Genomic DNA, 113,117 nt, shown 5'->3' with positions numbered 1-113,117 from the left:
CTGCCAAGTCTCGATAAACAGCCTGATGTCGTCCAAGGCTGTCTGCCCCCCGTGTCGCTTGAAGTGGGACTATGCTCTAGCCGCTCTTGAGTTCCGCTGTCAGCCGCAAACTCGCGCGCCAGAACAGGAAGGCGGGGATAAGGCCCAGCCAGGCCGCGCCGTAGAGCACCCAGCGCACGCTGTCTTCGCCGGCATAAGGCTGGAAGGCATCGGACATCATTCCGAAGAATAGCGGGCCCAATCCCAGGCCGATCAGGTTCTGCGAAAACAGCATCACCGACGCCGCGACCGCGCGCACTTCGGGCCGCACTAGACCCTGAACACAGGCATAGACGGGCCCATAATACATGATGTTCATCGCGGTCGGCAGCACCAGCAGCGCCAGCGCGACCTTCCAGTCGGTCGCCGAATAGGCGAGAAACAGGATGGGGGCTGCGAGCGCGATGGCGAGCGCCGGACCGGTGAGCAGATGCTTGCGGTCACGCTTGCCGAAATGATCGGCCAGCTTGCCTCCGCCCCAAGTGCCGATCATGCTCGATATCCCCAGCGTCACGCCGAGATACAGCCCCGTCTCGCCCGGGCTGAGCCCGAAATTGCGTATGAACAGCACTGCCACCCACACGCCCTTGCCATAAGACAGGAAGGCGATCAGCCCGCCGGCGATGCACAGGAAGACGAAGCAGCGCGATGTCACCAGTTCCTTCAGCGCCTCGCGGACCGGCACCTGAACTTTGGCGGCGGGCATTGCCGCCCCCTTGAGCATACCGGCGCGGCGCGGCTCCTTCATCAAAAACGGCACCAGCAGCGCGAGCAGCACGCCGGGCATGCCGACCACATAGAAAGCGGTGCGCCAGCCATAGGCATCGGCAAGGCCGCCACCGATGACCATGCCGAGCAGCGATCCGATCGGAATGCCCAGGCCATAAAAGGCGATGGCCGAGGAGCGCTTGTCGGCCGGAACGCTATCGGTGATCAGCGAATGCGCCGCCGGGGTGCAACCCGCTTCGCCGACGCCGACACCGACGCGGGCGAGCAGCAGCTGCGGGAAGGTCCGCGCCGCGCCGCAGGCCATGGTCATCGCCGACCAGATCGCCACCGACCAGGCGATCAGCGAGACACGGTTGGTGGTGCTGCGATCGGCATAGCGCGCGATCGGGATGCCCAGCAGCGTGTAGAATAGCGCAAAGGCGAGGCCCGTCATCAGGCCGAGCTGGGTATCGGAAAGCTGGAAATCGCGCTTGATCGGTTCCGCCAGGATCGAGACGATCTGCCGGTCGAGAAAGTTGAAGATATAGATGATCATCAGCGTCCACAGCATCACGCGCGGGCTGGATGCGCCCTGGAGCGACGAAGGGGCAGGTGGCGTGTCTGCGGCCATGGTCGGCGGCACACCGGCATCGGCTGCCGGGTTGCGGGTGACGGTCATGCACTCTCCTGTCGCGCCGCATTCTTGCCCTCGCGGGTCAGCGGTCGCTTATGAAAGCCATGCTAGCCATTTGCTGCCGCGAGGCAATCACCCTGCGACAAAATGTGACGTGAACGTCAACTGCCGCTACGGCACAGGTGGTTCAGCGGTAAGGGAAAAGCGCGTTCAACCGCATTGCGCGCGATGGAGCAGCTTCTGGTCGGCCAGGACGAGTGCCATCATCGCCTCGACCACCGGGGTGCCGCGGATGCCGACGCACGGGTCGTGTCGGCCCTTGGTGACAATCTTGCTCGCCTCACCCTCACGGGTGATCGTCTCGACCGGCGTGAGGATCGAGCTGGTCGGCTTGAACGCGACGCGCACCACCACCGGCTGGCCGGTCGAAATGCCGCCCGCGATGCCGCCGGCATGGTTGGCGAGGAATTCGGGACTACCATCCGTACCGGGGCGCATGGGGTCGGCATTGGTCTCGCCGCTGAGCCGTGCGGCGGCAAAGCCGTCGCCGATCTCGACGCCCTTGACCGCATTGATCGACATGCAGGCGGCGGCGAGTTCGCTGTCGAGCTTGGCGTAAAGCGGCGCGCCCCAGCCGGCGGGGACGCCGGTGGCGACGCATTCGACGACAGCACCAAGGGAGCTGCCCGACTTGCGCGCGGCATCGACCTTCGCCTCCCAGCGCTTCGCCGCTTCGGGATCAGGGCAGAAGAACGGGTTGCGCGCGATTTCCGCCGCGTCGAAGCGGGCTGGATCGATCGCATCGCCGCCCAGTTCGCAGACATAGGCGGTCAGTACCACCTCGGGAATGACCAGCCGCGCCACGGCGCCTGCCGCGACCCGTGCCGCGGTTTCGCGCGCGCTCGACCGGCCACCGCCGCGATAGTCGCGAAAGCCGTATTTGGCATCATAGGCATAATCGGCATGGCCCGGGCGATAGGCCTTGGCGACCTCGCCATAGTCCTTGGAGCGCTGGTCGACATTCTCGATCATTAGCGAAATCGGCGTGCCGGTGGTGCGCCCTTCGAACACACCCGAAAGGATGCGCACCGCATCGGGCTCCTGCCGCTGCGTGGTAAAGCGCGAGGTGCCGGGGCGGCGCGCGTCGAGAAACGGCTGGATGCAGCTTTCGCTCAGGCTCAGCCCCGGAGGGCACCCGTCGACCACCGCGCCAAGGGCAGGACCATGGCTTTCGCCCCAGGTGGTGAAGCGGAATACGCGGCCAAAGGTGTTGAAGCTCATGCGGCTGTCCCGTCAGGCAGAAAGGATTTGCGCGCGCTTTGCGGCATTGCGCGTGCGCTGTCCAGACGGAGAGCCAAGTTAGGTAATCTAGTCCAGCGCGATGTCCGGTGCGTCTTCCTGCTTCATGCCGACGACATGATAGCCCGAATCGACATGATGCGTTTCGCCGGTCACGCCCGAGGAGAGGTCGGAGCACAGATACAGTCCCGCGCCGCCCACATCATCGATGGTGACGTTGCGGCGCAGCGGCGCGTTATATTCGTTCCATTTGAGGATGTAGCGGAAGTCGCCGATGCCGCTAGCGGCCAGCGTCTTGATCGGGCCGGCGCTGATCGCGTTGACTCGGATATTCTCGCGGCCGAGGTCATTGGCGAGATATTTGACGCTGGTCTCCAGCGCCGCCTTGGCGACGCCCATGACATTGTAATGCGGGATCACCTTCTCCGCGCCGTAATAGCTCAGCGTCACGATCGAGCCGCCATTGGGCATCATCGCGCGCGCCCTTTTGGCAACGGCGACAAGCGAATAGGCGGAGATGTTCATGGTCATCAGGAAGTTGTCGAGGCTGGTGTCGACATACAGGCCGCGCAGTTCGTTCTTGTCCGAAAAGCCGATCGCGTGGACGACGAAATCGATCGTCGGCCAGCGCGCCGCCAAGGTCTCGAAAGCCCGATCAAGCGCATCCATGTCCGACACGTCGCAGTCGAAGGTGAAATCGCTGCCCAGCTCTGCCGCCAGCGGAATGACGCGCTTGCCCAAGGCCTCGCCCTGATAGCTGAACGCCAGCTCGGCGCCATGCTCGGCCAGCTTCTGGGCAATGCCCCAGGCGAGCGACTTGTTGTTGGCAAGCCCCATGATGAGGCCGCGTTTGCCCTTCATCAGTCCGTCCATGTCGTGATCCTTCAGTTCTTGTCCGTTTTCTGCGGCAGGCCGCCGCGCGCCCGCGCGATGGCGGCGTTCAATTCGGCCCCGATTACCATAGCAAGGCCGATGAGAAAGAAGAAAATGAGGCTGACCATCACCCCGGCCAGGCTGCCATAGGTCAGGTCATAATCGGCAAATGTGCCGAGGAACCGGGGCAGGAGCGCGAGGCACAGCATCCACCAGACCGCAATAAACATCGGGCCGGGCCAGATCGGATGGCCTGCCTCGCGATAGCGCAGCGGGGTGAGCATGCCATAGACCAGGTAGAGCATCAGCAGCAGCACCGCGAAGGTGAACAACTGGCTGAGCACCACCAGCGCGAGCGGTTCTCCAGGGAAATACAGACTGTTGGCGATCACTTCTGCGGCGCCCGCGAGCACCACCTGCACGCTCAGCGCCAGCATGGTCGCGATCACCGCAAGGATGATCAGCGCCATCGATCCCAATCGCAATTTCCAGAACGGCTTGTTGCTCTCCGTCCCATAGGCGCGGCGGATGACGGCGCGGATCGACTCGATCAGGCTCGCGGTGGTCCACAGCCCGACCAATACGGCGAGCCAGAGCAGCGCGCCGGTCCGGGCGTACATGGCGGCTTCCATCGGCGCGGCGAGCACCGAGGCGACGCTGGGCGGCACCGCAGCGAGAAAGCCCTGCACCGCTTCCGCGCCATATTCGCTGCGGCCGAACACGCCGCCCAAGGCGGCCGCGACGATGAAGAAGGGAAAGATGCTGAGCAGCGCAAGATAGGCGAAATTGCCCGCGACAACCCCGCCATGCGTCATGACATTGCCGGCGACCTCGGCGATGATGGCTCGCGATGTCACCAGAAATTGCTGGCGCTTGTCGGGCTGCAACAGGTCAGTCAGGGCCATGCCGTCGCGCCGCGCTCAGCCGGTCAGCCCGGCCCGCGGATCGTAATTCACGCTCCAGCCTTCGACGAACTGGGTGAGCGCAGCATCGCCGCCTTCGGGCAGCCGGATCTGCAGCTCGATGATCTGGTCGCCACGCACGCCGTTCTTGCCGTGAAAGCCCTTGCCCTTGAGGCGCATCTGCTGGCCCGACTGGCTGCCCGGCTTGATCTTCATCATCACCGCGCCATCGACGGTGGGCACGCGCACCTCGCCGCCCGCGACCGCCTCTTTCAGCGTGATCGGCAGGTCGAGCCGGACATTGTCGCCATCGCGGCGGAAAAAGCGGTGCGGGCGCACCTCGATCGTCACGATGCCGTCGCCGGGGCCGCCGGGGCCGGGCTGCCCCTTGCCCGAGAGGCGCATGTTGGTGCCGGTCTCGACGCCATTGGGCAGCTTGAGGTCGATCGTCTTGCCATCGGCCAGCGTGATCCGCTGCGGCTTCAAGGTTGCAGCATCGGTAAAGTCGACCGCCATCTTGTACGCGACATTGGCACCCTTGGGCGCATTCTGGCGCGCGCCGCTATAGGGGCCTGAACTGCTACCCCGAGCTCCGCCGCCAAAACCGCCGAACAGGCCGTCGAAGATATCGGCAAAGTCGATGCCGTCATTGCCGAAGCCGGAAAAGCCCGCATTGTCGCTCGACCGGCTCTGCTGGCGAAAGCCGCCGCCGCCGAAACCGAAGGGCGCGGCGGGGTTGCCGTCGATATCGATCTCGCCGCGGTCGAAACGCGCGCGCTTGTCCTTGTCGGAGAGCAGGTCATAGGCGCGCGTGACTTCGGAAAAGCGCGCGGCTGCGGCCGGATTGTCCTTGTTGTAATCCGGGTGCAGCTCCTTGGCGAGCTTGCGGTACGCGCTCTTGATGTCCTTCTCGCTCGCGCCCTTGGACACGCCGAGAATTGCATAGGGATCAGCCATGAATGTGGTCGCCATTGTTGGTCAGGTTATCCATTGTTGCCGATTTACAACAATATCTGGGGTAGGGGCAGGGCATTTTTCAACCCGGGATGCGGCGGTCGGAGGGGGCGCGCCATAAAATCATCCGCAGCACGATGTAAAGCGCCAGGCCGAACGGTCCTGCGGCAAAGGTGAAGAACAGGATCGGCGCCTGGATCAGCCGCCCTTTCAGCGTGGCGAGCCCATGCGCATCGGCGTTCCGCGCGATCCACAGGCCGACGAACAGGTCGAAGGTGAGGTAATGCACCCAGCCTATGGTCACCCCGGCATCGCTGGCAAAGATGCTGCGCACGCCCTCGATCGTCGAGAAATCCGCACCGCCATCGGTCGGCACGATGCCGGTGAGCACGAGGGTGAGGCCGGTCGCATAGCCCAGCGCGAGCAGGAATATGGGGCCGAAGAACAGCGAGTGCATGACGATATCGCGGCGCGGAGCGAGGATCAGCACCGCCCAGGCGATCATGGCGACGAGATTGGCGATCCCGAAAATCTGCTCCCACATCGGTGCGCGCTCCCTTCAGCAAAATCCTGTTCAACGCGCAGCCCATGCGCCATAAACCGCGCCGACGGACTCACCAGTGTCTTATATGGCTAAGGCAGTCAAGCGAGCCCGTGACCGACAAGACAGGATGGACATGGCCGACGACCCCTTTGCGCTGTTTGACGACTTATACATCAAGGCGCGCGAGACCGAGATCAACGACAGCAATGCGATGGCGCTCGCCACCGCCGATGCGGAGGGCCGTCCGTCGGTCCGCATGGTGCTGCTGAAAGGCCATGGACCGGACGGGTTCATATTCTACACCAATTACGAGGGCCGCAAGGGCGGCGAACTGCTCGCCAATCCGCATGCCGCCTTGCTGTTCCACTGGAAGTCGCTGCGCCGCCAGATCCGTATCGAGGGGCCAGTGACGCCGGTCGACGATGCCACCGCCGATGCCTATTTCGCCACCCGCTCGCGCGATTCGCAGCTGGGGGCCTGGGCATCGGACCAGTCGCGCCCGTTGCCTGAGCGGCGGATCTTCGAGCAGCGCTTTGCCGAAGTGGAGAAGCTGTTCGCCGACAAGCCCGTGCCTCGCCCGCCGCATTGGTCAGGGTTTCGCGTGACTCCGCAGCGGATCGAGTTCTGGGAGGATCGCGACCACCGGCTGCACCACCGCCGCGTCTTCACCCGAACCGAGAGCGGCTGGGACGAAGGCCTGCTTTACCCATAAGGATGTTCGCAATGACCGACCTGCCCGACACCGTGCCCTATTGCCATATTGACGCCTTTGCCGACCATCCTTTCACCGGCAACCAGGCGGCGGTCATGCCGCTGGCCGCCTGGCCCGACGATGCTGTGCTGCAGGCGATCGGCGAGGAGAACAATTTCGCCGAGACCGCCTTCATTGTGCCGATCGACAGCGACGAGGCGGATTACGAGCTGCGCTGGTTCACGCCCGCGGTCGAAGTGGCGATGTGCGGCCATGCCACGCTCGCCTCGGGCCATTACGTGTTCGAACAGGGCTTTGCCGGTGACACCGTGCGTTTCCTGACGCGCAAGGCCGGGGTGCTGAGCGTCAGCCGCGATGGCGACATGCTGTCGCTCTCGCTGCCAGCGCTGCCGCCAGAACCGGCAGCGCTGCCCGACTGGACCAGCCTGCTCGGCGGCCTGCCCAGCGAATGCCATATCCATCAGGGTCGCTATAACATCCTGCTGTTCGATAGCCCGGATGACGTTCTGGCGCTGCAGCCGGACTTCAAGGCGCTCGGCGAAATGGGCAACCACCAGTTCATCTGTACCGCGCCGGGCAAGGATACCGATGTGCTCAGCCGCGTGTTCGTGCCGGGTGTAGGCATCGACGAGGACAGCGTCACCGGATCGTCGCATGCGGTGCTGACCCCGTTCTGGGCGGCGCGGCTGGGGCGCAGCAGCTTCACCGCATTCCAGGCGAGCCAGCGCGGCGGACTGCTCCACTGCACGCTCGAGGGCGACCGCGCGGTGCTGGCGGGCCAGTGCTTCACCGTCGTGACGGGGACCTTCCGGCTGCGGTGACTTTCCCATCTCCCCTCCCGCTTGCGGGAGGGGAGAAGACCGCTATCCCTCTTTCGCCGCGCTCGCGGCCTCCAGCGCGTCCCAGCTGCCCCAGTCGATCGCGCGGCCGGGATAGGCGACGCTGCGCAGCGGCCAGTCCCTGGCGATCCAATGCTGTACCCAGGCATAGAGTTTCGCATCGAACCCGGCGTCATGTTCGGCCTTGGTCACCCAGAGCGTGACCATCGCGTCATAGCCGGGCACCGGGCTGGGATAGACATAGACACAGCCGCGTTCGCGCTTGCCGTCGGGCGTGAGCACCGCATAGGCGAAGGATTCACGGCGCTGGAACCGACCCTGTTCGGTGAGCATGTCCTTCATCGCATCGGCATCGGTGATCCCGGGATGCGGCCAGGCGGTCGATCGGGTGAAGGTTTTCTGCAGATGCTCGATCGACGACATGTACGCGTCGAAATCGATTTTCACGAGATCGGGGCCCAGCGGGACGAGATTGAAGCCGGGCCCTTCGACCAGCGTCGGAACCTGGAATTCCGCTGGAATGAAGGGCGCGGCAGCGGATGTCTGCGCGCCGGCATAGCCCGATCCGTCCTGCGCCAGAACAGGCATGGCAAGCATCAGCGGCAAGGCAGCGGCAAATCGGAACAGGCGCATCGGCAATCCCCCGGAGAATCAGCGCAGATCAGCCTGCCAGAAGCTTCGGCCCTGGCCTAGTCCCTGGGAAAGAGCGCCAGGATTCGTCCGAGCTGCTCCTTCACCGGGTCGAGAACATCATCCTGCGTCTTGCCCAGCCGGACAAGCGTGAGCTTCTGGCTGGGGCTGACGATGACGAACTGGCCCAGATGTCCCTGCGCGGCAAAGACATCGCCTGGCAGCAGATCGGGATAGAGGACCTTTTTAAGGCCAGCCGCACGCGGCTTGTTGAGCCAGATATGCCCGCCATAGGCCGGGTCGTTGGGTGAGCTGGTGAGCATGAAATCGACCCAGCCGCGCGTAAGGAACTGGTTGCCGGCAATCGAGCCCTTGTTGCGCAGGAACTCGCCGAATTTCGCCCAGTCGCGGGCATTGGCCTGGATGATCGATCCGCCGATCAACGTGCCGGAGGCGTCGAATTCGGGCACCATCGAGGCCATGCCCAGCGGTTCGATCAGCCGCCCGCGCATATATTCAAGCATCGCGCGGCGGCGCACATCCGGGTCCTTGCTGTCGGTCAGCTGGCGGGTGATGATGTCGGACAGGATGACGCTGGTGTTCGTCGAATATTCGAACTTCGATCCCGGCTCAGCCTCGAGCGGCTGGCCCTCGGCATAGCGCACCATATTGTCGCGCCCGTCGAGGAACAGCATCCGCACCTCGTCCGAGTCATAGGGCGGATCGCCTGCCTCGCTATGCTGCAGGCCGGAAGACATGTGCAGCAGGTGCCTGAGCGTGATCGCGCCGCGCGGGTCGCCGGGGCGCTGCCAGTCGGGCACCGGGGCAGGGGCGTCGAGTGCGAGCCGCCCGTCCGCGACCATCAACCCGACCAGCACCGCGGTGACGCTCTTGGCCATAGACCAGCTGATGAACCGGGTTCCGCGATCATAGCCCGGCGCATAGCGTTCCGCGACGATTTCGCCGCCGCGCATGATGACCAGCGCGCGGGTTTCGGCAAACTCGTCCTCGTTGAACAGCTTGTCGATCTCTGCATTGAGCGCGGCAGTGGGTACGCCGGGCACATCGACGATCATCGTCTCGCCGCTGTCCGCAGCCCGGCCTTCGATGCCATAAAGTCCGAAAGCGGTTGCGCCGAGAAGGCCGGTTGCGGCAAGGGCGAGAAGGATGCGGTGCTTCATGCCCGCCTCCATCAATCAGGCGGGGACCGATGGCAACTGGGAAAATGGGCGCGATGCCGGGCAGGCATGGCAGGCTGAAATGGGTGGCGCTGGCGCTGCTGGCGATCGCGCTCGCGGCACTGGCCTGGTACTGGCCCGCCCTCAGAGCCTATAGCCAGACGGGCGCCGCCTATTCGGCGCGCGTCGTCTGTTCGTGCCGCTATATCGGCGGGCGCGAGCTGGGCGATTGCGAGAAGGATCTGGAGCCGGGCATGGAGGTTGTGAGCCTCAGCGAAGCAGCGGACGCCAAGCGGATCGATGCCACGGTGCCGCTGATGGCCGCAGAAAGCGCGGAATATCGCGAAGGCTGGGGCTGCGTGCTGATGACGCCCAAGGAGCGCGAGGCGATTCGCTGAACCGTCAGGCCTGATCGCGCAGCTTTTCGTGGTGGCGAATGACCTCGTCGATCACGAAACGCAGAAACTTCTCCGAAAAATCAGGGTCCAGATCGGCATCGACCGCGAGCCGCTTCATCCGCGCGATCTGCTCTTCCTCGCGGCGCGGATCGGCTGGCGGCAGATCGGTCTTCGCCTTGTACTCACCCACCGCCTTGGTGATCTTGAAGCGCTCGGCCAGCATGAAGATCAGCGCCGCGTCGATATTGTCGATGCTCTGCCTGAATGCGGCCAGTACCGGGTCTTGCGCCATAATGTAGATACCCTCGCGAGAATCGCGCGATGCCTTGGTAGCGGTTGCGCTTTGCGCTTGCCTTAAGCCATGCGGATTGCCACATCGCAACCCATGACCGCGACTGTTCATCCGATTGGCCGCCCTGCGGGCGTGTCCACCGCCGCTCCCAGCCTCGATCCGATCATGGCGCTGGTGGCGCAGGATCTCAATTCGGTAAACAGCGTCATCCTGGACCGGATGCAATCGCAAATTCCCCTGATTCCCGAGCTTGCCGGGCATCTGATCGCTGGCGGCGGCAAGCGGATGCGGCCGATGCTGACGCTCGCCTGCGCGCGGTTGCTCGATTATCCCGGCACCCGCCATCATAAGCTGGCGGCGGCGGTGGAGTTCATTCACACCGCAACGCTGCTGCACGACGATGTCGTCGACGGCTCCGATCTGCGCCGAGGCAAGAAGACCGCGAACCTGGTGTTCGGCAACCCCGCCACCGTGCTGGTCGGCGATTTCCTGTTCAGCCGCTCGTTCGAGCTGATGGTCGAGGACGGCTCGCTCAAGGTGCTCAAGATCCTGTCGGGCGCATCGGCGATCATCGCCGAGGGCGAGGTCGATCAGCTGACCGCGCAGCGCCAGATCGAGACCAGCGAAGAGCGCTATCTGGCGATCATCGGCGCCAAGACCGCCGCGCTGTTTGCCGCCGCCTGCCGCATCGCCGCCGTGGTGGCTGAGCGCGACGAGCAGGTCGAACTGGCGCTCGATGCCTATGGCCGCAACCTCGGCATTGCCTTCCAGCTGGTCGACGATGCGATCGACTATGTTTCGGATGCGGCGACCATGGGCAAGGGCGTGGGCGACGATTTCCGCGACGGCAAGGTGACGCTGCCCGTCATCCTCGCCTATGCGCACGGCTCCCCGGAAGAGCGCAAGTTCTGGGAAGCGGCGATCATCGGCCATCGCACGTCGGACGAGGACCTGGCACATGCGACCCAGTTGCTGCGCCAGCACAATGCCATTGACCTGACACTCGACCGCGCCCGCCATTTCGGCCAGCGCGCCATCGACGCGATCGCCGGCTTCCCGAGCAGCAAGGCCAAGGCGGCGCTGATCGAAACAGTCGAATTCGCGATCGCGCGGGGATATTAGGTCGTGAACGACACTCCGGCCCGAACCCCGCAGGGACGACGGCTGGAAGAACTCGAGGCGCAAAACCGGGAGCTGCTCGCGCAACTTGACGAGCTGAAACGCGATCTTGAGCGCAGTTCGCATTCCGGAAATTCTTGGAACCCGATCGCTTTGTTCGGCGCGGTAACAACCTTGCTGGGCGTGATCGGAGCGGCGATTTTCGGCTATCTCGGATCGGGCGAGGGGAATGCTGCCAGCAGACAGGCGATGGTCTGTCAGCAGGCCTATGTTTTTCTGGCAGACGAGAGGCCGACGCCCTATCTCACCGAGGTAGAAGGCCGGGCACTGGCTGCGCGACAGTTGCAAGTGCTCAGAAAATGTGAGAAATTCGTATCATGATGCAGGACCTGTTTCTCGCCATCGCCATCGTCGGTAATGTGATTACCATTGCCGCGTTGGTTGGCGGCTATTACTGGCAGCGCCAGAGCCAGCGTTAATCGGCCCGAATTTGAATTCCGACAGGACGGGAAAGCTAGCGCGGTGCTGACCGTCGATCCATCTTCTATGCCATCAGCCAAGCCGCGACCGGATAGCCTCTCTGCCGAAATCCGCGCGCTGCTGCTGCTCGCGGGGCCGTTGGTGCTGGGCAATCTCGCGCAGATGGCGATCCATACGACCGAGGTCATCATCCTGGGGCGCTATGATGTGCAGGCGCTGGCGGCGGCGGCGCTGGCGGTGAATCTCTACTTCGCCTGTGGCACCTTCGGCATGGGGTTGATGACCGCAGCTTCGCCGATGATCGCGGCCGAGCGCGGGCGGCGCAAGCACTCGGTACGCGATATCCGCCGCACGGTGCGCCAGGGCATGTGGGTCGCGCTGACGGTCTGCCTGCCGATCTGGGCGCTGTTATGGCATGCAGAAGCATTGTTCCTGCTGATGGGCCAGCAGCCCGATCTGGCGCGCGATGCCGGGCAGTTCATGCGCATTGCGATGTGGGGGCTGCTGCCCTGGCTGCTGCAGTTCGTGCTGCGCATGTACGTGTCCGCGCTCGAGCGACCGATCTGGGGCGTGTTCGTGACGCTGTGTGGCGTGGTTATGAATCTGGTCGCCTGCTGGGCGCTGGTCTTCGGCAATCTGGGCTTTCCCGAACTCGGGCTGGAGGGCGCGGCTATCGCCAATCTGATCGCCAATTGCACCCTGTTTGCGGTGATGGCGCTGGTCGTGACACAGGTGCGCGCTTTCCGGCGGTACCGTCTGTTCGGCCGATTCTGGGTCGCCGATTGGGGCCGCTACCGCGCGCTGTTCAAGCTGGGCCTTCCGATCGCGGTGACCTTCGCCTTCGAGGTTGCGATCTTCAGCTCCGCTGCCTTCCTCATGGGGCTGATCAGCCGCGATTCGCTCGCCGCGCATGCCGTGGCGATCCAGATCGCCTCGTTCGCCTTCATGGTGCCGTTTAGCCTGTCGCAGGCCGCGACTGTGCGTGTCGGACTGCACCATGGTGCACGCGACGCCCAGGCTGCGGCGCGGGCGGGCTGGGCGGCGCTGGGGCTCGGCGTGCTCGCGGCGTGTCTGATGTCGGCGATCATGGCGCTGATTCCGGGCGCGTTGGTCGGCCTGTTCATCGATCCGGCAGACGCGAGCGCCGCACCCGCTTTTGCGCTGGCGCTGAGCTTCCTGCTGGTCGCCGCGATCTTCCAGCTGGTCGATGCCGTTCAGGCGGTCGGGGCAGGGGTGCTGCGCGGGCTGCAGGACACGCGCTGGCCTATGCTGTTTGCCGCGTTCGGTTACTGGGTGGTCGGCATGGGCACCGCGTGGTTCTTCGCCTTCCGCCTGGGCTGGGATGGCGTCGGCGTGTGGATCGGCCTGGCTGCGGGACTGGCGGTCGTATCCGTGCTCATGGTCGGTCGCTGGGCGCTCCGGCAGCGTTTCGGGCTCGGAGTTTACGCCTGACCTCCGGGCTTGCCAGTCGGTTGAGGCGTTGGGGACAAAGGGATAAGGCGGTGCGCCATGGCTGAGCTGCCCATATATTCCGTCCTGCCCAACCTGCTGAGCGCGCTTGGCAGCGGCCCCAACGCGGTGCTCGTCGCGCCGCCTGGCGCGGGCAAAACTACAACCGTCGCCCCGGCACTGCTCGACCAGCCCTGGTGCACCGGCCAGGTGCTGCTGCTCTCGCCGCGCCGCCTGGCCGCGCGCGCCGCGGCCGAGCGCATGGCAGAGCTTGCGGGCGAGCCGGTGGGTCAGACGATCGGCTATTCGACCCGCATGGACAGCAAGACGAGCGCCGCCACCCGCGTGCTCGTGCTGACCGAGGGGATTTTCGTCAACCGCATCCAGGCCGATCCCGAACTTGCGGGCGTGTCGGCGGTGCTGTTCGACGAGGTGCACGAACGCAGCCTCGACAGCGATTTCGGCCTCGCGCTCGCGCTCGAGGCGCAGGGCGCTTTCCGGCCCGATCTGCGGCTGCTCGCCATGTCGGCCACGCTCGACGGCGCACGTTTCGCCGCGCTGATGCAGGGCGCGCCGGTGATCGAGAGCGAGGGCCGCTCGCATCCGCTCGAGTTGCGCTATCTCGGCCGCCGCGGCGAACAGCGGATCGAGGATGGCATGGCGCAGGCGATCCGCACCGCGCTGCGCGACGAGGCGCAGGGCGATGTGCTCGCCTTTCTGCCGGGCGTCGCGGAGATCGCGCGCACCGCCGAGCGGCTGGAGAGTCTGGACAGCGGCATCGCCGTGCTGCCGCTGCACGGCACGCTGACCCCGGCCGAGCAGCGCGCCGCGATCCGCAGCGATCCCGATGGGCGGCGCAAGGTCATCCTGGCGACCAGCATTGCCGAGACCAGCCTGACCATCGATGGTGTGCGCATCGTCGTCGATAGCGGCCTTGCCCGGCGCGCGCGCTATGATCCGCTCGCCGCCACCACCCGGCTGGTGACCGAGCGCGCGAGCCAGGCCGCCGCCACGCAGCGCGCGGGCCGCGCCGCACGCCAGGGACCGGGCGTCGCCTATCGCCTGTGGGAAGAGGCCGCGACCGGCGGCCTGCCGCCGTTCGATCCGCCCGAGATTCTCGACAGCGACCTGGCCCCGCTGGTGCTGCAATGCGCCGCCTGGGGCGAGAGCGACCCCACCCGATTGAACTGGCTCGATCCGCCGCCCGCGCCGCTGCTGGCTGAGGCGCGCAAGCGGCTGGTCGCGCTGGGGGCAGTTGATACGGGCGGCGCAATCACCCCGCTCGGGCGATCGATCGCCGCATTGCCGCTGCCGCCGCATCTGGCGGCGATGCTGCTGAAGGGCGCACAGGCCGGGTCCGCGATGCAGGCGGCGGAGATCGCGCTGCTGCTGCAGGAGCGCGGGCTGGGCGGGCAGGGCGACGATCTCGATACGCGCCTCAATCGCTGGCGCAGCGACCGGGGCGAGCGTGCGGCCAAGTCGCGCAAGCTCGCCGAACGCTGGGCGAAACTGGCCGAGCGGCAGGTGGGGGCGGGCACGCCGCGCGATCTGCCGCCAGCGGTGCTGCTGGCCTTCGCCTATCCCGACCGGGTGGCGAAGCGCCGCGATGGTGCGGGCGAGACCTGGGCGAGCGCGGGCGGGCGCAGCTTCCGGCTCGATCCAGCCTCGCCGCTGATCACCGCGTCCTGGCTGGCGATCGGCGAGGCTCAGGGCAAGGCGGCGGATGCGCGCATCCTCAGCGCCTTTGCGCTCGACCCGGCGGAGGTCGAGACGCATCTCGCGGACCGGATCGAACGCGTGAGCCGTTGCGATTTCGTGGCCGATAGCAGACGCGTCGAGGCGCGGCTCGAGCGGCGGCTGGGCGCGATCCGGCTGGCGAGCGCGCCCGATCCCGCGCCCGATGCCGATGCGGTGCTGGCGGCGCTGCTGCAAGGGGTGCGCGATCATGGCCTGGCGCTGCTCGACTGGGGCGACAAGGCGCTCGCGCTGCGCCAGCGCGCCGCGTTCGCCGGGGTCGAGGCGCTGGACGAGGCGCATCTGCTCGCAACGCTGGAGGACTGGCTCGCGCCGCTGCTGACGGGCAAGCGTTCGCTGAGCGGGCTGAGCGCCGGCGATCTCCACAATGCGTTGCAGGGCCTGGCGGGCTGGGACGCGATGCAGGCGATCGAGCGGACCGCGCCCGCCGAATTTACCAGCCCCGCAGGCACGCGCCACCCGATCGATTATGCCGCGAGCGCAGGCCCCACGGTCGAACTGCGGGTGCAGGCGCTGTACGGGCTGGACGAGCATCCCGTCGTGGGGCGCAACCGCATCCCGCTGGTCCTGTCGCTCACCTCACCGGCGGGACGCCCGATCCAGACAACGCGCGATCTGCCCGGCTTCTGGCGGGGCAGCTGGCGCGATGTCGCCAAGGACATGCGCGGCCGCTATCCGCGCCACCACTGGCCCGATGCGCCTTGGGAGGCGACCGCGAGCCTTGCCACAAAGAAGCGCCAGGGGCTCTGACGCACTAACCCAGTCAGCCGAAAACGCGCTTTCCGTGCGTGACCCGGTCCGACATCGCCATCGTGGTGAGCTGCGCGTTGACGCGGATGCAGCTCGGCATCACGCTCGCATCGGTGACCAGCACGTTGGCTACGCCGTGGACCCGCTGGTCGAGATCGACCACGCCCTTGCGCGGATCGGCGTTGATCGCGTTGCCGCCATGCGGATGGCTCGAGGAGAGCACCACATCGTCGGGCTCCTCGATATGCTCCTCGAAGAACCGGTCGATCTCGGCATCGCTCATGCCGCGCGAGAGCGTCTCGCCATGCAGCAGCGCCGGATAAACCTCCTCCGCGCCACCACGGAAATGCACCTTGGTCAGCGTCGCGAGCGCGCGGCGCAGCACGGCAAGGTCGCTCTGTTCGAGCTCGAAGCCGAGCTTGCCCTTCCTGATCGTGCCGCGCCGGTCCGCCGGGAACAGCACGCCCGCCGAGGCGAGCCGGTTATAATTGAGCATCCGGCGGAAATGCTCGTCGAACCAGCCGGGGACCAGCGAGGCCATGCTCATGGGCGGCTGAAAATGGCTCTCGATCAGGAAATCGGCGCGGTCGACAAAGGTCGCCATCTGGTCCTCGTCCCAGGCGTAGACCGGACCCGGCATCAGCGCGGGGACCGGGCAGGCGATGTTGAGCGAGATGCCCTTGCCGGTCCCCTCGATGCCGCTCGCCGAGAGGATGTTGCTCGATGCGATCGTCCCTGCGGCGACCACGACGCCTTTGGTAACACGGATCGTCTTCGCCCGGCCATCGGGCAGCATCACCTGCACCGAGGACGCCACCTTGCGGCCCTGATCGTCAAGACCGGACCAGCCGATATGCGATACGGCGGCATGCGCCAGGATGCGTGCCTTCCGGGGCGCGTGCAGCGTGGCATGGCGCAGGAAGCTCTCGGGCATCGCCTTCTTGCGGCCATAGGGGCAGCCGGTGTTGCAATAGCCGCACGACACGCAGGCATTGGGCTCGGTCTTCTGGCCCCAGTTCTTGCGGAACCATCCGGTGACCGCGCGCGCATCGAGCGGGTCGGACGAGCCCGAAGCATAGGCATCCCAGCCGTGTAGCAGCCGCGTGCCGTTGTTGCGCCCCAGCCGCCGGTCGATCTCGTGCACGCCCAGCCGCGTCTCGACCCGGCAATAGGCGGCCTCCAGCGCATCTTCGTCGATCGGCGCGCCGATGCTGCGCCAGTGCGCAAGCACGTCATGCGCATCGGGGTGCGTCTCGCCCTCGCGCGCCAGGCGCAGGCATATGCCGTTGTTGACGACGGTCGAGCCGCCCACCGTGCGCCCCTGGAAGACGATGATGTCGCGGTTGCGCGTGGTCTGGATCGCGCCGTCCTTGAACAGCGATGATGACATGTGCGCCTCGTTGGGCGTCATCCGCGCGCTGGGGAGATAGGGGCCAGCCTCGACTACCAGCACCTCATAGCCCTGATCGGCGAGGTTCGATGCGGCGACCGCGCCGCCCGCGCCCGATCCGATCACTACCAACTCGACGCTGTCGGGGATCGCATCCTCGCCCACGAACACCGTATAGGGCAGGTCGTTACCGGTATATTCGGCGATTTCGGGATCGTCGGGTGTGCCCGCGCGCGTACGGTGGCGGGGCAGGGTGAAGCCGATCGCGTTGAACACCGGGTTGGCGCGGTTGGCATCCTCGGCAGCCGCGTCGCTGACATTGGCGTCGTCCTGGTCGATCCAGTGGCCGTAATAGCCCGCATAAACAATGCCGCGGATGCGGGCCATGTCCTGGAACAGGTCGATACGGCTGTTCTTCAGCCGCCGCTCGATCCGCCAGATGCGGAACGAGCGCGGCGCAAAATGCCAGAAGGGGCCACCCAGCACGATCCAGGTCGCGATGACCGACAGCGCGGTATCGCGCGGCGTGTTGCCCTCGATATTGCCGAATATGCCCTGGAGATTGTCGACCACCTGCTGCGGTGAGATCGCCATCTGGGCGGGTTCGACCAGCATGGTTTCCGCCAGCCGCTTCCAGATCGCCGCCTCGAACGGATTGAACGGTTTCCTTCTCATCGCGCGAATCCCCCCTTGTCCCGAGGATAGGGTAGCAGCGAGCCCGCGAATTGTAAGAAACCGTAGGATTAAGCGGTGTTAATCCGCAGGGTCAGTCCATCGCGCAGACCTGCGCGTCGAGCTTTCCATCCGCCACCGTCAGTCGGTTGAACGACGGCCGGGTCGCGCGAACCCGCTCGGACAATGTGCCAGCGCCGATCAGACGGATCGCGCCTGCCTGCGTTTCGACATTCAGGTCGAACGGATCATGCACATGGCCGGACAGCACCGCATCCGCGCCTGCAGCGGCTATCGCTTCGAGTGCGGCGCGACCGCCGGTGGTGCGTCCGCTGCTCTGCGTTTCAGCCTCGATCAGCGGATGGTGCGCCAGCACGATGCGCAGCTTTGCATGGTGGCCCGGATTACCCAGCGCCTGGAGCGCCTGATGCAGCGCGCGCTTGCCGACCCGGCCCTTGGACCAGTTGAACCGCCATTGCACCCTCGCAGTGGTGCGCAGCGACACCAGATGGACGTGATCGAGCGTGACGCCCTCGTGCAATTGCTCCTGCAGCCGCATCACGCGGCCATAAGGCCGCCAGATCCGGCGGACCGGGTTGAAATAGGGCAGGTCGTGATTGCCCGGCTCGATCAGGACGGGCCGACCCAGATCGGCGAGCCAGGCCTGCGCGGCGGCGAATTCGGCCGAGCGTGCGCGCATCGTCAGATCGCCGGTGATGATGACGATCTCGGGCTGCTGGTCGGCGACGACCTGCTTGAACCAGGCGAGCGCGGCGCTGTCCTCGGCGCCGAAATGCAGGTCGCTGGCGTGGAACAACAGCGTCATGGGGCAGCAGGCGCGCGGGTTTCGATGAAATTGTGCGGGGCCTGACCGAGGGCGAGGGTATCGCCAGGTTTGGCTTCGGCGGGCTCGCCATCGATTAGAAGGCCGATCGTCTCTGCCTCGCTGACCAGCGTTGCGCTGCGCGCGCTGCCCAGATCCTCGCGCGGCCCTTCACGGAAATCGCCGCCCAGCCAGGCGCTGGCATGGCTGAGCACTTCACCGACGGAAGAGGCGGTAAAGCCGCACAGCGCCATGCTGCTGTCGCGCGGCGCCGCAAAGATCGCGGGGAAGCGTCGCTCGTCGCCTTGGATGCCGACCTGCGGTCCGCCCAGGCTCTCGGATATCGCCGCAGGGATGGCGTTGAACACGAGATCCGCAAGCTCGGTATGGCGGGCATTCTCGCGCACCCTGGCCCAGCTGGTGGTCGGCCCGGCGATCACCCCGACATAGGCGATGCTCTCGCCGATCTCGACCGTGTTCAGCTTCGTCGTGCGCCGGTTGCGCGCCGCCTCGGCGATGATCGATCGGCAGGGCTGGTCGCCGTGCAGCGCGCGGGCGAGCAGGTTCATCGTGCCGCCGGGCAGGATCAACACGTCGCCGTCCCAGCCTGCCGCCTGTTTCAGCGCGCTGTTGGTGGTGCCGTCGCCCGCATAGATGGCCAGCGTTTCAACGCCTTCGCGGTCGAGCTTGTCAGGCGTTGGCAGGTCTTCGTCGGGGCAGCGGACGATGCAGTCCACCGGATGGTCGCTCTCGGCGAACCAGGTAACGATGTCGGCGATCACGGCGGCGTCATAGCTGCCGCTCGCCTCGTTCACGATAAGCCAGGTCTTGGTCATGCGCGGCCTACGCGCCAGTGCGGATTTGGTTCTTGTTCCACGTCGATTTTCCGGGCGCTCTATTCCCTGCTGACAGGTGCGCGCACCCCTGCTAATCGCGCGCCATGACCGACCTCAAGCACATCCGCAATTTCTCCATCATCGCGCATATCGACCATGGCAAATCGACGCTTGCCGACCGGCTGATCCAATGGACCGGCGGGCTTTCCGAACGCGAGATGTCGGCCCAGGTGCTCGACAACATGGATATCGAGAAAGAGCGCGGCATCACCATCAAGGCGCAGACGGTGCGGCTCAACTACACCGCCAAGGACGGCCAGCTTTACGAGCTGAATCTGATGGACACGCCGGGCCATGTCGACTTCGCCTATGAGGTCTCGCGCTCGCTCGCCGCGTGCGAGGGCGCGCTGCTCGTCGTCGATGCCGCGCAGGGCGTGGAAGCGCAGACGCTGGCGAACGTCTACCAGTCGATCGAGCACGACCACGAAATCCTGCCCGTCATCAACAAGATCGACCTGCCTGCCGCCGAACCCGAGAAGGTGAAGAAGGAGATTGAGGACATTATCGGCCTCGACGCGTCGGAAGCGGTGCTGGCCAGCGCCAAGTCGGGCATCGGCATCGAGGAGATTCTCGAGCAGATCGTCCAGAAAATCCCCGCGCCCAAGGGCGACCGCGACGCACCGCTCGAGGCGATGCTGGTCGACAGCTGGTACGATCCGTATCTCGGCGTCGTCATCCTGGTCCGCGTCGTCAACGGCGTGATCAAGAAGGGCCAGCAGATCAAGTTCATGGCCGGCGGCACCGAGCATCTGGTCGACCGCGTCGGCTGCATGCGGCCCAAGATCGAGAACCTGCCCGAACTGGCGGCGGGCGAGATCGGCTTCATCACCGCGCAGATCAAGGACATCAGCCAGACCCGCGTCGGCGATACCATCACCACGGTCAAGAACCCCGCGCCCGCGCCGCTGCCCGGCTTCAAGGAAGTGCAGCCGGTGGTGTTCTGCGGGCTGTTCCCGGTCGATGCCAACGACTTCGACAAGCTGCGCGACAGCATCTCCAAGCTGCGCCTCAACGACGCCTCGTTCAGCTTCGAGATGGAATCGAGCGCGGCTTTGGGCTTCGGCTTCCGCTGCGGGTTCCTGGGCCTGCTGCACCTCGAGATCATCCAGGAGCGGCTGACCCGCGAGTACGATCTCGACCTCATCACCACCGCGCCGTCGGTGGTGTACAAGATCAAGCTGACGCACGGGAATGGCGAGATCGAGCTGCATAATCCGGCCGACATGCCCGATCCGACCAAGATCGACGAGATCCAGGAGCCGTGGATCGAGGCGGTGATCTATTGTCCCGACGAATATCTCGGCAGCATCCTCAAGCTCTGCCAGGACCGGCGCGGGCTGCAGAAGAACCTGACCTATGTCGGCGGTCGCGCGCAGGTGACCTACGAGCTGCCGCTCAACGAGGTGGTGTTCGATTTCTACGACCGGCTGAAGTCGATCTCGCGCGGCTATGCGTCGTTCGACTATCACCAGATCGGCTATCGCGAGGGCGATCTCGTCAAGATGTCGATCATGGTCAATGCAGAGCCCGTCGATGCGCTGAGCATGATCGTGCACCGCGGCAGCGCCGAGACGCGCGGGCGCGGCATGTGCGAGCGGCTCAAGGACCTGATCCCGCGCCACCTGTTCAAGATCCCGATCCAGGCCGCGATCGGCGGCAAGGTGATCGCGCGCGAGACGATCGCCGCGATGCGCAAGGACGTTACCGCCAAATGCTATGGCGGCGACATCAGCCGCAAGAAGAAGCTGCTGGAAAAGCAGAAAGAGGGCAAGAAGCGGATGCGCGAATATGGTTCGGTCAGCATCCCGCAGGAAGCGTTCATCGCCGCGCTGCGGATGGGCGAGGAATGAGCGTCCGCGCCGCGCCGGGGCTCAGCCCTGCGGTGCGGTGATCTGCTCTGCAGCGGGCGGGGCGGGTTCGGCTGACGCCACGGGTGCGGCGAGCGCTTCGCCTGCCTCTTCGGCAGGCGAGATCCGCATCGGGATGGCCATCGCCACGCCATAGCTGATGATCAGCGTGGCCAGGATCGACCACATCGCAACACCGGCCAGTCCGACCAGCTGGGCGACCAGCTGGCTGATCATGCTTCCGCCCTCGCCATAGCCGACGCCGCCGAACGCATCGCTGATGAAGATCGCGACCAGCAATGCGCCGACCAGCCCGCCGATGCCGTGCAGCGCGAAGGCGTGGTTGCTGTCGTCGATCGCCAGCGTCTCGGTGACGAAGCGCAGGCCGAAATAGCAGGCCGGGGCGGCAATCACGCCGATCAGGATCGCGGCACCCGGCGAGACCAGGCCCGAAGCCGGAGCGATCGCGGCAAGGCCTGCGAGCAGACCGTTGACCGCGCCCATCGCGCTGACGGTGCGGGTGCGCAGCTTCTCGATCAGCAGCCAGACCAGCGCGCTGGTGCACGCGGCGACATGCGCGTTGATGATCGCGCTGCTGGCATCGTCGGTCGCCGCCAGCGTCCAGCCTCCGGTCAGCGCGAAATTGCCGATGAACAGCAGCGCGCCGCCTGCAAGCACCATGACCGGATTGTGCGTCGCTGCAGCAGCGCCGGGCCAGCCGGTGCGCCGTCCGATGACCAGGGCGGCCACCAGGGCGGAAATGCCTGCGCAGAAATGCAGCGCGATGCCGCCGGCATAATCGAGCACGCCAAATCCGTAGAGCCAGCCGCCGCCCCAGATCCAGTGCGCGACGGGTGCATAGACGATCAGGCTCCACATCCCGCCGAACGCCAGAGCCCAGCCGAAGCGGCCGCGCCCGGCCCAGGCACCTGCGACGAGCAGCGCGGCGAGCATCGCTCCCGCGATCTGGAACAGCACGAACGCGCTTTCGGGCACGGCGGTGCCGAAGCGGACATTGCCGAGCGCGATCAGCATCCAGGCATTGCCGCCGCCGATCACGCCGCCGCTGGGATCGCCAAAGGCCAGGGTATAGCCGACCACGACCCAGAGCAGCGAGACAAGCGCGGCGATCGCGGTACCGTGCAGGAACACACCCTGCGCGGCGCGCGCGGTGCCGCGCCCAGCCTGCATCAGCAGCACGCCGGGCACCGCGAACAGCATCAGCAGCGCGCCGCAGATCAGCATGAAGGCGGTATCGCCCGAATTGGAAACATCGAGCGTCGCGGGATCGACCAATGCGGGTGCGGCCCATGCGGGCGCGGCGAGCGCTGCCGTAGCGAGGGTGAAAATGCGCGCCAGCCTTGCGATCATGCTCTCGACTTTCCCAAACCGTGCTGTCCTGAAACGGGACAGCCTATCTGCCGCGTCATGCCGCAGTTTGGCAAATAATCGATTAACGCGCGCGCATTTCTGCGGCGAACGGAGGGTTTACATCCAGCCTTCGAGGACCTGGTCGGGGGGCCTATGCCCATCAAACCAGAAGCGAATATTGGCGATGACCTTGTGTCCGGCAACCTCGCGGCCTTCGAAGGTGGCGCTTCCGACATGTGGCAGCAGCACGACATTCTTCAGCGCGAGCAGCCGTTCGTCGACCTGTGGCTCGCGCGGATAGACATCGAGCCCGGCTCCGGCGATTCTGCCATTCTCGAGCGCGTCGATCAGCGCGGCCTCGTCGACCAGCTCGCCACGCGCGCTGTTGATCAGATAGGCGCTCGGCTTCATCAGGCCGATGCGGCGTGCGTCGATGATGCCGCGGGTCTCGGGGCTGCGCGGGCAGTGCAGGGTGATGATATCGGACGAAGAGATCAGCGCATCGAGATCGGGCTCGAACGTCGCGCCGAGCATCTGCTCTAGGCTTTCGGGCAGGCGGCGGCGGTTGTGATAGACGACATTGAGCCCGAAGCCGCGCGCGCGATGCGCCACCGCCTGGCCGATCCGGCCCATGCCGACAATGCCCAGCTGCTTGCCGCCGATGCGGTGGCCGAGCATGCCCGAAGGACTCCAGCCCTCCCACTGGCCCGACCGCACCAGCTTCTCGCCCTCGGCGAGGCGGCGCGGCACCGAGAGGATGAGCGCCATGGTCATGTCGGCAGTATCGTCGGTGAACACGCCGGGTGTGTTGGTGATGATGATGCCGCGCGCGCGGGCGGCTTTCAGGTCGATATGATCCACGCCCGCGCCGAAATTGGCGAGCAGTTTCAGTTTTTCGCCTGCGCCCGCAATCAGCTCCGCATCGAGCGCATCGGTGACCGTCGGCACCAGCACGTCGCAGGTTGCCATGGCAGCGGCCAGCTCGTCGCGGGTAAAGGCGTGATCGTCGGCATTGAGCGTGACATCGAACAGTTCGGCCATGCGCTCTTCGACGGCGGGGGCGAGCTTTCGCGTGACGATCACGCGCGGGCGGCTGCCCGGTTCGTGCGGCGGCTGAGACGGCCTGGATGCGGGGCTGGATGGCATAGCTGTGCTATGCCTCAACCGCCCCAAAGGTCAAGCTGCGGCACTTGCTTGGCACAGGTTTTTTGGCTTAAGCGATTCGGGGTGAAGGATCGTCGGGTGCGATGCTATAGTCTGGCCGACGGGGGTATATTTGATGCGTGCACCATGGTTTTCAGGACTGATACTGGCCGGTCTGGCAGCCGTGTCGCTGTCGGCTGGTCATGATGCTGCAATCGCGCAGGCAGAGGTCGAGGTGCCCTATTGGGCGTCGGTCCAGAAGGACGAGGCCTTTGCGCGCGCTGGCCCGATGGCGACCTATCAGATCGAATGGGTGTTCCGGCGCAAGCATCTGCCGGTCAAGGTCATCAAGCGTTATGGCGCGTGGCGTCAGATCGTCGATCCGTCGGGCTGGACTGGCTGGATGCATTCGAACATGCTGAGCCGCAAGCGCACCGCGATCGTGACCGGGTCGGTCATCGCGATCCGGTCTGCCCCGCGCGACAATGCCAGGCTGTTGTGGCGCGCCGAGCCGGGCGTGGTCGGAGAACTCGGCGATTGCGAAAAGGGCTGGTGCGAATTCGCGGTGGACAAGCGCGCGGGCTGGGTAAGGCAAGACCAGATCTGGGGCGCGGGCGAACCCTGATGCGAATATGTGCTCGTCAGAAGTGGGCCCGCCCACCGTCCCCAGGACGATGGGCGGACTTGCTTCCTACTGGCGAAAGGACAGTTACCAGTAGAAATTCGGGATCACGCGGACGACGGTGCCGGTCCGGGTGTTGACCAGCAGCATGTCGTTATAGTGCCGCACCCAGGTCTGACGCACGCCGGGGTTCGGCAGGCGATAGTTGCGGTAGTTGTTCACGACAAAGCGTTGGCCATAATAGTTCGGCGCGATGCGGACGCCCGGGCGGAACTGCTGATAGCGGAAGTTCGACCGGAAGGCGGGGCCGCGAAACGCCGCGCGGTTGCTGGCGCGATAGTCGCGATAGTCGCGCAGGTCCTCGCGATATTCGCGGCGGGCATCGCGCACGTCGCGACGCTGGTCGCGCAGATCGCGCTGTTCCTCGCGGACATCGCGACGGTCGCCATAGCGGCGGGCTTCCTGCACGTCGCGGCGATCGCGGCGCAGTTCACGCTGTTCCTGGCGCAGTTCACGTTCGGAACGGATGACCTCGCCACGCGACTGGGCAAAGGCGGGGGCGGTTGCGACCGGCAGCGTGGTGGCCAGCATCAGGGTCCCGATCAGGGCTTTCGAAAGGGTCTTCATCTTGTCTACTCCTGTCATGGCCTGAGCAGAGGGGGGCTGCTCTGGACATGTTCAGGAATACGCGCCCCTGGCTGAACGGGTTGCGAATGTGCCGCTCATTTTCGCGTCATCTTGTCGCAAGTTGTAACGTGCCAGCCGGCTCCACCCATTCCAATCGGCCCGAGCTGTAGAAGCCTGACGCAATGTTCTCGCAATTTACATCGTCATTCCCGCGAAAGCGGGAATCCCGCTTTCTGCATCGCGCCCAATTGAAGCGGGACCCCCGCGTTCGCGGGGGTGACGAGTGAAGGAAAACCAGGCGAAGCGAATATGCGGGGCCTTCGACAGGCTCAGGCTGAGCGGAGGTTGTAAGCTGTGGGTGTGCTCAGTCCCCCGGCTTGCCCTTCGGCAGCAGATCCGCCGGGTCGTTCGCCACGATGCTCAGCACCGTCGCCCAGGCTGCGACATTCTGTTGCAATTTTTTCGGGTCGATCTTGTCGAGCGTGTCGTCGGGCGTGTGGTGCAGGTCGAAATAGTCGGTGCCGTCCTGCTGCAAGTCGATGGCGTTGACGCCCAGCGCCACGGTCGGGCCGACATCGGGGCCACCGCCTGCGACATCGTTGCTGCGCCCGATGCCGAGCGGCGCGAGCGCGTTGGCGATGCGGGTCTTGAGGTCATCGGTGCCTTGCGGCAGCTTGAAATCGACCTGCCAGATGCGGTCCGCGCCGAAATCCGATTCCATCGCGAGCACATGGTCCGCCGCGCCATGCGCCTTGGCATAGGCGATGCCGCCGAACAGCCCGACCTCTTCCGCGCCGAACCACACGACGCGGATGGTGCGCTTAGGGGTCCCTGCGTCCATGATCAGCTTGGCCGCCGCCGCAGTAATCGCGACGCCAGCGCCGTCATCGATCGCGCCGGTGCCCAGATCCCAGCTGTCGAGATGCCCGCCGACCAGGATCACGCCCGCTTGCGGATCGCTGCCCGGCACCTCGGCGATGACATTGCCCGATTGGGTGGTGCCGATCTGGCGCGGGGTGAGCACCAGCTTCATCTTCACCGCCTCGCCCTTTCGGGCAGCGCGTGCGATGATGCGCTCCAGATTCTCGGCGTCGGGGATCGAGATCGCTGCCGAAGGGATGGGCACGCCGCGCTCGCCGAAATTCGTTCCGCCGGTATGCGGATTGCGATGATAATCGGTGCCGACCGAACGGATGACGATCGCGGCAGCGCCCTTTTCCGAGGCCAGCGAGGGGCCGATGCGCCGCACGCCGCCGAACTGGCCATAGCTGGCGCCGTTCTGCGTCCGCGTCATCTTGTGGCTAACGAACGCGATCTTGCCCTTCAGGCTGCCCGCGGGCGCGGCCTGGAGATCGGCGAGCGTGCGGAAATAGACGACTTCCGCCTCCAGCCCCTTGTCGCCGGTGCTGGCCGAATTGCCGAGCGCGGTGATGTGCATCTTTGCAGGGTAGGGCGCGGTCACCTCGGCGCTTTCCTCGCCACGCACCCAGGTCTTCATGTCGAAAGGTTCGATGCGCACGTTGGAAAAGCCCATGGCCTTGAGCCGCTCGACTGCCCAGGCGCGCGCCGCCGCCTCGCGCTCCGTCCCGGCAAGGCGCGGGCCGATCTCGGTCGTCAGATCCTCGACGATGGAATAAGCGGTGCCGTCGCCGAGCGCCTTTTGCTGGATCGCGGCGGGATCGTGCTGGGCTGCGAGAGGGAAGGGAAGGGCGAGGGCGGCCAGGGCCAGCAGGGTGCGTTTCGTCATGGCCGGATGGCTTAACCACACGTTCCGGCTTTGCCAATGCCGACTTGCCGCAAAGCCCGGTCACCGCTAAGGCGCGGGGCAAATCCACCTATCCGCATAAGGGCGTTCTTCCGCATGGCTGCTCAATATTCCTTCGTGATGAAGGGTCTGACCAAGACCTTTCCCGGCGCGAACAAGCCGGTGCTCAACGGCATCCACCTGCAATTCTATCCCGATGCCAAGATCGGCATTGTCGGCCCCAACGGATCGGGCAAGTCGACGCTGATGAAGGTGATGGCCGGGATCGATAAGGATTTCACCGGCGAAGCCTGGCCGGGCGAGGGCATCACCGTCGGCTATCTGGCGCAGGAGCCCGAGCTCGACCCCAACAAGACCGTCAAGCAGAACGTGATGGACGGCGTGCGCCCCGTCGCCGATCTGGTCGAGCGCTTCGACGAGATCAGCGCGCTGATGGCCGATCCGCCCGAGGACGCCGATTTCGACGCGCTGATGGAGGAAATGGGCACGCTGCAGGAAAAGATCGACGCGGTCGATGGCTGGACGCTAGACAACCAGCTGGAAATCGCGATGGAGGCCTTGCGCTGCCCGCCGGGCGATGCCGATGTCACCAACCTGTCGGGCGGTGAGCGCCGCCGCGTCGCGCTCTGCCGCCTGCTGCTCGAAAAGCCCAGCATCCTGCTGCTCGACGAACCGACCAACCACTTGGACGCCGAAAGCGTCGCCTGGCTGGAAAAGCATCTGGTCGACTATCCGGGCAACGTCATCCTCGTCACCCACGACCGCTATTTCCTCGACAATGTGGTGAACTGGATCCTCGAGCTCGATCGCGGCAAGTATTTTGTCTACGAGGGCAATTACTCGACCTATCTCGACAAGAAGGCCAAGCGCCTCGAGCAGGAAGCGCGCGAGGACGAGGGCCGCCAGAAGGCGATCCAGGACGAGCTGGCGTGGATCCGGCAGAGCCCCAAGGCGCGCCAGACCAAGTCCAAGGCGCGTATCAAGGCGTTCGACGAGCTGGTCGAGGCGCAGGAAAACCGCGCCCCCGGCAAGGCTCAGATCGTCATTCAGACCCCCGAGCGCCTGGGCGGCAAGGTGATCGAGGCGCACGGCCTGACCAAGGCCTATGGCGACAAGCTGTTGTTCGAGGACCTGTCGTTCACGCTGCCGCCGGGCGGCATCGTCGGCGTTATCGGGCCGAACGGTGCGGGCAAGTCGACGCTGTTCAAGCTCATCACCGGCAAGGAACAGCCCGATAGCGGCACCATCGCGATCGGCGATACAGTCAAGCTCGGCTATGTCGACCAGAGCCGCGACGATCTCGACCCCAACAAGAACGTCTGGGAAGAGGTCTCGGACGGGCTCGATTTCTTCAAGCTTGGCAAGCACGACGTGCCCACCCGCGCCTATGTCGGCGCGTTCAATTTCAAGGGCCAGGACCAGCAGAAGAAGGTCGGCCAGCTTTCGGGCGGTGAACGCAACCGCGTCCACATGGCCAAGATGCTGAAAGAGGGCGGCAACGTTCTGCTGCTCGACGAACCGACCAACGATCTCGACGTCGAAACGCTGCGCGCGCTCGAAGAGGCGCTGGAAAGCTTCGCCGGTTGCGCCGTGGTCATCAGCCACGACCGCTTCTTCCTCGACCGCCTGTGCACGCACATCCTGGCGTTCGAAGGCAACAGCCATGTCGAATGGTTCGAGGGCAATTTCGAAAGCTACGAGGAAGACAAGCGCCGCCGTCTTGGCGACGAGGCGGATCGCCCAACGCGGATGAGCTACAAGAAGCTGACGCGTTAGGATTTTTCAGGATTTCTCGTTTTTTCAAGAAATTCATTACTTTTAGCGTAAGCCTTGTTTGGCTGTGGGATCCGGCTGTAATTGACATTTAGGAATCTGTTCGGCACCTTGGTAGGCGGCAGTTTGCAGGGGAGGTCGAGTTGAAAAAGGCTACAGTGATCAATTTCAAAGGTGGCGTGAGCAAGACAACCCTGTCATTTCATTTGGCCTGTTTTTTATCTAGGGATGCGCGCGTCCTTCTCATTGATGTCGATCATCAGTCAAGTCTATCGATAGTCACACTAGGTGCGCAGCTTTGGCAAGCTCAGGTGGATGGTGGGAACACCGTAAATCGAGTTTTTGAATCGTTCACGAACAGGCGTATTCCCATGCCTGGATCGGAAATCATTATTCGTAACGCGTTGCATTCTAGGGATTCGCGATATAATCTTTTCCCAAATCTTGATTTCGTTGCCGCACAATTTGAGCTAGATGATACTGAAATAGATTTAGCGTCAACTAGTTTTGGGCAGGCAAGTCAATCCGATTGGGAGAAGAGAACTTTACTTGCCAGTTGGTTGGATAATATTAATGCTCAGGCTATGTATGATTACGTGATTTTTGACTGTCCGCCGGCGACAAAGATCGTTAGCCAGAATGCGCTGTCGTGCAGCCATTGCTATTTGGTTCCGGTAATTCCAGACGAGTTGTCAAGCCGCGGGGTGACGCACTTTGCAGGGCTGGTCACAAGAAAAATTGATGAACGGCTGGCGTATTTGCGTAACGATGCCCGAATCCCTGACAATCATGTGCCGTCTAATTATGAAGCCACTACTGGAATGGCTGCTATTGTGCCCTCGCTAGTGAAATCGGCTGGAAGAGCAGAGTCGGGAATGACTAATATCCATACGGAGCAACTCGCGACTTTGCGCCGTCGCTGGCAGGGCTCCGTGCTGGAAACGATAGGAAAGCACTATATAGGTGTGCCTGAGGCGATGAACGCTGGCTGGCCGATCTGGAACTATGCTGGGCAAAATGCTAAGTCTGGGGTGAAACGGATGATGACGGGCATATGCAACGAACTCAAGCAACGAATCGACGCGATCTGAAGCGGTCTGGCGGCAGCCTTAAGACGGCTGTGGATGTTATTAAGGCCTATCGAAAATCTTTGAGCGTGGTAGGCGCGCGAAGGGAGATCATTGACAGCCTAGACGGTGCTTTGGCGATTTTGGAATCGCAGGCGGCTAAAGGAGCTATTTCTGCCGTCTTTGGTAGCAAGGTGATCGCAAGCCGGGACGCCCCGGATGATAAGGACATCGCAACGCTTCCGGAGCCGGAAATTGAAGCTATGATCAATGACGAAGATGTTACCCGTAGAACTCTTGAAAGGATAGCCATCGAGCGCTTTGCGGTGCCTAAAGGATCGATGCGAAGCTATCCTAACATCATGCTTTTGAAAGAAAAGCTCAGAACTCTCATGCAAAACGACGTTGCGCACCAAGCGATTTCCGAAATCAGTAAGAGGGTCAGCTAGGGATTTGGCCCGCATCCCTCCATACTTTCTGCCGATTAACGTTGCGAATTGATTGAAGACTCACCCGTTAGGGCCCGAATTCGTAAATTCGAAGGTTTGCACAGTTTTGATCGTGCAAGGCCTTGATTTCGCAACGATGGAGCGCGCCATGCACCAACAAAAAGCCGCGCGAACCATTCGGCTCGCGCGGCTTTTTAGAACTCTTGGCCAGAGCAGATCAGGCGTCGAAATCGCCGCCCATGCTGCTGGTGCGCGCCGGGGCCGAGGCCGTCAGGCGCAGCGCTTCGGCCGACAGGCTCAGCGAGCCGATTTCGTCGGCATCGTCGTCGTCGTCGACCTGGACCTTCTGCATCGACTGGGTCAGGCTTTCCTTGAGATCTTCCGGCAGGATCGTCTCGTCGGCGATCTCGCGCAGCGCGACGACGGGGTTCTTGTCGCGGTCGCGGTCGATGGTCAGTTCGGCACCGCCGCTGATCTCGCGCGCGCGCTGCGCGGCGAGCAGAACCAGGTCGAACCGGTTGGTGACCTTGTCGATGCAATCTTCAACGGTAACGCGCGCCATGAACGGGCTCCAGACTCTATGCGAATATGAGGGAAAGGCGGCCCCTAGCGGCTAAGGGCCGCAGAGTCAATGATAGGTGGGTGCCTGAGCGCCTTCGCCGCCCGCTTTCCAGCCCCAGAACAGGTAGCAGGGGGGCACGTTCCAGCCCTCGAAGCCGCGATCTACCCGGTCGAAATAGGGGCGGATCAGCTGGTTGGTGAAGCGGGTGAACTGATAGACCAGGAACGCGCCGCCGGGGCGCAGCGCGCGATACGTCCCTTGCGCGATCGCATCGGCAACGCCGTCGGGCAGGGTCGAAAGCGGCAGGCCCGAAAGCACGTAATCGGCATGGTCGAACCCGTGCGCGGCGATGATGGCCTCGACATCCGCCGCCGATCCGTGGACCGCGACGAAGCGGCTGTCGGGAATGGTCTTGCGCAGATAGCGGATGAAATCGGGGTTGGTATCGATCGCGATATAGGTCGCGTTGCGGGGCAGGCGATCGAGCACCGCGCGGCAGAAGGTGCCGACACCGGGGCCGTATTCCACGAACAGCTGCACGTTCTGCCAGTCCACCGGGCCCAGCATCTTGCGGATGGTGCGGTCGGACGAGGGCACGATCGATCCGACCATGCGCGGGTGCTTGAAGAATTCCCTGGCAAACACGCCCCAGGCCCCGAAAACCCGCTCCGCGCGCGCTTTTAGCCGCTGCCGCAAGGGCAGCTCGGCCAGGTCCGTAGAATGCATGAAAAACCCCTCGAATGGCTGTCAACGAGCAGTTACAATTGCAGATTCCAGAGGGTTAAGCAATCATGTGTGTCAGTGTTGCATAGCAGTACTTTGCAAGCGGGCCCCGAGCGCCTAGACCAGCGCGCATGAGCGGAAAAGCGGATTCCCGGATTCATGCCAACGGCGCGATCGCCGTGATCTTTGCTGCGCAGCATAGCGGCCGCGATGCCGAGGGCTATGGCGTCATGGCCGATGCGATGGATGCGCTCGCCGCGCGCCAGCCGGGCTATCTGGGCATGGACCATGGCGGCGTGCAAGGCGGATTCGGCATCACCGTGAGCTACTGGGCGGACGATGCGAGCGCGAAGGCCTGGCGCGACAATCCCGAGCATCGCGCCGCGCGCGAGGCGGGGCGGGATCGCTGGTACGATCATTACACGCTGCATGTGGCGAGGATCGAGCGGGGCTATGCCTGGCCATGAACGTGCACCAGCCCCCCGAACCGGCGCTCGAAGCCACGCAGAAGCTGCCTGCCGACCGCATGGCGCTGCTGTTCACCGTCATGCTGGTGACCGCGGCGGGCAATACCGCGATGCAATCGGTCATGCCCGCGATCGGCACGCGGCTGGGCGTCGCCGATTTCTGGGTGAGCCTGGCCTATAGCTGGTCGGCCTTGCTGTGGATGGTGTGCGCGCCGCGCTGGGCGCGCATGTCCGACCGGCGTGGGCGCAAGGCGTTGATGAACCTGGGGCTGCTCGGCTTCATATCCTCGTTCGCGCTGTGCGGGCTGACGCTGATCGCCGGGTTGCACGGCTATCTCTCGGCGCTTGCGACCATGCTCATCTTCGCGCTGTTCCGCAGCCTTTATGGTGGGCTGGGCTCGGCCGGTCCCCCGGCTGTCCAGGCCTATGTCGCCGCACGCACCAGCCGGGCGGAGCGCACCCAGGCGCTGTCGATGATCTCCTCCTCGTTTGGGCTCGGCACGGTGATTGGCCCCGCACTCGCGCCGCTGATCATCCTGCCTTATCTCGGCCTGCCCAGCCCGTTCTTCGTCTTCGCCGCGTTTGGCCTGCTGGTGCTGGTGACGCTCAAGCTGCGGCTGCCCGACGATACGCCGAGCTATGCCGCGCGCGGGCGGCTGGTGTCCGAGCCGATGAGCTCGGGGTCCGCAGGCGAGGTCTATGACGCCGACGAGCATGATGCCGAGCCCGAGCCGGTCGCTCCCGTGGTCGAACGCCTGTCGTGGCGCGATGCGCGGCTGCGGCCCTGGCTGATCGCGGGGCTGGTCGGTGGCCATGCCAATGCGATGATCCTGGGTCTGGTCGGCTTCATGCTGCTCGACCGGCTCGATCTGCGCGCGACGCCCGAGCTGGCGGCTGGCCCGACCGGTCTGGTGCTGATGGCGGGCGCGTTCGCGACGCTGCTCGCGCAATGGGGGCTGATCCCGTATCTCAAGATGGGTCCGCGCACCTCGACGCTCTGGGGCATGGCGCTGGCTGCCAGCGGGTGCACGATGGTCGCCTTTTCGGAAAGCCTCAATGCCATCACCCTGGGCTTTGCCATTGCCTCGCTGGGATTTGGCCTTTTTCGCCCGGGCTTTACCGCCGGTTCCTCGCTGGCGGTGACAAGGGCGGAGCAGGGGCAGGTGGCGGGCATCGTCGCCTCGGTCAACGGCGCAGCCTATATCATCGCGCCTGCGATCGGCGTGTGGCTGTACAATATCGCGCCGCTCGAATCGTTCGCGATCATCATCGGGCTGTGCGTGTTCGTACTGGTCTGGGGGCGCACGGCGCTGCAGGCGGACGAGGTGCTGGTGCGGCCGAACTAGAGCCCGCGCCAGATCTTCAAGGGCGTATCGCCACGCGGCTGGCGGACATGCGCCGGGCAGGCGCGCGGGCGATAATCCATCCCCAGGCACAGCCGCACTTCCTGCAGCCAGCCGCGGCCGTTCGCCTTGAACGCGATGGCGGTTGCCGGCATGCCCGGGTTGAGCCTCGCGATCTCGCGCTTCAGCATCCCCTGGGTCAGCGGCCGGCGCGACAGCCGCTCCATATCGGGCAAATTGATTGCCTGATACAGCTTTCGCGCGGTCTGGAAATAGCGTGCGGGATCGCGCGCCATGCAGCTGCCGTGCTTGTCCCACTGGTGCTGGATCAGCCGCTGCGACGGCATGATGCATAGGTTCTGCCGGACCACCGACAGCGGCACCGGTGACGGAGGCGTGGCGCAATATTGCGGATAGGCGGCGGTTTTGCCTTCTGGCCAAAGCCCGTGCAGAACGAAGCCGAATTCGCCGAAGCGGCGGCTGCATTGCAGCGTCTGCGCCCGGTCGTCCTGCCGTCCTCGGCAGAATTCGGGCGACCAGCTCAGCGCCAGGGTATAGCCTGCGACCGGGACCACGCGCTTCACCGCATCGCGCCCCCGCTTGTCCTGCGGCAGCGGCGAGAGCTTTTCCGGCATGCGGCACTGATAGGCCTGGGCAAGCACCGATGCCGGTGCAAGGGCCAGCATGGTCGCGATCAGGGCCGCCGCGCCGCGCATCAGGCCGCCTTGAAATCGAGCCCGATATCGGCGGCGGGCGCGGACTGGGTGATGCGGCCGACCGAGATATAATCGACGCCGGTTTCGGCGATGGCACGGATCGTCTCCAGCGTCACCCCGCCCGAGGCCTCGCACGGCACGCGCCCGCCGACCAGGGTCACCGCGCCGCGCAATGTGGCGGGGGACATGTTATCGAGCAGCAGATGCGTGGCACCGGCAGCCAGCGCGGGTTCGATCTGCTCGACATGGTCGACTTCAACGATGATCTGGCCGATGCCCGCAGCCACCGCACGGCGCACGGCTTCGCCGATATCGCCAGCAACCGCGACATGATTGTCCTTGATCATCGCCGCGTCCCACAGGCCCATGCGGTGGTTCTTCGCGCCTCCCATCCGGGTCGCGTATTTCTCGAGCAGGCGCAGACCCGGAATGGTCTTGCGGGTATCGAGCAGCACTGCGCCGGTCCCCGCGATCGCATCGACATAGGCCCGCGTCAGCGTCGCGATGCCGCTCAGATGCTGGACGGTGTTAAGCGCCGAACGTTCGGCGGTGAGCAGTGCGCGTGCCTTGCCCGAAACGCTGAGGAGGTCAGTGCCCGCTGGCACCGCATCGCCTTCACCGACCAGCCGCTCGACCGAGCAATCGGGGTCGAGCGCGCGGAAAAACGCCTCGGCGATCGGCAGGCCTGCAACCACTATCGGGTGCCGTGCGTCCATCACGCCGTCGAACCGCGCCTCGGCAGGGATCACGCTTTCCGACGTCACGTCACGGGAAGCGGGGCCAAGGTCTTCGGCCAAGGTTGCAGAAACGAACCGTCCCATATCGAAGTCGTTGATCGAAAAGACCATCCCGCTAAATCCCCTGGCTGATACCGCGCGCTGCGGATGGGACGGAGCACCGTCCATCCTTGCTCGGACCCGCATTAGGACAAGCCTGGGACTGCTGCCAGAATGAAGTTGATGCCGCCTCATCGATCGGACAGCCCCGGGCCATGGTGGCCGCCGCGCAGTGCGGCATTAGCAGCACTCATCTTTTGTGTTTCGACCTTCTGCGTTTCCGCCTTTCGGGCCTCGCTCAATCCCGACGAGGTGTTCGATCTCTACAATCCCAAGCGAATCGTGCTGATTGTCGCTGGCGCACTTGTCTTCTGGCTGTCGATTCACGGGCGGGCCGGAGCGCGGCCGGGTCTGAAGATGCTGCGACGCATGGCGCTGGTCGGCCTGCCGGGGCTGGTGGTCCTGTTCGTCCTGGCCATGGCCATGGATATCTGGGTGCTACACGACACGGCCAATATGGCCGCGTGGAATCTGCGCTGGATATTGCTTTGGAGCGGGTATTTCGGCACCGGCCTCGCCGCCTGGCTGGCGCTGCGCTACGGTATGGCGCTGGCCGAGGCTGAGCAGCGGGCCGCGATGGATCACGGGGCAGGCGCAAGGCGAACGGATGCGCCCGACCACGGCTTCTGGGTCAAGACCGGGCGGCAGGCGATTCACATCGCGCAATCCGAGGTCGAATGGATCGAGGCGGAAGGCAATTATGTCCGCATCCATGCGCAGGGCGGACATAGTGGGCTCGTTCGCTCCACTTTGGCGGCAATCGAATCGCAGCTGATTGCCGAGGATTTCGTCCGCATCCATCGGTCGGCACTGTGTCGGCGATCGGCCATCAAGGGCTATCGGCGCAAGCCGAGCGGAGCCTTGCTGGCATTGCTCGCCAGCGGAGCCGAAGCCCCGATGGGACGGCGCTTTGCACGCCATCTGACCGACGAGCTGAGACCGTTTCCGGGCGATCCAGCCCTGGCGGATGATACCGTATCACCGCACGAAGGTGAGATCCGGGCGGCCTGACGTTCGTCACAAATGCAGGATGTCTGTGTCACTCGGCTTGGGACACAGGCTGGCACCGCGCAAGGCGGAACGATGTTGGAATTGCTCGAACGTCCCGCCGCGACACCTGCACGCGGCACCCAGGATGATGTGATGAATCGTGCCGCTTTGTGGATCGTCGATGCGCTAGCCGAAGAGCTGGCCCGCGACATGACGCAGGATCGCAGGATGCTGGTTCAGGCACTGCTGCGTCGCGCCGGCTATGAGCAGGCGGATAATCTGGTGCCGGGGGACGCCGAGGCTGTTCGTGCCGCACTGGTCGCGCGGCTCGCGGGGCGGCTGGCGCAGGGCTGAACGATCCCTGCACCAGCCGTCTTTCCCGATTACCGGGCGATGCGATGCTCGCCCTTGACCCAGCGCACGGTGCCGCTGGCCGAGCGCATCACCACGGTTTCGGTGGTCATGATGCCGTCGCGGCGACGCTTGACGCCCTGCAGCAGCGAACCATCGGTCACGCCGGTCGCAGCGAAGATGCAGTCGCCCTTGGCAAGATCGGTCAGGTCATAGACCGCATTCAGGTCTTCGATACCCCATTTGCGCGCGCGGGCACGCTCGTCGTCGTTGCGGAACAGCAGCCGGCCCTTGAACTGGCCGCCGACGCAACGCAGCGCGGCAGCCGCCAGCACGCCCTCGGGCGCCCCGCCAGAGCCCATATACAGGTCGATGGTGGTTTCAGGGTTGGTGGTGGCGATCACCCCGGCAACGTCACCATCGGGGATCAGCATGATGCCGCAGTCGAGCCCACGCAGTTCGGCGATCAGATCGGCATGGCGCGGACGGTCGAGCACGCAGACGATGATTTCACCCGGCTTGACGCCCTTGGCGGCGGCAACCGCCTGGACGTTCTCGGTCGGGCTCTTGTTGAGATCGATCACGCCTTCGGGATAGCCCGGGCCGACCGCGATCTTGTCCATGTACACATCGGGTGCGTTGAGCAGGCAGCCGTTCTCGGCAATCGCCAGCACGGCCAGCGCATTGGGACCGGCCTTGGCGGTGATGGTGGTGCCTTCCAGCGGATCGAGTGCGATGTCGATGCGCGGAGCGCCTTCATTGCCCAGGCCCACCTTTTCGCCGATATACAGCATCGGCGCCTCGTCACGCTCGCCTTCGCCGATAACCACGGTGCCGTCGATGTCCAGCCCGTTGAGCGCCGCGCGCATTGCTTCCACCGCCGCTGCGTCCGCCGCCTTTTCGTCACCGCGGCCGATCAGGTTCGATGCGGCGATCGCGGCCGCCTCGGTCACGCGGACCATTTCGAGCACGAGCACGCGGTCGAGCTGCGGGGTTTGTGAGGGGGGCGTCGCTTTCAGGCTTGCGCTGGACATGGCAGGCGGGTCATCCTTCTTTTGTGGGGCACCAGTTGCGTTCCAGGCCTGGTGCGTTGCGCCCGGTCCATAAGGGAGCATTATTGCATTGTCGAGAATGCTGTTGGTGGCCGCCGCGCTCGCCATTTCGGGGGTTTTTGCGCCAGTGGCGCTCGCGCAGGAGGCGCAGGACGACACGCGTCTGCCCGAGCCGGAGAAGCGCGAGCCAGATCCGGTCGAAGCCAAGGTGAAGCAGCTGATTCGCAAGGCCGACGAGTGGACCGGCAAGGAAGAGCGCGCCAAGCGCTGCGCACCCAGCGCTGCCGGCAAGGATATCGTGGTCTGCGGCGAGGCGGATGCCGGGGCGAAATTCCGCGTTCCGGCCGATACCGAGGGACGTCTCGCTACCGGTGGTCCGCCGCCCGCGCCCGATGTCGCGGGTGATGGCATCTTCAAGGGCAAGGCGACGATGGGGCTTGGCTGCATCGTTCCGCCCTGTCCGCCGCCCAAGGCTTACATGATCGACTTTTCCAAGCTTCCGGAGGTCGACGAGGAATATCTGCAAAAGGCGCGCGAAGCCGAGGCGGCCGAGAAGGCGCGCGATCCCGAACAGAGCGAGGGGCAGTGATCGACATTCCAATAATCGAGACCAAGCGGTTGCGCCTCCGCGCGCCGGTGATGGCGGATTTCGAAGCCTATGCCACAATGTGGGCCGACGAGCGTGTCACCGCCTATATCGGGGGCAAGCCACGCACCCGCAACGAGAGCTGGACGCGCTTCATCGGCATGCACGGGTTGTGGGCGCTCTGCGGCTATGGCTATTGGCTGTTCACGGACCGGCAGACCGACTTGCTGGTGGGGGTAGGGGGGCTCGCCAATTTCGAGCGCGGTATCGATCTGCTGATCGGTTATCCCGAGGCCGGCTGGGCGATCGCGCCGGACCATTGGGGCAAAGGCCTGGTGAGCGAGGCCATGACCGCGGTGATGGCCTGGAACGACAGCGCGCTGGGCGGCGGCGAGGTGCGCTGCATCATCGAGCCCGGCCACGGCGCCTCCGAGCATGTTGCAGCGAAGCTGGGCTTCGCGGCCATCGGCGATGCGCCGCTCGGGGACGTGACGGTGAACGTGTACGCGCGGGCAGGTAATCGGTAAGCCTTCCCCCTTGATGGGGGAGGGTTGGGTGGGGGTGATGTCTCCAGATCGAGCTTAGGGATGCCGGTGTTAAATTGCCGCACCGCCACCCCCACCGCTGCGACATAGGCAGCAAGCTGCCAAGTCTCCACTGCCTCCCCCATCAAGGGGGAGGGTAAATCAGCGCCTTAATGCGCGCCCTTGCCCTTGACCGCGTTGTAGATCGCCGCAATCACGCCGCCGATCACCAGGCCGACAATGCCCGCCCCGATCGCACCGACCAGCCATTCGACCAGGCCGCCGACCGCTGGGACCGCTTCGCCCGCCGCGACAGCGATGTCGTGGATCAGATGCTCGGGTCCGGCGACGCCGAACACCGCAAGCCCGTGGATGATGATCTGTCCGCCGACCCAGACCATCGCGGCCGTGCCGATGATGCCGAGCGCCGACATCACGATCGGCATGGCCTTGACCAGCCCACGGCCAAAGCCTTGCGCGGCGGCGGAGGGCTTTTTCGCGAGGTGCAGGCCGAAATCGTCCATCTTCACGATTAGGCCGACCGCCCCATAGACTGCAGCGGTGATCAGCAGGCCGACCACCGCGAGCACGCCCGCCTGCATCGCGATCGACCGGTCGGCGACCTCTGCGAGCGCGATCGCCATGATCTCGGCAGACAGGATCAAGTCGGTGCGCACTGCGCCCTTCACGCGCTCGTTTTCCAGCGCGAACATGTCCTGCACCTGCTCGACCACCTCGGCGGTATCCTGCTTGTGGCTGAGCTTGTGGATGATCTTTTCCGCGCCCTCGAAGCACAGGAACGCGCCGCCCGCCATCAGGATCGGGGTGATTGCCCAAGGCAGAAAAGCGCTCAATATCAGCCCGATGGGCAGCAATATGACGAACTTGTTGAACAACGACCCCTTGGCGATGCGCCAGATGACCGGAAGCTCGCGATCGGGAGTGAAGTCGGTGACATATTGCGGCGTGACCGCCGCGTCGTCGACCACTACGCCCGCGGCCTTGGTGCCGGCCTTGGCCGCCGCTGCGCCGACATCGTCGATCGATACGGCAGCAAGACGGGTCAGCGCGGCGACATCGTCAAGCAGCGCGGCAAGGCCTGAAGGCATCGGTCAGTCTCCGAGAATGTGCACGACCAGCGGATCGGCGTGCAAGCTGGGTGAACCCTTGAGCGCAGACAAGGTTGCCGCAACCGCGCTTTCGGGGCCTTCATGCGTCACCATGGCGACGAGCACGCTGCCATCGGGACTGCGGCCCTTCTGGATCAGGCTTTCGATCGAGACGCCCGCATCGCGCATCGCGGCGGTGATCTCGGCGAGCACGCCGGGCCGGTCGGCGACCTCGAAGCGAAGATAGCATTTGCCGGTGCGGTGCCCGGTTTCGGCGCGCGCAACCTTGTCGAGCTCGCGCACCGGCATCGAAAAGGCGGGGCCGATCTCGCCGCGCGCGATGTCGATCAGGTCGGCAACGACCGCGCTCGCGGTCGGACCATCGCCCGCGCCCGCGCCCTGGAACAGCAGGCGCCCGGAGAAATTGCCCTCGGCGACCACGGCATTGGTCGACCCTTCGACATGCGCCAGCGGATGGTGCATCGGCACCAGATAGGGGTGGACGCGCTGGAACAGCTGCGCATCGCCATTATGCCCGTCGAGCTCGGCCATGCCGATCAGGCGGATGCGATAGCCGAGCGCGGCGGCCTGGGCGATGTCGGCGGACAGAATCTTGCGGATGCCGCTGCGTTCGATGCCGTCGAAATCGAGCTCGGTGCCGAACGCCAGCGCAGCGAGAATCGACAGCTTGTGCGCGGCATCGACGCCATCGATGTCGAAGCTGGGATCGGCCTCTGCAAAGCCGCGCGCCTGCGCTTCGGCGAGCACCTCGGCGAAATCCTGCCCGGTCCTTTCCATGGCCGAGAGGATGAAATTGCACGTCCCGTTCAAGATGCCATAGACGCGGCTCAGACGGTTGGCCGCCGCACCTTCGCGCAGGCCCTTGATCACCGGGATTCCGCCTGCGACCGCAGCTTCGTACTTGAAGGCGAGTCCGGCCTTTTCGGCGCGCTCGGCTAGGTCCAGCCCGTGATGCGCGACCATCGCCTTGTTCGCGGTGACGAAGGCCTTGCCGCCACTCAGGCATTCCTTGGCGAGCGTCAGGGCAGGGCCATCCGCGCCGCCGATCAGCTCGACCACCACGTCGATATCCCCGCGGGTGGCAAATTCGCCCATGTCGTCGACCCATTCATAGGGCGAAAGGTCGACGCCGCGATCCTTGGCGCGGTCGCGCGCAGTGATGCCGCAGATACGGATCGGCTTGCCCGCACGCCGCGCGATCAGCGCCGCGTTCTCTTCGACCAGACGGATGACGCCCGCGCCCACGGTACCCAGCCCGACCAGCGCGATGTTCAGCGTTTCCCCCATTTTCGGTCCTTCAGCGAAAGTTCATCCGATTGCGTCCTTAGCGTGTGCAACGGCAAAGGGAAGAGGGCGCAGCGGGTTGTTCGCGCCGCCTTGCCGCCCTATAGGCCGCCCGGGGCCGGATGATCGCATAAAGGGTAGTTCATGACATCGCCGACAATCGTGATCCTCGCCGGCAAGCGCGACGGCAAGCTCGACCCGCTGGCCGAGGCCGCCGGAGTCACGCACAAGTGCAACGTGCCGATCCAGGGCAAGGCGCTGCTGCAATGGGTGCTGGAAGGCGTGGAAGACGCCTGGCCGGACAGTCCGATCTGGGTGTCGATCCATGATCCGGCAGTGGTCGCCGACCTGCCTGCAGTGCAGAAGCTCACGGCCAGCGGAAGGCTGCGCATGAGCGTGTCGCGCGAAGGCATTGTCGAGAGCATCGAAGCGGTCATCGAGGAAGCGGGGAGCCCGTTCCCGATGCTGATCACCACTGGCGACAATGTGCTGGTGACAGCAGAGGAAATCCGCTCGATCCACGATTTCGGCATGCGCGAGGGCGCGGGCGCGGTCATCGCGATCGCCGAAAAGTCGAGCATCCTCGCCGAACATCCCGAAGCGCAGCGGCGGTTCTACGAATTCAGCGACATGGCGATCTCGAACTGCAACGCCTATTGGCTGCGCGATGCCGCCTCGTTCCGCGCGGCCGAGGCGTTTCGCGCCGGGGGGCAGTTTATCAAGACCAAGGGGCGGATCGCGCAGGCGTTCGGCATCCTCAACCTCATCCGCTTCCGTCTCGGCTGGTGGAGCGTCGATGGCGCAATGGCCGCCATCTCGCGCCGCTTCAAGGTCAAGGTCCGCGCGCTGCTGCTGACCGAAGGCGCCTATGCGGTCGATGTCGACAACGAGCGGACCTACAAGATCGCCGAGATGCTGCTGGCGAAGCGCAAGCCGGCTTAGGTCTCCAAAGTTCACCGTCATTCCCGCGAAAGCGGGAATCCCGCTCGAGCGCGGGCGATGGAGAGGAAGCGGGACCCCCGCCTTCGCGGGGGTGCCGGTTCAGGACGAACCGAAGGGGATCAATCCCTGTCCGGACGCAGGCTTGTCCCGGCGCGGTCGCCGCGGAGCGATTCCCACCAGCTGAGCGGGTTCCAGCTGGTGCTACCGTCGAGCGAGAAGGTGACGATTTCCGCGCGGCCGCCGATATTCTCGAGCGGCACCGCGCCGCCCAGGCCTAGCTCCTCCAGGCTCGCACGGCTGTCCGCGCTGCGGTCGCGATTGTCGCCCATCAGGAAGACATGGCCCGCAGGCACCTTGTAGGGGCCGTAATTGTCGAGCGGATAATCGGGGCCGAGATCGATCGTGTTGTACGACACGCCGTTGGGCAAAGTCTCCCGGATGATCGGCAGCTCGCAATAATAGCGGCCATCGGCTCCACGCGCCTTGAGCATCGGGAAATCGCTGGCGTTGCAGGGCGAGTTCACGTCGACGGGCAGCATCAGGTTCGGCTGCACCGCGCGCGGGATCTGCTTGCCGTTCAGGATGACGCGGCCCTGGCGCACCTCGATAGTGTCGCCGGGGCGGCCGATGACGCGCTTGATATAGTCGCTCTGTGCGCCCGGCGGGGTGGCGATGACGATGTCGCCATATTCGGGCGTCGATCCCATGATCCGCCCCTTCATTGGCGGGAGGAGGTGGAACGAGACCGAGACCCAGGACCAGCCATAGGGATATTTGGTCACCACCAGCCGGTCGCCGACCAGCAGATTGGGCATCATCGACATGGTGGGGATGTAGAAGGGCTTGGCGACCAGCGAATGGAAGGCCAGCACCGCAAGCAGCAGCAGGGCCAGCCCCCGAATCTCCTCGAACCAGTTGACCGGCTTGTCGGTCTCGGACGCGCGCGCGTCCTTGGCCTCGATTGCCACATCGGAAGATTCTGGTGCCATTTCGGGGTCTTTCGGGTCCGGACGGGGCGAGGGGCTGTCAGTCAACGGGCCGCGCCTCGATAATGACGAAGGCCTGAGCCCATGGATGATCGTCGGTGAGCGTGAGATGAATGAAGGCGGAATGGCCCTGAGGGATCATGCTGTCCAGCCGTGCCTTCGCGCCCCCGGTGAGATGCAGTGTCGGCGCGCCGGAAGGGGCATTGACGACGCCGATATCCTTCATGAACACGCCAGCCTTGAACCCTGTTCCCACCGCTTTCGAAAAAGCCTCCTTGGCGGCAAAGCGCTTGGCCAGCGTTCCCGCCTTGGTGAACGGACGGCGGTTGGCCTTGGCCTGCTCCACGTCGGTGAACACGCGCTTTTCGAACCGCGCGCCGAAGCGGTCGAGCGAGGCCTGGATCCGCTCGATATTGCACAGGTCGGAGCCGAGGCCGATGATCACCGCGCCTCGTCCATCAATTGCCGCATCTTGCGGATGCTGGCTTCGAGACCGTCGAAGATCGCCTCGCCGATCAGATAATGGCCGATGTTCAATTCCGCGAGCTGCGGGATGGCCGCGATCGGCTGGACGTTCTCGAAGGTGAGGCCGTGCCCCGCGTGCGGTTCGATGCCGTTCTTGGCGGCGAGCGCGGCGGCATCGGCGATACGCTTCAGTTCTTTCTCCACTCCGGCCTGGTCCTCGTCGAGCCACAGATGGGCGTATCGCCCGGTATGTAGCTCTACCACCGGCGCACCGAGCCGCATCGCCGCTTCGATCTGCCGCGCTTCGGGTTCGATGAACAGGCTGACGCGGATTCCCGCCTCGCTCAGCCGCCCGACGATCGGCATCAGAGTGTTGTGCAGCCCGGCCGCATCGAGCCCGCCCTCGGTGGTGCGCTCTTCGCGCTTTTCGGGCACGATGCAGGCGGCGTGTGGCTTGTGGCGCAGCGCGATGGCAAGCATCTCCTCGGTCGCCGCCATCTCGAGATTGATGGGCAGAGTCGCGCCCGCCATGATCGCGTCGAGGTCGCTGTCGCGGATATGCCGCCGGTCCTCGCGCAGGTGCACGGTGATACCGTCGCCGCCGGCCTCTTGCACGATGCGCACCGCGCGCATCGGATCGGGATGGTCGCCGCCGCGCGCGTTTCGGATGGTGGCGACGTGATCGATATTCACGCCCAGGCGGATATGGTTGGTCATTGCGGGGCTCCGGTGGCGCACAGGGCGGCGCGCATCACATCATGCGTGATGCCCGCCTGCTGCCAGATTTCGCCAAAAGCCGCTTCGGCCTCGGCGCGGTTCGATGTCATGATGATCACCATGTCCTGATCGGGCAGGATGATGTTGCGTAAGGCCACGCCGCCGATGAAGCCGCGGCGCTCGACGATGCGCACCGGCGTGTCGCCGCAATCCTTGAGTGGTACGGCGAACGACCATTGGCCGAGCGCGGCATAGCCATATTGCGGCTTGCCGTCCCACATCTGCGCGCGCTGTGCCTCGGGGATGAGCTTTCCGGTCATCAGCGCGCGGTCGAAGGCGAAGAGGTCGCGTGTCGTGCCGTAGAGCGCGCCTGCGCCGCCGAAATTCTCGAGCCGGAAAGCTGTCGATTCGGGTTTGCCGTCGCCAAAGCCGGGCATGCTGGGCTCGGAGCGCGGGAACAGGCCGACGCTCCCGAGGCCGAGCGGCTTCGCGATGCGTTCCTCGATCAGCGCAGCATAGGGCTTGCCGCTGGTCGCCTCGACCACGGCGGCCATCATAATGAAGTCGCAGTCGCCGTAGAAGAACTCGTCGGCAGGCTTGCGCGTCGTCGGTCCCTCGCACCAGGCACGGCCGGTTTCGGGACTGTCGAGATCGACCATGTAGAAGGTCGACCAGTCGTCGCGCCCGACCGGGCCTTCCTCGGTGCGCGGCAGGCCGGATATGTGCTGCATCAGCATCCGCGAGGTGATGGTTGCGGCATTGGGCGCCTTGCTGTCGGGAAGATAAGTGATGATCGGTGCGTCCAGATCGAGCCGGCCCGCAGCGGCCTCCTGCATCGCGATGGTTGCGGTGACCTGCTTGGTCACCGATGCCCAGCGCCAGACCTTGCCGAGCTGGTGCTCGGCAGTTCCGGCCGGATCGACCAGGCCGAAGGCGCGCTCGTACACAACCGTGTCCCCACGCGCGATCAGCACCGTGCCAGGGGCCTTGACCGGATCGAGCGCGGCGTTGACGGCGGCCTGATCGACGGCAGGCGAGGGCGCGTCCGCGCCGAGCAGCAGCGCGGCGAGCGGAGCGAGGCTCACGCCGATCATGCCGCTTCGGGTTCCTTTCGGCTGCCGGGTTTCATTGCGGGCACGGATGCCAGCTCGGGCGGCAGCGAGTCGGCGGGGTAGCTCGGAAAGTTGAGCGAAATCAGCGGGAAGAAAGGCACGCCTAGCGAGACTTCTCCGGCGGAACGATCGACCAATGCGCCAGCAGCAATGACTTCGCCCCCCGCCGCGTTGACGGCTGCGATCGCCTCGCGCGAGGAAAGCCCTGTCGTCACCACGTCTTCCATCAGCAGCACCTTCTGCCCCGGCTTGATCGCGAATCCGCGGCGCAGCTCGAACGTGCCGGTGGGGCGTTCGACGAACATCGCTTCGACGCCGAGCGCGCGGCCCATTTCATGCCCTATTATAAGGCCACCCATGGCGGGCGAGACGACGAGGTCGATCTGCGCGCGGACATCGCGAGGCATGCGGGCCGCAAGTGCGCTCGCCAGGCGCGAGGCGCGCATCGGGTCCATCAGCACGCGCGCGCATTGCAGATAGTGCGCGCTGTGCAAGCCCGACGAGAGAATGAAATGCCCCTCCAGCAAAGCCTGGCTCGCGCGGAACTCGGCGAGAATTTCTTCATCCTGCATCGCGATTTACCCTTTACGTAGCGTCGCCGGGGGAGGGGGGCTGGCAAGCTGAACCGGCGATTAAAAAATATCCCTAGATTGGCTTGAGACTGGCGGCAAGCCTGCGTATAGGCAGCCATAGCTTTGACGCAAAACACGGCAGTGATCCGGCACAACGGGACGTGGACGGATGCCCTGCCCATACAGGGACAGTCTACGAATGGCGTTCGCATCTTGGACGAAATCTTTTGGTTTCGCAGCCCTTGTTCTCGTGTCCGCGCCCACGGCGCTGGCGCAAACTCCGCCCGCACCGCCGGTCACCGCTCCCGCTCCCAGCGCACAAGCCGCGCCCGCCGTTGCTGCTCCGGCCGCAACCGCGCCCGCTGCTGCACCTGAAGCTGCGCCCGCCGATGCGGCGGCCGCACCGGCGCTCGATTCGAGCTACACGCCGATGGCGCCCACCGCCGGCAAGGGCATGCCCGTCGACAAGGGCATCGATTTCCAGGACCAGTATTCCGAGCTGGGAGAATATGCGCACTGGCTCGACACGTCGGTGCTGCTGCCGATTATCGTCGCGATCTCGCTGCTGGTGCTCGCGCTGCTCGTCTGGATCATCGTGCGCTATCGCGCCGCCGCCAATCCGGTGGCGTCGAAGGTCACGCACAACACCGCGATCGAAGTCATCTGGACGCTCGTTCCGGTGCTGATCCTGGTCGGTGTTGCGGTCCCGTCGATCGACCTGCTCGCCAAGCAGTACAAGCCGGCTCCCGCCGATGCCGTCACCGTCAAGGTCACCGGCTATCAGTGGTACTGGGGTTACAGCTATCCCGACAATGGCGATTTCGAAGTTGTTTCGAACATGCTGGATGAAGCCGAAGCCGCCAAGCGCGGTGAGCCGCACCAGCTTGCGGTCGACAACCGCATGGTCGTTCCCGCCGGCGAGCCGATCCGCATCATCACCACCGCGTCGGACGTGATCCACAGCTTCGCGGTGCCGTCGCTCTGGTTCAAGATGGATGCGGTTCCCGGTCGTTCGAACGAGAAGATGCTGACCATCAAGGAGCCGGGCGTCTATTACGGCCAGTGTTCGGAACTGTGCGGCGCGCGTCACGGCTTCATGCCGATCGCCGTCGAAGCGCTCCCGCGCGCCAAGTTCGACGCATGGGTCCGTTCGCAGGGTGGCACCGTCAAGGGTGACGAAGTCGCCGCCGCTGCTGCTCCGGCCGCCGCTCCCGCCGCTGCGCCTGCAGCCGCCACCACCACTTCCGCAGCGCAGGGCGCGGCCGCAGCCGCCGCCGCTCCGGCTGCCGCTCAGTAAGGACAGGGCAAGACCATGACCACGATTGCCGCCAACCCGGCCGATCTGCATGACCATGATCATGCACATGACGATCACAAGCCCGCGTTTTTCCAGCGCTGGTTCATGTCGACCAACCACAAGGACATCGGTACGCTGTACCTGATCTTCGCGATCGTCGCGGGGATCATTGGCGGTGCCATTTCCGGCCTGATGCGTATGGAGCTCGCCGAGCCCGGCGTGCAGTATCTGCAGGGCTGGGCCACGATGATGCAGGGCAGTGAAGCGACCCTGGATCAGGCCTATCACATGTGGAACGTACTGATCACGGCGCACGGCCTGATCATGGTGTTCTTCATGGTCATGCCCGCCATGGTCGGCGGTTTCGGCAACTGGTTCGTTCCGATCATGATCGGCGCGCCGGACATGGCCTTCCCGCGTATGAACAACATCTCGTTCTGGCTGCTGATCCCGGCCTTCCTGCTTCTGCTTGGCTCGACCTTCGTGCCCGGCGGTTCGGGTCTGGGGGCCGGCACCGGCTGGACGGTCTATGCGCCGCTGTCGACCAGCGGTTCGGTCGGCCCGGCCGTCGACCTTGCGATCCTGTCGCTGCACCTTGCCGGTGCTTCGTCGATCCTGGGCGCGATCAACTTCATCACCACCATCTTCAACATGCGCGCTCCGGGCATGACGCTCAACAAGATGCCGCTGTTCGTGTGGTCGATGCTGGTCACCGCGTTCCTGCTGCTTCTCTCGCTGCCGGTTCTGGCCGCTGCCATCACCATGCTGCTGACCGACCGCAATTTCGGTTCGGCCTTCTTCAACGCCGCTGGCGGTGGTGACCCGGTCCTCTACCAGCACCTGTTCTGGTTCTTCGGCCACCCCGAAGTGTACATCATGATCCTGCCCGGTTTCGGCATGATCAGCCACATCATCGCAACCTTCTCGAAGAAGCCGGTGTTCGGTTATCTTGGCATGGCATATGCCATGGTCGCCATCGGTGTCGTCGGCTTCGTGGTGTGGGCGCACCACATGTTCACCGTCGGTCTGTCGGTCAACATGAAGATGTACTTCACCGCCGCCACCATGGTCATCGCGGTGCCCACCGGCATCAAGATCTTCTCGTGGATCGCGACGATGTGGGGCGGTTCGCTCACCTTCAAGACCCCAATGGTCTGGGCGCTCGGCTTCATCTTCATGTTCACGGTTGGTGGCGTGACCGGCGTCGTGCTCGCCAATGGCGGTGTCGACGACAACCTGCACGACACCTATTACGTGGTCGCGCACTTCCACTACGTGCTCTCGCTGGGTGCGGTGTTCTCGATCTTCGCCGGTTTCTACTACTGGTTCCCGAAGATGAGCGGCCGCCACTATAGCGAAGCGCTCGGCCACCTGCACTTCTGGGTGTTCTTCATCGGCGTGAACGTGCTGTTCTTCCCGATGCACTTCCTGGGCCGTCAGGGCATGCCGCGTCGTTACCCCGACTATCCGGAAGCCTTTGCCTATTGGAACGAGATCGCCTCGCTGGGTTACGCCATCATGGCTGCCGGCATGCTGATCTTCTTCATCAACATCGCCTATGCACTGGTTGCTGGCCGTCGTGCCGAGGGCAACTACTGGGGCGAAGGTGCCACGACGCTGGAATGGACCCTGTCCAGCCCGCCGCCGTTCCACCAGTTCGAAACGCTGCCCGTCATCAAGTGACCGCAGCAGCGTTGCACCGCTGACAGGGCCGGACCGGGGCAGCGTCCCATCCGGCCCGGCACCCCTCGGCCTGACGGCGAGGGGTTTGCCATATGGGTAGTGACATGAGCATGACCGAAGCCGTATCGCCAGTCCAGGGCCAGAGCGCCGCCATGACCGCCCAGCCGGGTGTGCTCATGCCTGCGCACTGGCGCGATTTCTGGGCGCTGACCAAGCCGGGCGTGATCCGTCTGGTGGTGTTCACCGGGCTGTGCGGGCTGCTGGCAGCGCCCGGCAGCATCCACCCGGTCATCGGCTTTGTCGCGATCCTCTGCATCGCGATGGGTGCAGGCGGGGCTGCCGCGCTCAACCAATATTACGAATCCGATCTCGACGCGCTGATGAAGCGCACCGCCAACCGCCCGATCCCCGCCGGCCGCATGGACCGCGAAGCGGCGCTGCAGTTCGGCCTGGCACTCTCGGGCTTCTCGGTCGTGATCATGGGGCTGGCGGTCAACTGGTTGGCGGCTGGGATCCTGGCCTTTTCGGTCTTCTATTATGCCGTGATCTACACGATCTGGCTCAAGCCCAACACGCCGCAGAATATCGTGATCGGCGGCGGGGCAGGGGCGTTTCCGCCTGTGATCGGCTGGGCGGCGGTGACCGGCGACGTCACCATGCTGCCGATCCTACTCTTCTCGATCATCTTCTTCTGGACGCCGCCGCATTTCTGGGCGCTCGCGCTGTTCGTGAAGATGGACTATGCGCGCGTCGGCATCCCGATGATGCCCAATGTCGCGGGCGAAAAATCCACCCGACATCAGGTGTTCGGCTATTCGCTGGTACTGCTGGCGACGGTGATGGCTCCCGCTGCGCTCGGCTTGGTCGGCTGGACCTATGGCATCAGCGCGTTCGTGCTGTCGGCGATCTTCGTCGCGCTCGCCGCGCGCGTCGGTTTCCGCACCGCAGGCGAGGGCGACAGCCTCAAGCCCGAAAAGCAGCTGTTCGCCTATTCGATCGTCTATCTGTTCCTCATCTTCGCCGCCGTGGTCGTCGACCGTGCGGTGGTTCCGGCGATTGCGGCATGACCGATCGCCCCGCGCCCGATTTCAACGATCCGCAAGTGCTTGCCCAGCTGCGCGCGCGCCAGCGCAGCCGTGCGTTGTTCATGGCGGGAATCCTGGTCGCCCTGTGCGTGCTCTTCTATGTCATCACCATCGTCAAGATCGGGGTTTGGGGATGAGCAGCGCCGCGATCAGCCCGGATATCGCACGCCGCAACCGGCGCGCAGGCATCGTCGCACTGGGCCTCGCCATCGGGATGCTGGGCCTCGGCTATGCTGCCGTGCCGCTCTATCGCATCTTCTGCGAGGCGACCGGTTTTGGCGGCACGACGATGAAGGTCAGCGAAGCGGCTGCCGACAAGATCGCGGTGACCAACAAGCCGATCACCATCCGCTTCGATTCGAACGTGTCGTCGGCGCTGCCCTGGCGCTTCAAGCCCGAGAACACGACCGAGAAGATCACGATCGGCGCGCGCGACATGGCGGCGTTCACTGCGACCAACCTTTCCAGCAAGCCGGTGACCGGGACCGCGACGTTCAACGTCACGCCGACTCAGGCCGGCCGCTATTTCGCCAAGGTGCAGTGCTTCTGCTTTACCGAGCAGACGCTGGAGCCGGGCGAGACGGTGCGGATGCCGGTGATCTATTATGTGGATCCCGCGATCCTCACCGATCCGGACACCAAGGATATCGAAGAGATTACCCTAAGCTACACCTTTTACCCGCTGGACCAGGCGAAAAAGGGCAGTTAAGGGCTTAGTTCAAGACGTTAAGGGACGACGGGGACCAGAGAGATGGCCGGAACAAAGAACCACGATTATCATATTCTTCCCCCCAGCATCTGGCCGTTCGCCGGATCGATGGCGGCACTCGTCATGGCGGTGGGCGCCATCCTGTGGATGCACAGCATGGATACCTCGGGTATCGTCTTTTACGCCGGCACCGCCGGTGTGATCGGAACGATGTATGGCTGGTGGTCGCAGGTGGTGAAGGAAGCCCATGCCGGCGACCATACCCCGGTGGTGCAGCTGCATCTGCGCTATGGCATGATCCTGTTCATCGCCTCCGAAGTCATGTTCTTCGTCGGCTGGTTCTGGGCCTGGTTCGATTTCTCGCTCTTCCCCTCGACCGCAGACGTGATCGGCGGCGTGTGGCCGCCCAAGGGCGTCGAAGTGCTCAATGCCTTCGAACTCCCGCTGCTCAACACGCTGATCCTGCTCTGCTCGGGCACCACGGTTACCTGGGCGCACCACTCGCTGATCAACGGTGACCGCGATGGCCTGATCAAGGGCCTGTGGCTCACGATCATCCTGGGCGTCGTGTTCAGCTGCGTGCAGGCCTATGAATATTCGGTCGCACCGTTCCCGTTCAAGGACCTGAACTATGGTTCGTCCTTCTACATGGCGACCGGCTTCCACGGTTTCCACGTGCTGGTCGGCACGATCTTCCTGATCGTCTGCCTGGTGCGCGCCTATAAGGGCCACTTCACCCCGAAGCAGCATTTCGGCTTCGAAGCCGCTGCCTGGTACTGGCACTTTGTCGACGTGGTGTGGCTGTTCCTCTTCCTGGTCATCTATGTCTGGGGTGGCTGGGGCGCAGCGACGCATTGATCGTCAATGCTCTGATTGCGAGCGGGCATCATGGATGATCCGCAGCTGACAAAAGGGCAGTCTGGTCTTCTCCAGGCTGCCCTTTTTGGCGAGTGTCCGGTCTGCGGGTCGCGAACGCTGTTTGCCGGATGGGTCCGCTTCGCCCCGCGCTGTCGCGCCTGCGGGCAGGATTTCACCGCCTATAATGTCGGCGATGGCCCCGCAGCGTTCCTGATTCTCGTCATCGGCGCATTGGTCTCCGCCTTTGCCGTTGTTCTGCAGGTCCAGGCGAGCCCACCCTTCTGGGTGCATATCCTGCTCTGGGTGCCGCTCACCTTTGTTCTGGTGATCCTGTCCTTGCGCGTGTCGAAGGCGGCGATGCTGATCCACGAAGCGCGCGCCGAGGTGCGCGAAGGGCGCATCGACACCAGCGGCGAGGACCGGCCGTGAAGCGCTTGCCCGTCATTCCCACAATCATCGTCGGCATCGCCATTGCGGTGATGATCGGCCTCGGCGTCTGGCAGCTCCAGCGCATGGCGTGGAAAGAGGCGCTGCTTGCTGAGTATCGCACCGCGTCCGACAAGCCTGCCATCGCCTGGCCGCAACTACCCGATCCGCAAGCGCTGCCGCTTTATCGCAAATCCAGCGTCAATTGCCTTGAGGTGACCGGCTGGCGTTCCTCGAGCGGGCGCAGCGCGTCGGGCGCATCGGGCTGGGTGCATATCGCCTCGTGCCGCACCGGCGCCGAAGGGCCGGGGGCGCAGGTGGTTGCCGGATGGTCGCAGCGCCCTGACAGCCCGGACTGGAAGGGAGGGCAGGTCAGCGGGATGATCGCGCCCGACAGCAGCGCGCTGATCCGCCTCGTCGCCGCACCGCCGGTGGCCGGCTTGCAGGCCGTTCAGAAGCCTTCGCCAGAGGATATTCCGAACAACCATTGGGCCTATGCGGTACAATGGTTTTTATTCGCGGGCATTGCTGCCGTTATATATGGTCTGGCAGTCGCAAGGCGGACGCGATCCCCATCGTCCGCATGACGCCTTGAAGGAGAGACCATGCAGGGCGGACATTATTACGGCTTTCACCGAGTCACCCATTCGGACCTGCCGCTGATCGAGCAATGGCTGAAGACCCCAGAGGTCGAGCAATGGTGGGGCGACCCCAAGCACGAACTGCAGCTGATCGTCGAGGATATGGACAACCCCGACATGGTGCAGCTGATCGGCATGCTCGATGGCCATCCAATCGCCTATATCCAGCATTTCGAGGTTCATGCCTGGCCGCAGAAGCACCTGCAGGACCTGCCCCAGGGCGCGCGTGCGGTCGATTGCTTCATCGGGGTGCCGTCGCTGATCGGCAAGGGCCATGGCGCGAAGCTGCTCGCGATGCTGGCCAAGCAGCTCAACGCGCAAGGGGTGCGCGTGCTGTGCATCGATCCCGATCCGGAGAACCAGCGGGCGCGCAACGCCTATGTCAACGCCGGGTTTGTCGAGCACGGGCTGATCGAAACGCCCGAGGGGCCGGCGGTGCTGATGTTCTACGAGAGCCCCGAAGAGGACTGAGCGCTATCCGGCTGCCATAACGTGCAGGTTGCGCACAGGGGCAGGGACCGCTAACGGGTCCACCCCATGGACTATATCAGCACCAGGGGGGAAGCCGCGGCGCTCGATTTCGAGGGCGTGACGCTGGCAGGTTTGGCAAGCGATGGCGGGCTGTACGTGCCGCGTGCTTGGCCCAAGTTCACGCATGCCGAGATCGCAGCCATGGCCGGGCTGTCCTATGTCGAGCTGGCCGTCCGCGTCATGACGCCCTTTGTCGCTGGCAGCCTGACCGAGGACGAGCTGCGCGGCCTTTGCGAGGCGGCCTATGGGCGCTTCTCGCACAAGGCGGTGACGCCGCTCGCCCAGATCGATGAGAGCAACTGGCTGCTCGAACTCTTCCATGGTCCCACGCTGGCGTTCAAGGATGTCGCGCTGCAGCTGCTCGGCCATCTGTTCGAACGCTTCCTGTCGAACCGCGACACGCATCTGACCATCGTCGGCGCGACCTCGGGCGATACCGGCTCTGCGGCGATCGACGCGGTGGCGGGGCGCGAGAAGGTCGATATCTTCATGCTCCACCCCGATGGCCGCGTCTCCGACGTGCAGCGGCGGCAGATGACCACGGTGCTGGCGCCCAATGTCCACAACATCGCGATCGACGGCAGCTTCGACGATGCCCAGGCAATGGTGAAGCGGATGTTCGGTGATCCGGATTTTGCCGGACGCTTCACGCTGTCCGCGGTCAATTCGATCAACTGGGCGCGGCTGATGGCGCAGATCGTCTATTATTTCGCCGCCGCCTTGCAACTGGGCGCACCGCACCGCCCGGTCGCCTTTTCGGTGCCGACGGGCAATTTCGGCGACGTGTTCGCGGGCTATGTGGCTGCCCAGATGGGGCTGCCGGTGGCGCGGCTGATCGTCGCGACCAATGTCAACGACATCCTCCACCGCGCGATCAGCGCGGGCGATTATTCCGCCGGCAGTGTGACGCCGACCGCGGCCCCTTCGATGGATATCCAGGTCAGCTCGAATTTCGAGCGGCTGCTGTTCGATCTCGAGGGCCGTGACGGCGCGCTGACCGCCGCGCGGATGAAGGGCTTTGAAAGCACGAAGGCGATGCAGCTTTCGCCGGAGATGCGCGCTGGCGCCGAGGCGCTGTTCTCGAGCGCGCGGATCGATCCCGACGAGATGGGCATCGCGATGCGCCGCGCCTGGGACGAGGCCGGGCAGATGATCGATCCGCACACCGCGATCGGCCTGGGCGCTGCCCATCGCTTGCAGGATGCAGGGACCATCGACCGCGCGATTCCCTGCGTCACGCTCGCCACCGCGCACCCCAGCAAGTTCCGCGATGCGGTGGAGCGTGCGACCGGCCTGCGCCCGCGCCTGCCTGCGCGCGTCGGCGACCTGTTCGAGCGCGCCGAGAAGTTCGACAAGCTGCCCGGCGACTACACCACGGTGCGCGATTATATCGCCGAGCGTGCGGTCCCGGCTAGGGGCTGACGCGCGCGCATGGCCGAGCTTGACCCGCAACCGCTGCTGATGATCAGCGAACAGCGCGCCGATTACACGCTGATCGACAGCGGCGGCGGGCGCAAGTTCGAGGCGTACGGGCCGTACCGCTTCATCCGTCCCGAGCCGCAGGCGATGTGGCCGACACGGCTGCCCGACTGGGATGCCGATGGTGCGTTCATTCCCGGATCGGACGAGGACGGCGGCGGCCGCTGGCAGCTGGAAGCCAATGTCCCGCGCGAAGGCTGGCCATTGCAATGGGAAGAGGTGCGGCTGACCGCGCTCAACACCCCGTTCCGGCATCTCGGCTTCTTCCCTGACATGGACCCGGTCTGGCGATGGCTGCGCGGGCATATCGCCGCGCACCGGGGCGAGGAGCGGGCGAGGGCGCTCAACCTGTTCGGCTATACCGGCGTGGGCACGCTGGCGATGGCGGCCGCCGGGGCCGAGCTGACCCATGTCGATGCCTCGAAGAAATCGGTCGCAGCAGCACGCGCCAATGCCGCGCTGTCGGGCATGGAGGACATGCCGGTGCGCTGGCTGGTCGATGATTGCGTCAAGTTTGCTGCGCGCGAGGTGCGCCGGGGCAAGCGCTATGACGCGATCCTGCTCGACCCGCCAAAGTTCGGGCGCGGGCCCGAGGGCGAGGTGTGGAAGCTGGAAGAGCATCTGCCGGCGCTGATCGCCGATTGCCGCAAGCTGCTGGACGAGCGATCGTCCTGCCTGTTCCTCACCGTCTATGCGGTGCGCATGTCGGCGCTGGCGCTGGGCGAGCTGCTCGCGGCGTATTTCGCCGACCTGCCGGGACGGATCGAGATCGGCGAACTGGCAGTGCGCGAGCAATCGGGCGGGCGGCTCCTGCCGACGGCAATCTTCGCGCGCTGGTCCAACGGTTGAAACACTTGCGCTGCGCTGCGCAATTTGCCAACGCGCGGGAAAGGTGAAATTCCCCTCGCCATTCCCGCGAACGCGGCAATCCCGCTTCTGCTGCGACGGTAAGAACCAAGCGGGACCCCTGCGTTCGCGGGGGTGACGATGAAGATATACTAGAACAGGCCCAGCATTTGACCGACACCCAACCCGATAGCCTGATCCTCGAGGTCGCCGATTTCGACGTCAACGTCCTGACCGGCATCTATTCGGAAGAGACCAAGCTGCCCCAGCCGCTGCGCTTCACCATCTGGGCGGAGATGCTGGCCGAGGACCATTATGCGCCCGATACGCCGCTCAGCGCGTCCAAGAATTACATGGACCTCAAGCACGCGGCCTCGACCGCCTTGCCCGAAGGCGTCCATTTCACGCTGATCGAGGCGGTGGCCGATCATGTCATCGAGACGCTGTTTCTGCAGGATCCGCGCATCCGGCGGCTCAAGGTCAAGATCATCAAGCTGGCGATCGCCGAGGCGGGCGAATCGATCGGCATCACGCTGACCCGGACGCGCCGGTGAGCGCTTGCCCGGCCCCGCTGGCGCTCGTCACCGGCGGCTTTCGCCGGGTGGGCGCGTCGATCGCGATGGAACTGGCGCGCGCGGGCTATGCGCTGGCGCTGCACGGTCGCAGCGACCTGACGCCCGAAGCCGAGCTCGCCGAGACCCTGGCAAAGCAGGGAACCGAGTGGCACGGTTTCTCCGCCGATCTGGCCGATTGCGATGCCTCGCAGCTGCTTGTCGAGCGGGTGACCGCGCATTTCGGCCGCGCGCCCGACCTGCTGGTCAACAATGCCTCGCTGTTCGAATATGACGACTGGCAGAGCATGTCAGCGCAGATGCTGGCCGATCATTTCGCGGTGAACCTCTTCGCGCCCATGCTGCTGACCCGTGCTGTCGTGGCCGGGGCAGGCGAGGGGCAGGTGCCCGCGATCGTCCAGATCATCGACCAGCGCGTGCGCAATCCCAATGGCGATCAGCTGAGCTACACCTTGTCCAAACAGGCGCTGGCCGAATCGATCCGCACCCTGGCGCGCGCTTTCGGCGCAAAGGCGCGGGTGAACGGCGTGGCGCCCGGCCTGACGCTTGCCACCAGCGATTATGATGACGCGCAGATGCAGCGGCTCGCCGCGCGCATGCCGCTCCACCGTCTGTCCGCGCCGGGAGACATTGCGCGCGCGGTGCGTTATCTGGCGCAGGAGCCTGCGATCACCGGCCAGTTGCTTTTCGTCGATGGCGGTGCCCATATGCTCAGCATGGACCGCGACTTCGTCTTCATGGACAAGACGGACGACGCCTGACCGCACGCGATATTCTGGAGAACGACATGCGTTTGATTGCCACAGCATCCCTTTCCGCGCTCACCCTGATGATCGCGGGCTGTGGCAGCCATGATGGCGGCGGCGACCCGGTCAAGCGGGTCGATCCTGCCAGTCTCGAGGTCAAGGAAGAGGCGGCCGCCGAGCCCGATGCCATCCTGCGCGTCGACGAGGTGGTGCTGCGCAACCCCGATCTTTCGACGCTCGCGCGTGCGATCAAGGCGGCCGAGCTGAGCGCGGCTCTGGCGGCGGACAAGCCGATGACGCTCTTTGCTCCCGACAATGGGGCGTTCGACAAGCTGGGCGTCGATGCGCTTGCCGACCTGCTGCTGCCAGAGAACAAGGCGAAGCTGGCAGCGGTGCTCAACTATCACATCATCCCCGGCCGCCTCACGGTTGCGGACCTGCGCAAGCAGATTGGCGACAAGGGCGGCAGCATCGAGCTGACCACGCTGCAGGGCGAGAAGATCAACGCCTCGATCGAGCTCGATCAGGTGCGTCTGTCCGATGCCAGCGGTGATGTCGGTTCGATCCAGCAGGCTGATCTGGCTGCCAGCAACGGCATGGTGCACGTGATCGGCCAGGTGCTCGAGCCGCAGCAATAGCCTCTGATCCCTAGCCCTTTTTCGGTCATTCCCGCGAACGCGGGAATCCCGCTTCAGCGAGCGGCTTGCGGCTTAGCGGGACCCCCGCGTTCGCGTGGGTGACGACAGCTATTCTGCGACCGGAGCGGCATTTTAACCCCCCGCCAGCGCCGCATTGGCGGCTCTCAGCTTGCCCTCGAGCGCCTGGTTGATCTGGCGCTCCATCACCGTGCGCGCATCGGGGTGGAGTTCGAGATATTGCCGCAGCTTGGGGGCAGAGACGCACCAGAAGCGGCTGTTGGTAGCGAGCGTGACCGTGCCGGTCGCAGGTTCGCCGCTCAATGCGGTCGCATCGCCGATCAGGTCGCCGCTGGTGACGCTGCCGACATGTGCGCCGTGCAGAGTGATCTCTGCCTGGCCGTCGTGGAGATAGAACAGATGGCTGATAGCCTCGCCCTCGTTGATCAGCACTTCGCCGGCCCGGCCAGTGATCCAGTTGCCCTGGTCCATCAGATGGCGGGCGCCAGCGCGGGTCATGTCGCCCATGAAGCTCGCCCGCAGCGCCTCTTCTTCGGCAGAAAAGCGCGAACCGCGCTCCGCCATCAGATAGCGCAGCAGCATCGACGCGCCGATGACCAGGAGCACGAGGAACCATAGCGCCAGACCCAGATCATTGGCAAACCCCAGCGCATAGCCGAGCCCGGCCAGGGCAGAGAGCACGATGCCGACTCGCATCCAGGGCATGGGGGGAGCGATCAGCGCGATCGCCAGGATCATGAATGACAGATGCCCGAGCCATGCGCCATTTGCGAATCCCAAGCCGAGCGTCATTCACGTCCTCCCTGATCTGCGTGCCACCATGGCAAAGATGCTGCGCTGCGACAAGCAGCGCGGGGGGAGGGCGAGGCTTGCCGATGGCCACAGATTTTTGCGGCGGCGCCTGAAGGATTGCCTTGAAACTGCTGGACGAACCGGCGATAAGAGACGGCAAGACAAGACTAAGGGGTCGCATCGTTAGTCTATCGGGGGCCGGTTCCGCATGGAGCCGGGGGTAAAAGCGACGATGCACAATACATGGCTCTTGGCCGTTCAACGCTTGGGTGGAATCCGTGCCGCGATTGCGGGCGCGACCTGTCTTGCCCTGGCGATCGGCGCTTTTTTCATCGCGAATTTCGCGGCGGCTGAGCGGCTCGAGGCGCAGGCGGCGAGCGCTGCTGCGCGCGGCACGCATATGGGCGTGGGCAGCTGTGCGGGATCGACCTGTCATGGCCGCAACGAGGCCGATGGTGAGGTTGTTCGGCAGGACGAGCTGTGGCGCTGGCAGGAAGAATCGACCCCGGGCGGTGCGCACAGCCGCGCTTTCCGCGTTCTGGGCGAACCGCGCAGCCTGGCCATCGGCAAGAAGCTGGGCATCGGTGATCCGCGTTCGGCCGCGATGTGCCTGGGATGCCATTCGACTCCGGCTGCAGCGAAAGGGCCGCGCTTCCAGGTCAATGACGGCGTGAGCTGCGAGGCCTGTCATGGTGCTGCCTCGGGCTGGCTGTCGAGCCATTATGCCACCGGCACCAGCCATGCCCGCAACGTCTCGCAGGGCATGATCCCGCTCGAGAATGCCCAAGCGCGCGCGGGCGTGTGCCTCGATTGCCATCTGGGCAATGATGCGCCGGGGCAGTTCGTCAACCACCGCATCATGGCAGCGGGTCATCCGCGCATCTCGTTCGAGCTCGACCTGTTCTCGACGCTGACCCAGCATCATGACGAGGACGCCGACTACCGCCAGCGCAAGGGTAAGACGAACTCGATGCGCATGTGGGCCGTGGGCCAGGCGATCGCGCTCGAGCGCTCGCTGAGCCTGTTCGGCAAGCCGGGCCTTGGCACCGAAGGCGTGTTCCCCGAATTCTATTTCTTCGACTGCCATAGCTGCCACCGCCGCATCTATGACGAGGAAGATGCGCGCCCGACCGCACTGGCCAATCCCGGTCGCCCGATTCCAACCGGCATGCCGCCCTATAATGACGAGAACATGATCATGCTCTCGGCAGCGGTGCGGATCGCGGCGCCTGGCCTGGCGCAGCAATATGAGTCGCAGGCGCGCGCCTTCCACGCCGCCATGGCGCAGGGTCGCGGTCCAGCGGTCGAGGCAGCCAACCGGCTTCGCCAGACAGCGATGGCGCTGGCCGACCAGTTCAGCCGCAGCGACTTCACCCGCGCGCAGACCTTCTCGATCATGGAAGCGATTGCCAGCGAGGCGATCAGCCCGCGCTATACCGATTATGAAGGCAGCGTGCAGGCGGTGATGGCGGTGGATACGCTGCTCAGCGGTCTTGTGAACCAGGGCCAGGTTTCCGGGGGCGCCGCAACGTCGCTCCGGGCGCAGATCAACCAGGCCTATGCCGCCGTGGCAGAGCCCAATGGCTACAAGCCGCTCGAATTCCGCCGGGCGCTGGGGGGCGCAGTGCGGACCATCCGGTCGCTGCAATAGGACCGGCTGGCCAGGGAGATGACCAAGGTGGGACGTTTTGGTGAGTTCAGTTTCTTGATGTCGGGCCGGGTCGCATCCGGGCGGAGTTTCTGCGCATGATGCGGATTGGCAAGATGACGGCATCGCTCGCGGCGATGGCGCTGGTGCTCAGCTCCTGCGGGGGCGGCAACAGCAGCGGCACCACGCCGGCGCCCAGCCCGACGCCGACGCCCAATCCCACGCCGCCGCCAGCGGGCGGCAATTTTACCGCGCCGGCGCAGGAAGCGCTGACCGTGGGCGAGGTGCAGCAGATCATCGCGCAGGCGGTGGGCGAGGCGCAGCGGCGCAATCTGCCCTCGGTCATCTCCGTGGTCGACCGCGTCGGCAACGTGCTGGCGGTGTTCCGGATGAACGGCGCGCGCGCCACCGCGCGAACCAGCGCGATGACCGAGGCGGGACTCAACAATCCGTTCGTCGATGCGCAGGGGCTCGATGTGCCCGCCGAAATGGCCTCGATCGCCAAGGCGGTCACCGGCGCCTATCTGTCGAGCGGCGGCAATGCCTTTTCGACCCGCACCGCAAGCCAGATCGTCCAGCAGCATTTCCCGCCTGCACCCTCGACCCGCGGCCTGGAAAGCGGACCGCTGTTCGGCGTGCAGTTCAGCCAGCTGCCCTGTTCGGACCTGTCCTCCCGTTTCCAGTCGGCAGGCGGTACCAGCGCGTTCATCGGTCCCAAGCGCTCGCCGCTGGGTCTGGCTGCCGATGCAGGCGGCTTGCCGCTGTACAAGAATGGCGTTGTCGTCGGCGCGATCGGCGTGATGGGCGATGGCGATTACGGCTTCGACCCCAATATCCTCGACCGCGATATCGATTCCGAAGAGGCGATCGCCTTTGCCGGCACCCAGGGCTTTGCTGCGCCCGAAGCGATCCGCGCCGACCGCATCACTGTGGACGGCACGACGCTGCGTTTCAGCGATATCGTTGCCGGCGATATCGGTCCGCTCTCGACCAATTTCGCGGCGATCAACGGTAGCGCCGGCAGCCTGATCGCGGTCCGCGGCTATGCCAATGCCGCGATCATTGCGGGCACGCCCTATGGCACCGAAGCCTCGGGCATCCGCGCCGCGCGGGCAGCCGAATTCGCCAATAGCGATGCGTTCATCCTGACCGACGGATCGGGCAACAACCGTTATCCGATCCGCGCCGGGACCGATGCAACATCGGTCACCCAGCCGCTCAGCGCTGCCGAGGTGCGCGCCGTGCTCGAAGAGGCGTTCACGGTGCTGACGCGGGCGCGCGCGCAAATCCGCCGTCCGCTCGACAGCCGCATGCAGGCGACGATCTCGATCGTCGATACGCACGGCCAGGTGCTGGGCATCGTCCGGTCGCCCGATGCGCCGATCTTCGGCACCGACGTGTCGCTGCAAAAGGCGCGCACGGCGGCGTTCTTCTCGAACGCGGTAGCCGCGTCTAATCTGCAGTCTGCAGGCGGCGGTGTCGCGCCGTTCGTCCAGGCGGTGCGGACGTTCCTCAACGATCCGCAAGCACTCACCGGCAAGACGGCCTTTTCAGACCGTGCCAATGGCAATTTGTCGCGGCCCTATTTCCCCGATGGCGAGCTTGGCCGTCCGCCGGGGCCGTTCTCGCGCCCGATAGAGGATTTCAATCCGTTCGCGGTCGGGCTGCAGGTCCAGTTGATTGCCGCCAATATCATTCAGCACGCGCAGTTCGTTTCCGGTGCATCGCCGACCGATACCGCGCAGCGTTGCACCGCCTTGCCCGACGTGGTTCAGGGGCAGAACCGGCTGCAGAACGGCATCCAGATCTTCCCCGGATCGGTGCCGATCTATCGCGGCAACACCCTGGTCGGAGGCATCGGCGTGTCGGGTGACGGCATCGACCAAGACGACATGGTCAGTTTCCTGGGGCTCAACAATGGCGGCCTACGGGTCGGCGGCATCGGCAATGCGCCCAAGGATATCCGCGCAGACCGGATCGTGGTGAATGTCGGCAATGCCCAGGTGCGGCTGCGCTATGTCAGCTGCCCGTTCGCGCCATTCCTCGACACCAACACCCAGAACGTCTGCGAGGGTCTGTAAATGACCGTGCCGCTCGTCGCCCTCATCCCGATCGTGGCTTTCGCCGGGACTGGCGATGTGGTGGGCGATCCGGCCGTCGAGCCTGTCGCGCAACAGGGGCCGCAAACGGCCATCGCGGCACTGATCGCTGCCGATCTGGGGCGGAGCCTCGCACTGAACGAGATGACCCCGCAGCTGGCTGCACCGGCTCTGGCCCCGACCCTCAAGGCGGTTGTGCCGGCGCCGCACAGGCTGAGCTCGCCGCGCGCGGTGGGGGATCACAGCCTGTTCTTCTGGGGGGCAGGCGAGGACGAGCTGCTGCTCACTGCGGACCAGGAAGCGCCGCCGGCGCCGGGCGCGATGCCGCCAGCGGCACCTGACGCGGATGCCGAAACGATCGATGCCGACGAGGCGCTGATCGACGATCGCCGCCGTCCTGGGCTCGAAAAGAAGCTGCCCGACCGCGTGACGCAGGACAATCCCGGCGCGGTGCGTGCGCCCGCGCCCGAGGCCTTCCCGACCGACGAATTCCCGGTGCCTGATCGCTGGCGCATCGTCACCTCGCTCTGCCCGACCAAGGGCGGCGACCAGTCGATTTACGGGCTCTACCCGAACCTTTCGAACGTCTGCCGCTCGAAGCTCGACCCCTATCACCAGAATGTGCTCAAGGGAGACCGGCCGCTGCCCGAAGGCAAGCGTCCGAGCTTCCTCAAGGAGGACGACTGGTTCTTCATCGCCAATGTGGTCTCGGACACGGTGATCGAGCCGCGCAGCTTCCCGACCCCGGTGGGCGTGCAGACCACCGCGCGCCCCGACAGCCTCGACGTGTTCGGCCGCGCGGATTCGCTGGTGGTCGCGCAGACGGTGATCGCCGGCTTCTCGCTGCTCAAGGGCGAGACCGCGTACAAGCCGCCCGCGATCGAATATCGGCTCGTGCTCGCGGCACAGGTCAACCATGTCGATGTCAACGAGCGGCGCATCCTGTTCGTCGAGCCTTCGCGCCCGACGCACCGCACCGACCATTTCGTGGGCGTGCAGGAAGCGTTCATCGACTATCACCTCGGCCAGTATGACAGCTCGCGCTACGATTTCATCTCGCTGCGCGCGGGCGTGCAGCCGATGCAGGCCGATTTCCGCGGCTTCCTGTTCCAGGACAACCAGCTCGGCATCCGCCTGTTCGGCAACCGCGACAACAACCGCTTCCAGTTCAATCTCGGCGCGTTCTGGCGGCTGGAAAAGGATACCAATTCGGGCCTCAACAGCGTGGTCGATACCCCGCGCGACGACTGGGTGTTCTTCGCCAATGTCTATCGCCAGGATTTTCCGGTGGTCGGCCTGACCAGCCAGGTTTCGGTCACCTACAACATGAACCGCGAAGGCGGGCGCGAGCTCAAGATCGACGATAACGGCTTCCCGGTGCGCCCGGCGCTGCTTGGCGACCTGCGCAGCCGCGAATATGATGTCGTGTATCTCGGCTATGCGATCGACGGCCGTATCGGCCGGATCAACATCACCGGCCAAGCCTATGGCGCGTTCGGCGAGGACCGCAATAGCTTCTTCACCAGCCGCGAGGCCAAGATCCGCAGCTATTTCGGCGCGGCAGAGCTCAGCTACGACAATGACTGGGCGCGCTTCCGGCTGCAGGGCCTGTTCGCCAGCGGCGACGGCGATCCCTATAACGATACCGAGGCCGGGTTCGACGCGATCTTCGAGAACCCGATCTTCGCGGGGGCCGATACCAGCTACTGGATTCGCCAGGTCATCCCGTTCGCGGGCGGCGGTCGCGCGGTGGGCGTCAACACCCGCAACGGCATATTGAACAACCTTCGTTCCTCTAAGGAACAGGGCCAGTCGAACTTCAACAATCCGGGCACGGTGCTGCTCGGCGCAGGCGCAGATTTCGATCTGAGCACGACGACCCGCCTGTCGGCGAACGTGAACCATCTGTGGTTCCACAAGACCGATACGATTGAGGCACTGCGCCAGGAGGGCACGGTGCCTTCGTCGATCGGCTGGGACGTTTCGGCGGCGGCGATCTGGCGGCCCAATGCCAACCAGAATCTGGTGTTCCGCCTGTCGGGCGCAATCTTCGATCCCTCGCGCGGCTTCCGCGACCTGTTCACCCAATCGGGCAAGTCAGACCTCTTTTATTCGGTGCTTTTCAATGCGATCCTGGCGTACTGACCGGCTGCGCGGCGCGATGCCCGCCATCAACTGGAAGCTGCTGCTGGCGAGCCTGCTGCTCGTCACCTTCGCTGCGCTTCCCGCCGATCAGTTGCTCGCCTCGGGCAAGGAAAAGGCGCAGAAGGTCAAGTACACGTTCACGCCGCCCGCGCCCGAGAACCAGGAATGGGCCGAGGCCGATGCCAAGAGCGCCGGTTGCCAGAGCTGCCACACCGCCAGCGACCACAAGACGATGCACGCCTCGCCCGCGGTTGTGCTGGGCTGTACCGATTGCCATGGCGGCGATGCCACGGTGATGGGCGACAACGCCTGGGGCCGCGAGAGCCTGCCGTACCAGGACGCGCTGATGAAGAGCCACGTCCTGCCCAAATATCCGGTGGCGTGGAAATGGCCGAGCTCGGCCAACCCGCAGCGCTCCTATGCGCTGCTCGCCAAGGAAGCGCCCGAGTTCATCCGCTTCGTCAACCCGTCGGATTATCGCGTGGTGCGCGAATCGTGCGGCGCCTGCCATATCGAGATCATCGAGGCGTCCGAACGTTCGCTGATGGCGACCGGCGCGATGCTGTGGGGCGGCGCGGCCTATAATAACGGCATCGTGCCGTTCAAGAATTACATCTTCGGGGAAAGCTTCACCCGCGACGGCAAGCCGGCGATGATCAAGTCCGCCGCGACCGAACCGGGCGCAGCGCACGGCACCGTGACCGAAGCCGAGAAGGCGCGCGGCGCGCTGCCGGTCATGTATCCGCTGCCGACCTGGCACATTATTCCGCCGGGCGACATCTTCCGCGTGTTCGAGCGCGGCGGCCGAAACATCAACCCGACCTTCCCGGAAATCGGCCTGCCCAACAGCGTCGGCATCATCCAGCGTCTCGAAGAGCCGGGCCGCCCCGACCTCAAGCAGTCGAACCGCGGCCCCGGCACCGGCCTGCGTGTCGCGATTCCGGTGCTGAACATCCACAAGACCCGCTTGAACGATCCGTTCCTGTGGCAGATGGGCACCAACGATCAGCCGGGTGATTATCGTTCCTCGGGCTGCGCGGCGTGCCACGTGGTGTACGCGAATGACCGCGAACCGCGCCACAGCCTGGTCTATGCCAAATATGGCCGCGACGGGCAGACGATCACCGACGACCCGACGATCAACAGCCTGACCGAAGGGCAGAAGCGCCCGGGTCGCTATGGCGACTATGACGCGGCCGAGCATCATGAGGAGCATGGGCAGGCAGGTGGCCATGGCGGTGATCACGGCACGACCCTGGCCGAAGGTGCGGGCGAGCATGGATCGAGCCATGGTGGCGGGGATGGTCATGGCGCGAAGGGCGCGCATGCCGAAAAGGCCGCGTTCAAGGAAAAGGGTCACCCGCTCAAGCACGCGTTCACGCGCGCGATCCCGACCGCGCAGTGCATGAACTGCCACATGCACCAGCCCAACATCTTCCTGAACAGCTATCTCGGCTACACGATGTGGGATTATGAATCCGACGCGCCGCTGCTGTGGCCGGGACCGGAAAACCGCGCGCCCAAGCCCGAGGGCATGTCGGAAGAAGACTATCAGCGCATCTACAAGAAGCAGCATTATCCCACCGCCAAGGAAGTGCGCGCCACGCTCGATCGCAACCCGGAAGGCGCATCGCCGCGCGGTCTGTGGTCCGATATCGATTTCGTGCGCAACGTCTATGACCTCAATACCGAGGCCAAGGACACGCAGTTTGCCGACTATCACGGCCATGGCTGGAACTTCCGCGCGATCCTGAAGCGCGACCGCAAGGGCAATCTGCTCGATGCCGAAGGCAACATGGCGACCTGGGGCACCGATACCGCCAACATGGTCTCGCCCGACGATCCGGAGAAATTCCGCAAGGCGGGCGAGGGCAAGTTCGTCCCCGTTGGCACCAATCCCGGCAAGGCCGTCCACATGATGGACATTCATGCCGAACTCGGCATGCAGTGCGTCGACTGCCATTTCAGCCAGGACGGGCACGGCAACGGCCTGATCTACGGCGAGGTCGCCAATGCGGTAGAGATCGGCTGCAAGGACTGCCATGGCACGGCGGATGCCTACCCCACGTTGTTCACCTCGAACCTCGCCGCGCGGCCCAAGGGCAACAACCTGTCGCTGATCCGCAATCCCGATGGCCAGCGCCGCTTCGAATGGATGAAGGATGCGACCGGACGGCGCGTGCTGATCCAGCGCTCGGTTCTCGACCCCGAACTGTCGTGGAAGGTCAGCCTGGTCAAGGATGCGGTCAACCCCGACAGCCCCGATTTCAACCCCAAGGCCGCCCGCTCCAAGCTGATGGCCAAGCAGGGTGCCGAGACCGGCAAATACGGCTTCGGCCTGGCGGTCTCGAAGGAGAACCGCGCGCACGATACCGACAAGATGGCGTGCTTCACCTGCCATCTGAGCTGGACGACCTCGTGCGGTGGCTGTCATCTGCCGATCGAGGCCAACTGGAAGGCCAAGGTCCACAAATACGAGGAAGACGAGACGCGCAACTATGCGACCTACAACCCGCAGGTCGCGCGTGACGAGATGTTCCAGATCGGCCGCCACCAGACCAGCAAGGGCAATATCATCGCCCCGATCCGCTCGACCTCGGCGCTGATCCTGTCCTCGACCAATATCAACCGCGAGCGCATATATGTGCAGCAGCCGCCGATCTCGGCACCCGGCTTCTCGTCCCAGGCGTTCGCCCCGCACTTCCCGCACACGGTGCGCAAGACCGAGACCAAGCAGTGCACCGACTGCCACCTCAGCGAGGCGAATGATAACAATGCGGTGATGGCGCAGCTGCTGCTGCTCGGCACCAATTTCGTCAATTTCGTCGGGCTCAACAGCTGGTTCGGCTTGGAAGGCGGCTTCGAGGCGGTGCGCGTCACCGAATGGGACGAACCGCAGGCGGTGATCGGGTCCTATCTGCACCGCTATGCCTATCCCGATTATTACAAGCAGCATGTCGAGCAGAACGGACGCGAGCTCAAGAACTGGACGCGCGGCCCGATCTTCAGCGACGGCCTGTCGGGCGAAACCCAGCCGCGCGAGGAATTCGCCAATGTCGTGCAGGGCACCGATGGCCGCGTGAACTGCCTGCAGAACCGGGGCGAATACATGTTCGTCGCGGAAGGCAAGGGCGGTTTCCGCGCCTATGACATCGCCTCGATCGGCAACAAGGGCTTTTCCGAGCGGATCATCCGCGCGCCGTTCTCGTCGCTTGGCCATGACACGCATGTGAAGACCACCAACGCGACCTGCATGGCCATCGCCACCACCCAGCCGATCGCACCGAGCCGCAACACGCCGGAAATGCGCGAGGCCAATCAGGAGCAGCCGTTCCACGCGGTCTATCACTACGCCTTCGTGACCGACAGCGTTGAAGGTCTGATCGCGGTCAATATCGACACGCTGGCCGATGGCGAGTTCCGCAACAACTTCTTCAAGCGCACGCTGACCTGGAACCCGGACAATGTGCTGAAGGGCGCGCGGCACATCACGCTGGCGGGCGACTATGCCTATATCACCGCCGATGCCGGGCTTGTGGTCGTCCGCCTGTCCGATCCGATCCCGCCCAATGCGCCGCGCGATTATGATTACAGCAAGCTCAATCCGCAGTTGATGGCAGTGCTGCCGCTCACCGATGCGCGGGCGAGCGCGGTGCAGTTCCGCTATCTCTGGGTGACGGATGCAGACGGCATCAAGCTGTTCGACATCACGCGGCTCGAAGCGCCGGTGGCGGTGCCCTCGGGCACGGTGCGGCTCGCCGATGCGCGCAAGCTCTATCTCGCGCGCACCTTCGCCTATGTCGCCGCCAAGCAGGACGGTCTGGTGATCCTCGACATCACAAATCCCGAAGCGCCGCGCGAATATATGCGCTACAACGCCGGTGGCATTCTCAACGATGCCGAGGACGTGATCGTTGGGTCGACCAACGCGACATTGTTCGCTTATGTCGCCGATGGCCGCAACGGGATGAAGGTGCTGCAGCTCACCTCGCCGTCGAGCCAGCCCAATTTCTACGGCTTCTCGCCCGATCCCCGACCCGAGCTGATCGCCTGGGCTAAGACCCCGTCGGCAGCGCTTGCCGTTGCCAAGGGTCTGGATCGCGACCGCGGTGTCGATGAATCGGGCGGGCAGATGGCGATCTTCGGACGCCTCGGCTCACGTCCGTTCACCCGCAGCGAGATGGAGAAGCTGTTCCTCAACAAGGCGGGCCGCCCGTACAAGGTCAGCGATAGCGTGACCATGGCCGACTGGCTCGGCCCGCGCCCGGCGATGCTGACGGGCCGGGGCCAGTAAGGCGGTTTTTCGCAGCAGGATATAGGAGAGGGGAGAGGCGGACGTCAGTCCGCCTCGACCGTAAGCGCCTCGATGGTCAATGTCATGGCGGGCGTCCCCTCCACGCGGCGATGAACGGCGCTGACGGCGATATCGGCGACCAGATGCCCGGAAATGCGAAACTCGTGCTCGGGCAGCACCTGCGCCAGCCATTCGCCAATGCGGATGCCCTCATCGCCCGATAGCGAGACGCGCATGACATGGCGCATGCCGGTAAAGGTTGCGCTCGCCCAGCTCGTGCCGCGATGCTCCTCCAGCGCGGCCTCGCCCTGCGCCAGCGTCAGCACCGCGCGGATCAGGGCGGTGGCGGGGTCGTGGCGAATCTTCTGATGGATCATGCCTGCTCCTCTGCGTAGATGTTCATGAAATGTTCTATTCGATTCCGCAAGGCCTTGCGCGGTTCGCGGCCGCGGCGCAGGTCGTCAACCAAGCGCGGATCGCCCGCCGACAGGCGACCGAAGCGGGTGCGCGGCATTCCCGTTTCGCGCAGGAATATCTCGACCAGGCGCAGCAGCGGCATCGGCATTCTCCTCCGGTTAAAAGCGCGGGACCAGTCCCGCAGGATGAGCGTAGGAATATTCCTATAAGCGATTCGTGAAGTGTAGGAAATATCCTTGAGAAATATCCGCGCGATGCTATATGTCCGATATGGAACAGGATGTTCGCCATACGCTGGAACGATTGATCGCGGCGCGCGGCGTGAGCCTTGCCGGGGTGTCGCAGCTGCTCGGCAAGAACCCGGCCTATATCCAGCAGTTCATCAAGCGCGGTACGCCCAAGCGGCTCGACGAGCGCGACCGGCGCATCCTCGCGCAGTTCTTCGGCGTTAGCGAAACGCAACTCGGCGCGCCGGACGAGCCGGTGGCGGCACTGCCCGGCAGGGCAGGGCGCGTGCCCGTCCGCGTGAGCCAGCCGCACCGGACTTTGCCCGCGCGCATGCGGCTTATCCCGCGCCTTGCGGTGGGCGCGTCGGCAGGGCCCGGCGCGTTGGCGGAGGACGAGATGCCCGTCGCCGAAATCGCGTTCGACGAGGCCTGGCTGCGGCGTCTTGGCGCGGGTTCGGACGCGGTGACGATGATCCGTGTCGAGGGCGATTCCATGGCCCCGACGCTGAACGACGGCGACGACATTCTGGTGGCAATGCACGGCGGCACCGGCACGCCGCGCCGCGACGGCATCCACGTCCTGCGCATGGACGACGCGCTGATCGTCAAGCGGCTCGCCTTCCGTCCCGACGGGCGGCTGTCGGTGACCTCGGACAACGCGCTCTATCCGAGCTTTCCCGACCTTGCGCCGGACAGCGTGCATATTGTCGGCCGCGTGATCTGGGCCGGGCGGCGGGTTTGAACGATTGGTTATTGGATTTTTTGCACGATTCATTATAAGCTATTGTCGTGCGGCAGGGCTTACGATTGAGGTGCGATGATGGGATCTGAACCACAGCATTTTACCGCGCCCGACGGCACCCGGATGGTCGTGCTCACCGCCGCCGAGTTCGAACGACTGCGCGAACTGGCCGAAGATGCTGAGGATGTCATCGCCGCGACCCTGCAGCTGGAGCGCATGCGCCAGGGCGAACAGGGCGTTCCCGGTGAAGTCGTCGGCGTCATGCTCAACGATGGTTTGTCGCCGGTCGCGGCCTGGCGCAAATTTCGCGGCCTCTCGCAGGCTGACCTTGCCGCCAAGGCGGGGTGCAGCCAGGTCTGGCTGAGCAAGATCGAATCCGGCGCAGCACGCGGTACGGCCAAGCTGCGCCGGGCTATTGCCAAGGCGCTAGATGCGCCGCTCTGGTCGATCGAGGACGACTGACTTGCACCCACCGGCCATCCTTGCCACATAGCCTTGCATGACCGACGCATCCGCCAATCCCGCCCAGCCGCCGCTTCGCGCCGCGATCATTCCGGTGACGCCGCTGCAGCAGAACTGCACGCTCTTCTGGTGCACTCAGACGATGAAGGGGGCTCTGGTCGATCCGGGCGGCGATCTGCCCAAGCTCAAGGCGGCGGTGGCTCAGGCGGGGGTGACGCTGGAAAAGCTGCTGGTGACGCATGGCCATATCGACCATTGCGGCGAGACCGGCACGCTCGCCAAGGAACTCGGCCTGCCGATCGAGGGGCCGCACGAGGAAGACCGGTTCTGGATCTCGCGGCTCGATGACGATGGCCGCAATTACGGCATTGCCGGCTCGGTGTTCGAGCCCGATCGCTGGTTGAAGGATGGCGATACGGTCACCGTCGGCAATCTGGTGCTCGACGTGATCCATTGCCCCGGCCACACGCCGGGCCATGTCGTGTTCCATCATGCACCGTCGAAGCTCGCGATCGTCGGCGATGTGCTGTTCCAGGGATCGATCGGCCGCACCGACTTCCCGCGCGGCAATCACAAGGACCTGATCGACTCGATCACGCAGAAGCTCTGGCCTTTGGGCAACGACACGGTGTTCGTGCCCGGCCATGGGCCGACCAGCAATTTCGGTTTCGAGCGCCAGCGCAACGGTTTTGTTGCCGATCACGTCCTGGCGTGATCCTGACGATCGGGTGAGGGGCAGGCCTAAGCCCCCACTTGCCCCGGCGCGCTTTCGGCGGCATGTCTGTCCGGCTGATCGAGGGGATTTTCCATGCGCACCGCTTTTGCCGCACTCGCCGCCACGCTGGCGGTCATCACGCCTGCCCAGGCCGAGATTGTTCAGCAGGCCGATAACGGCTTTGTCGTCCAGCACAGCGTGACCGTCTCGACCGATCCCGATGCAACCTTCGCCATGCTGCGCACACCCGCCAAATGGTGGGACAAGGAGCATAGCTGGACCGGCAATGCCGAGAATCTGTACATGGATGCGCAGGCCGGCGGGTGCTTCTGCGAACTGATACCGAATGAGGCGACGACCGAGAGCGGTGCACCGCAGCGGACGCTGCGCGGCAGCGTCCAGCACATGCAGATCCTGTATGTCGATCCGGGCAAGCTGCTGCGTCTGTCCGGCGCGCTGGGGCCGTTGCAGGGCGAAGCCGTGACCGGCGCGCTGACCTTCACGCTAGCGCCGGTCAAGGGCGGCACGCGCATCACGATGGATTATGTCGTCGGCGGCTATATGCGCATGAAGATGTCCGAGATCGCGCCCGCAGTGAACGGGGTGATGGTCGCCCAGCTCTCGCGCCTCGGCATGGCGCTGGGGCCGCTGGTCGGAGCGGGCGAGGTGAGCAAGCCTGCCGACGACAAGCCTGCCGCGCTTCAGGAGGACTCTGTACCGGACGAGGACTCGCCCGCAACGGCGCGATCGCCGGGCGGAGTCAGCGCGCTCGTCACCGATCTCGCACCCGACGATAGCGTGTCCAGCGGGGAGGCGGCTCCCCCCAAGCCCAAGGAGAAGCCTGCGGCTGCCAAGCCGGGTGCGAAACCTGTCGCTGCGGACCCCGGCGCGCCCAAGCGCTACAAGCCGGGCACGCGTCCGCTGACGCGACCGGCGCGCGATGAGGATGAAGAGCAGGGCGGTCGCTGATCCCGGTAATGCTGCACCGCATGCGTGCAGCATGAGCGTCTTCGCTCGAACGGCCATGCTGACTGCGAGCCCCGGAATGCTGCCCCTTTCTGTGCGGATTAGCACTTTCGCAGCGCGGGTTTTGCGTTAGAGTTCGCGCAGCAATGCAGGCGAATCAGGAGAGTTCGCTGCATTGGGGCCGGGTCGCGCAGTTCGCAGCACCACCTCAAAGGGGGGACCTATGGCCGTATCCGATCACGTAGACTTGCCGACCTTCATGGAAGGCGTGAAGAAGCGCAACCCGCACCAGCCGGAGTTCGTCCAGGCGGTGCAGGAAGTCGCCGAAGACATTTTCGACTTCATGGCGGACAAGGAGCAATATCATGCGCAGCAGATCCTGCGCCGCATTGCCGAACCCGACCGTGTCGTCTCGTTCCGCGTCTGCTGGGAGGACGATAACGGCAATATCCGCGTGCAGCGCGGCTGGCGCGTGCAGAACAACAATGCCATCGGCCCGTACAAGGGCGGCATCCGCTTCCACCCCTCGGTCACCGAATCGGTGCTGAAATTCTTGGCCTTCGAGCAGACCTTCAAGAACGCGCTGACCGGCCTGCCGATGGGCGGCGGCAAGGGCGGATCGAACTTCAACCCCAAGGGCAAGAGCACGCGCGAGATCATGCGCTTCTGCCAGAGCTTCATGACCGAGCTCTATCGCCATATCGGCGCGGACGTCGACGTTCCCGCCGGGGATATCGGCGTGGGCGGTCGCGAGATCGGATACATGTTCGGCCAGTACAAGCGCATCACCAACCAGTTTACCGGCGTGCTGACCGGCAAGGGGCTGGAATGGGGCGGCTCGCTGATCCGCACCGAGGCGACAGGCTATGGTGCGGTCTATTTCCTCGCCAACATGCTCGCGACCAAGGGCCAGGATCTGGTCGGCAAGACCGCAGTCATCTCCGGCTCGGGCAATGTCGCGACGCACGCGGCTGAGAAGATCGTTCAGCTCGGTGGCAAGGTGCTCACCCTGTCCGATTCGGGCGGCTTCATCCATGATCCCGACGGCATCACCCAGGACAAGATCAACTGGGTGAAGGAGCACAAGACGCACCGCCGGGGCCGGATCGAGGAATATGTCGAGGCCTTCCCCAATGCCAGCTTCCATGCCGGCAAGACTCCCTGGGGCGTGCCCTGCGATGTCGCGCTGCCCTGTGCCACGCAGAACGAGCTGCTCGGCGAGGATGCCAAGACGCTCGTCGCCAATGGCTGCATCGCGGTGTCCGAGGGCGCCAACATGCCGACCGATCTCGATGGCGTGCACACGTTCAAGGCGGCCAAGATCCTCTACGCGCCGGGCAAGGCTTCCAATGCGGGCGGCGTCGCGGTCTCGGGCCTCGAGATGAGCCAGAATTCGGAGCGCCGCGCGTGGAAGGAAGAGGAGTTGCAGCAGATGCTCAAGGACATCATGTCCGGCATCCATGACAGCTGCATCAAATATGGCGATCAGGGCAGCGGCTATATCGACTATGTGAAGGGCGCGAATATCGCGGGCTTCAAGAAGGTCGCCGATGCCATGCTCGCATTTGGCGTAGTCTGACGCCGTGAAGGGTGCGGCGGGCAGGACGAACTGCTCGCCGCAACCCTGTTGCATTCAACGCAGCGCCTGCTAACGGGCGCGGCGATGGCCCGGTCTCCTCGCACCCTCAAAGCAGACCGGCAACCGATCGATATCGGCTGGGTCGAATGCGTCGACCTGCCCGACCTTGGCCTGTCGAGGATCAAGGCCAAGATCGACACCGGGGCGGCGACCTCCTCCATCCACGCAACCCGCGTCAAGCCGTTGACGATCGACGGCCAGCTGGTCGTCGAATTCTGGTTCCGCGCGCATCGTGGCGAGGCGGCACGCAAGTATCGCGCGCCCGGAGTCGAGCAACGCAGCGTCAAGAGCTCGAATGGCGCGATCGAGCTGCGCTATGTCATCGAAACGACCATGGTCCTTGGTAGCGTGCGCTGGAAAGGGCACATGACCTTGGCCAACCGCAACACCATGAACTTCCCCATATTGATTGGCCGCCGGGCGCTGCGGCGCGGCTTTCGCGTCGACTGCCGACGCAAATGGACGCTCGGCCTGCCAGAGGAAACCGACAGATGAAGTGCCCCCAATGAAAATCGCGATGCTGGCGCGCAATCCCAATCTCTATTCGCATGTCCGCCTGTGCGAGGCGGCGCGCGAGCGGGGACACGAGGTCGACATCCTCAACACGCTGCGGGTGACGCTCAACGTCACCTCGCACCGGCCCGGCGCGCAATATCATGGCGAACCGATCGGCAAATATGACGCGGTGATCCCGCGCATTGGCGCGTCGATCACCCAATATGGCCTGGCGGTGCTGCGCCAGTTCGAGATGATGGGCGTGTGGTCGCTGAACGAGAGCGTCGCCATCGGCCGCTCGCGCGACAAGCTGCGATCGATGCAGATTTTCGCCAAGCATGGCCTGGGCCTGCCCGTCACCGCCTTTGCGCACGATCCCAAGCAGACCGACGAGGTGCTCAAGATCGTCGGCGGTGCGCCCGTCGTCATCAAGCTGCTTGAAGGCACGCAGGGCATCGGCGTCGTGCTCGGCGAGACCGAGAAATCGGCCAAGTCGGTGATCGAGGCGTTTCGCGGCGCGAACGTCAACATCCTGGTGCAGGAGTTCATCAAGGAGGCCGATGGCAGCGACATCCGCATCTTCGTGATCGGTGGCAAGGTCGTCGCGTCGATGATGCGTACCGGGGCCAAGGGCGATTTCCGATCGAACCTGCACCGCGGCGGCAGTGCAAAGGCGATCAAGATCACGCCAGAGGAGCGCTCGACGGCGGTGCGCGCGGCCAAGGTCATGGGGCTCAATGTCGCAGGCGTCGACATCCTGCGCTCCAATCACGGCCCGGTGATCATGGAGGTCAACAGCTCGCCGGGGCTGGAGGGGATCGAGAATGCGACCGGCAAGGACATTGCCGGGATGATCATCGATTTCCTGGCCGCCAATTGCCGCGAGGGCAAGACCAAGACCAAGGGCAAGGGCTGATCACGGCGCGGGCGGCGCGGATCTCAGCCAAGCATTCGCGCGCCCAGCAGCATCAGCAGCTTCACGTCCATGCCGCAGCCCTCCGCGCGCTTGGAAGCGATGAACGCGTCCAAATCGGTCAGGGGGACGACATGGACGATGATGTTCTCGCCTTCGACGCCGCCGCCAGCATGGACGCGCTCCAGATCGTGCGCGCGCATCAGGTGGAAGCATTCGCTGACCATGCCGGGCGAGGAATAATATTCGCCCAGACTCTCGATCCGGCCAGCGCGAAAGCCCGTTTCTTCCTCGAGCTCGCGCGCTGCGGCAAGCTCGGGCGGCTCGCCGCTGGTCTCGTCGCCGATCAGCCCGGCGGGCAGTTCCAGGCAGTTGCGCCCCAACGGAACGCGGAACTGTTCGACCAGCACGACTGCGCCTTGGTGGACCGCCAGGATCACCGCCGCGCCAATCCCGCGGCTGCGCGAGACATATTCCCAGGTGCCGCGGCGTTTGGTGGTGATGAAACGGCCCTGCCAGACGATTTCCTCGGGTTCGTTGATGCTATCCAGCGCGCTCAAGGCCATTCTGCTCCTGTTGCCGTCATTCCCGCGAAAGCGGGAATCCCGCTGGTTGTGCGATGCCAGCGGAAAAGCGGGACCCCCGCGTTCGCGGGGGTGACGTGGGATGGGGACGTGCGAGAGGCCCTCAAAGCTCGATCAGCCGGTCGGGCAGCTCATTCGGATTGTCATCGCTCTTGGGGAAATGCTCGGCCAGCACCTTGCCGACATCGCGCACCGCCGCCGCCATGCCTTCGCCCGCGCGGCCCGCGCGCAATTCCGTGATCATGTCGGCCATGGCCTCACCCCAGACATCGGGGCTGACCTTGGCCGCGATCGCGCTGTCGGCGACGATTTCCGCACGGTGCTCGGCCATCGAGAGGTAGATGAGCACGCCGGTCAGCCCGCGCGTGCGCTTCTCTGCGCTCACCCGGAACAGGTTGACCGCGCGGGCACGCACGCGAGCCTGCTTGATACCCGACGGCGTCAGCGCCAACCGCAGCGGCTTCCACGCGACGAGCAGGTGCACCGCGCCGAACTTGGCGGCGAGCAGCAGCATGACCAGGGTCAGATATTCGCTCGGCGTATAGACATGCTGCCACCCACCCGTGGCGAAGCTCAGCAGCCCCTCGAACCATTCGGGAAACACCGCGACACAGGCCAGCGCGAGGAACATCGCCGCAACCGCCCAGTAAATCGGCGTTTCGCGATAATCGTCCGAATGCTGGGCGATCACGGTGACGATCTCGCCATCGGTCAGCTTCTCGGCCTCCGCCACGGCAGCCGTGACGATGCAGTGCTCGTCGGGGCTCACGCTTTCAACTTTTGCCATGATGCCTCACCATCCGCCCGACGAGCCGCCGCCGCCGAAGCTGCCGCCACCGCCGCCGAAACCGCCGCCGCCACCCCAGGATGACCCGGAAGAACCGCCCCAGGACGATCCCGAAGATGCCCCCCAGGTGGTGATGCCGCCGATGCCCGAGCTGCGATAGGGCCGGCCCTTGCTGCGCGCGGCGTGGATCATCGGGATGACGAAGAAGAAGAAAATGATGATCAGCCAGAAGATGAACAGGCCGATGCCGTCGCCATCATCGGCCTTGCGCGATTCCTCCTCGACCTTGGCGGCATAGGCGCGCGCTTCCTCTTCGGGAAGGGTCAGCTGGGTGATGATCGCATCGGTGCCCGCCGCGATGCCGCCAGGCATGTCCTTGTCGCGAAAGCGCGGCAATATGTCCTGCTGGATGATGACGCTCGACAAGGCGTCGGTCAGCACGCCCTCAAGGCCATAGCCGACCTCGATCCGCACCTTGCGCTCGTTCGGCGCGACGATCAGCAGCGCGCCATTGTCCTTTTCGAGCGATCCTTTTTCCGCCTGGCCGATGCCCCATTTGCGGCCGAGCTGATAGCCATATTCCTCGATCTCATACCCTTGCAGATCGGGCAGGGTGACGACGACCAGCTGGCGTGTCGACTGTTTCTCCAGCGCCTCCAGCTTGGCGGTGAGCGATGCCTCCTGCGCGGGGTCGAGCAGATTGGCATTGTCGACCACCCGCCCGGTGAGCTTGGGGAAGGTCTGCGCGAATGCGGCGCTGTGCGCGGCAGCGACCAGCAGCAGCGTTACCGCCAGCCACTGGCCGAGCCATGCTTTCAGGCCACCCGCAAGGGCGGGCGCGCGGGTCACTGGCCGAAATCGACCTTGGGCGCTTCCTCGGCACCCGCGGTGGTCGCCTTGAAGGGCACCATCGGCTTGGCCCCGTGGATCAGGTTCGCGCCGATCGAGTCGGGGAAGGTGCGGATGGTGGTGTTATATTCGCGCACCGCCTCGTTATAATCGCGCCGCGCTACCGAAATGCGGTTCTCCGTGCCCTCGAGCTGGCTCATCAGCGTGGTGAAATTCTGCTGGCTCTGCAGCTGCGGATAGGCTTCGACCACGGTGCGCAGCTGGCCCAGCGCCTGGGTCAGCTGGTTCTGCGCCTGGCTGAACTTCTCGAAGGTTTCGGGGTCCGAAAGATCCTCGGTGGTGATGTTGATCGCGGTCGCCTTGGCGCGGGCCTCGGTTACCTGGGTCAGGATCTTTTCTTCCGATGCGGCCCCAGCCTTCACCGTCGAGACGAGATTCGGCACCAGATCGGCGCGGCGCTGATACTGGTTTTCCACGTCGGCCCATTTCGCCTTGGCATTTTCCTCCGCCGTGGGGACCGAGTTGATGCCGCACGCGGTAAGCGACAGCGCTGCCACCAGGGGCAGGGCATAACGGGTGATACGCATAGTCAGTAATTCCCTCCGGTTGATAACGCGCGACCGTTATATCGTGTTAATACGGCAAAGCTGCAAGACCATGTTTTACACGCCCCACTTGCAAGCCACTCGACATCTCCACGTCAGTGGCGATTATAGGGGCATCTGCAGGCATAAAAAGGGGAAAGACGTGCTTCAGGAATTCAAGGCGTTCATCGCGCGCGGCAATGTGCTCGATCTGGCAGTTGCGGTGATCATCGGTGCGGCCTTTGCGACGATCACCACCTCGCTGACCGAGGACATCATCATGCCGGTGGTTGGCGCGATCTTTGGCGGGGCGGATTTTTCCAGCTATTTCATCATGCTGGGGCCGGTGCCTGAGACCTATACGGGATCGCTGAACGATTATGCCGCGCTCAAGAAGGCGGGCGTGCCGCTGTTCGGCTATGGCCAGTTCATCACCGTGATCATCAATTTCGTGATCCTGGCGTTCATCATCTTCCTGATCGTGCGCACCGCGAACAAGCTGTTCAAGAAGCCCGAGGAACCGGGCGCTCCGGCAGGCCCCAGCGAGGTGGAGCTGCTCGCGGAGATCCGGGATCTGCTTAAGAAATAAGCCTTCCCCTCCCTGGTCAGGGAGGGGCTATGGGTGGGTCGTGTGCGCCAAGCGCAGCATGATCTCGCTGACCCACCCCCGACCCCTCCCTTGCAGGGAGGGGAGCAGGTTGTGCGGCGATGGTTGGACTGTCAGGCCGAAATTCTCCCGCCGCTCACTTCCCATTCACCAAAGCATCGCTATATGGGTTCCTGCCGGTTCGTCCGGCTATGACGATAAATTGCGGCGTGCAATAGGCACAGCGGACCCGGGGGCGGTACCCGGCGGCTCCACCATAATCCTCGTGAAAGCGGGGCTTTTGACGGGGCCGAACTAGGATCGACGTGTGTTGAAAAGCGGTGTTTTCGTCCGGGCTGAGTAACCCGTTAAAGGCTCAAAACTCATAAGTGCCAATGACAATGACGCACTCGCACTTGCTGCCTAATTCAGCGGCCTAACGGCCAAGAATAAGGAAGTAAGAGCGCGGTTGAACCCACCGGGCAACAGAAGCGGAGTTCAGCGGTTTGGAGAGCACCGGGCAACAGAAGCTCTCCACTTTCCCTCATCATTCCGGCCCGTACGCCTTCTGATAATCGATCGCGTCGAGCATCTTGGCGCCCGCCATGAACACCGCGCCGGTGCACGCGACGAACAGCAGCCAGCCGCCATAGCCGGGATATTGATCGAGATAGAGCTTGCCGCGTTCGCAGGCCCCCAGCGCCAGGGCATAGGTGATCAGATACACCTCGAACTTGGTCTTGATGATGAAGAGGCGACGGATCTTCTCGAACATGGGCATTTCCCCGCAAGCCCTGTGCCAAGGGCGGTTTTCTGCGGGTGATGATAGTTAAGAAAGGGTTAAGCTGTAAAGCCTGCCGACAGGTCAGGCGAGCGCGGAAAGATCGAGCGCATCTAGCAGCGCGCGCCGCGCCGCGCGTACAGTTTCGGCCAGCGCCGGATCGGCGAGATCGCCCGGCGCGATCCGCTCGGGCCAGTGCGCGGCGATGACCTGCTCGATCGCATCGAGCTTCCCGGGCGTGGCGATGAAGCGCGGATCGACCGTCGCGGGATCGGCGACCAAACGCAGCCTGAGGCAGGCGGGGCCGCCGCCATTGGCCATCGACTGGCGGACATTGACCGGCACCAGCCGCCGGATCGGGCCGTTGCCCGCGACCATCGCCTCGAGCCATTGCCACACGGCGGGCACCTCCTGCGATTCGCTGGGAAGCACCAGCGCCTGGCCGCCATCCGGCAGCGTGACCAGCTGCGCGTTGAACAGATAGCTCTTGATCGCATCGGCGAGCGATACCGCGCTGGCGGGCACCTCGACGATCTGCACCGCCGGGAAAGCGGCGCGGACCGCGGCATAGGCCCCATCGCGGTCCTCGAACGCCTGTTCGTGCGTGAACAACACGCTTTCATTGGCGACCGCGACGACATCATTGTGGAACGCGCCCGCGGCGATCGCGGTCTCGCTCTGCTGGATGAAGAGGGTGCGGTCCGCCGCCAGCCCGTGCCGCCGCGCGATCGCCTTGCCCGCCTCGACATGCTGGCGCGCGGGGAAGGGGCCGCCCGCCTTGCCATAGACGAAAATCTCGACGCCGGTGCTGTCGTGCCGCTCGCACAGCCGCATGTGGTTGGCCGCGCCCTCGTCGCCGAACGGGGCCGGGACCGGGCCGTGCACCACGAAATGGCGCTCGTCGGCAAAGGCGAGCTTCAGCTGCGCCAGCGTGCCAGTCCATTCATGGCTGCGATGCGGCATCGTCATCAGATTGGCGACGGTCAGGTGGCAGCGGCCATCGGCGGTATCCGGGGCAGGCGATACTGTCGCGGCATTGGCGGCCCACATCGACGAGGCGGAAAAGCTGGCAGCGCGCAGATGCGGCTCGGCGCTTGCGACATCGGTGGCGAGGCTTTGCAACCAGCCGGTATTGGGCCTGTCGAGCGGCATGAAAAAGCCCTGCGCCAGCCCAAGCGCGATATTGGCGCGCATCTTGGCGACGCCCTGCAGTGCGGCGGCGCGCGGTTCGCTCACCGAACCGGCATTGTTGGCCGAGGCGATATTGCCGAGGCTGAGGCCCGCATAATTGTGGCTGGGGCCGATGATTCCGTCGAAATTGATCTCGGTGAGCATCCTCAGTTCCTGTTCTCTTTTCCTTCTCCCCAGCGAGGGAGAGGGATGCGCAGACTTGGCAGCTTGCTGGCTAGTCGGAGCTGGGAGAGGGGGCCATTCGCTGACCTTTGCGCATTTTTACCCTCACCCAGCTTCGCCTAAATTCGCTTCGCTCATCAAGGCTTCGCAGCCCTCTCCCCTCAAGGGAGAGGGGTATGTGGTTCCTATCTCTCGATCCAGCGCACAGCATCACCAGCGCCGACGCGCAGCACCTCTGCCGTTGCGGGATCAAGCGTCACGCCGTCAGCGCCATCCGCCACCTTGCCATAGGCGCAGCGGAAATCGGCCAGGCGGCCCGAGGCGACAAGCGACATGGTGCCATCGTCGCCCATCGCGGCGACCTTGGCATCGCGCGCGTTGCGGATCGAATGCACCTGATCGGTGCGGGCGGTCATGGTCGGGCCGCCATCGAAGATGTCGACATAATTTTCGTGCGCAAAGCCTTCATTTTCCAGCATTCGCATTGCCGCGCGGCCGCTGACATTGGGCCGGCCGAGTACATGGCGCGCGCTGTCGGAGAGCATCGCGACATAGACCGGGTGCTTGGGCATCAGATCAGCGATGAACTGGTTGCCGTGCAGTGCATTGAACGTGTCGGCCTCGTCGAAGCTCATGCCGAAAAAGCGCCCGGCGATGCTGTCCCAGAATGGCGAATCTCCGGCATCGTCGATGATCCCGCGCAGCTCGGCGAGGATGCGGTCGGCAAAGCGCGCACGGTGCATCCCGATGAACAGGTAACGGCTGCGCGCGAGCAGCATGCCGAGGCCCCCGGCACGCTCGTTGGGGTGGAGGAACAGCCCGCCGACCTCGCTTGACCCTTCCAGATCGGTGACCAGGCTCAGGATCTCGGCGCGGAAGGTGCGGCCCAGCTCGGCGCTGTGCTGGGTCAGCGTGCTGAGGCGATAGCTATAGAACGGCCATTTCTGCCCGACCTGGGTGAGCAGCTGGCAGGTCCCGCGAATCTCGCCGGTTTCGGTGTTCTCGAGCACCAGCACGAACAGCTCGTCGCGCAGATCGTCGTCCGCACGCGCGAAGCAGGTCGTCGAGCGTTCGATCTTGCCCTCGAGTGACTTGCGGTCGGCGGGCAGGTTGGTGAACCCTCCGCCGGTCAGCTTGGCCATCTCGTAGATCGCCTGCAGATCGTCGGGCGTCGCCGCCCGGATGACAAAACTCATAACCCCCTCTTTTCGGCAAGCCGCAATATGGTGAGTGCCGAGAGCCGGGCGCGTTCGGCCAGGCTGTCGGCGATCAGAAATTCGTCGGCGCTGTGGATTGCGCCGCCGCGCACGCCCATGGTGTCGACCACCGGCACGCCGCAGGCCGCGATATTGTTGCCGTCGCACACCCCGCCGGTGCCGCGCCAGGATATGTCGAGCCCCAGATCGGCGCCGCAGCGCTTGACCAGGCCAAACAGCTTTTCCGCGCCCGGATCGATCGGTTTGGGCGGGCGGCCGAAGCTTCCATGAACATGCACGCCAACCTCGTGCGCGGCGGCGATCTCGTCCGCGAGCTGGCGCAGAGCGGCGTCAGCAAAGGCCTGCATCTCAAGGCTTTGCGGGCGGAAGTTGATGCGCAGTATTGCGTGATCGGGTACGACATTGTTGGCGCTGCCGCCGTCGATCTTCGCAGGATTGACCGACAGCCCGTCGCGGGTCAGCGCCTTCAGCCGCACCGCAAGATCGGCGGCGGCGACCAGCGCGTTGCGCCCCTCGTGCGGGTTGCGCCCTGCATGCGCCGAGCGGCCGGTGACGATGATCGAGAAATTGCCCGATCCCCCGCGCTCGCCCGCCAGCGTGCCATCGGGCAGGGCGGGTTCGTAGGTCAGCGCCGCCACCTTGCCGGCTGCCAGTCCGGCGATCAGCGGCGCGGACGAGGCAGAACCTACTTCCTCGTCACTGTTGATCAGCAGGTCATAGCCGATGCTCGCGCCCAGCGGCGAGGCTTCCACGGCCTTCAGCGCGGCGAGCATCACCGCGATCCCGCCCTTCATGTCGGCGACGCCAGGGCCGTTCAGCACGCCCGGCTCGAGCCAGGTCAGACTCTGAAACGGATGATCGGCGGGAAAGACGGTGTCCATATGCCCGGTCAGCAGCAACCGCAGGTTCGCACCGGGGCGCACCGAGACGACCAGATGCTTGCCCCGCTCGATCGTGTCGATGCTGCCATCGGTGCGCACCGCCTCGACCGGTGCGCCATCGACCAGCCGCACCTCGCCGGGAAGCGCCGAGAAGGCATCGGCCAGCAGCGCGGCGGTCTGCGCCAGGCCAGCGAGATTGCCCGATCCGCTGTTGATCGAAGCCCAGTGCTCCACTTGCGCGAGTATCGCGGTCTGGTCGATCCGCTCCAGACAGGCGATTTCGGATGCAGTCAGGCTGGCAGGTCTGGTCGTCATCCGCCACCTCTTAGCCGGGTTGGCGGCATCCCGCCACCCGTAGCAACCTAAACCGGATTGCCTTATCCGCCTTGCCTTGCCATAGGCTGTCGGCCATTCCTCCCCGGGAAAACTCTGCACTCTGGCGGTCTTCGCCGGAGGATTCGATTCCAAGCAAAGAGGACCGGGAATGAGCGAATATCTCCAGAGCAACGGCATCAGCATCGATTCCGCGCTGCACGGCTTTGTCACCGAATCGGTGCTGGCCCCGCTGGCGCTGGACGCCGACCGCTTCTGGGCGGATTTCGCCGCTCTGCTCGAACGCTTCGTACCTGTGAACCGGAAGCTGCTGGAAAAGCGCGACGATCTGCAGGCGAAGATCGATGACTGGCACCGCGCGCGAAAGGGGCAGCCGTTCAATGCCATGGAATATCGCACCTTCCTTTACGACATCGGCTATCTGGTGACCGAGCCGCAGCCGTTCGCCATCGGCACGCAGAATGTCGATCCGGAAATCGCGACCATGGCAGGGCCGCAGCTGGTCGTGCCCTCGCTCAACGATCGCTTCGTGCTCAACGCCGCCAATGCGCGCTGGGGCAGCCTGTACGACGCCTATTACGGCACCGACGCGCTCGATGCCGCTCCCGCCCAGCCCGGCGGCTATGATCCGGTGCGCGGCGCGGCGGTGGTCAAGGCGGCCAAGGCGTTTCTCGACGAGGCCGTGCCGCTCGCGCAAGGCAGCTGGGCGGATTATGCCGGCGGCACGCCCACGCTCGCCGACCCGGCGCAGCTTGTCGGCACGCGCGGCGACAGCCTGTTGCTGAAGCATAACGGCCTGCATATCGAGATCGTGATCGATCCCGCGCACCCGATCGGCAAGGATGATCCCGCCGGGATTGCCGATGTGCTGCTCGAAGCGGCGCTTACCACCATCATCGACATGGAAGATTCGGTCGCTGCGGTCGATGCTGAGGACAAGATCCTGGCGTACACCAACTGGCTGGGCCTGATGCGCGGCGATTTGCAGGCCAGCTTCCCCAAGGGCGGCAAGATGCTGACCCGCGCGCTCGAGCCGGACCGCGACTATGTCGCGCCCGATGGCACCGCCTTCACCCTGCCGGGCCGCAGCGTCCTTTTCGTGCGCAATGTCGGCCATCTGATGACCAACCCGGCGGTGCTGCTCGCCGATGGATCGGAAGCGCCTGAGGGCATTCTCGATGCGGTGTTCACCAGCGCGATCGGGATGCATGACCTCAAGGGCCTGGGCCGCTTCCGCAACAGCCGCGCCGGATCGATCTATATCGTCAAGCCCAAGATGCACGGGCCTGAGGAATGTGCCTTTACCAACGATCTGTTCGACGCGGTCGAGGACATGCTGGGCCTTGCGCGCCACACGATCAAGGTCGGCGTGATGGACGAGGAGCGCCGCACCTCGGCCAATCTCGCCGCGTGCATCCATGCGGTGAAGGACCGGATCGTGTTCATCAACACGGGCTTCCTCGATCGTACCGGCGACGAGATCCACACCTCGATGCAGGCGGGCGCGATGATCCGCAAGGGCGACATGAAGGCCTCGGACTGGATCAAGTCCTACGAGGCGCGCAATGTCGGCATCGGCCTCAAGTGCGGGCTCGATGGCAAGGCGCAGATCGGCAAGGGCATGTGGGCCGCACCCGACATGATGCGCGACATGATGGAACAGAAGATCGGCCACCCGCTGACCGGCGCGAACACCGCCTGGGTGCCGTCGCCCACCGCCGCGACGCTGCACGCGATGCACTATCACAAGGTCGATGTCTTCGCCCGCCGCGCCGAGATCGCCGCCCAGCCGGTTCCGACGCTCGAGCCGCTGCTCAATGTGCCGCTCGCCGCCGGGCAGAACTGGTCTCCGCAAGACATCCGCGCCGAGTTGGACAACAACGCGCAGGGCATTCTGGGCTATGTCGTGCGCTGGGTCGATCAGGGGATCGGCTGTTCCAAGGTGCCAGACATTCACGATATCGGCCTGATGGAGGACCGCGCGACGCTGCGCATTTCCAGCCAGGCGCTGGCCAACTGGCTGCTGCACGGCGTGTGCACGGCGGAAGAGGTCGACGCGGCGCTGCTGCGCATGGCGGCCAAGGTCGATGCGCAGAATGCGGGCGATCCGCTGTACAAGCCCATGGCGGACAATCCCGAAGGCTCGTTCGCCTTCCAGGCGGCGCGCGACCTGGTGTTCAAGGGGGTGGAACAGCCCAGCGGCTATACCGAACCGCTGCTCCACGCCTATCGCCAGAAGGTGAAGGCGGCTTAGTGCGATAGGAGCGAGGGCGCATACGTCCCTCGACTTCGCTCGGGACAAACGGACGGGGTTAAGGCTAATCGCCTAACAACATTTCCGAGTTCCCGAGCGTAGTCGAGGGACGTATGCGCGAGCCTCAGCCGTCACTCCTCCACCGCATCCAGATGCGTGCGGATCGCGGCGAGGCTCTCGTCGAGATGGCTGAGCAGGAACAGGTGCCCGCCATCGTCGATGATCTTCAGTTCTGAATTCGGGATCAGCGTCTTGAGGATATGGCCATTGGCGACCGGCACGATCTGGTCGTCACCGCCCATCAGCACCAGTGTCGGCTTGTTCATGAACGGTAGGAACGGCGCACTGGTCCAGCCGAGCATCGCGAGCAGCTGGTAGAAATAGCCGATCTTCGACGGCGGCGTGATGCGCCCGGTATGGCCGCTCGCGCCCTCGGTCGATCCGCCATAGAGCGTCGCGAAATGCTTCTCCATATAGCTGGGGTCGATATAGCGGCGCGGATCGGCCATCTTGCTGAGCGCCGAGATATTGCCGGGGATCATGAACATGCCTGCGGTGGTCGCGGCGAGCACCAGCCGGTTGACATTGCCCGAATGCTGGAGCGCGAAATGCTGCGCCATCGCGCCGCCCCAGCTTACCCCCATCACGTCGACCGTCTCGATGCCGAACCGGTCGAGCAGCAGCCACGCGATGCGCGCCATCAGGAAGGCATTATAAGGCACACGCGGGTCGGGCGAGCCGCCGACGCCGGGCATGTCGAAGGTGATGAACGGCCGTTCCTCGAGCAGATCGGCAAAGGGGGCCACCGCCTCCATGTTCGCGCCGATGCCGTTGAAGAACAGGAGAGGGGGCTTGCTCAACCCCTCGTCGAACCGCCAGCGCGCGACGCGCAGCGTGCGGCCGTCGGCCTGCTCCATGGTGATTTCGGGCCCGGTGGCAGTGGCGTCTTTGAACTGGGTGGCCAAGAAGAATTCCGATCTGTCCGTGTTTCGTCGGTGCGATCCTCCCCGTTACGGGGAGGATTTGAAGGTCTCACTCCAGTACATACAGGCCGGGCGCGGGTTCCAGCGCGGGATGCTTCTTGCTGCCGGTCGAGGTCGGGGCGGCCTTCTTGTCGCCCGAGCGCGCCTGGACCCATTCCATCCAGTAGGGCCACCAGCTGCCCTTGACCTCTTCGGCCTTGGCCAGCCAGTCGTCGACATCGGCCGGGGCCTTGCCCGCCTTGGTCGGCGTGTTGCCCTTCATCTTGAAATATTTCGCCTTGGGGTTGGTCGGCGGGTTGAGGATCGCCTGCATGTGCCCCGATTGCGAGAGGATGAAATCGATATTCTTCGATCCGAAAAGCTGGGTCGAGCGGTAGCAGGCGCGCCATGGCGTGATATGGTCGGTCACCCCGCCCAGGATGAACAGGTCGTTGGTCACCTTGGACAGGTCGATCTTGTGCCCGACCATCTCGACCTCGCCCTTGCGGGTAAAGGCGAGCGTTTCATAGATGTGCAGGAAATCGCCCATCAGGCTGGCCGACAGGTTGGTGGCGTCGGCATTCCAGAACAGCACGTCGAACGCCGGCGGATCCTCGCCCATCAGATAGTTGTTGATGACATAGTTCCAGATCAGGTCGTTGGGACGCAGCCAGGCAAAGCCGCGCGACAGGTCGCTTCCCTTGATCACGCCCTTGCGCGCCGCGCGCTGCTTGGCGAGCGCGAGGCCATTGTCGCTCATCAGCGATCCCGCCTCGATATCGGTCTGCTTGGGATGCAGCACGCACACCATCAGCGTCACCGAGCCGATCCGGTCATCGCCCGAGGCCTGAAGCTTGGAGACCAGCATCGCCAGCGTCTGCCCGCCCGAACAGCCGCCCGAGACGTTGACCTTTTTCGATCCGGTGATCTCGCACACCACCTCGAGCGCGCGGGTGCAGGCGGCGATATAGTCCGCCATCGCCCATGCGCCGTGTTCCTTTTGCGGGTTGCGCCAGGAAATGACGAATGTCTGGATGCCGTTGTCGACTTGCCATTTCACCACCGATTTCTCGGGCGACAGGTCGTTGATATACATCTTGTTGATCTGCGGCGGGATGGTCAGCTGCGGGATCGCGTAGACCTCGTCCGTCGTCGGCGCGTACTGGATCAGCTCCATGATCTCGTCGCGGTAGACGACATTGCCCTTCGAGGTCGCGACATTCTCGCCCAGCGTGAACGGCTTCTTGTCGACCTGGCTGACCATGCCGTCATTATAGACCATGTCATTATAGGCGTTCTTCAGCCCCTTGAGCAGCGACAGCCCGCCCGAATCGACGATGCGCTTCTGCGCGGTCGGGTTGCCGATCAGGCTGTTGGTGGGGGCGAGCGCATCGATGATGATCGCGGAGATGAAATTCGCCCGGTCGCGTTCGAGCGCATCAAGCTCGAGCTCGTCGATCCAGCTCTTCATGCCCTTCTGCACGGCGAGATAATATTGTGCGCCCGCCTTGAAGAACGGGTTGAACCGCCAGGCCGGGTCCATGAAGCGCTTGTCCTTGGGATCGGGCGACAGTTCGGACTGGCCCATCATGATCTTGACGACATCTTCGGAAAAGGCCTGGGCGTGCCGCATCGTGCGCGCCGGGTCGCTGGCGGTTTCGCGCAGCAACAGGCCGATCGCGCCAATGAAATCCTCGCGCGCCAGCCCCATCAGCGGTCCCAGCGCCGTGGTGGACTGGGCCGCTTCGTCGACCAGATCAGGGGTCTCACCTGCCATAAACACTCTCTCCCGAATGGTTTGCCGCCCCGTTCATGCGGGGTCGGTCGGGGAGCACAGTATAGCGGTGCTGCGGCGGGCACAATGGCCGCCGCAAACGTGTTCAGACGAGCGCGTCGATCGCCCGGGCAAGGTCGATATCGCGCTGCGACAGGCCATCGGCATCGTGCGTGGCCAGCAATATGTCGACCCGGTTGTAGACGTTCGACCATTCGGGATGATGATCCGCCTTTTCGGCAAGGATCGCGACGCTGGTCATGAAGCCGAAGGCGCGCGCGAAATCGTCGAACCTGAAGCGGCGGGTGATGCCGTCGCGGGTCGGTTCGTGGGTCCATTCGGGCAGGCTGGCCAGGGCTTCGGCGCGTTCGGCATCGTCCAGTTTGCGGACCATCATCGTCTCCTCTTGGCAGCGGGCGGCAAATGCGCCATCCGGGGGCAGATGGCGCAAGATGCTGCAATATCCAAGGGCTTTGAAAGCAGCGCCGCGCTGGAATGCGTCGGCCTTGCCTGTCTGCGCGGCGGGCGCATCCTGTTTCGCGGGGTGTCGCTGAAGCTGGGGGCAGGGGAGGCTTGCCATGTCACCGGTCCCAATGGTCTGGGCAAATCGAGTCTGATCAGGGTGATTGCCGGATTGCTCCCGGCCTATGCGGGCGCGGTGACGTCCAGCGGGCGCATGGCGCTTGCCGACGAGAAGGTCGCGCTCGATGCTGGCCAGCCGCTCGCGCGCGCGCTCGGTCATTGGGCGCGGCTCGATGGCAGCGCCGATGCCGATATTTCGGAAGCGCTGGCGGCGGTCGATCTCGCGCATCTCGCCGATGTGCCGGTGCGCTTCCTTTCGACCGGGCAGCGCAAGCGCGCGCTGCTCGCGCGGATCAGCCTGTCGCGCGCGGGCATCTGGCTGCTCGACGAGCCCGCCAATGGCCTCGACACCGCATCGATCGCGCGGCTGGGCGATCTGATGGCGCGGCATCGGGCAGGGGGCGGTATCGTGCTCGCCGCCTCGCACCAGCCGCTGCCGCTCGATGACGCACAGACGCTGCCACTCGCCGATTTCGTGCCCGCGCCGGTGCTGGACGATCCCGCATGATCGGCGCGCTCGGAACGCTCATCCGCCGCGAACTCATGCTCGCCTTCGGCCTGGGCGGCGGCGCGCGCGGCAGCGCCGGGTTCGTGATGCCGATCATCTTCTTCCTGGCGGTGGCGACCATCTATCCCTTCGCGGTCGGCCCGGATGCACAGCTGCTCGGGCGCACCGGCGGCGGGGTGATCTGGGTCGCGGCGCTGCTTGCCAGCATCCTGCCGATCGACCGGCTGGTCCAGGCCGATGTCGACCAGGGGATGATCGACCAATATGTCGTGCGCGGGCTGTCCGAAGAGCTGATCGCGCTCGCCAAGACGATCGGTCACTGGCTGAGCTTCGGCCCGCCGCTGATGCTCGCCGCGATCATTTCCGCCGGGCTGCTGGGACAGAGCGCGGAGCAGCTCATCATCGTCGAGATCGGCCTGGCCTGCGCAACGCCCGCGCTCGCGGCCCTCGGCGTGATGATCGCCGCGCTCACCGCTGGCTTGCGTCACGGCGCGGCGCTGGGCGGGCTGCTGCTCCTGCCGCTCGCGGTGCCGCTGCTGATCTTCGGCGCGGGCAGCCTCACGCCGGGCAGCCAGAACGGGCTGCTGCTGCTTGCCGCCGCCAGCCTGCTGCTCACCGTCATCTGTCCGATCGCTGCTGGAGCGGCGATCCGCGCCGGGCGCGAGTGATCAGCGGCAGGCGCGCCAGCTCATCGTGCCGCGGTTCGCAAGGTCGAGATGCAGATGGTCGGCATGCGCGGCGTTATAGTCGGGCGAAAGCGTGGTCGCGAACAGGTCGCACGCGCCATCGCGCACCGCGCGCAGGAAGCGCGCCTTGTCGGCATTGCCGTTCCAGTCCTTCAGCACCGATATCCGCCGCCCGTCGGCCAGCGCGAAGCCGCTGACGTCGAGCGCATCGGCGGTGGCATGCTCGCTCCAGGGGCCGTCGTCGCGGGCATACATGCGGCGGCATGAATAGCTGCCGAAGGTCTCGATATTGGTGACCTTGCTGCCCAGGATCGCCTGCGCTTGCGGCTCCACCACCTGCGCCTGCCAGAGCAGCAGCCCGATCGCCATCGGGCAGGAGGGCGACACCGACGCCGGGGCGAGCGGAAGCAGCGTCTGCCCGGCGCTGGCCCTCACGGCATCATCGACCCGGCACTGGTCCTTACCAAACGGATCGCGCGGAGTGAACTCCAGCCCCGAGCTTTCGAGCAGCGCCAGGCACTGGTCGCGCTCGCCGGTGAGATCGACGATCTTGCCGCGCGTCGCCATGCCGATCGGGTCGGTGAGGCTGAGCGGCGTCCAGGGCAGGTCCTCGCGCCCCGGCTTGAGCAGCAGCCAGCCGACCAGCAGCGCGCAGGCGATCAGCGCGAGCACAATGCTGTGCCGCAGCCAGCCGATGATCTTGGTGATGTGCATAAGCCGTTCTAACGCGCCCGCATGACAGAAGATGCAGCCCCATGACCTCGGACGTAATTGTTTGTCCGCCGCGCCTTGCCCATCATCGGCGCATTGGACGAATTGGGAGAGAACATGATGAACAGCTGGACGACGCAGATGAGCCTCTGGTGCGGCGGGGTGATCGCCTTCGGGCTGTTGCTGATCTCGGGTGCCTTCGCCGCGACGGACGGGCTGATGACGCTGCTGCTCGAGATACTGGGGGCGGAAACGCCGATTGCCTATGATCCGCTGCACCGGTTCAGCATCGCGCTGATGGGCGCGGTGTCGCTCGGCTGGGGCGCGACGCTGCTGGCGGTGGCTCGGATCACGCCCGACCTGTCGGCACCGCAGGCGCAGAAGCTGTGGCGGATGGTGACCTGGTCGGTGCTGCTCTGGTTCGTGGTCGACAGCTCGCTTTCGGTCGCCACCGGCTTCTGGCGCAACGCGATCCCCAACACGGTGCTGCTCGGCTGGTACCTGCTGCTGGTGGCGCGGCTGCCGGGCGGTGCGGGGCAGATGGCGCGGGCTTGATCCCTATCCGTCATTCCCGTGAACGCGGGAATCCCGCTTCTTGCGCGAGCCTCGCGTTGAAGCGGGACCCCCGCCTTCGCGGGGGTGACGGGGAATGAGTGAAGATTGCAGAACCCTCTCCCTTCAAGGGAGAGAGATGGGTGTCAGAACTGCATTGCGCCATAGACCTTGCTGATGTCGCCGCCCCATTCGCCGTGATAGAGCGCGAGCAGGTCTTCCGCCGGGGTCTTGCCGCGCGCGACGACGTCGCGCAGCGGTTCGAGAAAGCCGGTCTCGTTGTCGCCGCTGCTGTTGAGCCGCGCGCGCGATGCCAGGCCCGACGAGGCGATGTCGAGCACCTCCGCTGCAATGTCGCGCAACTTGCGCCCGCCCGCGATCGGCGCGTCGAGACCCAGCTTTGGCACCGAATCGCGCAGCGCCTGGCGCTCTTCGATGCTCCAGCCCTTGACCAGATCCCAGGCGGCATCGAGCGCGCCTTGGTCGTAGAGCAGACCGACCCAGAGCGCGGGAAGCGCGCAGATGCGGCTCCAGGGGCCGCCATCGGCGCCGCGCATCTCGAGGAAGCTCTTCAGACGCACTTCGGGAAAGGCGGTCGACAGATGGTCGTTCCAGTCGCTCAGCGTCGGGCGCTCGCCGGGCAGGGCGGGCAGCTTGCCCTCGAGGAAATCGCGGAAGCTCTGCCCCGCCGCATCGATATACAGCCCGTCGCGGAACACGAAATACATCGGCACGTCGAGCATGTATTCGACATAGCGCTCGTATCCGAACCCGTCCTCGAACACGAACGGCAGCATGCCGGTGCGCGCGGGGTCGGTGTCCGACCAGATATGGCTGCGGTAGGACAGCATGCCGTTGGGCTTGCCTTCGGTGAACGGCGAGTTGGCGAATAGCGCGGTTGCGAGCGGCTGCAGCGCCAGACCGACGCGGAACTTCTTCGCCATATCGGCTTCGCTCGAATAATCGAGGTTCACCTGGATCGTGCAGGTGCGCAGCATCATGTCGAGGCCCATCGAGCCGACGCGCGGCATATGGTTCAGCATGATGCCATAGCGGCCCTTGGGCATGATCGGCAGCTCGGCGCGGGTCTTGTCGGGCCACATGCCCAGGCCCAGAAAGCCCTTGCCGGTCTTGTCGCCGATCGCCTTGACCTGGGCGAGATGACGGCCGGTCTCGGCGCAGGTTTCGTGCAGGTTCTCGAGCGGCGCGCCCGAAAGTTCGAGCTGACCGGCAGGCTCGAGGCTCACCGTGCCGTCGGGGCCGCGCATCGCGATGACGTTGCTGCCGCCATCGGGGGTGCGCTCCTCGATCGGCTCCCAGCCGAATTCGGTCAGTGCCATCAGCAGGTCACGGATGCCGCCGGGCTCGTCATAGCTGGGCGCGTGGAAATCGTTGCGGCAGAAGACGAATTTTTCGTGCTCGGTGCCGATGCGCCAGCGCTCCTTGGGCTTTTCACCTGCGGCCATCGGTTCTGCAAGCTGCGCGATCGAGGTGATGATCGGATCGTCCTGATCCGTCGTGGAACGTGTACTCATCTGCGCCCTGAACCCCTGAATATCGTGTCGCCGGTGCTTTAGTTGCGCCTTGCAACCCATGCCAGCTTTAAAATGTGTAATGGTGTCAAAGCGCAGGCAATCAAGTGCCCCAATCGCCATTCGCCGCCATCCAGACGGCGGTGGCGGTAATCGCCGCCGTTTCGGCGCGCAGGATGCGCGGGCCGAGCGACACCGGCACGGCGGCGGGATGGTTGCGGATCGCCGCATTCTCGGCATCGGTAAAGCCGCCCTCCGGGCCGATCAGCACTGCCGCTGGCCCCCGGTGTGCGGCCAGCGCTGCACCCAGCGATGCACCGCTGCCATCGTGCAGCCGTTCGTCGGCAAAGAACAGGTGCCGTCCCTCGGGCCAACCCTTGAGCAGCGCATCGAGCCGGGTGAGGGGGGCGATCTCGGGCAGCGCGGTACGCTCGCATTGTTCGGCCGCCTCGATCATCGTGCCGCGCAGCCGGTCGTCCTTGACCTTGTCGACCACCGCGCGCTCGGTCAGCACCGGCACGAAGCGCGCGACACCCAGCTCGCAGGCCTTTTCGGCGAGAAAGTCGAAGCGCGGCTTCTTGATTGGCGCGGCGCACAGCCAGAAATCGGGCGCTGCCTCACGCGGCCGGGTCTGCCCCTCGATGTCGATCATCAGGTCTCGCTTGCCGCGCGCGCTTACCCGGCCGAGATATTCGCCGCTGACATCATCGAACAGCTTGACCGCCGCGCCTTCGGGCAGGCGCATGACGTTGAGCAGATAATGCGCCTGATTGCCCTCGATGCGCAGCGCACCGCCTTCGCTCAGCGGCTGATCCACGAACAGGCGCGGGGCAGAGCGCGGCGGCCAGGCGGGGGTTGCGGTCATCCCCCGGCCTTAGCGCCGGGGGCCGGGCAGGTCTAGCGCGTGCCGTCACCGATCAGCGTGAACGGCGCCCAGGCATTGGGATGCGCGAGCGTGTCGCTGTCCGAATCCTGGCTGGCATCGTTGCGGATCTCGCGCATCGCCTGGGCAAAGGCTTCCGCGCGGGAAAGGGCAGGGTTGTCGCGCGCGATCTCGATCGTCCGCACCGTCATCTTCGCTGCTACGTCGTCGCGCACGGGCCAGTGCGAGGCGAGCAGGTTGCGCGCCCCCGCATAGAAGAACGCGCGCGCCAATCCGGACAGGCCGGGCGCGCCTTCCGATCCGTCACCCGCCGCCGTGTTGCAGGCCGAGAGGATAACCCAATCGGCATCGAGCTTCAGCCCCGCGACCTCGGAGGCCGTCAGCAGCCCGTCATCGACTTCGCTGGCGGCATCGGGCGGGGTGAACACCAGCCCGGGTTCGGCCGCGCCCTGGATCTCGCCGGCCATCAGCCCATGCGTCGCCAGCGCCACGATGCGGGCGTCGGACAACTTTGCCTTGCGGACATTGGTTTCAGTCGCCTGCTGTCCGGTGATCACGCTGGCGGGCTCTGCCCCCAATGCGGTGCGCATAGCCGCCAGTTCCTGCGCCGTGCCCGGCAGCCGCGCCATCGACTTGAGTGCTGCGATATTGGCAATGCCGCCTCCCGAGCGCGTGGTGCCCGGCAGGAACGCCTGCGCGGCGGCGAGACCCTGTGGCCGCGCCCGGCGGGGATCGCGGCCCTGGCCCTTGACGAACGCCCCCCGCCCCCCGCTGCCGCGCTGTACCGCCTGGCCGTCGAGCGCCGGATCGCCAAAGCCCATGAACGGCTGGCGCGTGGCCGCTCCGTTTATCGCGGCCCTCGCGCGCTTGTCGCGCAGGAACTTGAGCGATTGCAGCGACGGTATCTGGATCAGCGCATGCGCATCGGCAAACCATCGGGTTGCGCGCAGATTGGCGGGGTCACCGTCCGCGCCTTCGGGCTTTTCGGTGACCAGCATGCCGAAGGGCAGCGACGAGAGCGGACCACCTGCGGCAATGAACAGGTGGCGCTTGCCCCTGATCGTCTCCGCCACCGGGGCGATGAGCGCCTCATAGAGCGCAAAGGCGGTGCCCCGATCGAAGGGATAGGCGCCGTCACCCTCGTTCGACCATTGCGCATCCTCGACCGCATCGACGTTCACGTTCGCGCCGACATCCCATAGCAGCCGGCGAACCTTGGCAGCGATCTCGTCGCTGTCCGCATCCGCCTTGTGCCAGACCGTGCCCGCCGCGCTGACCGCAAAGATATGCGTTCCCTTGTCGCTGGGCACGATGAGCAGCGCCGCCTCATCGGTGCCCAGCAGCTGCTCGGCCTGGGTTTCGGACAGCGGCTCGGGCCGCACCAGCGCGAAATATTGCGGAAACTGCTGGCGAAGGGTCTGATCGATCGCAGCGATGCGATCGACCATGAACTTGCGGCCTGCCAGCAGGTTGGTGCGCAATTCTGCCGCGCCCGGTGCGGTACTGGCCAGCGCCTCGTTATAATTACGGGCATTCTCGGTCCAGCCGCTGGCCAGCATCTCGCGTTCGCGCACCAGATCGCCCAGCGCGGGATCGATGCTATCGGCCAAGCCGCGCGCAGCCATGCGCGCGATGGCGTCATTGGCGCCGCCCGCAATGGCGCCTTGCAGCGCGGCAAAGGCCTCGCCGCGGATCGTCGCAAGGTCCTGGCTGCGGGCGAGCCACATCGCATCGACCGCCCGGCTGTAATAGTCGGCCAGATTGGCGCGGTCGCGCTTGCTCTGCGCTTCTCCGCCCAGGCCATTGTCGGCGGCACCGATGCGCTCGGCGAGTCCCTGGAGCAGCATCCGGGCGGGGGTCAGACGATCGGTGCCGGCAGCGCTGTTGGCAATCCGGGCGCGGGTCAGGATCGAAAGCGTGTCGAGGCTGTTGGGATGGGAAAGGCCGAAGGCCGCGATCTGGCTTTGCGACAGATCGGTATAGATCGCATCTGCGGCCGCATAATCGTCGCGCTGGGCATAGACCAGCGCCAGCCGCGACTGCGCGGCAAAGCGCAGCGGGTGATCGCGGGGCAGGGTTTCGAACGGAAGGTCCACGACCTGGCGCAGATTTGCTTCGGCTTCTTTCGGGCGATCAAGCAGCAGCTGCGCTATGCCCAGATTGGTCCGGGCGAGGATGAGCAACTGGCTCTGCTGCGCCGATTGCGCGGCGCCCCGTTCCAGCACCGACGCCAGAATGTCCGCAGCGCTGGCGAAATCGCCGCGCTGAAGCCTCATGTCGGCGATGTTGGCGCGGGTCTGCAGCACCGAGACGTGGTCGGGCCCCAAAGCCTTGGTCAGCGCATCGAGGCTTGCCTGATAGACCGCTTCGGCCTCGGCGTAACGCCGTTGCTGCACCAGCACCAGCGCGAGATTGACGGCCGTTCCCTGCCAGATCGGGTGCTGGCGCCCATAGCGTTCGAGCGCGAGCGCCTGGGTCTCGAGCAGCAGCGCTTCCGCTTCGGTATACTGCCCGCGATAGATCTGGATCAGCGCCAGGTTGTTGCGGTTGGACAGCGTCTCGGAATGATCGCGGCCCAGTTGCGCGAGCTGATGGGGATAGATTTCCTCGGTCAGCGCTTCGGCCTCGGCATAGCGGCCCATGTTGGTGAGGAGCAGCGCGTGATTGGCAGCGACGTTGATCGCATCGCGATTGTCGACGCCGCGCACCTTGCGGATGTCGGCAAGCAAGGCCGCGCTGATCGGTTCGGCCTCGCTGTACTTTCCGGATGCCAGCAGCAGCGAGACCAGGGTGCCCGGAATGACATGGGCAAAGCTGTTGGTCGGCGGATAATGGCGTTTCACCACTTCGGTCGCGCGTTCCATGATGGCGGTGCCCTCGCGGAACTGTCCGGTATTGAGATAGACCGTGGCCAGCGAACGCGCGAGCGCCAGGCTGAGTTCGCTCGCTTCCCCCGGGTTGGTCAGCGATGCCTGATAGGCAGGCTTCAGATCGGCTTCGGCCTCTGCGAAACGCGCCAGCGCGATGCGGATATTGCCCAGGGCGACATTGGCGAGAAATGTCGAGGGGCTGTCCTGTCCTGCAGCTTCGCGCGCGCGCGACAGCGCCTCGCGGGCCAGGGGTTCCGCCCCTGCATAATCGCCGACGCGTTCGTAGGTGACCGAGAGCATGGCCAGAATTTCGGTCGCCAGCGGATGAGTCTTGCCCAGGGCCGTCTCGACACGCGGCAAGGCATCGCGCAACAGGCCTCGCGCCGGCTCATACCGGCCCATCTCGATCTGGAGAGTGGCCAGCACCTTTTGCTGCAGCAAGGTATCGGGGTGATCCGGGCCGGGATCGCGTTTCAGGCTGTCGAGCAGCTCGGCCTGGACAGGAATGGCCTCGTCGCGACGCGCGAGGCGATAGAGCATGTCGACGAGATTGGCGGCCGCATCGCGGGTCGTCGGGTCGTCGATCCCCAGCTTGCCGCGGAAGCCGTCAAGGGCTGTACGATAGGCGGTGGCGGCCTGCTCGATCTGGCCTGCATTGAACAGCACCGCGCCCAGATTGGCCTCAGCCTTCAGCGTTTCGGGATGGTCGGCGCCGAGCTGCCCGGCGTAAAGCGTCAGCGCCCGGCGCATGATAGGTTCGGCATCGACTGGCTTGCCGGCGAACATCAGGTTTAGCGCATGGTCGTTCAGCGCGCGCGCCAGGACGAAACTGTCATCGCCCAGCGGCTCGGCCAGCGCCAAAACCCTGGCGGAGGCCTCGGCGGCACGCGCATAATCCTTGGCTGCAAAGGCCTCGGCGTCGATCGCGCGAAAGCGTTCGATCTCGGCCATGAGCGGATCGGTGTCAGGCGCATCGGCCGCGCTCTTGGCAGCCTGGCTCGCTGCCATGTCCGACTTGGCGGACTGGCTCTGCGCAGGGCCTGCAACAGCGAGCAATGCCGTCGCCGGAACAAAGGCCCAGCCAAGCCGGATCCAGGACCCGATCTTCAGCGATCTGGCGCGAAATGGCGGTTGGGATCGCATCGGAAACCCTCACGGCACCCGGCTGCGCGCGTTCGCGCGAGCAAGATGTTGCGGTGCGACCCGAATGCGCCTGTTCTGCGCATTTTAGCGAAGCGACGCAAGGCTTCGTGTTCGGTGCTGGTGCGAGGGGCAAAATATAAGCCCGGGCGCGATGAGAAGGGGGGAGGATCGCGCGCCCGGGCTCATGTTTTTTAGGACGGCATTGGAGGGGGGGCTTGGTCTGCCGTCCTGAAGCAAAAACCCTCCGGCCCTTGTTAGGTTCCACCGAAAAAATGCAGTGAAGCGAATTTTTTTCGTAAGCGTCGGAGCGGGAGGGGCAAGACCTTGGTCAAGCGCCTTTTATGTTGTTCTGCAGCTTATCGCTGGCAGCGCATGACGCGCGCTTCAGGCACAAAAAAACGGGGCCCGAAGACCCCGTTTTCCTGAACTGATCGGACCAGAGCGGCCCGACGGCTCCTGATCGAAGTCAGGGGCTGGTCGGGGTGTCGCTGTCCTGGTCGGCAGCGATCACGATACCGCCGATCACGGCAGCAGCAGCCACGACACCGATGATGATGCCGGTGCTGCCTTCGGCTTCGCTCTCGTCACCCGAAGCAGCCGAAACGCGTGCGACGCTGGTCTGAGCCAGCACAGGCGTTGCGGCGACGGCGAGTGCGGCAAGAGCTGCCACAGCAAAACGATTCTTCATTATAGCCTCCGTCACGTATTCAAAATTGCGTCTTAATCTATTGAAATCAAGACATTGCAACCCGTTGCGAAAAGAGTGTTTTACGAGCTCTTCCCGGCGCTCAATGCCCCACTAAGCCGAAAGTTCCATGCGTGCAAGCCGGTTTTCGGCCCAAATACGGGGCAAAAAGGCTTTTGTGGCAGGCTGTTGCAACCGGGCAACGAATAGTTTCGCCATGGTTAACCTATCGCAAATTTGACACCTAACGGTCGTCATCGCGTTGATAGCGACGAACGCCACCAACCCAGGTTTCCACGACCTTCGCGCTGCGCAATTCACCGGGCGTGCTGAGCAGCGGATCGACATCGAGCAGGATGAAATCCGCACGCATGCCGGGCATCAGCGTGCCGAACCGGTCTTCGGCGAACCCGGCATAGGCTGCGCCGCGCGTGAATGCGTCGATCGCTTCGGTCCTGCCAAGCCGCTCCTGGGGCTGCCAGCCCCCAAAAGGCTGGCCGTCGGCGCCTTCGCGGGTGATTGCGGCAGCCAGCCCGGCAAAGGGATCGGGCGATTCCACTGGCGTGTCCGAGCCGAAGGCCAAGGGCACGCCCGCCTGGCTCAGTGTCTTCCAGGCATAGGCGCCCGCCAGCCGCGCCGGGCCCAGCCGGGCTTCGGCCATCAGCCGATCCGAAATCTGGTGCACCGGCTGCATCGAGGCAATGATACCGTTCTTGGCGAAGCGCGGGATATCCACGGGGTCGATGATCTGCGCATGCTCGATGCGCCAGCGGCGGTCGCCCTTGTAATCCTTGGCCAGCTCCTCGATCGCCGAGAGCGCCTGCGCATTGGCACCATCGCCGATGGCGTGCGCAGCGACCTGGAAATCGTCCATCGCGGCACGGCTCATCATGTTGAGCAGCTGGGTGTCGTTGACGAATGCTAGCCCGCGCTGACCCGGCATGTCCGCATAATCGGCCTTGAGCAGCGCCCCGCGCGAGCCGAGCGCGCCATCGAGATAGAGCTTCACGCCATTGAGCCGCAGCCGGTCGTCATAGAGCCAGGGGGTCGGGCGGGGGCCGCCGATCGCGACCATCGCCTCGATCCCGGCGGCATAGGACATGATGCGAACGCGCAACCGGCCTTCGTCCCCGGCGCGGCGATAGGCCTGCCAATCGTCGATCGTCGTGCCCATATCGGCGATGCCGGTAATGCCGAGTGCGAGCAGATGGTCCTGCGCCGCGATCAGCGCAGCATCGCGATCGACCGCGCGCGGTGGCGGCACTGACTTGCTGACCAGCGCCTCGGCGGCATCGACGAACACGCCCGCAGGCTTGCCGCCGATCCGCTCGACCCTGCCGCCGGCGGGATCCTTGACGTCGGGCTTGACGCCCGCAGCCTTCATCGCGGCGGTGTTCGCCCAGCCGGCATGGCCGTCGACCCTTTCGAGCCAGACCGGGCGATCGGGCACGACTGCGTCGAGATCGGCAGCGGTGGGAAAGCGGCCCAGACCCCATTTCTCCTGGTTCCATCCGCGCCCGATGATCCACGGGCGGCTGGGATTCTCGTCGGCATAGGCCTTGATCTTGGCGAGCGCCTCTTCGAGCGATTTCGTGCCCGACAGGTCGAGCGTCAGCAGCGAGAAGCCCAGCCCCATGACATGGCCATGCGCGTCGATGATGCCGGGCATCAGCGTGCGGCCATCGCCATCGAGCTTGTAGTCGAGCTTTTCGGGACGCTTGTCGCGGCGTTCGAGCAGCTGCTTCACCTTGCCGTCATTGTCGATGACCAGACCGGTGAAACTGACGACCTTGCCCTTGGCGTCGAGCGTCATGCCGTTGACATTGTCGATCAGCCCATCAGCCCAGACAGGCGAGGCGGCGCTGGCAAGCAGGGCGGCGGCGAGCGCGGCGGTGCGCGCGAACATCGGACGGCTCATTTGCGGGGAAGCCTGCGGATCAGCGCGCTGGTATCCTGGCGGCCCGCGCCCAGATGCTGCGCCTCGGCGAAAAACTGGTCGAGCAGCGCAGCGACGGGGATCGACGCGCCATTGTTGCGTGCCTCGTCGAGCGCGAGGCCCAGGTCCTTGCGCATCCAGTCGATGGCGAAGCCGAAATCGAAACTGTCCTCGGCCATGGTCTTCCAGCGATTGTCCATCTGCCAACTCTGCGCTGCGCCGCCGGAAATCGCCTGGAACACCTTGTCGAGATCGAGCCGGCTCGCCTGGGCAAAGCGCATCGCCTCGCTGAGCCCGCCGAGCACGCCCGCGATGCAGATCTGGTTGACCATCTTGGTGGTCTGCCCGTCGCCGGGGCCGCCGACATGGACAATGCGGCTCGAATAGCTCTTGATGATCGGGCGCGCGGCATCGACCGCGTCCTTCTTGCCGCCGCACATGATGGCGAGCGTGCCGTTTTCCGCGCCTGCCTGGCCACCGGTCACGGGCGCATCGACGCACAGGATGTTCTTGGCGCGGCCTTCGACCGAAATCTGCCGCGCGATGGTGGCCGAGACGGTGGTGTGGTCGATGAACAGCGCGCCCTTGGGCAAGGTCGTGAATGCGCCCTGGCGGCCCATGATGACCTGCGCCAGGTCATCGTCATTGCCGACACAGGTGATGACCGCATCCACGCCTTCCGCCGCCTCGGCCGGGGTGGCTGCGACGCGGGCCCTTTCCGCCAGATGCGGGTGCGCCTGAAGCCAGGCCTGAACCTTGGCTGGAGTGCGATTGTAGAGCGCCAGGCTGTGCCCGTCATTGCCCAGATGACGCGCCATGGGCCCGCCCATCACGCCGATACCGATAAATGCTATATTTGCCATGGCGGTGCCTTAACGGATGTTTTCAATCCGCGCCATATCGGTTAGGGGCCGCAGCCGATATGACCAGCCCTACCGAACGCCTCACCCTGGATGATATCCGCGCCGCGCATGCCCGCATCGCAGGCTCGATCGTCCGTACGCCCACGCTTGTCAGCAAGACGCTGTCGGCGATTACCGGCGCGACGGTGTATCTCAAGTTCGAGAACCTCCAGTTCACCGCTGCCTACAAGGAGCGCGGCGCGCTCAATTTCCTCAGCCAGATGAGCGAGGAGGCCAAGGCCAAGGGCGTGATCGCCGCGTCGGCCGGCAACCATGCGCAGGGCCTGGCCTGGCACGGCACGCGCCTCGGCGTTCCCGTCACCATCGTGATGCCCAAGCCGACGCCGACCATCAAGGTGCAGCAGACCGAGGCCAATGGCGGCCGCGTGATCCTGTTCGGCGAGAAATATGACGATGCCTATGCGCATGCGCGCGAGCTGGAGAAGAGCGAAGGACTGACCTTCGTGCACCCGTTCGACGATCCGGTGATCGCCGCGGGCCAGGGGACGGTCGCGCTCGAGATGCTCGAGGATGCGCCCGAGATCGATCATTTCGTGATTCCGATCGGCGGGGGCGGGCTGTTCTCGGGCATGGGCACAGCCGCGCGCGCGCTCAAGCCCGGGATCAGGCTGACCGGCGTGCAGGCACAGCTCTATCCCAGCATGTACAATACGGTGAAGGGCACCCAATATCCGTGCGAGGGCGATACGCTGGCCGAGGGCATCGCCGTCAAGCAGCCCGGCGATTTCACCCGCGAGATCGTGCGTGCACTTGCCGATGACATCGTGCTGGTCAGCGAGCCTCAGCTCGAAACCGCTGTCAGCCTGTTGCTGCAGATCGAGAAGACGGTGGCCGAAGGGGCTGGGGCTGCAGGTCTCGCCGCGCTTCTGGCCGAACCCGATCGGTTCCGCGGCCAAACCGTTGGCGTGGTGCTGTGTGGCGGCAATATCGATACGCGGCTGCTCGCCAATGTGCTGCTGCGCGATCTGGCGCGCTCGGGCCGTCTGGCGCGGCTGCGCATTGCGCTACAGGATCGACCCGGCGCGCTGTTCAAGGTGATGCGCCAGTTCGATGCGCACCAGGTCAACATCATTGAAATCTATCACCAGCGTGTTTTCACCAACCTCCCCGCCAAGGGCCTGATCACCGATATCGAGTGCGAAGCGCGCGACCGCAGTCAGCTCGATGCGCTGGTCGCCTCGCTCAAGGCTAGCGGGTACGACGTTGGGCTGGTCGAGGTGGCCTGATACTGACCGATCGCGCGATCCTGTTCGTCATTCCCGCGAAAGCGGGAATCCCGCTATGTTCAGAGCTTGCCGCAAAAGCGGGACCCTCGCCTTCGCGGGGGGTGACGGTTTGGAAGCGAGGAAGTCGCGGATGGGGCCTGCCACCGGTTCGGCAGAAACTGGCGCACGGAGCTAGCCGGACCAATTCCGATTCAGCATGAATCGTCCCTTATCCACAGTCCCCCCACGCTTGACCGCCGATTTGACTCGACTTGGCGCGGCTTAACCAAGAAAGTTGGTTAACCGGCTTGGCTTGCGGGGCGCTTGGCGGGCATATCGTTTGCCGAGCCTGATCCGCATTACCAAGCCATTTGCACAAGGACCGTCTGCCACGTGAGCGCACCGGCACGTTTTCCCCGTTTCTTCGTGACCAACCCTGGCCCGTGCCCGTATCTGCCGGGCAAGAGCGAGCGCAAGGTGTTCACCGAACTGAGCGGGCCGCATGCTGACGAACTCAACGACGCATTGAGCCGCATCGGGTTCCGTCGCAGCCAGAACGTTGCCTATCGCCCTAGCTGCCTCGATTGCCGCGCCTGCGTGTCGGTGCGCGTGGTGGCTGACCAGTTCGTGCCCTCGGCCAACCAGCGCAAACTGCTCAAGCGCAACCGTGATCTCATCGTCTCCGCCTGCAAGCCCTGGTCGACGCAGGAACAGTACGATCTGCTGCGCCGCTACCTCAAGACGCGGCATCCCGGCGGCGGCATGTCCGACATGGACGACATGGATTATGCCGACATGGTCGAGCACACCCCGGTGCGCAGCTATGTCATCGAATATCGCGAGCCCAACCCGGACGGTAGCGCGGGCAAGCTGGTCGGCGCCTGCCTGACCGATCAGCAGGGCGATGGCCTGTCGATGATCTACAGCTTCTACGAGCCCGATCACCCCACCCGGCGGGGCCTGGGCAATTACATCATCATGGACCATATCCAGCGCGCGGCGCGCGCCCGGCTGCCCTATGTGTATCTCGGCTATTGGGTAAAATCTTCGCCGCGGATGCAGTACAAGATCAAATATCAGCCGCTGGAACTGCTTGGCCCCGATGGCTGGCACGCTTTCGACCTTGAACGCGACGGTGCGGGCGCATAACGACTATTTCGATTTCGGGCGGGAACCTGCCCGCGCTGAAAGCATATCGAGTCGATGAGGCAGGGTGATCGCGGGCGTCTTGCGAGGGCGGGAACACTGGTCATGCTGGTCGCTGGCTGTGCATGGCACCATGTCGCGTGGGCGCAGCAGACCGAAGCCTCGCAGGTTCCATCCGCTTCATCCGCTCCCTCCGGCACCGTCCTGCAGCCCGAAGACCCGCAGGTCGAGGACCCGCTGAACATCGACCCGCTCGCCCCGCTCGATCAACTGCCGGGAATGGAAGTCGAATGGCCAGAAGGCGGGGATATTCCGGTCTGGCCCGGCGAATTTGCGGCAGAAGACGTGCTTCCTGCCGAGACTCAGGCCGCCGACGCTTCGGACAGTTCGACCGGCGACGTTGTCGCGACCGATGCCGATGATGTCCGCGACGGTCTGGCGACTGCAGCACCCCCGGCGGAGACGGACGACGGCGCGCTGGCCGAGGATGCCGAGGGCGATCGCGCCGCCCGCCGCGCCGAACGGCAGGCCGAACGCGAGGCGCGTCGGGCCGAACGCCAGGCGCTGCGCGAAATCGACGATGGCGACGTGCGCTATCGCGTCACCGTCAACTTCCTGCCGACCGAAGATCTGGCCGAGCTGGACCAGGATGCGTTCCGCAACCGCTTCCAGGCGCTGTCGACCCTTGAGCGGCTTTCGGATGACGATGCCAATCTCGCGCAGGTCAATCGGCGTGCCCGCGACGACAATGATCTGATCGACACGATGCTGCGCGTCTATGGCTTCTATGATGGCGAGGTGCGCAATTCGGTCGCCAGGATTCCGGATCAGGACCGCGTGCAACTGACGTTCGATGTCAATCCCGGGCCGATCTATCGGTTGAGCGCGATCGACCTAGCCGGGCTCGATGCCGTGGGCGTCGATGTGCCTGCTGCGCGTGCGGCCTTCGGCATGAAGGTCGGCGACGCTGCCAATGCCGACCGGATCGTAGCCGGTCGGCTGGCGGTGCTGACCCGGCTGCTCGAAACCGGCTTCCCTTTTGCGCAGACGGGCGAGCCCGATCTGCTGGTCGATCACGAGGCGCGCAGCGGGGCGCTGACCGTGCCGGTGACACCCGGCGGCCAGTACCGGTTCGGCGGCGTCATCGCCAAGGATGACGGCCTGTTCGGATCCCGGCATCTCGAGCGGATCGCCCGGTTCGATCGCGGCGATATCTTCCAGGCGTCGGAGATGGACGATCTGCGCCGGGCGATCCTGGCGACAGGTCTGGTTTCGACCGCGACGCTCACCCCGGTCGCCGCGACCGATCCGGTGGGCAACGACCCGGGCACGGTGGACGTCCAGGTCGAAACCGTCGCCGCCCCCTTGCGCACCATCGCAGGCGAGGTCGGCTATGGCACGGGCGAAGGCTATCGCGCCGAAGTCAGCTGGGAACATCGCAACTTCTTCCCCCCCGAGGGCCTGGTGCGCGCGCGTGCGGTCGGAGGAACGCAGGAACAGCTGATCAACTTGGTCTATCGCCGCAACAATTTCCTGAAGCGCGACCGCGTGCTGACGGCGCAGGTGCTGGCCAGTAATATCGACCGCGATGCGTTCGAGGCGCGGACCTTCCTGGTGGCCGCCTCGATCGAGCGGCAGACCAATCTCATCTTCCAGAAGAAATGGACCTGGTCGCTGGGGGCGGAACTGGTTCTGTCCGACGAGCGCGACAGCCGTGCGCGGATCGTAGGAGGCGCAAGGCGCACCTTCTTCATCGCCGCGCTTCCCACCGCGCTGACCTATGACGGTACGGACAGCCTGCTCGATCCGACCCGGGGATTCCGGTTGGGCGGACGGCTGTCACCCGAATATTCGCTGCAATCGGGCAGCAAGGGCTATGTTCGGATACAGATCGACGGCAGCTATTACCAGCCGGTATCGGACAGGATCGTGATGGCAGGGCGCGTGCGGTTGGGCAGCATCGTCGGCGCCAACCGTTTCGACATCGCACCATCGCGGCGCTTTTATGCGGGTGGCGGCGGATCGGTGCGCGGCTATGGCTTCCAGGCCATCGGGCCGCGTGATGGCAACAACGACCCTATCGGCGGCAACGGCCTGGCCGAAGTGTCGATCGAGGCGCGCGTGCGCTTCGGCGATTTCGGGGTGGTGCCATTCTTCGACGCGGGCAATGTCTATGCCGGCAGCACCCCCGATTTCAGCGGCATCCGCTATGGTGCGGGCATCGGTGTACGCTATTACAGCAGCTTCGGTCCGCTGCGGCTCGATATCGGGACCCCGCTCAACCCCCAGCCGGGCGATAGTCGGATCGGGGTGTATATCTCGCTCGGACAAGCCTTCTGATGGCGGACGAGCCCATTCCAACCCCGGTTGAGCAGGCGCCGCCGCAGGCCAGCCTGGTGCGCTGGCTACGCGGTCTGATGATCGGCTTGGTCGTTCTCGCTGGGCTTGTCGCCGCATTGCTGTTCGGGCTGGATAGCGGGCCGGGGCGCCGTTTCGTGGCAGAGCAGATTGTCGGCTATCAGCTCAAGTCCGGCCTGTCGCTCCGCGTGGCGCGGATCGACGGGTCGATCTATGGCAAGGCCGTGCTGCGCGGGGTCGAACTGCGCGACACGAAACGGGTTTTCTTCACCGCATCGACGGTCGATCTCGACTGGCGACCCTTCAGGTTCCTGAGCGATCGGCTGGATATCCGCGATCTCGCTATCCGGCGCGGCGAGTTGCGCAGCCTGCCTGAGCTCAATCCGGGCGATCCCGACGATCCTCTGCTCCCGGCCTTCGACATCCGCATCGACCGGCTGCGCGCGGACGGTCTGGTGATCCGCGATGGGATTGCCGGGCCGCGCCGCGTCGCCAATCTGGCGGGGCGGGTCGATATCCGGTCGGGCCGGGTGCTGGTCGATGCGCGCGCGTCGCTCGCCGACGGCACCGATCGGCTGGCGGTAAAGATCGACGCGATGCCCGATCAGAACCGGCTGCAGATCGACGGTGATGTCAGTGCGCCCGCCAACGGCGCCATTGCGGCACTGGCCGGGCTGAAGCAGGACATGGCCGCCTCGATCAAGGGGCAGGGCGACTGGGATTTCTGGCAGGGCAGGCTGCTTGCCAGGCTGGGCAACCGCGAACTCAGCGCGCTCGATATCAACCAGCGCGAAGGCGAGGTGCGGATCCGGGGCTTTGTCCGGCCCGAACCGCTGATCGGCAGCAGCTTCGCGCGCGCGCTTGGTCCTGCGGTCGGTGTCGTCGCGCGCGGCACGCTCGATGCGCGGGTGCTCTCGGGCATGATCGCGCTCGCGGGGCAGGCGGGCACGGCCAATGCGAAGGGCGCGATCGATCTCGGCGAAAACCGGTTCGACAATGTCGAGCTTCTTGCCGCACTGTCGCGTCCCGGGCTGCTCGCCGATGGATTGGAGGCGCGGAACCTGCGCGCGACGGTGACCCTGAACGGCCCCTTCGGCGATCTCGAGGCGCCTTATCGTCTGTCGGCGGATCGCGTGGCGCTCGCCGGGATGAGCGCGGATGTGCTGCTCGCGCAGGGCACAGTGACCCGGCAGGGCAGGAACTTCACCATGCCGGTCAAGCTCAGCGCGACACGCGTCGTCACCGGCAATGCTTATGGCGATCGGCTGGCCAATGGACTGACCGGCCAGGGCATCGTCCGTCTGCGCGACGGCGTGCTCAGCAGCGATCCGATCCGTCTCGCCAGCAAGAGCCTGGTCGCGCTGGTACAGCTTTCGGGCAGCAGCCAGCGTGGGCGCTATCTTGCAGTCGTCGATGCGCGGCTCCCCGCCTTCGGGGTCGAGAATGTCGGCGATGCCGATATCGATGCCAATGTGCGCGTCGCTTTCGGTGGCGGTGCAGCCTGGGATGTGCTCGGCGATGTGCGCGTGCTGCTGCGCCGCGTGGTCAACGAGACGGTGGTGACGTTGATCGGGCCGTCGCCGCGCTTTGCCAGCAAGTTCAGCTACGGCGCAGGCCAGCCCTTCGTGTTACGCGATGCGAGCCTGGCGGCGCAGAAGCTGGCGCTGATCGGCGGCGGACGGGTCGAACCGGATGGCCGCATCGTCCTGCGCGCCAGCGGCCGTCACCGCGATTACGGTCCGCTCGATGTGAGCGCGGATTCGATCCGGGGCGACACACGCGCGGTGCTCATGCTCGACGATCCGCTGCCTGCGCTCGGCGTGCGGGACCTTCGGCTCGCGCTCGGCACCGTTCCCGATGGGTTTTCGGTCGACGTGACCGGCCAGTCGACGCTGGGGCCGCTCGAAGGCGCGACGCGCATCTTTGCGCGCGAAGCCGGGCGAACGCTGATTGAGATCGAGCGGTTCACGGTGTCGCAGGCGCTGTTCGCGGGCAATATCTACGCTACCAAGGCCGGGCTTGAAGGTGCGCTCAATGTCCGTGGCGGGGGCATTACCGGCGATGTCACGCTGGATCCGCGCAGCGGGGGGCAGGGCGTAAAGGCCACGCTCGACCTCGCCAATGCGCGCTTCGACGGCGAGGTGCCGATCACGATCAACCGCGGCGCGGCGGAAATCGACGCGCTGATCGCCGAGGGACGCAATACCATTGTCGGCAGCGTGCGTGCGCAGGGCATCGGTCGCGGACCGCTGTTCATCGGAAGGCTCGCGGCCAATGCCAATCTCGTCAACGGCGAGGGACGCGTGACTGCCTCGCTCGCCGGGCGGCGCGGCAGCAATTTCGACCTGCAGACCAGCGCGCAGATTGCCAGCGACACGATCACGCTGGCGGGCAATGGCAGCTATGGCAACCGCCGGTTGCGACTGGTGCGGCCAGCGCGGCTCAGCAAGCTGGACGATGGCGGCTGGCGACTGGCCCCGGCGGTGCTGCGCGTCGGACGCGGGCGGCTGGGCCTGCAGGGCCGCTTCGGCGGCGGGCTGACCGATATGAGCGCGCAGTTCAACACAGTCCCGCTGGCGCTGTTCGATGTCGCGGTGCGAGAACTCGGCTTCGGCGGCAATGCCTCGGGCACGCTCAGCTATCGTCAGGCCGAAGGCGGTGTGCCGACGGGCAAGGCAAGCCTGAAGTTCGACAATCTCACCCGGACCGGCTTGATCGCCAGCTCGCGCCCGGTCGATATCGCGGCGAACCTCGCGCTGACGGTCGACGCACTGGCCGTGCGCGCGGTAATCGCCGAACAGGACAAGACTGTCGGGCGCGCACAGGCGCGGATCGGCAACCTGCCGCAGGGTTTCGACCTGCTCGGGCGGCTACGGCGCGGGACGCTCGCCGGGCAATTGCGCTTCAACGGCCCTGCGGACTCGCTTTGGCGGCTGCTCGGTATCGAGGCGTTCGACGTCACGGGCCAGGTCGGTGTCGCGGCGAACCTTTCGGGCAGCCTGATGGACCCCAGCATCAACGGTGTGCTGGCAACTCGCACCGCGCGCCTGGAAAGCACGCTGTCGGGCACGGTCATCAGCGACATCGCCTCGCGCGGCCAGTTCAACGGATCGCGGCTGACGCTGACCAGCTTCAGCGGCAAGGCGGGATCGAACGGCACGGTCAGCGGATCGGGCTATGTCGATTATGGCGGCCTGTTCGCGTCGCCCTCGCGCGGTGTCGCGGTCGAGATTCGGGCGACGGCGAAGAACGCGCAGCTGGTCAACCGCGACGATTTCGGCGCGACGGTCACGGGGCCGCTGACCATCTCGTCCGATGGCACATCCGGTACGCTGGGCGGCGATGTCGTACTCAATCGCGGACGTTTCCGGCTCGGCCAGTTCAATGCGGCCGAAGCGCTTCCGGTCATCAACGTGCGCGAGATCAACCGCCGCGCCGACGAGGCGCCCCGCCGCGTGCGACCGGCGGTCTGGCGCTATGATGTGAAGGCACGCGCACCCAACCAGTTCACCGTAACGGGCCTTGGCATCAACAGCGAGTGGGGCGCGAATGTGACGCTCACCGGCACGGTCGATGCGCCGCGCATCACCGGTCAGGCGGACCTAATCCGCGGCGAATATGAATTTGCCGGCCGCGATTTCGAGCTGGTCCGAGGGCGCATCAACTTTCGCGGGGAATCGCCGCCAAACCCGGCGCTGGATATCGCGGCGTCGGCAAACCTGACCGACCTCAACGCAACGATCAATGTGCGCGGCACGGGCCTTGCGCCCGAGATCAGCTTCACCAGCACGCCTGCGCTGCCCGAGGACGAGCTGCTCGCACGGCTTCTGTTCGGGTCGTCGATCACCGATATTTCCGCGCCTGAAGCGGTGCAGCTGGCAGCAGCGCTCGCTTCGCTGCGCGGTGGCGGCGGGCTCGACCCGATCAACGCGCTGCGCGGGGCGATAGGGCTCGACCGGCTGCGGATCGTCGAGGGCAACCAGACGCTGGGTCAGGGCACCAGCATCGCAGCCGGCAAGTACATCACGCGCAACACGTATGTAGAGATCGTCACCGACGGACGCGGCTATTCCGCGACGCAGGTCGAGTTCCAGATCACGCGCTGGCTGTCGCTGCTCTCGTCGATCTCGACCATCGGCAGGCAGAGCGCGAACGTGCGGATTTCGAAGGATTATTGAGGGTTGCGAATTATCCCTGGACACCGCCGCTCAGTCTGAGCCTGTCGAAGGCTACGCGCTTTGATTGCGGCCCCAAGCTGCATCTTGCACCAGACAACGCTGCAATCCAGAAGGCACGGACCGTGTCCAGTCTTGGCCTGAAAGGGACTTTTTGCGAAGGGGTTACGCGGGGCCTTCGACAAGCTCAGGCTGAGCGGAGGTGGTTGTGGACGGAATCAATCGGGGAGGAACCACATTGTGCGGACGATCAAATGGAGCGGAGCGGCGCTCGGTCTGGCCGCGCTCGGCCTGTCGCTGGCCGTCGGCTCGCAGGTGTCGGCCATGCTGAGCGCCGACACGCCGATCATGCAATGGCCCGAGCTGCTCGATCAGCCTCGGCCCGCGCCGGACCGCACCATCGCCTATGGCAAGGACCCGCTGCAGCTGGTCGATCTGTGGCTGCCCGAGGGGAAGGGGCCGCATCCGGTCGTGGTGATGATCCATGGCGGCTGCTGGCAGACCGAGATCGCGACGCGCGACATCATGAACTATATCGCCGACGATCTGCGCAAGCATGGCATTGCCGTGTGGAACATCGAATATCGCGGTGTCGATCGCGGCGGCGGCTATCCCGGCACATATCTGGATGTCGGCGCGGCGGCGGACCTGCTGGGCGCGCAGGCCAAGGCGCTCAACCTCGACCTCGCGCACACCATCGCCATTGGCCATTCGGCGGGTGGGCATCTCGCCTTGTGGCTGGCCGCCCGCCAGGCGCTGCCCGAGGGCGAGCCGCTTCGTGGGGCCGCCCCGCTGCGGATCGATACCGCGATCAGCCAGGCGGGCATTGCCGATCTGCGCGCCGCGATGCAGCGCACCGGCCATGCCTGCGGCACCGATGCGCCGACGAAGATGGCAGGCGACAGGTTCGCGCTGACCTCGCCGCCCGAAATGCCAGTGAGCAAGGCGCAGCAAATCCAGTTCCACACCGACAAGGACCGGATCGCACCGCCTGACTATGCCGAGACCTATGCCGCAGACATGAAGAAGCGCGGCATCGGGGTCGAAAACCACGTTCACGGGCCCGAGGGCCATGTCGAGCTGATCGCGCCGACCAGCCGCAGCTGGGCTGCGCAAAAGGCACGGATCAAGCAATTGCTGGGGCGCTGACCATGACCGATTTCCCTTCGCTCGCCGAGGCCGAAGCCCGCGACGCCGCCGATCCCTTGGCCGGTTGGCGCGATCGCTTCACGCTGCCTGAAGGCGTGATCTATCTCGACGGCAATTCGCTCGGCGCGCTGCCGGTGGCAACGCGCGCGCTGATGCACGATGCGGTAGATCGGCAATGGGGAGAGGGGCTGATCCGCAGCTGGAACGATGCCGACTGGATCGGCGCGCCGCGCAGGATCGGCGACAAGATCGCGGCGCTGATTGGCGCGGCGCCGGGCGAGGTGATCGCCTGCGATTCGGTGACGGTGAACCTCTACAAGCTGATGGGGGCGATCCTCGCGGCGCGGCCCGGGCAGGGCCGGACGATCCTCACCGAGAGCGGAAACTTCCCGACCGATCTGCATGTTGCTGCGGGAATTGCTGCGCAGCATAGCTTGGTGCTCGATGCCTGCTCGCGCGAGGCGATCGCCGATCGGATCGGGCCGGATGTCGCGCTGATCGTGCTGACGCATGTGCATTACAAGACCGGCGAGCGCTTCGACATGGCCGCGATCCAGGCCCTTGCCGATGCGCATGGAGTCCCGCTGATCTGGGACCTGTCGCACAGCACCGGGGCGGTGCCGCTGAACCTTGCGGCCGATGCTGCGCGCTTTGCCGTGGGGTGCGGCTATAAATATCTCAATGGGGGTCCCGGCGCGCCCGCTTTCCTGTATGTCGCGGCCGAGGCGCTCGAGTTTCTCGGCTCGCCCATCCAGGGCTGGATGGGCCATGCCGCGCCGTTCGCGATGACCGACGATTATGCCCCCGCGCCGGGGATCGAGCGTTTCCTCGCGGGTACGCCGCCGATGCTTTCGCTGCTGGCGCTGGAAGCGGGGGTCGACCTCATGCTCGAGGCGGATCGCGACGCGCTGTGGACCAAATCGCAGGCGCTGTTCGATTTTCTGGGTCAGCTGATGGCGACGCGCTGCCCCGAACTTCAGCCGATCACCCCGGCGCGTGCCGATCTGCGCGGAAGCCATGCGAGCTTTGCGCACCCCAACGCCTGGCCGATCAACCGCGCGCTGATCGATGCGGGCGTGATCGGCGATTTTCGCGCGCCGGATGTGCTGCGGCTGGGCCTGACGCCGCTCTATCTCGGCTTTGCCGATATCTGGCATGCCGTGGATCGGCTTGCCACCATCATGGGTGAGGGGCGCTGGCAGCGCAGCGAATATAGTGCGCCGACCCGCGTGACCTGATCGCATCCTGGCGCGCGCCAGCACGTTGACCGGTAACGGCCGGAAACAGACAGGAGAGAGACATGCAGCGGCTTCTGGCCTGCCTCGACGTTTCGCATTATTCGCAGACCGTGTGCGAGCACGCCGCCTGGGCGGCGCAGCGGCTGGGCGCGTCGGTGGAATTGCTCCACGTCATCCAGCGCAATGATGCGCGCGCCGAGCTCGATGGGGCAGGGCTGGCGACGAAGCCGGGTCTGCTCGACGAGGTAATGGCGCTGAAGGCGGCGGAGGGGCGGCTCGCCGAGCGCCAGGGGCATTTGCTGCTGGAGGCCGCCGTGGACCAGTTGCGCGCGGGCGGGGTCACCGATGTCGAGCTCAGCTTGCGCGAAGGCGGGATTGTCGAGACGATAGCCGAGCGCGAGGCCTTCAGCGACATGACCATCATCGGCAAGCGCGGCGCGCAAGCGGATTTCGCCAAGGGACATCTGGGCAGCAAGGTCGAGCGCGTCATCCGCCAGAGCCGCAAGCCGGTGCTGGTCGCCACCCGCGTGTTCAAGGCGCCGCAGCGCATCGCCATCGCGTTCGATGGCGGACCCTCGAGCCGGAAGGCGCTCGAATATGCCTCGACGTCGATGCTGTTCGGGGGGCTCGATATCGATATCGTGCTGGTCGGTGGCTATACCGACAGCAACGCCGCGCATATCGACTGGGCGCAGACCCAGTTCACCGGACGCGCGGGCGTCAAGGCGGTGCAGCGCGAGGGCAATCCCGATGCGGTGCTGCCGCAGGTCATCCGCGAGCGGGGCATCGATCTTCTGGTCATGGGGGCATACGGCCACAGCCCGTTGCGCAACATGCTGGTCGGCAGCACGACGACACAGATGATCCGCGCGGGGCAGACATCGGTGCTGCTGTTCAGGTGATCGGTCTGGCTGATCTCCCGTCATTCCCGCGAACGCGGGAATCCGGCTTTTTCGGGCGCTTGGCGGTCTAAGCGGGACCCCCGCCTTCGCGGGGGTGACGGAGGGTGGAATGCCGGTGCGTTACTCCAGATAGAGCCCCTGCAGCCGCGCGATATCGACTTTCGTGACGCCGATCGTCGCCAGATAGCCCTCGACGCCGCCATAATCGCGGTCGAGCACCTCGAAGAACTGCGCCAGGTGCGACTTGCCCGAGGCGGAGTAGAGCGGCTCGGCCTTGACCCCGCCCGGCTTTTTCGCGGCGGCGGCATAATATTGCACGATCGGGTTGGTCGGATAATCGGCCGGATCGAGCGGCGGCATCTCGTTCTGCGGGCGGCGCAGCTGGGTGGAGAGGTGATAGTCCGCCAGGATCGTCTCGCGGTCGACGCCGAGCGCGCTCAGGATCAGCGCCGAGGCGATGCCGGTGCGGTCCTGCCCGGCGGAACAGTGGTACATCACCGCGCCGTCATCGGCGAGCAGCCGCTTGAACAAGGAGCGATATTGCGGG

Annotated in this window: 107 protein-coding genes and 1 other RNA gene (2 of these 108 running past the window's edge); 57 read left to right on the top strand and 51 right to left on the bottom strand. The window is 65.0% G+C overall.

What is annotated here, in order from left to right:
- The 7 genes from FG486_RS02150 to FG486_RS02120 all read right to left on the bottom strand — a co-directional run.
- Positions 1–36 carry the beginning of an SLC13 family permease gene (locus tag FG486_RS02150; protein WP_181266261.1) on the bottom strand. Its footprint begins 1,749 nt before the window's first position, so only the first 36 of its 1,785 coding nucleotides appear in the window; the start codon lies at positions 34–36; its stop codon lies off the left edge, out of view.
- A gap of 40 nt (positions 37–76) precedes the next feature.
- Positions 77–1,426: a spinster family MFS transporter gene (locus FG486_RS02145; protein WP_082750857.1), complete on the bottom strand. Its 1,350-nt coding sequence runs from the start codon at positions 1,424–1,426 to the stop codon at positions 77–79.
- A gap of 165 nt (positions 1,427–1,591) precedes the next feature.
- Complete coding sequence (aroC, locus tag FG486_RS02140) at positions 1,592–2,662, bottom strand: chorismate synthase (RefSeq protein ID WP_181266260.1); 1,071 nt, start codon at positions 2,660–2,662, stop codon at positions 1,592–1,594.
- An 87-nt stretch (positions 2,663–2,749) separates the two neighbouring features.
- Complete coding sequence (gene fabI / locus FG486_RS02135; RefSeq protein ID WP_060977067.1) at positions 2,750–3,553, bottom strand: enoyl-ACP reductase FabI; 804 nt, start codon at positions 3,551–3,553, stop codon at positions 2,750–2,752.
- An 11-nt stretch (positions 3,554–3,564) separates the two neighbouring features.
- Positions 3,565–4,458 carry a YihY/virulence factor BrkB family protein gene (locus FG486_RS02130; protein WP_181266259.1) on the bottom strand — a complete coding sequence of 298 codons (894 nt, stop codon included), beginning with the start codon at positions 4,456–4,458 and terminating at the stop codon, positions 3,565–3,567.
- A gap of 15 nt (positions 4,459–4,473) precedes the next feature.
- The gene (locus tag FG486_RS02125) at positions 4,474–5,412 is read right to left on the bottom strand and encodes a DnaJ C-terminal domain-containing protein (protein WP_066274487.1); all 939 of its coding nucleotides are present in this window, start codon (positions 5,410–5,412) and stop codon (positions 4,474–4,476) included.
- A 79-nt stretch (positions 5,413–5,491) separates the two neighbouring features.
- On the bottom strand, positions 5,492–5,953 hold the full coding sequence (locus tag FG486_RS02120; RefSeq protein WP_181266258.1) for an ABA4-like family protein: 462 nt from the start codon (positions 5,951–5,953) through the stop codon (positions 5,492–5,494).
- A gap of 85 nt (positions 5,954–6,038) precedes the next feature.
- Between FG486_RS02120 and pdxH the strand changes: the two genes are divergently transcribed.
- On the top strand, positions 6,039–6,665 hold the full coding sequence (gene pdxH / locus FG486_RS02115; protein ID WP_181266257.1) for a pyridoxamine 5'-phosphate oxidase: 627 nt from the start codon (positions 6,039–6,041) through the stop codon (positions 6,663–6,665).
- 11 nt (positions 6,666–6,676) lie between these two features.
- Entirely contained in the window at positions 6,677–7,486 is an 810-nt protein-coding gene (locus FG486_RS02110) for a PhzF family phenazine biosynthesis protein (RefSeq protein WP_181266256.1), read from the top strand.
- A 42-nt stretch (positions 7,487–7,528) separates the two neighbouring features.
- On the opposite strand, the gene FG486_RS02105 is transcribed toward FG486_RS02110, so the two are convergent.
- Together FG486_RS02105 and FG486_RS02100 are read right to left on the bottom strand one after the other, a co-directional pair.
- On the bottom strand, positions 7,529–8,137 hold the full coding sequence (locus tag FG486_RS02105; RefSeq protein ID WP_181266255.1) for a twin-arginine translocation pathway signal protein: 609 nt from the start codon (positions 8,135–8,137) through the stop codon (positions 7,529–7,531).
- A gap of 56 nt (positions 8,138–8,193) precedes the next feature.
- Positions 8,194–9,315 carry a serine hydrolase domain-containing protein gene (locus FG486_RS02100; RefSeq protein WP_241695558.1) on the bottom strand — a complete coding sequence of 374 codons (1,122 nt, stop codon included), beginning with the start codon at positions 9,313–9,315 and terminating at the stop codon, positions 8,194–8,196.
- A gap of 29 nt (positions 9,316–9,344) precedes the next feature.
- On the opposite strand from FG486_RS02100, the gene FG486_RS02095 reads away from it, so the two are divergent.
- A complete protein-coding gene (locus FG486_RS02095; protein ID WP_241695557.1) occupies positions 9,345–9,710 on the top strand; it encodes a hypothetical protein in 366 nt (121 codons plus the stop codon).
- Positions 9,711–9,714: 4 nt separating this feature from the next.
- Here FG486_RS02095 and FG486_RS02090 read toward each other — a convergent pair whose 3' ends face one another.
- The gene (locus FG486_RS02090) at positions 9,715–10,002 is read right to left on the bottom strand and encodes a chorismate mutase (protein WP_060977072.1); all 288 of its coding nucleotides are present in this window, start codon (positions 10,000–10,002) and stop codon (positions 9,715–9,717) included.
- A 93-nt stretch (positions 10,003–10,095) separates the two neighbouring features.
- Here FG486_RS02090 and FG486_RS02085 point away from each other — a divergent pair, with 93 nt between their 5' ends.
- The 4 genes from FG486_RS02085 (at position 10,096) to hrpB (ending at position 15,555) form a co-directional block, all read left to right on the top strand.
- The gene (locus FG486_RS02085) at positions 10,096–11,124 is read left to right on the top strand and encodes a polyprenyl synthetase family protein (protein WP_181266253.1); all 1,029 of its coding nucleotides are present in this window, start codon (positions 10,096–10,098) and stop codon (positions 11,122–11,124) included.
- Between the two features lie 3 nt (positions 11,125–11,127).
- Positions 11,128–11,502 carry a hypothetical protein gene (locus FG486_RS02080; protein ID WP_181266252.1) on the top strand — a complete coding sequence of 125 codons (375 nt, stop codon included), beginning with the start codon at positions 11,128–11,130 and terminating at the stop codon, positions 11,500–11,502.
- A 165-nt stretch (positions 11,503–11,667) separates the two neighbouring features.
- A complete protein-coding gene (locus tag FG486_RS02075; RefSeq protein ID WP_181266830.1) occupies positions 11,668–13,053 on the top strand; it encodes an MATE family efflux transporter in 1,386 nt (461 codons plus the stop codon).
- Between the two features lie 57 nt (positions 13,054–13,110).
- Positions 13,111–15,555, top strand: a complete 2,445-nt coding sequence (gene hrpB / locus FG486_RS02070) for an ATP-dependent helicase HrpB (RefSeq protein ID WP_181266251.1) — start codon at positions 13,111–13,113, stop codon at positions 15,553–15,555.
- Positions 15,556–15,568: 13 nt separating this feature from the next.
- On the opposite strand, the gene FG486_RS02065 is transcribed toward hrpB, so the two are convergent.
- The 3 genes from FG486_RS02065 to FG486_RS02055 all read right to left on the bottom strand — a co-directional run bounded on the left by FG486_RS02065 (position 15,569) and on the right by FG486_RS02055 (position 19,276).
- Positions 15,569–17,620, bottom strand: coding sequence for a GMC family oxidoreductase N-terminal domain-containing protein (locus FG486_RS02065; RefSeq protein WP_181266250.1), 2,052 nt, complete (start codon positions 17,618–17,620; stop codon positions 15,569–15,571).
- A gap of 91 nt (positions 17,621–17,711) precedes the next feature.
- Positions 17,712–18,443: a metallophosphoesterase family protein gene (locus tag FG486_RS02060; protein WP_181266249.1), complete on the bottom strand. Its 732-nt coding sequence runs from the start codon at positions 18,441–18,443 to the stop codon at positions 17,712–17,714.
- The gene (locus tag FG486_RS02055; protein ID WP_181266248.1) at positions 18,440–19,276 is read right to left on the bottom strand and encodes a diacylglycerol kinase family protein; all 837 of its coding nucleotides are present in this window, start codon (positions 19,274–19,276) and stop codon (positions 18,440–18,442) included. Before FG486_RS02055 ends, FG486_RS02060 begins: the two co-directional genes overlap by 4 nt.
- Before the next feature lie 104 nt (positions 19,277–19,380).
- Here FG486_RS02055 and lepA point away from each other — a divergent pair, with 104 nt between their 5' ends.
- Entirely contained in the window at positions 19,381–21,186 is a 1,806-nt protein-coding gene (gene lepA / locus FG486_RS02050) for a translation elongation factor 4 (protein ID WP_066283823.1), read from the top strand.
- Between the two features lie 21 nt (positions 21,187–21,207).
- Here lepA and FG486_RS02045 read toward each other — a convergent pair whose 3' ends face one another.
- Both FG486_RS02045 and FG486_RS02040 read right to left on the bottom strand, forming a co-directional pair.
- A complete protein-coding gene (locus FG486_RS02045; protein ID WP_181266247.1) occupies positions 21,208–22,554 on the bottom strand; it encodes an ammonium transporter in 1,347 nt (448 codons plus the stop codon).
- A 117-nt stretch (positions 22,555–22,671) separates the two neighbouring features.
- The gene (locus FG486_RS02040; RefSeq protein WP_066283828.1) at positions 22,672–23,700 is read right to left on the bottom strand and encodes a 2-hydroxyacid dehydrogenase; all 1,029 of its coding nucleotides are present in this window, start codon (positions 23,698–23,700) and stop codon (positions 22,672–22,674) included.
- Between the two features lie 133 nt (positions 23,701–23,833).
- On the opposite strand from FG486_RS02040, the gene FG486_RS02035 reads away from it, so the two are divergent.
- Positions 23,834–24,322 (top strand): SH3 domain-containing protein, encoded by a 489-nt coding sequence (locus FG486_RS02035; RefSeq protein ID WP_066283830.1) that lies wholly within the window; start codon positions 23,834–23,836, stop codon positions 24,320–24,322.
- 84 nt (positions 24,323–24,406) lie between these two features.
- On the opposite strand, the gene FG486_RS02030 is transcribed toward FG486_RS02035, so the two are convergent.
- Positions 24,407–24,946 carry an RcnB family protein gene (locus tag FG486_RS02030; protein WP_181266246.1) on the bottom strand — a complete coding sequence of 180 codons (540 nt, stop codon included), beginning with the start codon at positions 24,944–24,946 and terminating at the stop codon, positions 24,407–24,409.
- 364 nt (positions 24,947–25,310) lie between these two features.
- A complete protein-coding gene (locus FG486_RS02025) occupies positions 25,311–26,693 on the bottom strand; it encodes a M20/M25/M40 family metallo-hydrolase (RefSeq protein ID WP_181266245.1) in 1,383 nt (460 codons plus the stop codon).
- A 114-nt stretch (positions 26,694–26,807) separates the two neighbouring features.
- Here FG486_RS02025 and ettA point away from each other — a divergent pair, with 114 nt between their 5' ends.
- The 3 genes from ettA (at position 26,808) to FG486_RS02010 (ending at position 30,000) form a co-directional block, all read left to right on the top strand.
- On the top strand, positions 26,808–28,487 hold the full coding sequence (gene ettA / locus FG486_RS02020) for an energy-dependent translational throttle protein EttA (RefSeq protein WP_060977817.1): 1,680 nt from the start codon (positions 26,808–26,810) through the stop codon (positions 28,485–28,487).
- A 140-nt stretch (positions 28,488–28,627) separates the two neighbouring features.
- Positions 28,628–29,575: a ParA family protein gene (locus FG486_RS02015; protein ID WP_181266244.1), complete on the top strand. Its 948-nt coding sequence runs from the start codon at positions 28,628–28,630 to the stop codon at positions 29,573–29,575.
- The gene (locus tag FG486_RS02010; protein ID WP_181266243.1) at positions 29,539–30,000 is read left to right on the top strand and encodes a hypothetical protein; all 462 of its coding nucleotides are present in this window, start codon (positions 29,539–29,541) and stop codon (positions 29,998–30,000) included. Before FG486_RS02015 ends, FG486_RS02010 begins: the two co-directional genes overlap by 37 nt.
- 217 nt (positions 30,001–30,217) lie before the next feature.
- Here FG486_RS02010 and rpoZ read toward each other — a convergent pair whose 3' ends face one another.
- Together rpoZ and FG486_RS02000 are read right to left on the bottom strand one after the other, a co-directional pair.
- The gene (gene rpoZ / locus FG486_RS02005; RefSeq protein ID WP_023837137.1) at positions 30,218–30,562 is read right to left on the bottom strand and encodes a DNA-directed RNA polymerase subunit omega; all 345 of its coding nucleotides are present in this window, start codon (positions 30,560–30,562) and stop codon (positions 30,218–30,220) included.
- Positions 30,563–30,628: 66 nt separating this feature from the next.
- Positions 30,629–31,288, bottom strand: a complete 660-nt coding sequence (locus tag FG486_RS02000) for a class I SAM-dependent methyltransferase (RefSeq protein ID WP_066283842.1) — start codon at positions 31,286–31,288, stop codon at positions 30,629–30,631.
- Positions 31,289–31,416: 128 nt separating this feature from the next.
- Here FG486_RS02000 and FG486_RS01995 point away from each other — a divergent pair, with 128 nt between their 5' ends.
- Together FG486_RS01995 and FG486_RS01990 are read left to right on the top strand one after the other, a co-directional pair.
- A complete protein-coding gene (locus FG486_RS01995; protein ID WP_066283845.1) occupies positions 31,417–31,752 on the top strand; it encodes an antibiotic biosynthesis monooxygenase family protein in 336 nt (111 codons plus the stop codon).
- Positions 31,749–33,098: an MFS transporter gene (locus FG486_RS01990; protein ID WP_181266242.1), complete on the top strand. Its 1,350-nt coding sequence runs from the start codon at positions 31,749–31,751 to the stop codon at positions 33,096–33,098. Before FG486_RS01995 ends, FG486_RS01990 begins: the two co-directional genes overlap by 4 nt.
- Here FG486_RS01990 and FG486_RS01985 read toward each other — a convergent pair.
- Both FG486_RS01985 and nadC read right to left on the bottom strand, forming a co-directional pair.
- Positions 33,095–33,811 (bottom strand): ribonuclease T2 family protein, encoded by a 717-nt coding sequence (locus FG486_RS01985; RefSeq protein ID WP_181266241.1) that lies wholly within the window; start codon positions 33,809–33,811, stop codon positions 33,095–33,097. The two genes, FG486_RS01990 and FG486_RS01985, sit on opposite strands and share 4 nt — an antisense overlap.
- Positions 33,811–34,659, bottom strand: coding sequence for a carboxylating nicotinate-nucleotide diphosphorylase (gene nadC / locus FG486_RS01980; RefSeq protein ID WP_181266240.1), 849 nt, complete (start codon positions 34,657–34,659; stop codon positions 33,811–33,813). Before nadC ends, FG486_RS01985 begins: the two co-directional genes overlap by 1 nt.
- A gap of 111 nt (positions 34,660–34,770) precedes the next feature.
- On the opposite strand from nadC, the gene FG486_RS01975 reads away from it, so the two are divergent.
- Both FG486_RS01975 and FG486_RS01970 read left to right on the top strand, forming a co-directional pair.
- Positions 34,771–35,658 carry a LytR/AlgR family response regulator transcription factor gene (locus tag FG486_RS01975; protein WP_181266239.1) on the top strand — a complete coding sequence of 296 codons (888 nt, stop codon included), beginning with the start codon at positions 34,771–34,773 and terminating at the stop codon, positions 35,656–35,658.
- Between the two features lie 72 nt (positions 35,659–35,730).
- Positions 35,731–35,991, top strand: coding sequence for a hypothetical protein (locus FG486_RS01970; RefSeq protein ID WP_066283863.1), 261 nt, complete (start codon positions 35,731–35,733; stop codon positions 35,989–35,991).
- A gap of 29 nt (positions 35,992–36,020) precedes the next feature.
- Here FG486_RS01970 and glpX read toward each other — a convergent pair whose 3' ends face one another.
- Positions 36,021–37,022: a class II fructose-bisphosphatase gene (glpX, locus tag FG486_RS01965; RefSeq protein ID WP_181266238.1), complete on the bottom strand. Its 1,002-nt coding sequence runs from the start codon at positions 37,020–37,022 to the stop codon at positions 36,021–36,023.
- Between the two features lie 97 nt (positions 37,023–37,119).
- Between glpX and FG486_RS01960 the strand changes: the two genes are divergently transcribed.
- Positions 37,120–37,629, top strand: coding sequence for a hypothetical protein (locus tag FG486_RS01960; protein ID WP_066283870.1), 510 nt, complete (start codon positions 37,120–37,122; stop codon positions 37,627–37,629).
- Entirely contained in the window at positions 37,626–38,153 is a 528-nt protein-coding gene (locus FG486_RS01955; RefSeq protein WP_181266237.1) for a GNAT family N-acetyltransferase, read from the top strand. Before FG486_RS01960 ends, FG486_RS01955 begins: the two co-directional genes overlap by 4 nt.
- Before the next feature lie 167 nt (positions 38,154–38,320).
- On the opposite strand, the gene FG486_RS01950 is transcribed toward FG486_RS01955, so the two are convergent.
- Both FG486_RS01950 and FG486_RS01945 read right to left on the bottom strand, forming a co-directional pair.
- Positions 38,321–39,259: a DUF808 domain-containing protein gene (locus FG486_RS01950; protein WP_181266236.1), complete on the bottom strand. Its 939-nt coding sequence runs from the start codon at positions 39,257–39,259 to the stop codon at positions 38,321–38,323.
- A gap of 3 nt (positions 39,260–39,262) precedes the next feature.
- Entirely contained in the window at positions 39,263–40,567 is a 1,305-nt protein-coding gene (locus FG486_RS01945; RefSeq protein WP_181266235.1) for a homoserine dehydrogenase, read from the bottom strand.
- A gap of 141 nt (positions 40,568–40,708) precedes the next feature.
- Here FG486_RS01945 and FG486_RS01940 point away from each other — a divergent pair, with 141 nt between their 5' ends.
- Positions 40,709–41,506: an NTP transferase domain-containing protein gene (locus tag FG486_RS01940; RefSeq protein WP_181266234.1), complete on the top strand. Its 798-nt coding sequence runs from the start codon at positions 40,709–40,711 to the stop codon at positions 41,504–41,506.
- A 119-nt stretch (positions 41,507–41,625) separates the two neighbouring features.
- Here the strand turns inward: FG486_RS01940 and lepB are convergent, their stop codons facing one another.
- From lepB to pyrE, 5 genes are read right to left on the bottom strand one after another with little or no spacing between them, the layout of a single operon-like run.
- Positions 41,626–42,495 (bottom strand): signal peptidase I, encoded by an 870-nt coding sequence (gene lepB, locus FG486_RS01935; protein ID WP_181266233.1) that lies wholly within the window; start codon positions 42,493–42,495, stop codon positions 41,626–41,628.
- 37 nt (positions 42,496–42,532) lie between these two features.
- Entirely contained in the window at positions 42,533–42,937 is a 405-nt protein-coding gene (gene acpS / locus FG486_RS01930) for a holo-ACP synthase (RefSeq protein ID WP_181266232.1), read from the bottom strand.
- A complete protein-coding gene (locus FG486_RS01925; protein ID WP_181266231.1) occupies positions 42,934–43,674 on the bottom strand; it encodes a pyridoxine 5'-phosphate synthase in 741 nt (246 codons plus the stop codon). The genes acpS and FG486_RS01925 overlap by 4 nt, the downstream gene beginning before the upstream one ends.
- Positions 43,671–44,768 carry a serine hydrolase domain-containing protein gene (locus FG486_RS01920; RefSeq protein WP_181266230.1) on the bottom strand — a complete coding sequence of 366 codons (1,098 nt, stop codon included), beginning with the start codon at positions 44,766–44,768 and terminating at the stop codon, positions 43,671–43,673. The genes FG486_RS01925 and FG486_RS01920 overlap by 4 nt, the downstream gene beginning before the upstream one ends.
- A complete protein-coding gene (gene pyrE / locus FG486_RS01915; RefSeq protein ID WP_066283896.1) occupies positions 44,765–45,358 on the bottom strand; it encodes an orotate phosphoribosyltransferase in 594 nt (197 codons plus the stop codon). Before pyrE ends, FG486_RS01920 begins: the two co-directional genes overlap by 4 nt.
- A 199-nt stretch (positions 45,359–45,557) precedes the next feature.
- Here pyrE and coxB point away from each other — a divergent pair, with 199 nt between their 5' ends.
- From coxB to FG486_RS01845, 14 genes are all read left to right on the top strand, one after another.
- Positions 45,558–46,655, top strand: a complete 1,098-nt coding sequence (gene coxB, locus FG486_RS01910) for a cytochrome c oxidase subunit II (protein WP_181266229.1) — start codon at positions 45,558–45,560, stop codon at positions 46,653–46,655.
- Positions 46,656–46,670: 15 nt separating this feature from the next.
- Positions 46,671–48,338, top strand: a complete 1,668-nt coding sequence (ctaD, locus tag FG486_RS01905) for a cytochrome c oxidase subunit I (RefSeq protein WP_060980155.1) — start codon at positions 46,671–46,673, stop codon at positions 48,336–48,338.
- Positions 48,339–48,490: 152 nt separating this feature from the next.
- Complete coding sequence (locus tag FG486_RS01900) at positions 48,491–49,405, top strand: heme o synthase (RefSeq protein WP_241695602.1); 915 nt, start codon at positions 48,491–48,493, stop codon at positions 49,403–49,405.
- On the top strand, positions 49,402–49,560 hold the full coding sequence (locus tag FG486_RS01895; RefSeq protein WP_171007816.1) for a hypothetical protein: 159 nt from the start codon (positions 49,402–49,404) through the stop codon (positions 49,558–49,560). Before FG486_RS01900 ends, FG486_RS01895 begins: the two co-directional genes overlap by 4 nt.
- Entirely contained in the window at positions 49,557–50,132 is a 576-nt protein-coding gene (locus tag FG486_RS01890; RefSeq protein WP_066276130.1) for a cytochrome c oxidase assembly protein, read from the top strand. Before FG486_RS01895 ends, FG486_RS01890 begins: the two co-directional genes overlap by 4 nt.
- Before the next feature lie 42 nt (positions 50,133–50,174).
- Entirely contained in the window at positions 50,175–50,990 is an 816-nt protein-coding gene (locus FG486_RS01885; RefSeq protein ID WP_066276127.1) for a cytochrome c oxidase subunit 3, read from the top strand.
- A 30-nt stretch (positions 50,991–51,020) separates the two neighbouring features.
- Complete coding sequence (locus tag FG486_RS01880) at positions 51,021–51,419, top strand: DUF983 domain-containing protein (RefSeq protein ID WP_181266227.1); 399 nt, start codon at positions 51,021–51,023, stop codon at positions 51,417–51,419.
- The gene (locus FG486_RS01875) at positions 51,416–52,003 is read left to right on the top strand and encodes an SURF1 family cytochrome oxidase biogenesis protein (protein WP_338401569.1); all 588 of its coding nucleotides are present in this window, start codon (positions 51,416–51,418) and stop codon (positions 52,001–52,003) included. Before FG486_RS01880 ends, FG486_RS01875 begins: the two co-directional genes overlap by 4 nt.
- Positions 52,004–52,021: 18 nt before the next feature.
- Positions 52,022–52,528, top strand: a complete 507-nt coding sequence (locus FG486_RS01870; RefSeq protein ID WP_066276111.1) for a GNAT family N-acetyltransferase — start codon at positions 52,022–52,024, stop codon at positions 52,526–52,528.
- Between the two features lie 66 nt (positions 52,529–52,594).
- On the top strand, positions 52,595–54,010 hold the full coding sequence (thrC, locus tag FG486_RS01865) for a threonine synthase (protein WP_181266226.1): 1,416 nt from the start codon (positions 52,595–52,597) through the stop codon (positions 54,008–54,010).
- Between the two features lie 9 nt (positions 54,011–54,019).
- The gene (locus FG486_RS01860; RefSeq protein WP_181266225.1) at positions 54,020–54,916 is read left to right on the top strand and encodes a class I SAM-dependent methyltransferase; all 897 of its coding nucleotides are present in this window, start codon (positions 54,020–54,022) and stop codon (positions 54,914–54,916) included.
- A 167-nt stretch (positions 54,917–55,083) separates the two neighbouring features.
- A complete protein-coding gene (locus FG486_RS01855; RefSeq protein ID WP_060980147.1) occupies positions 55,084–55,467 on the top strand; it encodes a dihydroneopterin aldolase in 384 nt (127 codons plus the stop codon).
- The gene (locus FG486_RS01850) at positions 55,464–56,246 is read left to right on the top strand and encodes an SDR family oxidoreductase (protein WP_181266224.1); all 783 of its coding nucleotides are present in this window, start codon (positions 55,464–55,466) and stop codon (positions 56,244–56,246) included. Before FG486_RS01855 ends, FG486_RS01850 begins: the two co-directional genes overlap by 4 nt.
- A 26-nt stretch (positions 56,247–56,272) precedes the next feature.
- Complete coding sequence (locus tag FG486_RS01845; protein WP_181266223.1) at positions 56,273–56,869, top strand: fasciclin domain-containing protein; 597 nt, start codon at positions 56,273–56,275, stop codon at positions 56,867–56,869.
- 132 nt (positions 56,870–57,001) lie between these two features.
- On the opposite strand, the gene FG486_RS01840 is transcribed toward FG486_RS01845, so the two are convergent.
- Complete coding sequence (locus FG486_RS01840; RefSeq protein ID WP_181266222.1) at positions 57,002–57,679, bottom strand: Crp/Fnr family transcriptional regulator; 678 nt, start codon at positions 57,677–57,679, stop codon at positions 57,002–57,004.
- Between the two features lie 265 nt (positions 57,680–57,944).
- Between FG486_RS01840 and FG486_RS01835 the strand changes: the two genes are divergently transcribed.
- The 4 genes from FG486_RS01835 (at position 57,945) to FG486_RS01820 (ending at position 67,865) form a co-directional block, all read left to right on the top strand.
- Positions 57,945–59,330: a multiheme c-type cytochrome gene (locus FG486_RS01835; RefSeq protein ID WP_181266221.1), complete on the top strand. Its 1,386-nt coding sequence runs from the start codon at positions 57,945–57,947 to the stop codon at positions 59,328–59,330.
- Between the two features lie 98 nt (positions 59,331–59,428).
- The gene (locus FG486_RS01830; protein ID WP_422125044.1) at positions 59,429–61,408 is read left to right on the top strand and encodes a heme-binding protein; all 1,980 of its coding nucleotides are present in this window, start codon (positions 59,429–59,431) and stop codon (positions 61,406–61,408) included.
- 339 nt (positions 61,409–61,747) lie between these two features.
- The gene (locus FG486_RS01825) at positions 61,748–63,571 is read left to right on the top strand and encodes a hypothetical protein (protein ID WP_181266828.1); all 1,824 of its coding nucleotides are present in this window, start codon (positions 61,748–61,750) and stop codon (positions 63,569–63,571) included.
- Positions 63,552–67,865 carry an LVIVD repeat-containing protein gene (locus FG486_RS01820; protein ID WP_241695556.1) on the top strand — a complete coding sequence of 1,438 codons (4,314 nt, stop codon included), beginning with the start codon at positions 63,552–63,554 and terminating at the stop codon, positions 67,863–67,865. Before FG486_RS01825 ends, FG486_RS01820 begins: the two co-directional genes overlap by 20 nt.
- A gap of 44 nt (positions 67,866–67,909) precedes the next feature.
- Here FG486_RS01820 and FG486_RS01815 read toward each other — a convergent pair whose 3' ends face one another.
- Positions 67,910–68,242 carry a hypothetical protein gene (locus FG486_RS01815; protein ID WP_066278757.1) on the bottom strand — a complete coding sequence of 111 codons (333 nt, stop codon included), beginning with the start codon at positions 68,240–68,242 and terminating at the stop codon, positions 67,910–67,912.
- Positions 68,239–68,424, bottom strand: a complete 186-nt coding sequence (locus tag FG486_RS01810) for a hypothetical protein (RefSeq protein ID WP_181266219.1) — start codon at positions 68,422–68,424, stop codon at positions 68,239–68,241. Before FG486_RS01810 ends, FG486_RS01815 begins: the two co-directional genes overlap by 4 nt.
- 119 nt (positions 68,425–68,543) lie before the next feature.
- Here FG486_RS01810 and FG486_RS01805 point away from each other — a divergent pair, with 119 nt between their 5' ends.
- From FG486_RS01805 to rimK, 7 genes are all read left to right on the top strand, one after another.
- Positions 68,544–69,251, top strand: a complete 708-nt coding sequence (locus FG486_RS01805; protein WP_422125039.1) for a S24 family peptidase — start codon at positions 68,544–68,546, stop codon at positions 69,249–69,251.
- 75 nt (positions 69,252–69,326) lie between these two features.
- Complete coding sequence (locus FG486_RS01800; protein WP_181266218.1) at positions 69,327–69,713, top strand: helix-turn-helix domain-containing protein; 387 nt, start codon at positions 69,327–69,329, stop codon at positions 69,711–69,713.
- Between the two features lie 37 nt (positions 69,714–69,750).
- Positions 69,751–70,428, top strand: coding sequence for an MBL fold metallo-hydrolase (locus FG486_RS01795; RefSeq protein WP_066278771.1), 678 nt, complete (start codon positions 69,751–69,753; stop codon positions 70,426–70,428).
- A 93-nt stretch (positions 70,429–70,521) separates the two neighbouring features.
- A complete protein-coding gene (locus FG486_RS01790) occupies positions 70,522–71,397 on the top strand; it encodes an SRPBCC family protein (RefSeq protein ID WP_181266217.1) in 876 nt (291 codons plus the stop codon).
- A gap of 220 nt (positions 71,398–71,617) precedes the next feature.
- Positions 71,618–72,973 carry an NADP-specific glutamate dehydrogenase gene (gdhA, locus tag FG486_RS01785; RefSeq protein WP_181266216.1) on the top strand — a complete coding sequence of 452 codons (1,356 nt, stop codon included), beginning with the start codon at positions 71,618–71,620 and terminating at the stop codon, positions 72,971–72,973.
- A gap of 84 nt (positions 72,974–73,057) precedes the next feature.
- Positions 73,058–73,528 carry an ATP-dependent zinc protease family protein gene (locus FG486_RS01780; RefSeq protein WP_066278787.1) on the top strand — a complete coding sequence of 157 codons (471 nt, stop codon included), beginning with the start codon at positions 73,058–73,060 and terminating at the stop codon, positions 73,526–73,528.
- A 10-nt stretch (positions 73,529–73,538) separates the two neighbouring features.
- Complete coding sequence (rimK, locus tag FG486_RS01775; RefSeq protein ID WP_066278791.1) at positions 73,539–74,444, top strand: 30S ribosomal protein S6--L-glutamate ligase; 906 nt, start codon at positions 73,539–73,541, stop codon at positions 74,442–74,444.
- A 23-nt stretch (positions 74,445–74,467) separates the two neighbouring features.
- On the opposite strand, the gene FG486_RS01770 is transcribed toward rimK, so the two are convergent.
- The 4 genes from FG486_RS01770 to FG486_RS01755 all read right to left on the bottom strand — a co-directional run bounded on the left by FG486_RS01770 (position 74,468) and on the right by FG486_RS01755 (position 77,248).
- A complete protein-coding gene (locus FG486_RS01770) occupies positions 74,468–75,007 on the bottom strand; it encodes an NUDIX hydrolase (RefSeq protein WP_181266215.1) in 540 nt (179 codons plus the stop codon).
- Positions 75,008–75,128: 121 nt separating this feature from the next.
- A complete protein-coding gene (locus FG486_RS01765; protein ID WP_181266214.1) occupies positions 75,129–75,812 on the bottom strand; it encodes a TPM domain-containing protein in 684 nt (227 codons plus the stop codon).
- Between the two features lie 6 nt (positions 75,813–75,818).
- Positions 75,819–76,607: a TPM domain-containing protein gene (locus FG486_RS01760; RefSeq protein ID WP_241695600.1), complete on the bottom strand. Its 789-nt coding sequence runs from the start codon at positions 76,605–76,607 to the stop codon at positions 75,819–75,821.
- A gap of 50 nt (positions 76,608–76,657) precedes the next feature.
- Positions 76,658–77,248, bottom strand: a complete 591-nt coding sequence (locus tag FG486_RS01755) for a LemA family protein (protein ID WP_066284846.1) — start codon at positions 77,246–77,248, stop codon at positions 76,658–76,660.
- Positions 77,249–77,408: 160 nt separating this feature from the next.
- On the opposite strand from FG486_RS01755, the gene mscL reads away from it, so the two are divergent.
- Both mscL and ssrA read left to right on the top strand, forming a co-directional pair.
- Positions 77,409–77,834 (top strand): large conductance mechanosensitive channel protein MscL, encoded by a 426-nt coding sequence (gene mscL / locus FG486_RS01750; RefSeq protein WP_181266213.1) that lies wholly within the window; start codon positions 77,409–77,411, stop codon positions 77,832–77,834.
- A 154-nt stretch (positions 77,835–77,988) separates the two neighbouring features.
- Positions 77,989–78,332: a transfer-messenger RNA gene (ssrA, locus tag FG486_RS01745) on the top strand.
- A 46-nt stretch (positions 78,333–78,378) separates the two neighbouring features.
- Here the strand turns inward: ssrA and FG486_RS01740 are convergent.
- From FG486_RS01740 to FG486_RS01725, 4 genes are all read right to left on the bottom strand, one after another.
- Positions 78,379–78,606 carry a hypothetical protein gene (locus FG486_RS01740; RefSeq protein WP_060977674.1) on the bottom strand — a complete coding sequence of 76 codons (228 nt, stop codon included), beginning with the start codon at positions 78,604–78,606 and terminating at the stop codon, positions 78,379–78,381.
- Positions 78,607–78,696: 90 nt separating this feature from the next.
- Positions 78,697–79,947, bottom strand: coding sequence for an N-succinylarginine dihydrolase (locus FG486_RS01735; protein WP_181266212.1), 1,251 nt, complete (start codon positions 79,945–79,947; stop codon positions 78,697–78,699).
- Positions 79,948–80,150: 203 nt separating this feature from the next.
- On the bottom strand, positions 80,151–81,161 hold the full coding sequence (locus tag FG486_RS01730) for an arginine N-succinyltransferase (RefSeq protein ID WP_181266211.1): 1,011 nt from the start codon (positions 81,159–81,161) through the stop codon (positions 80,151–80,153).
- Entirely contained in the window at positions 81,158–82,378 is a 1,221-nt protein-coding gene (locus FG486_RS01725) for a hydrolase (protein WP_181266210.1), read from the bottom strand. Before FG486_RS01725 ends, FG486_RS01730 begins: the two co-directional genes overlap by 4 nt.
- Before the next feature lie 169 nt (positions 82,379–82,547).
- On the opposite strand from FG486_RS01725, the gene FG486_RS01720 reads away from it, so the two are divergent.
- Complete coding sequence (locus FG486_RS01720; RefSeq protein ID WP_181266209.1) at positions 82,548–84,650, top strand: malate synthase G; 2,103 nt, start codon at positions 82,548–82,550, stop codon at positions 84,648–84,650.
- A gap of 131 nt (positions 84,651–84,781) precedes the next feature.
- Here FG486_RS01720 and FG486_RS01715 read toward each other — a convergent pair whose 3' ends face one another.
- The 3 genes from FG486_RS01715 to FG486_RS01705 form a co-directional block, all read right to left on the bottom strand.
- Positions 84,782–85,615 carry an alpha/beta fold hydrolase gene (locus tag FG486_RS01715; protein ID WP_241695555.1) on the bottom strand — a complete coding sequence of 278 codons (834 nt, stop codon included), beginning with the start codon at positions 85,613–85,615 and terminating at the stop codon, positions 84,782–84,784.
- 67 nt (positions 85,616–85,682) lie between these two features.
- Positions 85,683–87,389, bottom strand: coding sequence for a PHA/PHB synthase family protein (locus FG486_RS01710; RefSeq protein WP_181266208.1), 1,707 nt, complete (start codon positions 87,387–87,389; stop codon positions 85,683–85,685).
- A 103-nt stretch (positions 87,390–87,492) separates the two neighbouring features.
- Positions 87,493–87,837 carry a 4a-hydroxytetrahydrobiopterin dehydratase gene (locus FG486_RS01705; protein ID WP_277816954.1) on the bottom strand — a complete coding sequence of 115 codons (345 nt, stop codon included), beginning with the start codon at positions 87,835–87,837 and terminating at the stop codon, positions 87,493–87,495.
- Here FG486_RS01705 and ccmA point away from each other — a divergent pair.
- A complete protein-coding gene (gene ccmA / locus FG486_RS01700) occupies positions 87,829–88,476 on the top strand; it encodes a heme ABC exporter ATP-binding protein CcmA (RefSeq protein WP_181266206.1) in 648 nt (215 codons plus the stop codon). The two genes, FG486_RS01705 and ccmA, sit on opposite strands and share 9 nt — an antisense overlap.
- Positions 88,473–89,144 (top strand): heme exporter protein CcmB, encoded by a 672-nt coding sequence (locus FG486_RS01695; RefSeq protein WP_023839716.1) that lies wholly within the window; start codon positions 88,473–88,475, stop codon positions 89,142–89,144. The genes ccmA and FG486_RS01695 overlap by 4 nt, the downstream gene beginning before the upstream one ends.
- Here the strand turns inward: FG486_RS01695 and FG486_RS01690 are convergent, their stop codons facing one another.
- Positions 89,145–89,876 (bottom strand): extensin-like domain-containing protein, encoded by a 732-nt coding sequence (locus FG486_RS01690; protein WP_181266205.1) that lies wholly within the window; start codon positions 89,874–89,876, stop codon positions 89,145–89,147.
- A 114-nt stretch (positions 89,877–89,990) separates the two neighbouring features.
- Between FG486_RS01690 and FG486_RS01685 the strand changes: the two genes are divergently transcribed.
- Entirely contained in the window at positions 89,991–90,428 is a 438-nt protein-coding gene (locus FG486_RS01685) for a hypothetical protein (protein WP_181266204.1), read from the top strand.
- Positions 90,429–90,571: 143 nt separating this feature from the next.
- Here FG486_RS01685 and FG486_RS01680 read toward each other — a convergent pair whose 3' ends face one another.
- From FG486_RS01680 to FG486_RS01655, 6 genes are all read right to left on the bottom strand, one after another.
- Positions 90,572–91,960, bottom strand: coding sequence for a glutamate--cysteine ligase (locus FG486_RS01680; protein WP_181266203.1), 1,389 nt, complete (start codon positions 91,958–91,960; stop codon positions 90,572–90,574).
- Between the two features lie 100 nt (positions 91,961–92,060).
- Positions 92,061–92,822: a 16S rRNA (uracil(1498)-N(3))-methyltransferase gene (locus tag FG486_RS01675; protein WP_181266202.1), complete on the bottom strand. Its 762-nt coding sequence runs from the start codon at positions 92,820–92,822 to the stop codon at positions 92,061–92,063.
- Between the two features lie 32 nt (positions 92,823–92,854).
- Positions 92,855–96,853 carry a tetratricopeptide repeat protein gene (locus FG486_RS01670; RefSeq protein ID WP_181266201.1) on the bottom strand — a complete coding sequence of 1,333 codons (3,999 nt, stop codon included), beginning with the start codon at positions 96,851–96,853 and terminating at the stop codon, positions 92,855–92,857.
- A gap of 466 nt (positions 96,854–97,319) precedes the next feature.
- On the bottom strand, positions 97,320–97,541 hold the full coding sequence (locus tag FG486_RS01665) for a hypothetical protein (RefSeq protein WP_060977665.1): 222 nt from the start codon (positions 97,539–97,541) through the stop codon (positions 97,320–97,322).
- A gap of 241 nt (positions 97,542–97,782) precedes the next feature.
- Entirely contained in the window at positions 97,783–99,456 is a 1,674-nt protein-coding gene (locus FG486_RS01660; protein ID WP_241695554.1) for an amidohydrolase, read from the bottom strand.
- Complete coding sequence (locus tag FG486_RS01655) at positions 99,453–100,337, bottom strand: NAD(P)-dependent oxidoreductase (RefSeq protein WP_181266200.1); 885 nt, start codon at positions 100,335–100,337, stop codon at positions 99,453–99,455. The genes FG486_RS01660 and FG486_RS01655 overlap by 4 nt, the downstream gene beginning before the upstream one ends.
- 59 nt (positions 100,338–100,396) lie before the next feature.
- On the opposite strand from FG486_RS01655, the gene FG486_RS01650 reads away from it, so the two are divergent.
- From FG486_RS01650 to FG486_RS01620, 7 genes are all read left to right on the top strand, one after another.
- Positions 100,397–101,623, top strand: coding sequence for a threonine ammonia-lyase (locus FG486_RS01650; RefSeq protein ID WP_181266199.1), 1,227 nt, complete (start codon positions 100,397–100,399; stop codon positions 101,621–101,623).
- Positions 101,624–101,995: 372 nt separating this feature from the next.
- Positions 101,996–102,751, top strand: coding sequence for an arginyltransferase (locus FG486_RS01645; protein WP_060977669.1), 756 nt, complete (start codon positions 101,996–101,998; stop codon positions 102,749–102,751).
- A gap of 102 nt (positions 102,752–102,853) precedes the next feature.
- Positions 102,854–105,088: an autotransporter assembly complex protein TamA gene (locus tag FG486_RS01640; RefSeq protein ID WP_241695553.1), complete on the top strand. Its 2,235-nt coding sequence runs from the start codon at positions 102,854–102,856 to the stop codon at positions 105,086–105,088.
- A complete protein-coding gene (locus tag FG486_RS01635; RefSeq protein ID WP_181266197.1) occupies positions 105,088–109,284 on the top strand; it encodes a translocation/assembly module TamB domain-containing protein in 4,197 nt (1,398 codons plus the stop codon). The genes FG486_RS01640 and FG486_RS01635 overlap by 1 nt, the downstream gene beginning before the upstream one ends.
- A 237-nt stretch (positions 109,285–109,521) precedes the next feature.
- Positions 109,522–110,430, top strand: coding sequence for an alpha/beta hydrolase family protein (locus tag FG486_RS01630; RefSeq protein WP_338401568.1), 909 nt, complete (start codon positions 109,522–109,524; stop codon positions 110,428–110,430).
- A gap of 2 nt (positions 110,431–110,432) precedes the next feature.
- Entirely contained in the window at positions 110,433–111,668 is a 1,236-nt protein-coding gene (gene kynU, locus FG486_RS01625) for a kynureninase (protein ID WP_181266196.1), read from the top strand.
- Positions 111,669–111,730: 62 nt separating this feature from the next.
- Positions 111,731–112,570: a universal stress protein gene (locus tag FG486_RS01620; RefSeq protein WP_066274868.1), complete on the top strand. Its 840-nt coding sequence runs from the start codon at positions 111,731–111,733 to the stop codon at positions 112,568–112,570.
- A gap of 120 nt (positions 112,571–112,690) precedes the next feature.
- Here the strand turns inward: FG486_RS01620 and FG486_RS01615 are convergent, their stop codons facing one another.
- On the bottom strand, positions 112,691–113,117 hold the 3' portion of the coding sequence (locus tag FG486_RS01615; RefSeq protein ID WP_181266195.1) for a tyrosine-protein phosphatase. 620 nt of this gene lie beyond the right edge of the window; the window shows 427 of its 1,047 coding nt (coding positions 621–1,047); its start codon lies beyond the right edge, outside the window; its stop codon occupies positions 112,691–112,693.

Source organism: Blastomonas ursincola, assembly GCF_013607875.1.
Taxonomy (GTDB): Bacteria; Pseudomonadota; Alphaproteobacteria; order Sphingomonadales; family Sphingomonadaceae; genus Blastomonas; species Blastomonas ursincola.
This window is presented reverse-complemented; position numbering and strand designations above follow the sequence as displayed.

Bases quoted from the DNA above. Each gene is read 5' to 3' on its own strand.
- FG486_RS02145 (WP_082750857.1), bottom strand. From the start codon at position 1,426: ATGACCGTCACCCGCAACCCGGCAGCCGATGCCGGTGTGCCGCCGACC.
- aroC (WP_181266260.1), bottom strand. From the start codon at position 2,662: ATGAGCTTCAACACCTTTGGCCGCGTATTCCGCTTCACCACCTGGGGC.
- fabI (WP_060977067.1), bottom strand. From the start codon at position 3,553: ATGGACGGACTGATGAAGGGCAAACGCGGCCTCATCATGGGGCTTGCC.
- FG486_RS02130 (WP_181266259.1), bottom strand. From the start codon at position 4,458: ATGGCCCTGACTGACCTGTTGCAGCCCGACAAGCGCCAGCAATTTCTG.
- FG486_RS02125 (WP_066274487.1), bottom strand. From the start codon at position 5,412: ATGGCTGATCCCTATGCAATTCTCGGCGTGTCCAAGGGCGCGAGCGAG.
- FG486_RS02120 (WP_181266258.1), bottom strand. From the start codon at position 5,953: ATGTGGGAGCAGATTTTCGGGATCGCCAATCTCGTCGCCATGATCGCC.
- pdxH (WP_181266257.1), top strand. From the start codon at position 6,039: ATGGCTAAGGCAGTCAAGCGAGCCCGTGACCGACAAGACAGGATGGAC.
- FG486_RS02110 (WP_181266256.1), top strand. From the start codon at position 6,677: ATGACCGACCTGCCCGACACCGTGCCCTATTGCCATATTGACGCCTTT.
- FG486_RS02105 (WP_181266255.1), bottom strand. From the start codon at position 8,137: ATGCGCCTGTTCCGATTTGCCGCTGCCTTGCCGCTGATGCTTGCCATG.
- FG486_RS02100 (WP_241695558.1), bottom strand. From the start codon at position 9,315: ATGAAGCACCGCATCCTTCTCGCCCTTGCCGCAACCGGCCTTCTCGGC.
- FG486_RS02095 (WP_241695557.1), top strand. From the start codon at position 9,345: ATGGCAACTGGGAAAATGGGCGCGATGCCGGGCAGGCATGGCAGGCTG.
- FG486_RS02090 (WP_060977072.1), bottom strand. From the start codon at position 10,002: ATGGCGCAAGACCCGGTACTGGCCGCATTCAGGCAGAGCATCGACAAT.
- FG486_RS02085 (WP_181266253.1), top strand. From the start codon at position 10,096: ATGACCGCGACTGTTCATCCGATTGGCCGCCCTGCGGGCGTGTCCACC.
- FG486_RS02075 (WP_181266830.1), top strand. From the start codon at position 11,668: ATGCCATCAGCCAAGCCGCGACCGGATAGCCTCTCTGCCGAAATCCGC.
- hrpB (WP_181266251.1), top strand. From the start codon at position 13,111: ATGGCTGAGCTGCCCATATATTCCGTCCTGCCCAACCTGCTGAGCGCG.
- FG486_RS02065 (WP_181266250.1), bottom strand. From the start codon at position 17,620: ATGAGAAGGAAACCGTTCAATCCGTTCGAGGCGGCGATCTGGAAGCGG.
- FG486_RS02060 (WP_181266249.1), bottom strand. From the start codon at position 18,443: ATGACGCTGTTGTTCCACGCCAGCGACCTGCATTTCGGCGCCGAGGAC.
- FG486_RS02055 (WP_181266248.1), bottom strand. From the start codon at position 19,276: ATGACCAAGACCTGGCTTATCGTGAACGAGGCGAGCGGCAGCTATGAC.
- lepA (WP_066283823.1), top strand. From the start codon at position 19,381: ATGACCGACCTCAAGCACATCCGCAATTTCTCCATCATCGCGCATATC.
- FG486_RS02045 (WP_181266247.1), bottom strand. From the start codon at position 22,554: ATGATCGCAAGGCTGGCGCGCATTTTCACCCTCGCTACGGCAGCGCTC.
- FG486_RS02040 (WP_066283828.1), bottom strand. From the start codon at position 23,700: ATGCCATCCAGCCCCGCATCCAGGCCGTCTCAGCCGCCGCACGAACCG.
- FG486_RS02035 (WP_066283830.1), top strand. From the start codon at position 23,834: ATGCGTGCACCATGGTTTTCAGGACTGATACTGGCCGGTCTGGCAGCC.
- FG486_RS02030 (WP_181266246.1), bottom strand. From the start codon at position 24,946: ATGAAGACCCTTTCGAAAGCCCTGATCGGGACCCTGATGCTGGCCACC.
- FG486_RS02025 (WP_181266245.1), bottom strand. From the start codon at position 26,693: ATGACGAAACGCACCCTGCTGGCCCTGGCCGCCCTCGCCCTTCCCTTC.
- ettA (WP_060977817.1), top strand. From the start codon at position 26,808: ATGGCTGCTCAATATTCCTTCGTGATGAAGGGTCTGACCAAGACCTTT.
- FG486_RS02010 (WP_181266243.1), top strand. From the start codon at position 29,539: ATGCAACGAACTCAAGCAACGAATCGACGCGATCTGAAGCGGTCTGGC.
- rpoZ (WP_023837137.1), bottom strand. From the start codon at position 30,562: ATGGCGCGCGTTACCGTTGAAGATTGCATCGACAAGGTCACCAACCGG.
- FG486_RS02000 (WP_066283842.1), bottom strand. From the start codon at position 31,288: ATGCATTCTACGGACCTGGCCGAGCTGCCCTTGCGGCAGCGGCTAAAA.
- FG486_RS01995 (WP_066283845.1), top strand. From the start codon at position 31,417: ATGAGCGGAAAAGCGGATTCCCGGATTCATGCCAACGGCGCGATCGCC.
- FG486_RS01990 (WP_181266242.1), top strand. From the start codon at position 31,749: ATGAACGTGCACCAGCCCCCCGAACCGGCGCTCGAAGCCACGCAGAAG.
- FG486_RS01985 (WP_181266241.1), bottom strand. From the start codon at position 33,811: ATGCGCGGCGCGGCGGCCCTGATCGCGACCATGCTGGCCCTTGCACCG.
- nadC (WP_181266240.1), bottom strand. From the start codon at position 34,659: ATGGTCTTTTCGATCAACGACTTCGATATGGGACGGTTCGTTTCTGCA.
- FG486_RS01975 (WP_181266239.1), top strand. From the start codon at position 34,771: ATGCCGCCTCATCGATCGGACAGCCCCGGGCCATGGTGGCCGCCGCGC.
- FG486_RS01970 (WP_066283863.1), top strand. From the start codon at position 35,731: ATGTTGGAATTGCTCGAACGTCCCGCCGCGACACCTGCACGCGGCACC.
- glpX (WP_181266238.1), bottom strand. From the start codon at position 37,022: ATGTCCAGCGCAAGCCTGAAAGCGACGCCCCCCTCACAAACCCCGCAG.
- FG486_RS01960 (WP_066283870.1), top strand. From the start codon at position 37,120: ATGCTGTTGGTGGCCGCCGCGCTCGCCATTTCGGGGGTTTTTGCGCCA.
- FG486_RS01950 (WP_181266236.1), bottom strand. From the start codon at position 39,259: ATGCCTTCAGGCCTTGCCGCGCTGCTTGACGATGTCGCCGCGCTGACC.
- FG486_RS01945 (WP_181266235.1), bottom strand. From the start codon at position 40,567: ATGGGGGAAACGCTGAACATCGCGCTGGTCGGGCTGGGTACCGTGGGC.
- FG486_RS01940 (WP_181266234.1), top strand. From the start codon at position 40,709: ATGACATCGCCGACAATCGTGATCCTCGCCGGCAAGCGCGACGGCAAG.
- lepB (WP_181266233.1), bottom strand. From the start codon at position 42,495: ATGGCACCAGAATCTTCCGATGTGGCAATCGAGGCCAAGGACGCGCGC.
- FG486_RS01925 (WP_181266231.1), bottom strand. From the start codon at position 43,674: ATGACCAACCATATCCGCCTGGGCGTGAATATCGATCACGTCGCCACC.
- FG486_RS01920 (WP_181266230.1), bottom strand. From the start codon at position 44,768: ATGATCGGCGTGAGCCTCGCTCCGCTCGCCGCGCTGCTGCTCGGCGCG.
- pyrE (WP_066283896.1), bottom strand. From the start codon at position 45,358: ATGCAGGATGAAGAAATTCTCGCCGAGTTCCGCGCGAGCCAGGCTTTG.
- coxB (WP_181266229.1), top strand. From the start codon at position 45,558: ATGGCGTTCGCATCTTGGACGAAATCTTTTGGTTTCGCAGCCCTTGTT.
- ctaD (WP_060980155.1), top strand. From the start codon at position 46,671: ATGACCACGATTGCCGCCAACCCGGCCGATCTGCATGACCATGATCAT.
- FG486_RS01900 (WP_241695602.1), top strand. From the start codon at position 48,491: ATGACCGCCCAGCCGGGTGTGCTCATGCCTGCGCACTGGCGCGATTTC.
- FG486_RS01895 (WP_171007816.1), top strand. From the start codon at position 49,402: ATGACCGATCGCCCCGCGCCCGATTTCAACGATCCGCAAGTGCTTGCC.
- FG486_RS01890 (WP_066276130.1), top strand. From the start codon at position 49,557: ATGAGCAGCGCCGCGATCAGCCCGGATATCGCACGCCGCAACCGGCGC.
- FG486_RS01885 (WP_066276127.1), top strand. From the start codon at position 50,175: ATGGCCGGAACAAAGAACCACGATTATCATATTCTTCCCCCCAGCATC.
- FG486_RS01880 (WP_181266227.1), top strand. From the start codon at position 51,021: ATGGATGATCCGCAGCTGACAAAAGGGCAGTCTGGTCTTCTCCAGGCT.
- FG486_RS01870 (WP_066276111.1), top strand. From the start codon at position 52,022: ATGCAGGGCGGACATTATTACGGCTTTCACCGAGTCACCCATTCGGAC.
- thrC (WP_181266226.1), top strand. From the start codon at position 52,595: ATGGACTATATCAGCACCAGGGGGGAAGCCGCGGCGCTCGATTTCGAG.
- FG486_RS01860 (WP_181266225.1), top strand. From the start codon at position 54,020: ATGGCCGAGCTTGACCCGCAACCGCTGCTGATGATCAGCGAACAGCGC.
- FG486_RS01845 (WP_181266223.1), top strand. From the start codon at position 56,273: ATGCGTTTGATTGCCACAGCATCCCTTTCCGCGCTCACCCTGATGATC.
- FG486_RS01840 (WP_181266222.1), bottom strand. From the start codon at position 57,679: ATGACGCTCGGCTTGGGATTCGCAAATGGCGCATGGCTCGGGCATCTG.
- FG486_RS01830 (WP_422125044.1), top strand. From the start codon at position 59,429: ATGCGGATTGGCAAGATGACGGCATCGCTCGCGGCGATGGCGCTGGTG.
- FG486_RS01825 (WP_181266828.1), top strand. From the start codon at position 61,748: ATGCCGCCAGCGGCACCTGACGCGGATGCCGAAACGATCGATGCCGAC.
- FG486_RS01820 (WP_241695556.1), top strand. From the start codon at position 63,552: ATGCGATCCTGGCGTACTGACCGGCTGCGCGGCGCGATGCCCGCCATC.
- FG486_RS01815 (WP_066278757.1), bottom strand. From the start codon at position 68,242: ATGATCCATCAGAAGATTCGCCACGACCCCGCCACCGCCCTGATCCGC.
- FG486_RS01810 (WP_181266219.1), bottom strand. From the start codon at position 68,424: ATGCCGCTGCTGCGCCTGGTCGAGATATTCCTGCGCGAAACGGGAATG.
- FG486_RS01805 (WP_422125039.1), top strand. From the start codon at position 68,544: ATGTCCGATATGGAACAGGATGTTCGCCATACGCTGGAACGATTGATC.
- FG486_RS01800 (WP_181266218.1), top strand. From the start codon at position 69,327: ATGATGGGATCTGAACCACAGCATTTTACCGCGCCCGACGGCACCCGG.
- FG486_RS01795 (WP_066278771.1), top strand. From the start codon at position 69,751: ATGACCGACGCATCCGCCAATCCCGCCCAGCCGCCGCTTCGCGCCGCG.
- FG486_RS01790 (WP_181266217.1), top strand. From the start codon at position 70,522: ATGCGCACCGCTTTTGCCGCACTCGCCGCCACGCTGGCGGTCATCACG.
- gdhA (WP_181266216.1), top strand. From the start codon at position 71,618: ATGGCCGTATCCGATCACGTAGACTTGCCGACCTTCATGGAAGGCGTG.
- FG486_RS01780 (WP_066278787.1), top strand. From the start codon at position 73,058: ATGGCCCGGTCTCCTCGCACCCTCAAAGCAGACCGGCAACCGATCGAT.
- rimK (WP_066278791.1), top strand. From the start codon at position 73,539: ATGAAAATCGCGATGCTGGCGCGCAATCCCAATCTCTATTCGCATGTC.
- FG486_RS01770 (WP_181266215.1), bottom strand. From the start codon at position 75,007: ATGGCCTTGAGCGCGCTGGATAGCATCAACGAACCCGAGGAAATCGTC.
- FG486_RS01765 (WP_181266214.1), bottom strand. From the start codon at position 75,812: ATGGCAAAAGTTGAAAGCGTGAGCCCCGACGAGCACTGCATCGTCACG.
- FG486_RS01755 (WP_066284846.1), bottom strand. From the start codon at position 77,248: ATGCGTATCACCCGTTATGCCCTGCCCCTGGTGGCAGCGCTGTCGCTT.
- FG486_RS01740 (WP_060977674.1), bottom strand. From the start codon at position 78,606: ATGTTCGAGAAGATCCGTCGCCTCTTCATCATCAAGACCAAGTTCGAG.
- FG486_RS01735 (WP_181266212.1), bottom strand. From the start codon at position 79,947: ATGCTCACCGAGATCAATTTCGACGGAATCATCGGCCCCAGCCACAAT.
- FG486_RS01730 (WP_181266211.1), bottom strand. From the start codon at position 81,161: ATGAGTTTTGTCATCCGGGCGGCGACGCCCGACGATCTGCAGGCGATC.
- FG486_RS01725 (WP_181266210.1), bottom strand. From the start codon at position 82,378: ATGACGACCAGACCTGCCAGCCTGACTGCATCCGAAATCGCCTGTCTG.
- FG486_RS01720 (WP_181266209.1), top strand. From the start codon at position 82,548: ATGAGCGAATATCTCCAGAGCAACGGCATCAGCATCGATTCCGCGCTG.
- FG486_RS01710 (WP_181266208.1), bottom strand. From the start codon at position 87,389: ATGGCAGGTGAGACCCCTGATCTGGTCGACGAAGCGGCCCAGTCCACC.
- ccmA (WP_181266206.1), top strand. From the start codon at position 87,829: ATGGCGCAAGATGCTGCAATATCCAAGGGCTTTGAAAGCAGCGCCGCG.
- FG486_RS01695 (WP_023839716.1), top strand. From the start codon at position 88,473: ATGATCGGCGCGCTCGGAACGCTCATCCGCCGCGAACTCATGCTCGCC.
- FG486_RS01690 (WP_181266205.1), bottom strand. From the start codon at position 89,876: ATGCACATCACCAAGATCATCGGCTGGCTGCGGCACAGCATTGTGCTC.
- FG486_RS01685 (WP_181266204.1), top strand. From the start codon at position 89,991: ATGATGAACAGCTGGACGACGCAGATGAGCCTCTGGTGCGGCGGGGTG.
- FG486_RS01680 (WP_181266203.1), bottom strand. From the start codon at position 91,960: ATGAGTACACGTTCCACGACGGATCAGGACGATCCGATCATCACCTCG.
- FG486_RS01675 (WP_181266202.1), bottom strand. From the start codon at position 92,822: ATGACCGCAACCCCCGCCTGGCCGCCGCGCTCTGCCCCGCGCCTGTTC.
- FG486_RS01670 (WP_181266201.1), bottom strand. From the start codon at position 96,853: ATGCGATCCCAACCGCCATTTCGCGCCAGATCGCTGAAGATCGGGTCC.
- FG486_RS01665 (WP_060977665.1), bottom strand. From the start codon at position 97,541: ATGAAGAATCGTTTTGCTGTGGCAGCTCTTGCCGCACTCGCCGTCGCC.
- FG486_RS01660 (WP_241695554.1), bottom strand. From the start codon at position 99,456: ATGAGCCGTCCGATGTTCGCGCGCACCGCCGCGCTCGCCGCCGCCCTG.
- FG486_RS01655 (WP_181266200.1), bottom strand. From the start codon at position 100,337: ATGGCAAATATAGCATTTATCGGTATCGGCGTGATGGGCGGGCCCATG.
- FG486_RS01650 (WP_181266199.1), top strand. From the start codon at position 100,397: ATGACCAGCCCTACCGAACGCCTCACCCTGGATGATATCCGCGCCGCG.
- FG486_RS01640 (WP_241695553.1), top strand. From the start codon at position 102,854: ATGCTGGTCGCTGGCTGTGCATGGCACCATGTCGCGTGGGCGCAGCAG.
- FG486_RS01635 (WP_181266197.1), top strand. From the start codon at position 105,088: ATGGCGGACGAGCCCATTCCAACCCCGGTTGAGCAGGCGCCGCCGCAG.
- kynU (WP_181266196.1), top strand. From the start codon at position 110,433: ATGACCGATTTCCCTTCGCTCGCCGAGGCCGAAGCCCGCGACGCCGCC.
- FG486_RS01620 (WP_066274868.1), top strand. From the start codon at position 111,731: ATGCAGCGGCTTCTGGCCTGCCTCGACGTTTCGCATTATTCGCAGACC.